Annotated in this window: 113 protein-coding genes (2 of these 113 only partly in view); 63 read left to right on the top strand and 50 right to left on the bottom strand. The window is 68.3% G+C overall.

Annotation, left to right across the window (positions count from 1 at the left end):
* On the top strand, positions 1-977 hold the 3' portion of the coding sequence (locus tag ASF63_RS06120) for an AarF/UbiB family protein (protein ID WP_056510839.1). The gene continues 712 nt to the left of window position 1, outside the view; only the last 977 of its 1,689 coding nucleotides appear in the window; the start codon falls outside the window, past its left edge; it ends in the stop codon at positions 975-977.
* Between the two features lie 171 nt (positions 978-1,148).
* Positions 1,149-3,125, top strand: a complete 1,977-nt coding sequence (locus ASF63_RS06115; RefSeq protein ID WP_056510836.1) for a BCCT family transporter — start codon at positions 1,149-1,151, stop codon at positions 3,123-3,125.
* A 176-nt stretch (positions 3,126-3,301) separates the two neighbouring features.
* On the opposite strand, the gene ASF63_RS06110 is transcribed toward ASF63_RS06115, so the two are convergent.
* On the bottom strand, positions 3,302-4,918 hold the full coding sequence (locus ASF63_RS06110; RefSeq protein WP_056510833.1) for an SDR family oxidoreductase: 1,617 nt from the start codon (positions 4,916-4,918) through the stop codon (positions 3,302-3,304).
* Between the two features lie 93 nt (positions 4,919-5,011).
* On the opposite strand from ASF63_RS06110, the gene ASF63_RS06105 reads away from it, so the two are divergent.
* The 3 genes from ASF63_RS06105 to ASF63_RS06100 all read left to right on the top strand — a co-directional run bounded on the left by ASF63_RS06105 (position 5,012) and on the right by ASF63_RS06100 (position 7,232).
* The gene (locus tag ASF63_RS06105) at positions 5,012-5,296 is read left to right on the top strand and encodes a hypothetical protein (RefSeq protein WP_056510830.1); all 285 of its coding nucleotides are present in this window, start codon (positions 5,012-5,014) and stop codon (positions 5,294-5,296) included.
* 60 nt (positions 5,297-5,356) lie between these two features.
* On the top strand, positions 5,357-5,530 hold the full coding sequence (locus ASF63_RS18765; protein WP_082477872.1) for a CsbD family protein: 174 nt from the start codon (positions 5,357-5,359) through the stop codon (positions 5,528-5,530).
* Between the two features lie 133 nt (positions 5,531-5,663).
* The gene (locus ASF63_RS06100; protein ID WP_056512761.1) at positions 5,664-7,232 is read left to right on the top strand and encodes an MFS transporter; all 1,569 of its coding nucleotides are present in this window, start codon (positions 5,664-5,666) and stop codon (positions 7,230-7,232) included.
* A 45-nt stretch (positions 7,233-7,277) separates the two neighbouring features.
* On the opposite strand, the gene ASF63_RS06095 is transcribed toward ASF63_RS06100, so the two are convergent.
* Both ASF63_RS06095 and ASF63_RS06090 read right to left on the bottom strand, forming a co-directional pair.
* Positions 7,278-7,835 carry a MarR family winged helix-turn-helix transcriptional regulator gene (locus ASF63_RS06095; RefSeq protein WP_056510827.1) on the bottom strand — a complete coding sequence of 186 codons (558 nt, stop codon included), beginning with the start codon at positions 7,833-7,835 and terminating at the stop codon, positions 7,278-7,280.
* The gene (locus ASF63_RS06090) at positions 7,835-8,092 is read right to left on the bottom strand and encodes a hypothetical protein (RefSeq protein ID WP_056510824.1); all 258 of its coding nucleotides are present in this window, start codon (positions 8,090-8,092) and stop codon (positions 7,835-7,837) included. The genes ASF63_RS06095 and ASF63_RS06090 overlap by 1 nt, the downstream gene beginning before the upstream one ends.
* A gap of 121 nt (positions 8,093-8,213) precedes the next feature.
* Between ASF63_RS06090 and ASF63_RS06085 the strand changes: the two genes are divergently transcribed.
* From ASF63_RS06085 to ASF63_RS06040, 10 genes are all read left to right on the top strand, one after another.
* Positions 8,214-8,663 (top strand): MarR family winged helix-turn-helix transcriptional regulator, encoded by a 450-nt coding sequence (locus tag ASF63_RS06085; protein WP_056510814.1) that lies wholly within the window; start codon positions 8,214-8,216, stop codon positions 8,661-8,663.
* Between the two features lie 71 nt (positions 8,664-8,734).
* On the top strand, positions 8,735-9,064 hold the full coding sequence (locus ASF63_RS06080; protein WP_056510811.1) for a hypothetical protein: 330 nt from the start codon (positions 8,735-8,737) through the stop codon (positions 9,062-9,064).
* Positions 9,065-9,067: 3 nt separating this feature from the next.
* Positions 9,068-9,358, top strand: coding sequence for a hypothetical protein (locus ASF63_RS06075; protein ID WP_157534249.1), 291 nt, complete (start codon positions 9,068-9,070; stop codon positions 9,356-9,358).
* A gap of 91 nt (positions 9,359-9,449) precedes the next feature.
* Entirely contained in the window at positions 9,450-10,673 is a 1,224-nt protein-coding gene (locus tag ASF63_RS06070; protein WP_056510804.1) for an MFS transporter, read from the top strand.
* A gap of 221 nt (positions 10,674-10,894) precedes the next feature.
* Complete coding sequence (locus tag ASF63_RS06065) at positions 10,895-11,374, top strand: SRPBCC domain-containing protein (RefSeq protein WP_056510801.1); 480 nt, start codon at positions 10,895-10,897, stop codon at positions 11,372-11,374.
* Positions 11,371-11,688 (top strand): ArsR/SmtB family transcription factor, encoded by a 318-nt coding sequence (locus ASF63_RS06060; protein WP_235560711.1) that lies wholly within the window; start codon positions 11,371-11,373, stop codon positions 11,686-11,688. The genes ASF63_RS06065 and ASF63_RS06060 overlap by 4 nt, the downstream gene beginning before the upstream one ends.
* 123 nt (positions 11,689-11,811) lie before the next feature.
* Positions 11,812-13,119 (top strand): ABC transporter substrate-binding protein, encoded by a 1,308-nt coding sequence (locus tag ASF63_RS06055; RefSeq protein WP_056510799.1) that lies wholly within the window; start codon positions 11,812-11,814, stop codon positions 13,117-13,119.
* 72 nt (positions 13,120-13,191) lie between these two features.
* Positions 13,192-14,064, top strand: a complete 873-nt coding sequence (locus ASF63_RS06050; RefSeq protein WP_056510796.1) for a carbohydrate ABC transporter permease — start codon at positions 13,192-13,194, stop codon at positions 14,062-14,064.
* A complete protein-coding gene (locus ASF63_RS06045) occupies positions 14,061-14,954 on the top strand; it encodes a carbohydrate ABC transporter permease (protein ID WP_056510793.1) in 894 nt (297 codons plus the stop codon). Before ASF63_RS06050 ends, ASF63_RS06045 begins: the two co-directional genes overlap by 4 nt.
* A 1-nt stretch (position 14,955) precedes the next feature.
* Entirely contained in the window at positions 14,956-15,684 is a 729-nt protein-coding gene (locus tag ASF63_RS06040) for an alpha/beta fold hydrolase (protein WP_056510790.1), read from the top strand.
* A gap of 172 nt (positions 15,685-15,856) precedes the next feature.
* On the opposite strand, the gene ASF63_RS06035 is transcribed toward ASF63_RS06040, so the two are convergent.
* The 3 genes from ASF63_RS06035 to hisD (ASF63_RS06025) are packed head-to-tail and all read right to left on the bottom strand — an operon-like array spanning position 15,857 to position 18,683.
* On the bottom strand, positions 15,857-16,597 hold the full coding sequence (locus ASF63_RS06035; protein WP_056510787.1) for an HpcH/HpaI aldolase family protein: 741 nt from the start codon (positions 16,595-16,597) through the stop codon (positions 15,857-15,859).
* Complete coding sequence (locus tag ASF63_RS06030) at positions 16,597-17,355, bottom strand: SDR family NAD(P)-dependent oxidoreductase (RefSeq protein ID WP_056510783.1); 759 nt, start codon at positions 17,353-17,355, stop codon at positions 16,597-16,599. The genes ASF63_RS06035 and ASF63_RS06030 overlap by 1 nt, the downstream gene beginning before the upstream one ends.
* Positions 17,352-18,683 (bottom strand): histidinol dehydrogenase, encoded by a 1,332-nt coding sequence (hisD, locus tag ASF63_RS06025; protein WP_056510777.1) that lies wholly within the window; start codon positions 18,681-18,683, stop codon positions 17,352-17,354. The genes ASF63_RS06030 and hisD (ASF63_RS06025) overlap by 4 nt, the downstream gene beginning before the upstream one ends.
* A gap of 99 nt (positions 18,684-18,782) precedes the next feature.
* On the opposite strand from hisD (ASF63_RS06025), the gene ASF63_RS06020 reads away from it, so the two are divergent.
* From ASF63_RS06020 to ASF63_RS06005, 4 genes are all read left to right on the top strand, one after another.
* Positions 18,783-19,784 carry a LacI family DNA-binding transcriptional regulator gene (locus ASF63_RS06020; protein ID WP_056510773.1) on the top strand — a complete coding sequence of 334 codons (1,002 nt, stop codon included), beginning with the start codon at positions 18,783-18,785 and terminating at the stop codon, positions 19,782-19,784.
* A gap of 137 nt (positions 19,785-19,921) precedes the next feature.
* Positions 19,922-20,902: an ester cyclase gene (locus ASF63_RS06015; protein WP_056510771.1), complete on the top strand. Its 981-nt coding sequence runs from the start codon at positions 19,922-19,924 to the stop codon at positions 20,900-20,902.
* 30 nt (positions 20,903-20,932) lie between these two features.
* Positions 20,933-22,102, top strand: a complete 1,170-nt coding sequence (locus ASF63_RS06010; RefSeq protein WP_056510768.1) for a cupin domain-containing protein — start codon at positions 20,933-20,935, stop codon at positions 22,100-22,102.
* Positions 22,095-23,018: a nitrilase-related carbon-nitrogen hydrolase gene (locus tag ASF63_RS06005; protein WP_082477868.1), complete on the top strand. Its 924-nt coding sequence runs from the start codon at positions 22,095-22,097 to the stop codon at positions 23,016-23,018. Before ASF63_RS06010 ends, ASF63_RS06005 begins: the two co-directional genes overlap by 8 nt.
* Positions 23,019-23,349: 331 nt before the next feature.
* Here the strand turns inward: ASF63_RS06005 and ASF63_RS06000 are convergent, their stop codons facing one another.
* Positions 23,350-24,276, bottom strand: a complete 927-nt coding sequence (locus tag ASF63_RS06000) for a LysR family transcriptional regulator (RefSeq protein ID WP_056510765.1) — start codon at positions 24,274-24,276, stop codon at positions 23,350-23,352.
* A 76-nt stretch (positions 24,277-24,352) separates the two neighbouring features.
* Between ASF63_RS06000 and hisD (ASF63_RS05995) the strand changes: the two genes are divergently transcribed.
* A complete protein-coding gene (gene hisD, locus ASF63_RS05995) occupies positions 24,353-25,669 on the top strand; it encodes a histidinol dehydrogenase (protein ID WP_056510762.1) in 1,317 nt (438 codons plus the stop codon).
* Between the two features lie 261 nt (positions 25,670-25,930).
* Here hisD (ASF63_RS05995) and ASF63_RS05990 read toward each other — a convergent pair whose 3' ends face one another.
* Both ASF63_RS05990 and ASF63_RS05985 read right to left on the bottom strand, forming a co-directional pair.
* Positions 25,931-26,683: an SDR family NAD(P)-dependent oxidoreductase gene (locus ASF63_RS05990; RefSeq protein WP_056510759.1), complete on the bottom strand. Its 753-nt coding sequence runs from the start codon at positions 26,681-26,683 to the stop codon at positions 25,931-25,933.
* 116 nt (positions 26,684-26,799) lie between these two features.
* Positions 26,800-27,825 (bottom strand): LacI family DNA-binding transcriptional regulator, encoded by a 1,026-nt coding sequence (locus ASF63_RS05985; RefSeq protein WP_056510757.1) that lies wholly within the window; start codon positions 27,823-27,825, stop codon positions 26,800-26,802.
* Positions 27,826-28,020: 195 nt separating this feature from the next.
* Here ASF63_RS05985 and ASF63_RS05980 point away from each other — a divergent pair, with 195 nt between their 5' ends.
* The 6 genes from ASF63_RS05980 to ASF63_RS05955 all read left to right on the top strand — a co-directional run bounded on the left by ASF63_RS05980 (position 28,021) and on the right by ASF63_RS05955 (position 35,377).
* Positions 28,021-29,403: an ABC transporter substrate-binding protein gene (locus tag ASF63_RS05980; protein ID WP_056510754.1), complete on the top strand. Its 1,383-nt coding sequence runs from the start codon at positions 28,021-28,023 to the stop codon at positions 29,401-29,403.
* The gene (locus ASF63_RS05975; RefSeq protein WP_200933976.1) at positions 29,400-30,341 is read left to right on the top strand and encodes a carbohydrate ABC transporter permease; all 942 of its coding nucleotides are present in this window, start codon (positions 29,400-29,402) and stop codon (positions 30,339-30,341) included. Before ASF63_RS05980 ends, ASF63_RS05975 begins: the two co-directional genes overlap by 4 nt.
* 7 nt (positions 30,342-30,348) lie before the next feature.
* Positions 30,349-31,182: a carbohydrate ABC transporter permease gene (locus tag ASF63_RS05970; protein ID WP_056510752.1), complete on the top strand. Its 834-nt coding sequence runs from the start codon at positions 30,349-30,351 to the stop codon at positions 31,180-31,182.
* 36 nt (positions 31,183-31,218) lie between these two features.
* Positions 31,219-32,730: a glycoside hydrolase family 32 protein gene (locus ASF63_RS05965; protein WP_235560710.1), complete on the top strand. Its 1,512-nt coding sequence runs from the start codon at positions 31,219-31,221 to the stop codon at positions 32,728-32,730.
* Complete coding sequence (locus ASF63_RS05960) at positions 32,724-33,719, top strand: PfkB family carbohydrate kinase (protein WP_056510747.1); 996 nt, start codon at positions 32,724-32,726, stop codon at positions 33,717-33,719. Before ASF63_RS05965 ends, ASF63_RS05960 begins: the two co-directional genes overlap by 7 nt.
* 173 nt (positions 33,720-33,892) lie before the next feature.
* A complete protein-coding gene (locus tag ASF63_RS05955) occupies positions 33,893-35,377 on the top strand; it encodes a hypothetical protein (RefSeq protein ID WP_200933975.1) in 1,485 nt (494 codons plus the stop codon).
* Between the two features lie 16 nt (positions 35,378-35,393).
* On the opposite strand, the gene ASF63_RS05950 is transcribed toward ASF63_RS05955, so the two are convergent.
* The 4 genes from ASF63_RS05950 to ASF63_RS05935 are packed head-to-tail and all read right to left on the bottom strand — an operon-like array spanning position 35,394 to position 39,451.
* Positions 35,394-36,440, bottom strand: a complete 1,047-nt coding sequence (locus ASF63_RS05950; protein WP_056510744.1) for an ABC transporter ATP-binding protein — start codon at positions 36,438-36,440, stop codon at positions 35,394-35,396.
* Positions 36,437-37,333 carry an ABC transporter permease gene (locus ASF63_RS05945; RefSeq protein ID WP_082477866.1) on the bottom strand — a complete coding sequence of 299 codons (897 nt, stop codon included), beginning with the start codon at positions 37,331-37,333 and terminating at the stop codon, positions 36,437-36,439. Before ASF63_RS05945 ends, ASF63_RS05950 begins: the two co-directional genes overlap by 4 nt.
* A 4-nt stretch (positions 37,334-37,337) precedes the next feature.
* On the bottom strand, positions 37,338-38,213 hold the full coding sequence (locus ASF63_RS05940; RefSeq protein WP_056510741.1) for an ABC transporter permease: 876 nt from the start codon (positions 38,211-38,213) through the stop codon (positions 37,338-37,340).
* Complete coding sequence (locus ASF63_RS05935; protein ID WP_056510740.1) at positions 38,210-39,451, bottom strand: ABC transporter substrate-binding protein; 1,242 nt, start codon at positions 39,449-39,451, stop codon at positions 38,210-38,212. The genes ASF63_RS05940 and ASF63_RS05935 overlap by 4 nt, the downstream gene beginning before the upstream one ends.
* Positions 39,452-39,525: 74 nt before the next feature.
* Here ASF63_RS05935 and ASF63_RS05930 point away from each other — a divergent pair, with 74 nt between their 5' ends.
* Entirely contained in the window at positions 39,526-40,245 is a 720-nt protein-coding gene (locus ASF63_RS05930; protein ID WP_056510734.1) for a TVP38/TMEM64 family protein, read from the top strand.
* On the top strand, positions 40,238-40,879 hold the full coding sequence (locus tag ASF63_RS05925) for a CDP-alcohol phosphatidyltransferase family protein (protein WP_056512751.1): 642 nt from the start codon (positions 40,238-40,240) through the stop codon (positions 40,877-40,879). Before ASF63_RS05930 ends, ASF63_RS05925 begins: the two co-directional genes overlap by 8 nt.
* 22 nt (positions 40,880-40,901) lie before the next feature.
* Here ASF63_RS05925 and ASF63_RS05920 read toward each other — a convergent pair whose 3' ends face one another.
* Positions 40,902-42,392, bottom strand: a complete 1,491-nt coding sequence (locus ASF63_RS05920; protein ID WP_082477862.1) for a dihydrolipoyl dehydrogenase family protein — start codon at positions 42,390-42,392, stop codon at positions 40,902-40,904.
* A 38-nt stretch (positions 42,393-42,430) separates the two neighbouring features.
* Here ASF63_RS05920 and ASF63_RS05915 point away from each other — a divergent pair, with 38 nt between their 5' ends.
* Both ASF63_RS05915 and ASF63_RS05910 read left to right on the top strand, forming a co-directional pair.
* A complete protein-coding gene (locus tag ASF63_RS05915; protein WP_056510730.1) occupies positions 42,431-43,105 on the top strand; it encodes a class I SAM-dependent methyltransferase in 675 nt (224 codons plus the stop codon).
* Positions 43,106-43,176: 71 nt separating this feature from the next.
* Positions 43,177-43,407, top strand: a complete 231-nt coding sequence (locus ASF63_RS05910; RefSeq protein WP_056512743.1) for a hypothetical protein — start codon at positions 43,177-43,179, stop codon at positions 43,405-43,407.
* Between the two features lie 323 nt (positions 43,408-43,730).
* On the opposite strand, the gene ASF63_RS05900 is transcribed toward ASF63_RS05910, so the two are convergent.
* Positions 43,731-44,309, bottom strand: a complete 579-nt coding sequence (locus ASF63_RS05900; RefSeq protein WP_056510725.1) for a hypothetical protein — start codon at positions 44,307-44,309, stop codon at positions 43,731-43,733.
* Positions 44,310-44,432: 123 nt separating this feature from the next.
* Here ASF63_RS05900 and ASF63_RS05895 point away from each other — a divergent pair, with 123 nt between their 5' ends.
* Both ASF63_RS05895 and ASF63_RS05890 read left to right on the top strand, forming a co-directional pair.
* Entirely contained in the window at positions 44,433-44,843 is a 411-nt protein-coding gene (locus tag ASF63_RS05895; RefSeq protein WP_056510721.1) for an ArsR/SmtB family transcription factor, read from the top strand.
* 1 nt (position 44,844) lies between these two features.
* On the top strand, positions 44,845-45,822 hold the full coding sequence (locus ASF63_RS05890; RefSeq protein WP_056510719.1) for an SRPBCC family protein: 978 nt from the start codon (positions 44,845-44,847) through the stop codon (positions 45,820-45,822).
* A 99-nt stretch (positions 45,823-45,921) separates the two neighbouring features.
* On the opposite strand, the gene ASF63_RS05885 is transcribed toward ASF63_RS05890, so the two are convergent.
* The 7 genes from ASF63_RS05885 to ASF63_RS05855 all read right to left on the bottom strand — a co-directional run bounded on the left by ASF63_RS05885 (position 45,922) and on the right by ASF63_RS05855 (position 49,885).
* On the bottom strand, positions 45,922-46,341 hold the full coding sequence (locus ASF63_RS05885) for a DoxX family membrane protein (protein ID WP_056510715.1): 420 nt from the start codon (positions 46,339-46,341) through the stop codon (positions 45,922-45,924).
* A 38-nt stretch (positions 46,342-46,379) separates the two neighbouring features.
* Positions 46,380-47,117 carry a ribonuclease H family protein gene (locus ASF63_RS05880; protein ID WP_056510712.1) on the bottom strand — a complete coding sequence of 246 codons (738 nt, stop codon included), beginning with the start codon at positions 47,115-47,117 and terminating at the stop codon, positions 46,380-46,382.
* 43 nt (positions 47,118-47,160) lie between these two features.
* On the bottom strand, positions 47,161-47,841 hold the full coding sequence (locus ASF63_RS05875; RefSeq protein WP_056510707.1) for a hypothetical protein: 681 nt from the start codon (positions 47,839-47,841) through the stop codon (positions 47,161-47,163).
* Positions 47,825-48,061: a hypothetical protein gene (locus ASF63_RS05870; RefSeq protein WP_056510705.1), complete on the bottom strand. Its 237-nt coding sequence runs from the start codon at positions 48,059-48,061 to the stop codon at positions 47,825-47,827. The genes ASF63_RS05875 and ASF63_RS05870 overlap by 17 nt, the downstream gene beginning before the upstream one ends.
* Positions 48,062-48,121: 60 nt before the next feature.
* Positions 48,122-48,460, bottom strand: coding sequence for a hypothetical protein (locus ASF63_RS05865; protein WP_056510703.1), 339 nt, complete (start codon positions 48,458-48,460; stop codon positions 48,122-48,124).
* A gap of 80 nt (positions 48,461-48,540) precedes the next feature.
* The gene (locus ASF63_RS05860) at positions 48,541-48,846 is read right to left on the bottom strand and encodes a protealysin inhibitor emfourin (RefSeq protein ID WP_056512739.1); all 306 of its coding nucleotides are present in this window, start codon (positions 48,844-48,846) and stop codon (positions 48,541-48,543) included.
* A complete protein-coding gene (locus ASF63_RS05855) occupies positions 48,821-49,885 on the bottom strand; it encodes a M4 family metallopeptidase (RefSeq protein WP_056510700.1) in 1,065 nt (354 codons plus the stop codon). The genes ASF63_RS05860 and ASF63_RS05855 overlap by 26 nt, the downstream gene beginning before the upstream one ends.
* Positions 49,886-50,176: 291 nt before the next feature.
* Here ASF63_RS05855 and ASF63_RS05850 point away from each other — a divergent pair, with 291 nt between their 5' ends.
* Entirely contained in the window at positions 50,177-51,694 is a 1,518-nt protein-coding gene (locus ASF63_RS05850; protein ID WP_056510697.1) for an SDR family NAD(P)-dependent oxidoreductase, read from the top strand.
* A 29-nt stretch (positions 51,695-51,723) separates the two neighbouring features.
* On the opposite strand, the gene ASF63_RS05845 is transcribed toward ASF63_RS05850, so the two are convergent.
* Together ASF63_RS05845 and ASF63_RS05840 are read right to left on the bottom strand one after the other, a co-directional pair.
* Positions 51,724-52,221, bottom strand: a complete 498-nt coding sequence (locus tag ASF63_RS05845) for a hypothetical protein (protein ID WP_056510694.1) — start codon at positions 52,219-52,221, stop codon at positions 51,724-51,726.
* Positions 52,218-52,556 (bottom strand): winged helix-turn-helix transcriptional regulator, encoded by a 339-nt coding sequence (locus ASF63_RS05840; RefSeq protein WP_056310357.1) that lies wholly within the window; start codon positions 52,554-52,556, stop codon positions 52,218-52,220. The genes ASF63_RS05845 and ASF63_RS05840 overlap by 4 nt, the downstream gene beginning before the upstream one ends.
* A 78-nt stretch (positions 52,557-52,634) precedes the next feature.
* Between ASF63_RS05840 and ASF63_RS05835 the strand changes: the two genes are divergently transcribed.
* Entirely contained in the window at positions 52,635-53,291 is a 657-nt protein-coding gene (locus ASF63_RS05835) for an FMN-dependent NADH-azoreductase (protein WP_056510691.1), read from the top strand.
* Between the two features lie 385 nt (positions 53,292-53,676).
* On the opposite strand, the gene ASF63_RS05830 is transcribed toward ASF63_RS05835, so the two are convergent.
* Together ASF63_RS05830 and ASF63_RS05825 are read right to left on the bottom strand one after the other, a co-directional pair.
* Entirely contained in the window at positions 53,677-54,753 is a 1,077-nt protein-coding gene (locus ASF63_RS05830; RefSeq protein ID WP_056510688.1) for a sensor histidine kinase, read from the bottom strand.
* A gap of 28 nt (positions 54,754-54,781) precedes the next feature.
* Positions 54,782-55,453 carry a response regulator transcription factor gene (locus ASF63_RS05825; protein ID WP_056510685.1) on the bottom strand — a complete coding sequence of 224 codons (672 nt, stop codon included), beginning with the start codon at positions 55,451-55,453 and terminating at the stop codon, positions 54,782-54,784.
* A gap of 102 nt (positions 55,454-55,555) precedes the next feature.
* Between ASF63_RS05825 and ASF63_RS05820 the strand changes: the two genes are divergently transcribed.
* The 4 genes from ASF63_RS05820 to ASF63_RS05805 are packed head-to-tail and all read left to right on the top strand — an operon-like array spanning position 55,556 to position 59,266.
* On the top strand, positions 55,556-56,164 hold the full coding sequence (locus tag ASF63_RS05820; protein ID WP_056510682.1) for a M15 family metallopeptidase: 609 nt from the start codon (positions 55,556-55,558) through the stop codon (positions 56,162-56,164).
* Complete coding sequence (gene alr, locus ASF63_RS05815) at positions 56,161-57,297, top strand: alanine racemase (protein ID WP_082477860.1); 1,137 nt, start codon at positions 56,161-56,163, stop codon at positions 57,295-57,297. Before ASF63_RS05820 ends, alr begins: the two co-directional genes overlap by 4 nt.
* The gene (locus tag ASF63_RS05810; protein WP_056510678.1) at positions 57,294-58,250 is read left to right on the top strand and encodes a D-alanine--D-alanine ligase; all 957 of its coding nucleotides are present in this window, start codon (positions 57,294-57,296) and stop codon (positions 58,248-58,250) included. Before alr ends, ASF63_RS05810 begins: the two co-directional genes overlap by 4 nt.
* Entirely contained in the window at positions 58,247-59,266 is a 1,020-nt protein-coding gene (locus tag ASF63_RS05805; protein ID WP_056510674.1) for an acyltransferase family protein, read from the top strand. The genes ASF63_RS05810 and ASF63_RS05805 overlap by 4 nt, the downstream gene beginning before the upstream one ends.
* 43 nt (positions 59,267-59,309) lie before the next feature.
* Here the strand turns inward: ASF63_RS05805 and ASF63_RS05800 are convergent, their stop codons facing one another.
* The 4 genes from ASF63_RS05800 to ASF63_RS05785 form a co-directional block, all read right to left on the bottom strand.
* Positions 59,310-61,859, bottom strand: a complete 2,550-nt coding sequence (locus ASF63_RS05800) for a DEAD/DEAH box helicase (RefSeq protein ID WP_056510670.1) — start codon at positions 61,857-61,859, stop codon at positions 59,310-59,312.
* 127 nt (positions 61,860-61,986) lie between these two features.
* Entirely contained in the window at positions 61,987-62,700 is a 714-nt protein-coding gene (gene deoD / locus ASF63_RS05795; protein WP_056510668.1) for a purine-nucleoside phosphorylase, read from the bottom strand.
* Positions 62,701-62,746: 46 nt separating this feature from the next.
* The gene (locus tag ASF63_RS05790; RefSeq protein ID WP_056512733.1) at positions 62,747-63,415 is read right to left on the bottom strand and encodes a DNA alkylation repair protein; all 669 of its coding nucleotides are present in this window, start codon (positions 63,413-63,415) and stop codon (positions 62,747-62,749) included.
* A gap of 89 nt (positions 63,416-63,504) precedes the next feature.
* Positions 63,505-64,539 carry an FUSC family protein gene (locus tag ASF63_RS05785; RefSeq protein WP_056510665.1) on the bottom strand — a complete coding sequence of 345 codons (1,035 nt, stop codon included), beginning with the start codon at positions 64,537-64,539 and terminating at the stop codon, positions 63,505-63,507.
* A gap of 117 nt (positions 64,540-64,656) precedes the next feature.
* On the opposite strand from ASF63_RS05785, the gene ASF63_RS05780 reads away from it, so the two are divergent.
* From ASF63_RS05780 to ASF63_RS05765, 4 genes are all read left to right on the top strand, one after another.
* Positions 64,657-65,112, top strand: a complete 456-nt coding sequence (locus ASF63_RS05780; protein WP_056510662.1) for an SRPBCC family protein — start codon at positions 64,657-64,659, stop codon at positions 65,110-65,112.
* Between the two features lie 159 nt (positions 65,113-65,271).
* Positions 65,272-65,523 (top strand): hypothetical protein, encoded by a 252-nt coding sequence (locus ASF63_RS05775; protein ID WP_056510656.1) that lies wholly within the window; start codon positions 65,272-65,274, stop codon positions 65,521-65,523.
* Between the two features lie 68 nt (positions 65,524-65,591).
* On the top strand, positions 65,592-68,477 hold the full coding sequence (locus ASF63_RS05770; protein ID WP_082477856.1) for a helix-turn-helix transcriptional regulator: 2,886 nt from the start codon (positions 65,592-65,594) through the stop codon (positions 68,475-68,477).
* A 77-nt stretch (positions 68,478-68,554) separates the two neighbouring features.
* Positions 68,555-68,758, top strand: a complete 204-nt coding sequence (locus ASF63_RS05765) for a cold-shock protein (RefSeq protein WP_056310329.1) — start codon at positions 68,555-68,557, stop codon at positions 68,756-68,758.
* A gap of 243 nt (positions 68,759-69,001) precedes the next feature.
* Here the strand turns inward: ASF63_RS05765 and ASF63_RS05760 are convergent, their stop codons facing one another.
* The 5 genes from ASF63_RS05760 to ASF63_RS05740 are packed head-to-tail and all read right to left on the bottom strand — an operon-like array spanning position 69,002 to position 72,307.
* Entirely contained in the window at positions 69,002-69,778 is a 777-nt protein-coding gene (locus tag ASF63_RS05760) for a hypothetical protein (protein ID WP_157534247.1), read from the bottom strand.
* A 7-nt stretch (positions 69,779-69,785) separates the two neighbouring features.
* Positions 69,786-70,556, bottom strand: coding sequence for a hypothetical protein (locus ASF63_RS05755; protein ID WP_056510647.1), 771 nt, complete (start codon positions 70,554-70,556; stop codon positions 69,786-69,788).
* Positions 70,549-71,730 carry a hypothetical protein gene (locus ASF63_RS05750; protein ID WP_056510644.1) on the bottom strand — a complete coding sequence of 394 codons (1,182 nt, stop codon included), beginning with the start codon at positions 71,728-71,730 and terminating at the stop codon, positions 70,549-70,551. The genes ASF63_RS05755 and ASF63_RS05750 overlap by 8 nt, the downstream gene beginning before the upstream one ends.
* A complete protein-coding gene (locus tag ASF63_RS05745; RefSeq protein WP_056510639.1) occupies positions 71,727-72,023 on the bottom strand; it encodes a hypothetical protein in 297 nt (98 codons plus the stop codon). The genes ASF63_RS05750 and ASF63_RS05745 overlap by 4 nt, the downstream gene beginning before the upstream one ends.
* Entirely contained in the window at positions 72,020-72,307 is a 288-nt protein-coding gene (locus ASF63_RS05740) for an SAV_915 family protein (RefSeq protein WP_157534246.1), read from the bottom strand. Before ASF63_RS05740 ends, ASF63_RS05745 begins: the two co-directional genes overlap by 4 nt.
* A 190-nt stretch (positions 72,308-72,497) precedes the next feature.
* Between ASF63_RS05740 and ASF63_RS05735 the strand changes: the two genes are divergently transcribed.
* From ASF63_RS05735 to ASF63_RS05715, 5 genes are read left to right on the top strand one after another with little or no spacing between them, the layout of a single operon-like run.
* Positions 72,498-73,532 (top strand): iron-siderophore ABC transporter substrate-binding protein, encoded by a 1,035-nt coding sequence (locus ASF63_RS05735; protein ID WP_056512732.1) that lies wholly within the window; start codon positions 72,498-72,500, stop codon positions 73,530-73,532.
* A gap of 53 nt (positions 73,533-73,585) precedes the next feature.
* Positions 73,586-74,608: a FecCD family ABC transporter permease gene (locus ASF63_RS05730; RefSeq protein WP_056512729.1), complete on the top strand. Its 1,023-nt coding sequence runs from the start codon at positions 73,586-73,588 to the stop codon at positions 74,606-74,608.
* Positions 74,605-75,687 carry an iron ABC transporter permease gene (locus ASF63_RS05725; protein ID WP_082477854.1) on the top strand — a complete coding sequence of 361 codons (1,083 nt, stop codon included), beginning with the start codon at positions 74,605-74,607 and terminating at the stop codon, positions 75,685-75,687. Before ASF63_RS05730 ends, ASF63_RS05725 begins: the two co-directional genes overlap by 4 nt.
* A complete protein-coding gene (locus ASF63_RS05720) occupies positions 75,684-76,484 on the top strand; it encodes an ABC transporter ATP-binding protein (protein ID WP_056510633.1) in 801 nt (266 codons plus the stop codon). Before ASF63_RS05725 ends, ASF63_RS05720 begins: the two co-directional genes overlap by 4 nt.
* Complete coding sequence (locus tag ASF63_RS05715; RefSeq protein WP_056510630.1) at positions 76,474-77,430, top strand: siderophore-interacting protein; 957 nt, start codon at positions 76,474-76,476, stop codon at positions 77,428-77,430. The genes ASF63_RS05720 and ASF63_RS05715 overlap by 11 nt, the downstream gene beginning before the upstream one ends.
* 16 nt (positions 77,431-77,446) lie before the next feature.
* On the opposite strand, the gene ASF63_RS05710 is transcribed toward ASF63_RS05715, so the two are convergent.
* The 3 genes from ASF63_RS05710 to ASF63_RS05700 all read right to left on the bottom strand — a co-directional run bounded on the left by ASF63_RS05710 (position 77,447) and on the right by ASF63_RS05700 (position 78,794).
* Positions 77,447-77,974 (bottom strand): hypothetical protein, encoded by a 528-nt coding sequence (locus ASF63_RS05710; protein ID WP_082477852.1) that lies wholly within the window; start codon positions 77,972-77,974, stop codon positions 77,447-77,449.
* A gap of 2 nt (positions 77,975-77,976) precedes the next feature.
* The gene (locus ASF63_RS05705) at positions 77,977-78,318 is read right to left on the bottom strand and encodes a PadR family transcriptional regulator (protein ID WP_056310317.1); all 342 of its coding nucleotides are present in this window, start codon (positions 78,316-78,318) and stop codon (positions 77,977-77,979) included.
* 74 nt (positions 78,319-78,392) lie between these two features.
* Positions 78,393-78,794: a hypothetical protein gene (locus tag ASF63_RS05700; RefSeq protein ID WP_157534245.1), complete on the bottom strand. Its 402-nt coding sequence runs from the start codon at positions 78,792-78,794 to the stop codon at positions 78,393-78,395.
* Between the two features lie 277 nt (positions 78,795-79,071).
* Here ASF63_RS05700 and ASF63_RS05695 point away from each other — a divergent pair, with 277 nt between their 5' ends.
* Positions 79,072-80,514, top strand: coding sequence for a leucine-rich repeat domain-containing protein (locus ASF63_RS05695; RefSeq protein ID WP_157534244.1), 1,443 nt, complete (start codon positions 79,072-79,074; stop codon positions 80,512-80,514).
* A gap of 223 nt (positions 80,515-80,737) precedes the next feature.
* Entirely contained in the window at positions 80,738-81,385 is a 648-nt protein-coding gene (locus ASF63_RS05690) for a GntR family transcriptional regulator (RefSeq protein WP_056510618.1), read from the top strand.
* Positions 81,386-81,754: 369 nt separating this feature from the next.
* On the opposite strand, the gene ASF63_RS05685 is transcribed toward ASF63_RS05690, so the two are convergent.
* Entirely contained in the window at positions 81,755-82,762 is a 1,008-nt protein-coding gene (locus tag ASF63_RS05685) for a LacI family DNA-binding transcriptional regulator (RefSeq protein WP_056510616.1), read from the bottom strand.
* Positions 82,763-82,977: 215 nt separating this feature from the next.
* On the opposite strand from ASF63_RS05685, the gene ASF63_RS05680 reads away from it, so the two are divergent.
* From ASF63_RS05680 to ASF63_RS05660, 5 genes are all read left to right on the top strand, one after another.
* Complete coding sequence (locus ASF63_RS05680) at positions 82,978-84,984, top strand: beta-galactosidase (protein ID WP_056510613.1); 2,007 nt, start codon at positions 82,978-82,980, stop codon at positions 84,982-84,984.
* Positions 84,985-85,088: 104 nt separating this feature from the next.
* Complete coding sequence (locus ASF63_RS05675) at positions 85,089-86,315, top strand: extracellular solute-binding protein (protein WP_056510610.1); 1,227 nt, start codon at positions 85,089-85,091, stop codon at positions 86,313-86,315.
* Between the two features lie 113 nt (positions 86,316-86,428).
* Positions 86,429-88,051 carry an ABC transporter permease subunit gene (locus ASF63_RS05670; RefSeq protein WP_056510608.1) on the top strand — a complete coding sequence of 541 codons (1,623 nt, stop codon included), beginning with the start codon at positions 86,429-86,431 and terminating at the stop codon, positions 88,049-88,051.
* Positions 88,051-88,962: a sugar ABC transporter permease gene (locus ASF63_RS05665; protein ID WP_056510605.1), complete on the top strand. Its 912-nt coding sequence runs from the start codon at positions 88,051-88,053 to the stop codon at positions 88,960-88,962. Before ASF63_RS05670 ends, ASF63_RS05665 begins: the two co-directional genes overlap by 1 nt.
* 31 nt (positions 88,963-88,993) lie before the next feature.
* The gene (locus tag ASF63_RS05660; RefSeq protein ID WP_082477851.1) at positions 88,994-91,762 is read left to right on the top strand and encodes a glycosyl hydrolase 53 family protein; all 2,769 of its coding nucleotides are present in this window, start codon (positions 88,994-88,996) and stop codon (positions 91,760-91,762) included.
* Positions 91,763-91,974: 212 nt separating this feature from the next.
* Here ASF63_RS05660 and ASF63_RS05655 read toward each other — a convergent pair whose 3' ends face one another.
* The gene (locus ASF63_RS05655) at positions 91,975-92,817 is read right to left on the bottom strand and encodes an alpha/beta fold hydrolase (protein ID WP_056510603.1); all 843 of its coding nucleotides are present in this window, start codon (positions 92,815-92,817) and stop codon (positions 91,975-91,977) included.
* 95 nt (positions 92,818-92,912) lie between these two features.
* Between ASF63_RS05655 and ASF63_RS05650 the strand changes: the two genes are divergently transcribed.
* The 3 genes from ASF63_RS05650 to ASF63_RS05640 all read left to right on the top strand — a co-directional run bounded on the left by ASF63_RS05650 (position 92,913) and on the right by ASF63_RS05640 (position 95,065).
* Positions 92,913-93,476, top strand: a complete 564-nt coding sequence (locus ASF63_RS05650; protein WP_056510599.1) for a TetR/AcrR family transcriptional regulator — start codon at positions 92,913-92,915, stop codon at positions 93,474-93,476.
* 100 nt (positions 93,477-93,576) lie between these two features.
* On the top strand, positions 93,577-94,371 hold the full coding sequence (locus ASF63_RS05645) for a TspO/MBR family protein (protein WP_056510596.1): 795 nt from the start codon (positions 93,577-93,579) through the stop codon (positions 94,369-94,371).
* A 208-nt stretch (positions 94,372-94,579) separates the two neighbouring features.
* Positions 94,580-95,065 carry a hypothetical protein gene (locus ASF63_RS05640; RefSeq protein ID WP_056510592.1) on the top strand — a complete coding sequence of 162 codons (486 nt, stop codon included), beginning with the start codon at positions 94,580-94,582 and terminating at the stop codon, positions 95,063-95,065.
* 150 nt (positions 95,066-95,215) lie between these two features.
* On the opposite strand, the gene ASF63_RS05635 is transcribed toward ASF63_RS05640, so the two are convergent.
* From ASF63_RS05635 to ASF63_RS18990, 6 genes are read right to left on the bottom strand one after another with little or no spacing between them, the layout of a single operon-like run.
* Entirely contained in the window at positions 95,216-95,887 is a 672-nt protein-coding gene (locus ASF63_RS05635; protein WP_056510589.1) for a response regulator, read from the bottom strand.
* On the bottom strand, positions 95,884-98,418 hold the full coding sequence (locus ASF63_RS05630; protein WP_235560708.1) for an ATP-binding protein: 2,535 nt from the start codon (positions 98,416-98,418) through the stop codon (positions 95,884-95,886). The genes ASF63_RS05635 and ASF63_RS05630 overlap by 4 nt, the downstream gene beginning before the upstream one ends.
* The gene (gene kdpC / locus ASF63_RS05625; RefSeq protein WP_056510586.1) at positions 98,418-99,017 is read right to left on the bottom strand and encodes a potassium-transporting ATPase subunit KdpC; all 600 of its coding nucleotides are present in this window, start codon (positions 99,015-99,017) and stop codon (positions 98,418-98,420) included. The genes ASF63_RS05630 and kdpC overlap by 1 nt, the downstream gene beginning before the upstream one ends.
* Positions 99,018-99,070: 53 nt before the next feature.
* Positions 99,071-101,263 carry a potassium-transporting ATPase subunit KdpB gene (kdpB, locus tag ASF63_RS05620; protein WP_414843719.1) on the bottom strand — a complete coding sequence of 731 codons (2,193 nt, stop codon included), beginning with the start codon at positions 101,261-101,263 and terminating at the stop codon, positions 99,071-99,073.
* Between the two features lies 1 nt (position 101,264).
* A complete protein-coding gene (kdpA, locus tag ASF63_RS05615; RefSeq protein ID WP_056510581.1) occupies positions 101,265-102,962 on the bottom strand; it encodes a potassium-transporting ATPase subunit KdpA in 1,698 nt (565 codons plus the stop codon).
* Positions 102,962-103,051: a potassium-transporting ATPase subunit F gene (locus ASF63_RS18990; RefSeq protein ID WP_056510578.1), complete on the bottom strand. Its 90-nt coding sequence runs from the start codon at positions 103,049-103,051 to the stop codon at positions 102,962-102,964. Before ASF63_RS18990 ends, kdpA begins: the two co-directional genes overlap by 1 nt.
* 306 nt (positions 103,052-103,357) lie before the next feature.
* Between ASF63_RS18990 and ASF63_RS05605 the strand changes: the two genes are divergently transcribed.
* From ASF63_RS05605 to ASF63_RS05585, 5 genes are all read left to right on the top strand, one after another.
* Positions 103,358-103,528, top strand: a complete 171-nt coding sequence (locus tag ASF63_RS05605; protein ID WP_235560707.1) for a hypothetical protein — start codon at positions 103,358-103,360, stop codon at positions 103,526-103,528.
* Between the two features lie 95 nt (positions 103,529-103,623).
* Complete coding sequence (locus ASF63_RS05600) at positions 103,624-104,898, top strand: RNA polymerase sigma factor (protein ID WP_056512715.1); 1,275 nt, start codon at positions 103,624-103,626, stop codon at positions 104,896-104,898.
* Positions 104,895-105,251: a YciI family protein gene (locus tag ASF63_RS05595; RefSeq protein ID WP_056510575.1), complete on the top strand. Its 357-nt coding sequence runs from the start codon at positions 104,895-104,897 to the stop codon at positions 105,249-105,251. Before ASF63_RS05600 ends, ASF63_RS05595 begins: the two co-directional genes overlap by 4 nt.
* 33 nt (positions 105,252-105,284) lie before the next feature.
* Positions 105,285-106,463 carry an SLC13 family permease gene (locus ASF63_RS05590; RefSeq protein WP_235560706.1) on the top strand — a complete coding sequence of 393 codons (1,179 nt, stop codon included), beginning with the start codon at positions 105,285-105,287 and terminating at the stop codon, positions 106,461-106,463.
* Positions 106,464-106,543: 80 nt separating this feature from the next.
* The gene (locus ASF63_RS05585) at positions 106,544-106,855 is read left to right on the top strand and encodes an AbrB/MazE/SpoVT family DNA-binding domain-containing protein (RefSeq protein ID WP_056310275.1); all 312 of its coding nucleotides are present in this window, start codon (positions 106,544-106,546) and stop codon (positions 106,853-106,855) included.
* Positions 106,856-107,149: 294 nt separating this feature from the next.
* Here ASF63_RS05585 and ASF63_RS05575 read toward each other — a convergent pair whose 3' ends face one another.
* From ASF63_RS05575 to ASF63_RS05565, 3 genes are all read right to left on the bottom strand, one after another.
* On the bottom strand, positions 107,150-107,743 hold the full coding sequence (locus tag ASF63_RS05575; RefSeq protein ID WP_056510572.1) for a GNAT family N-acetyltransferase: 594 nt from the start codon (positions 107,741-107,743) through the stop codon (positions 107,150-107,152).
* Positions 107,744-107,863: 120 nt separating this feature from the next.
* Entirely contained in the window at positions 107,864-108,457 is a 594-nt protein-coding gene (locus ASF63_RS05570) for an FMN-binding negative transcriptional regulator (protein WP_056512708.1), read from the bottom strand.
* Complete coding sequence (locus ASF63_RS05565) at positions 108,457-109,407, bottom strand: DMT family transporter (protein WP_056510570.1); 951 nt, start codon at positions 109,405-109,407, stop codon at positions 108,457-108,459. Before ASF63_RS05565 ends, ASF63_RS05570 begins: the two co-directional genes overlap by 1 nt.
* Here ASF63_RS05565 and ASF63_RS05560 point away from each other — a divergent pair.
* Positions 109,406-110,812, top strand: coding sequence for a PLP-dependent aminotransferase family protein (locus ASF63_RS05560; protein WP_056510561.1), 1,407 nt, complete (start codon positions 109,406-109,408; stop codon positions 110,810-110,812). The two genes, ASF63_RS05565 and ASF63_RS05560, sit on opposite strands and share 2 nt — an antisense overlap.
* A gap of 5 nt (positions 110,813-110,817) precedes the next feature.
* Here ASF63_RS05560 and ASF63_RS05555 read toward each other — a convergent pair whose 3' ends face one another.
* Positions 110,818-110,909 carry the end of an APC family permease gene (locus tag ASF63_RS05555; protein ID WP_056510558.1) on the bottom strand. The gene runs 1,996 nt beyond the window's last position, so the window shows 92 of its 2,088 coding nt (coding positions 1,997-2,088); its start codon lies off the right edge, out of view; the stop codon is at positions 110,818-110,820.

Here is a 110,909-nt window from a genome sequence, read left to right as displayed (position 1 = left end):
TCGTCTGGGAGCGTTCGACCCGCCGCGTGCTCACGCTGTCGGACGTCACTGCCATCAAGATCAACGACACGGATGCTCTGCGCGCAGCGGACATCGATCCGTCGGAGGTCGCCGACGTGTTCGCCGAGGTCATGTTCGACCAGGTGTTCACGCACAGCTTCGTGCACGCCGACCCGCACCCCGGCAACATCTTCGTGACGCCGGAGCCTGCATCCACCACCGGCCGCAACTTCCGGCTCACCTTCATCGACTTCGGGATGATGGCCGAGGTCCCGGCGAGTCTTCGCGACGGGCTGCGCACGCTGCTCATCGCGGTCGCCGGCCGCGACAGCAAGGGGCTCGTGGCCGCTGCGCAGGAGATCGGCGTGCTGCTGCCGTCGGCCGACACCGCCGAGCTCGAACGCGCTCTGCGGGCGCTCTTCGCCCGCTTCGGCGGCATGGGCTTCGCCGAGCTGAGCAAGGTCGACCCGAAGGAGTTCACGGACTTCGCCGACGAGTTCGGTGACATGGTGCGCTCGCTCCCGCTGCAGCTTCCCGAGAACATGCTGCTGCTGATCCGCGCGGTCTCGCTGACCTCGGGCATGTGCTCGAGCCTCGACCCGACTTTCAACGTGTGGGATGCCGCCGAGCCCTACGCCGGGCGACTGCTGCGCGACGAGTCGGGCAACCTCATGCAGGAGATGGCCCAGCAGGCCATGGAGACCGCGGCCGTCACCTATCGCCTTCCCAAGCGGATCGACGCGATCATCACCCGGGTCGACGACGGCAACGTCTCTTTCGACACCTCGCGCCTCGAGCGTCGCCTCGACCGGCTCGAGGGCATCGCGCGCCGCATCGGATCCGGCGTGCTGTTCGCCGCGATGCTCGTCGGCGGAGCGCTGCTCGTCGCGACTCTGCCGCCGCTCGGCATCACCCTCATCTGCGTCTCGGCCCTTCCCCTGCTGCACGCGGTCTTCGGCGGGCGTCGCCTGCGCTGACGCGCGCCCGCCCGCCCCGCCGCCGCGTCCGGCCCGCGCTGACGCGCCCGGAAAACCCGGAGCGTCCGGCATCCGCGCGGCGCGTCCGACCCCGACGCGCCGCGGATCGACCGATTGATCTGGGTTTTCCCGCCCCAGCCGCAGTATGCCGGCATGGGAGAATGGGTTCCCATGGACACTCCGGACGATAAGACGCCCCCGAGGAACGACGCTCCGAAGACCAACACTGCCGCAGTCCGGCAGGCCGCGAAGGCCACCGAGGCCGCCCAGAAGATCGTGCGTGACATCGCCGCCGTGCCGCCGCGTGGCGTGCATCCGGCGCTCGTTCCCGGCGTCGCGGTCGAAGAGACCGGCCGCACCTACCGCACCGATCCGCTCGTGTTCGGCCTCGCCGTCGCGCTGACCGTCGCGTTCATCGCGTGGGGTGTGTTCGCGGGTGACAACCTCTCGGGCACGACCTCGACCGTGCTCGCCTGGGTCGTGGAGTATTTCGGCTTCTTCTTCACGACGATCGCCACCGTCATCCTCGTCTTCATGCTGTTCATCGGCTTCAGCCGCTATGGACGCATCCCCCTCGGCCGCGACGATGAAGAGCCCGAGTTCTCGATGTTCTCGTGGATCTCGATGCTGTTCGCCGCCGGCATGGGCATCGGCCTCGTCTTCTGGGGTGCCGCCGAGCCGCTCACCTTCTTCGAGAACCCGCCGCCCGGCACCGTCGAGGCGAACACTCTCGACGCGATGCACACCGCGCAGGCGCAGGTGCTCTATCACTGGGGCCCGCAGGCCTGGGCGTTCTACGCGCTCGTCGGTGGCGCGATCGCCTACGGTGCATTCCGCCGCGGCCGCACGCCGCTGATCTCGTCGATCTTCGCTCCGCTGCTCGGAGAGGGTCGCACGACCGGACCCCTCGGCCGCACGATCGACATCTTCTCGATCATCGTCACGCTGTTCGGCACCGCGGCCTCGCTCGGCCTCGGCGCCCTGCAGATCGGCCACGGCGTCGAGATCGTCAGCGGCATCGGCGAACTCGGCAACGGAGTGCTCATCGCCGCGATCGCCGTGCTCACCGCGTGCTTCATCGCATCCGCCGTTTCGGGCGTCTCGAAGGGCATCCGCGCGCTGTCGAACATCAACGCGGTCGTGGCTCTGCTGCTCGCATTCTTCGTGTTCTTCGTCGGTCCGACGCTGCTGATCCTCAACGTCATCCCCTCGGTCGCCGTGCAGTTCCTCGGCGACCTGCCCGAGATGGTCGCCCGCTCGGCCTCGCAGGGCGACGAGGCGCAGATGTTCCTGTCGAGCTGGACGATCTTCTACTGGGCATGGTGGATCTCGTGGTCGCCGTTCGTCGGCATGTTCATCGCGAAGATCTCGCGCGGCCGCACGCTTCGCCAGTTCGTGTCGGTCGTCATCGTCGTGCCCGCCGTCATCTCGCTCATCTGGTTCGCGATCTTCGGGACCACGGCCATTCAGCAGCAGATGGACGGCGCGAACCTCACGGTCGATCCGCCCGAGGAAGTGCTCTTCGGCGTGCTCGAGAACCTGCCGTTCCCGCTGATCACCAGCATCGTGCTGATCCTGCTGATCGCGATCTTCTTCATCACCGGGGCGGATTCCGCATCCCTCGTGATGGGCACGCTGTCGCAGCAGGGGCGGCCCGAGCCGTCGCGCTGGGTCGCGGTCGTCTGGGGTGTCCTGGTCGGAGTCATCGCCGCCGTGCTGCTCGTCACCGGCGAGGAGGGCAGCGGGCTGAAATCGCTGCAGAACGTCACGATCATCGCCGCCCTGCCGTTCGCGGTGATCATGGCGTTCATGATGGTCGCGTTCATGAAGGACCTCCGGCGCGATCCGCTGATCCTGCGCGACCGGTATGCCCGCATGGCCGTGCGCCACAGCGTCATGGCGGGGCTCGAGGAGTACGGCGACGACTTCGCCCTCGTACCGGTGGAGTATGACCACTCCGAAGACGACCTCGCCTGGATCGACGAAGCCGACGTCGACGACAGCCTCGCCGAGGTCTACGCGACCGCGACCGAGGCGATCGACATCATCCCGGATGCCGGGGCGATCGAGACCGGTGCGGATGCGGATGCGGATGCCGCTGCGGATCCCGGCGCCGACCCCGCAGGACTGGCCGAGCGCCCATCCTGACTTTCGATGCATAAGTGGCCCCGCACGGGTTTCGGCCCGTGCGGGGTCAGTTACGCATCCGAATCGGCTGTGTGGGGTGTGTAAGTGGCCCCGCATGGAATCGGGTGCGAAGGCGACCCCGCGCGGAATTGCGGTGTGTAAGTGGCCCCGCGCAGCGGCCGGACGGCCGGTGCGGCTCAGGCGACGGCGGCCGCCTCGGGATCAGCACCCGGAGCCCCGGGCGCGACCGTCTCGACCGGAACGGCAGCCGCGTCGGTGATCCTGGCGGCCATGCCCGCGAAGATGAACCCGTGGAACGGCAGCACGCCGAGCCAGTACAGGCGGCCGGCGAGTCCGCGGGGGAAGAACACGGCGCGCTGCTCGTAGCGCGACCCTTCGCCGTCCGGCAGCGCCCGCAGTTCGAGCCACGCCTCGCCCGGCACCTTCATCTCGGCGCGAAGGCGCAGCAGCCCGCCGCTCGCGGGGGAGGATTCGGTCGCGCGCCCCGGCTCTTCGACGGCCTCGACGCGCCAGAAGTCGATCGCGTCGCCGACCCGGGCCTCGACCTTGCTGCGACGCCCGCGGCGAAGGCCGACGCCGCCGACGAGGCGGTCCATCCACCCGCGCACCGCCCACAGGAACTTCGACGAATACCAGCCGTTGGAGCCGCCGATGCCGATGATCACGCGCCAGAGCCCGTCGACCGGCGCGGCCGTCTTCAGCTTGCGGGTGTCGGTGAAGACGGTGCGTCCGGCCCAGTCGGGGTCGCTCGGCAGCGGATCGCTCGGGGCGCCCGAGACCTCGGCATCCTGCCAGCTCGTCTCGATCGTGTCGGCGTCGACCCGGCCCAGCGCCATCGACACCGCGGTGCGGTACGGCGTCAGCCCGCCGTCGGGCTTCGGGATCAGGTCATCGATCGCATGGTCCTTCACGATGCACTCGTTCTGCAGTGAGGCGACGAGCGGCCGCGCGATCGACCGCGGAACCGGCGTCACGAGGTTCACCCAGTGCGATGCCAGGCCGGGGGTCAGCACGGGCAGAGCCGCGATCGCCCGCTGACGCAGACCCGCCTCGAGTGCGTACCCGTTCATCATCTGGCCATACCGCAGCACGTCGGGGCCGCCGATGTCGACCGCGCGGTTCACATCGGCATCCACCCGTGCAGCTCCGAGCAGGTAGTGCAGCACGTCGCGCACGGCGATCGGCTGGATGCGGTTGCGCACCCACTTCGGCGCCGGCATGTACGGCAGCACATCGGTGAGGTGGCGGATCATCTCGAACGATGCCGACCCCGAGCCGATCACGACACCGGCCTGCAGCACGAGCGACGGCACTCCGGATTCGAGGAAGATCTCGCCCACGCGCACGCGCGAGCGCAGGTGCGGCGACAGCTTCGCATCCTCGGGATGCAGGCCGCCCAGGTAGACGATGCGACGCACGCCGGCCTTCGCCGCGGCCTCCGCGACCGTGGTGGCCGCGCGCTCGTCGCTCTCCTCGAAGCCCTTGCCCGCGGTCATCGAGTGGATCAGGTAGTAGACGACATCGACGTCGTCCATGGCTTCGGCCACGGCATCCGCGTCATCCGCCGAGCCCTCGACGATCTCGCACTCCGGGCCCCAGGGGAAGGATGCCGCGCGCGCGGCGTCTCTGGCGAGCGTGCGCACCCGGTATCCGGCGTTCAGCAGGCGCGGGGTGAGGCGGCCGCCGATGTATCCGGTGGCTCCGAGGACGAGCGCGCGGGGCGCCGATCCGTCCTCGCGGGGGAGGGCGCGCAGGGCCTCTTCGTGCCCGGTGGGCTGGGTGAGCTCGGTCATGTCTTGAGCGTAAGCGGAATGCCTGAATATTTCGCTAGGGTGGCAATTCACTAGTTCACCTAGTAATCTTTGTGCGGAGGAAGGTGAGAGGCCATGACGACAGCAGCAGAAGCCCCCACGCGTCGCGATCTCCGAGCGCGCCGGATCGTGAGCCCGGAGGCTTCGTCCGTCACCCTCGCCCCGCTGTCCGCCCGCGAGGCCGTAGGAAGGCGCACCGGCATCGACCGCGTCGCCGCTTCCTCGTCGCGCGCGTCGTTCTCGCAGGCTTCCTCGTCGCGCGCTCCCCTCTGGCAGACCGCAGGCATCGTCGGGCTCATCGCCCTGATCGCCGCCGCCACGCTGCCGCTGATCGCCCAGATCCTCTCGCTCCCGCTGTAAGTGCAGAGCCGCAGTCGTAGACCAACTGAAGACCACCGCTGATGAGAGAAAGGATCCCCCATGGGACTCGATGACAAGATCAAGAACGCCGCTCAGGACCTCGCCGGCAAGGCGAAGGAGGCCGCCGGCAAGGTGACCGACAACGAGAAGCTCGAGGCAGAGGGCCGCGCCGACCAGGCGAAGGCCAACGTCAAGAAGGCCGGCGAGAACGTCAAGGACGCGTTCAACAGCTGAGAACAGCCACACAGTGCGGGGAGGCGGCGACAGCCGCCTCCCCGTCGTCTGTCCGGCCCGGCCTACGAGGCTGATCCGGCACGAGAGAGAAGATGACTGAATGTCCGATCCATTGAAGACCGAGAATCCGACCATGTGGCAGCGACTGATCCGTCGCCTGCGACCGGTCAAGCAGGACGAACTGCGGCGCCTCACCGTCGAGGACGTCACGGTGGTCGACCGCCCGATGCTCCGCCGCGCCGTCGCGGGCACCGTGGTCGGCAACCTCATGGAGTGGTACGACATCGGCGTCTACGGCTACCTCGCCGTGATCATCGGGCGCGCATTCCTGCCCGACGCGTCGGCCGGCGCGCAGTCGCTCTTCTCGCTCGGCGTCTTCGCCGTGACTTTCGTCGCGCGTCCGCTCGGCGGCATCGTGCTCGGCCAGCTCGGCGACCGCATGGGTCGCCAGCGCGTGCTCGCGTTCACGCTCATCATGATGGCTGCGGCGACCTTCCTCATCGGCGTGCTGCCCGACTTCTCGGTGATCGGCGTCTGGGCGCCCATCCTGCTGATCGTCCTCAAGCTCGCACAGGGTTTCTCGACCGGCGGCGAGTATGCCGGTGCCACGACGTTCATCACCGAATACGCGCCCGACAAGCGCCGCGGCTTCTACGCCTCGCTGCTCGACCTCGGCTCGTACATGGGCTTCGCGATCGGCGCCGCGTTCGTGTCGATCCTGCAGCTCACGCTCTCGGCCGACGTGATGCAGGGCTTCGCCTGGCGCATCCCGTTCCTCGTCGCCCTGCCGCTCGGACTGATCGCGATCTACTTCCGTCTCAAGATCGAAGACACCCCGGCCTTCCAGGAAGCGCAGGATGCCGCCCAGCGCGCGGCCGACGACGCGAAGGAAGCGGTCGATGCCCCGAAGGGCGTCATCGCGCTGATCCGCGCGTACTGGCGTGAGCTGCTCACGGCCTTCGTGCTGGTGGCCGCCGCGAACACGGTCGGCTACGCCCTCACCTCCTACATGCCGACGTATCTGACCGGAACCCTCGGCTACGACGAGGTGCACGGCACCCTGCTCACGCTTCCGGTGCTTGTTGCGATGGCCCTCTGCATCCCGCTCACCGGCAAGCTGTCCGACCGCATCGGTCGCAAGAGGGTGCTGTTCATCGGATCGATCTCGGCGATCGTGCTGGCCGTGCCGTCGTTCCTGTTCATGATGCACGGCGAGATCTGGTCGACTCTGCTCGGTCTCGTGCTGCTCGCGTTCCCGGTGACGTTCTACGTCGCGAACCTCGCGTCGTCGCTGCCTGCGCTCTTCCCGACGTCGTCGCGATACGGCGGCATGGGCATCTCGTACAACCTCGCGGTCGCGCTGTTCGCGGGTACGGCTCCGGTGGTGATGGAGGCGCTCGTGCAGATGACCGGGTCGTCGCTCGCGCCGGCGTTCTATGTGATCGGCACCTCGATCGCCGGCTTCATCGCCGTGGTCGTGCTCAAGGAGTCGGCGCGCCGGCCCCTGCCCGGCGCGATGCCGAGCGTGCAGACCCACGAAGAGGCCGTCGAGCTGGTCGAGACGCAGGAGGAGAACCCCGACCTCGATCTCGACGAGCTCTTCCCCGAGCGCCTCGAGAACCCGGAGTACGTGGCCGAGCTGGCCGCGCAGGCGGAACAGGACGCGGATGAGCAGACCGAGGATCAGGCCGAGAAGGCCTGATCGACCCGTCGGGTGGTCGGCCGATTCGCGGCCGGCCCTCGGCGGTCACTCGCCGGAAGACTCCGATTCTTCGTGCGAGCGGATGACGTCGCGCAGCTCCTGGTCGAGGTCGGATGCCTCTTCGATCGCCGACGTCATGCCCGCGAGGAAGTGCGTGACGATCCCGCGCTCCTTGTCGCTCATCTCGTCGACGAGCGACAGCATCCGTCGGTGCATCGCCCCGAGGGTCTCGCGCACCTCGTCGTCGCTGCTGACGGTCGGCACGACGACGCCCGCACGGCGGTCGGTCGGGTGCGGCTCGCGCTTCGCGTGGCCGCCCTTCTCGAGTCGATCGATCAGAGTGGTCGTCGAGGCGGTCGAGATGTCGAGCATGCGGGCGATGTCGATCGGGCGCACGATGCGTCCGGCCCGCTGCTCGCGCAGCAGGAAGCGCAGGGCCACCAGATCTGTCTCGTTCATGCCCATCGATGCGCGGGTGCGTGCGCGCATAGCGGTCTCGGCCGCGCGGTAGCGGCGCAGCATGTTCAGCACGTCGACCGTGCTGGCGGTGCTCGATTCGGGGTACCAGTAGCCGGATCGGCCGAAGTCCTCAGAGCGCTCCATCACGCCACCTCGCCGTCATCGCTCAGAGTGTCTTGCCGCTCGCGCTCGTCGGTCTCGCGCGAGAGCATCTCGATCGCGCCCGACTCGACCTCGGCGGGAACGATCTGCAGGATGCCGCCGGTGATGGCATCGTGCTCGGCAGTGACGATCTGGTCGAGTCGCCACGCGGGCACGGACGGGAAGCGTTCCCGCAGGCGATCGAGCATGTCGGAGTACATGATGTACCCCGCATCCCCGAGGGTGAATCGCTCGACCATGACTGTCCTTCCCACAGACATCCATCTTCGCATCCGAAGAGAGTCCCAGGTCGCATTGGATTTCACTAGCCAACCTGGTTACCTTTCCATCGAGTATCATGGGAGCGTCAGGGGGTGAGACATGGCAACCAGAACCGAGCTGCAGACGACTGCGACCGAACTCGTCGCGCGGGTCGATGAGCTTCGTCGCGCCGAGGCGCAGCTGGGGCGTCGATTGGCCGCCATGCGTGCGCCGAACGACACCGATCGTGAAGCCATGCGGTTCATCACGGATGCGCCCTCGGACGCACCGGCCACGCCGGGCGGCCTCGCCGCCCACCTGAACGTGAGCACGGCGGCGATCACGAGCCTCTTGCGTCGACTGCAGGAGCGCGGGCAGATCGTCATCGCCCCGCACCCGGCCGATGCCCGCTCGAAGGTTCTGCGCCCGTCGCTGCGGGATCTCCACTCTCCCGCCGATGAGCTCACGCAGCGCATCGAGTCTCTCGCGAGCGAATTCACGCCGGAGCAGACCGAGGCTGTGACGCGTTTCCTGCGCCGACTCGCCGAAGAGATCAGCGACCTGCCCTGAGTCCCGACTGGGATTTAGCTAGGTAACCTAGTAATCTATCTATCAAGCGAAGTCTGGCTTGAGGAGAGACCATGGGTTATCTGACGTACGGCAACACCGCGGCACCGATCGAGGTCGACGATGAACTGCTCACGCACCTGCGCCTCGTGATCGTCACCAAGCTCCGGCGGAACGAGGCGTTCCCGCTCACGCTCCCGCTGAGCGATGGGGTGTCCGAGACGCTCTGGCTGCACGCCTCGATCCCGCTGCGATTCGCGATCGAGGACGAGGCGGCGATCGATCGGCCGCTGGTGGTCGCGATGATGAACGCCGCGAGCTCATCCGGCGGTCTCGACGTCACGCGCGAGGAGTTCGCCCGGTCGGCCGGCGGTTCTCGCAGACTGCACGCGATGAGTGCGTGACGCATGTCGACTCGGATAAGAAAAGCTGCCAAGGCTGCGACCACCGCGCGAGTGCGCTCGGCATCCCGGCCCCGAGGCCTCTGGGTCGAGGTCGACCCCGGCTTCCACGTGGGCAATGATCGACGCCAGTTCCTCGGCTCGATCACGGGAACACCCCGCGAGGGATTCCGCGCCTTCGGCCCGCAATCGGACTTCCTCGGACGGTTCGACGACCTCGACGAGGCGAAGGCGGCCGTGGCCGCGGCTGCATCGAGCGCGGTGGCCGCTCCCGAGGTCGAGCCCCAGCTGAGCTGAGCCCATCGGGTGAGTCTCGGCGGCTGAGTCCCATCGGCTGAGGCTCGTCGCGATTGTCCGAAGCCCCCGATCGGCGTGTACGGTCGTTGCTATGACTTCGATCGAATCGATTCGACGGTCGGTGCCGGATCGGGCCTCCCGACGTGCGCGCATCGCCGTCTCAGCGCTGTTCCTGACGAACGGCGCGCTGTTCGCCAACATCCTTCCGCGCTACCCCGAGATCAAAGCCGCCCTCGATCTCGACAACGTCGGATACGGTCTCGCGATCGCGGCCTACCCTGCCGGAGCGATCGCCGCCGGGCTGCTCGCCGCAGTGCTGATCCGTCGGTTCGGATCCGCACGCATCGCGGTGATCGGCACGATCGCCACCGGACTCGGTCTGCTCGCCGCCGCGCTCGCACCCTCCGGCATCCTGTTCGCCGTCGCCCTGCTGCTCGGCGGTGCCGCCGATGCCATCACCGACGTGGCGCAGAACGCGCACGGTCTACGCGTGCAGCGCCGCTATGGCCGCTCGATCATCAACTCCTTCCACGCGATCTGGTCGATCGGCGCGGTGCTCGGCGGCGGAATGGCCGCCGCCGCGATCGCGCTGCAGCTGCCTCTCGGCGTGCACCTCGGGATCTCGACCACGGTGTTCGCGGCCGTGGCATTCACCGCACTCTGGTTCTGCCTGCCCGGACGCGACGAAGAGGCGGATGCCGAGGCCACCGCCGAACCCGTCGAGCTGCAGACCGCCGTGCGCCGGGGTGTGAGCCCGCGCACCGTGATGGTGGTCATCGCCCTCACGCTCATCGCCATGGCGGGCGCGGTCGCCGAGGATGCCGGCAACTCGTGGGCCACGCTGTACCTGAGCGAGTCGCTCGGCGCCGCGGCCGCGATCGCCCCTCTCGGATTCATCGCCCTGGTCGGCGCGCAGTTCATCGGGAGGATGCTCGGCGACGGCATGACCGACCGGTTCGGCCAGCGTGCGGTGGCGAGGGTCGGAGGCCTGATCGCCGCGGGCGGCATGACCCTCGCTCTCATCTTCCCCAGCGTCCCCGGAACGATCGCGGGCTTCGCGGCCGTCGGCTTCGGCATCGCGACGCTCATCCCCGCAGCCATGCACGCCGCCGATGAGCTGCCAGGGCTGAAGCCGGGCGTGGGTCTCACGATCGTGTCGTGGCTGCTGCGTCTCGGTTTCCTGCTCTCGCCGCCCTTCGTCGGATTCATCGCCGACAACGAGAGCCTGCGGGCCGGGTTGATCGTGGCGCCGGCCTCGGCGCTCGTCGCGGTGCTGCTCGCCGGGGTGCTCGAGAAGCGCAAGGTCCGGGAGTAACGGTGCGGGTCGGCGCCCGTCCTGTCTCTTCCCGCGTCCGAATGCAGGACGGACGCACGGACGCAGGAGCATCCGGGCCATATCGTCCTGCATCCGTGCTGTCGTCCTGCATTCGGACAACGAGGCGACACGTATGCAACTCGGGGGTTGCATCACGATGGTTTAAGTGCAACCCTGTAGTTGCATCAATCCGCACGCGCACACGAGACGAAGGAGTCATCATGAACGGCAGGACAGAAGAAGGATCCGTCATCGACGCGGCGGGTTTCACCGTCCGACGCTCGATCCGCATCTCCGCCCCGCTCGAGAAGGTCTGGCGCGCTGTCGCCGAGCCGGAGCACGTGTCTCGGTGGTTCGGGCGCACCGAACTCGACGGCGCGGGGGTGGGAGCGACGGGCACGATGACCTTCGGCCCGGACGACGTCATTCCGCTGCGCATCGAGCAGATCGACGAGCCGCGGCTGATCTCCTACCGCTGGAGCAACGACGACGCCCTCGGTCATCGTCCGGCCGAGCTCGACGAAGAGACTTCCACGGTGTTCACCTTCACGCTCGAGCCTCTCGACGGGGGCACGCTGCTGACCGTCGTCGAGACCGGGTTCGACCGCACGTCGGATGCCGCGGTGAACATGGAGGAGCACCGCACCGGCTGGGACCTCGAGCTCGACAAGCTCGTGGCGCTGGTCGAGGCCGAAGCGTGACCGCCGCGTCGCTGCTGCCGATGTTCGCGGCGCTCGCCGACGAGACGCGGTGGAGCATCCTGACTGCGCTCGGCGAGGAGGATGCTTCGGCATCCGCCCTCGCCGGGCGCCTGCCTGTCACGCGTCAGGCGATCGCCAAGCATCTCGCAGTGCTGCAGGAGGTGGGACTCGTCGAACCCGTGCGGGTCGGGCGCGAAGTGCGCTTCCGCGCGATCGGCGCCGAACTCGAGGCGACGGCGAAGAAGCTCGATGCGATCGGTCGCGGATGGGACCGCCGTCTGGCGGCGATAAAGGAGATCGCGGAAGGTCTCTAGAGTGGTCTCGACAGCGTCTCCCCGCAGCGGGCCGCGAGTTTTCGCAGTATACGTATTCAATACTGAAAGTTTCCGGGAATATAGGCTTCCCTAAGTCCGTTGCATACGTATACCATCAGCGACATGGGACACATCAAGCATCGAGCACTGCCGGTACTCGCCCTCGCAGCCGTGGGCATGATCGCCCTCTCTAGCTGCGGCGCCGGAACCCGCACCGACAATGAGAACGCGACAACGGTGTCGTGCGACTACACCGCTCCGGAGGGCAAGACCACGGTCAACGTCCTCGCCTACAACTCCTCCGCCATCGACCCCTTCACCGACACCATGGTCTCGAGCTGTTCGACCGATGACGTGACGCTGAAGCACGACCCGATCGACTTCGGCGGGCAGGTGACCAAGACCACGGCCACCCTCTCGGGCGAGACGGGCACCTACGACATCGTCGAGACCTACGGATTCGTCATCCCGAGCCTCGCGGAGGACGAGAAGCTCGTCCCCCTCAACGATCTCTTCGACAAGTACGCCGACGACTACGGTCTGGGCGAGATCAGCGAGTCGATGCGCGAGGGCATGTCGTACGACGGCGAGCTCTACGCACTGCCGATGCAGGCGCAGATGTTCGTCATGGCCTACCGCACCGACATCTTCGAAGACCTCGGGCTCGAGGTGCCGACGACCTTCGACGAGATGATCACAGCTGCGGAGGAGATCAAGGCGGCCGGGCTCATGGACTACCCGATCGCGCTGCCCTGGCTCGCCACGAGCGATGTGACCACGGGCTTCCAGGCGGCGATGAACTCGCTCGACGCCGACTTCGTCACCGCAGACGGCGACGTCACCCTCGATACCGAAGAGGCAAAGCAGGCCGTCGAGTCGATGCTCGCTCTGAAGCCCTACATGGACCCGCAGGTCACCACGTTCGACCAGCCCAAGGTGCAGCAGCAGATGTTCAACGGCACCGCCGCGATGTCCATCATGTTCTCCGGTCGCATGATCGACCTGACCCTGCCGGCGAACTCGAAGCTCTCCGACTCGTTCGGCTTCGCAGGCGCGCCGAAGGTGTCCGACGATGCCGCCTACTCGTACAACCGACTGTCGATCGACGGCTGGTCCATCCCCTTCAACACCAAGCTCGACCACGACATGCTGTTCGTGATGATGGCCTCCGCCGTCAGCGAAGACGCCTCGACGGCGTCCGTCCCCGCTGCCTACCCGGCACGCGAGGGAATGGTCACCGAGAAGAACTCTCCGTACGGCGCCGCCGCGAACGACTCGCTCGCCTCGGCCAAGCCGCCGATCGTGTCGCCCGTGATCGCCGACATCACGAACGAGATCCGGCCGATCCTGGTCGAGATCCTCAACGGCAACGTCTCCGTCGACGACGGACTGGCGCAGATGCAGGCCGCGGGCGAGAAGATCGCCGGCTGACCAACGACCATCGGTCGATGACTGTGGCCTGAACGTGAGGTTCGGGCCACAGTCCGTCCAGGAGGGACGAACATGAAGGCACGCGAATTCTGGTTGCTCTTCGCCCCGAGTCTGGTGGTGATGTGCGCGCTGCTGGTACTGCCACTGATTCGCACGGTGCAGTGGAGCTTCGAGCAGGTCCGTTACGGTACGCCGGGAACGTTCGTGGGGTTGCAGAACTTCACGGATGCGCTCACCGACCCGCGGTTCCACAAGGCGGTTCTCTTCACGGTGACGGTGACGGTGATCACCACGGTGATCCTGTTGGTCGCCGGATACATCATCGCCACAGGCATCAACCGCATCACCACTTCTCGACCGCTCGTGCTCGGCATCATGCTGGTGTCGTACGTGCTGCCGAACCTCGTCGGAGCCGTCGCCTTCTCGTGGCTCTTCGACGACAACTTCGGCGGGGTCGTGAACCGGCTGATCGGCTTCTTCGGCGGCTCGCAGGTGCTCTGGTTCACCGATCAGGTGCCCAACGGCATCCTGGTGATCGCGAACACTGTGTGGCACATGCTGCCGTTCGCGATGCTCATCATCCTGGCGGGTCTGCAGGGGGTGCCGGCCGAGCTCAAGGAAGCCGCCAAGATCGACGGTGCGAACGGGTTCCAGACGCACCTGAACGTGATCATCCCGACGATCAAGGGTGTGCTCGGGTTCGTGACGCTGATCACGATCATGGACGTCCTGAGGATGTTCGACAACCTGATCCCGCTCTCACCGCAGGCGCAGTCGATCGGCAACGAGTCGATCATGCTCTACGTCTATTCGGTCGCATTCGCCGACGGGGCGGAGAAGCTCGGACTCGGCAGTGCGATCAACGTGCTGACGATCCTGCTGATCCTCGTCATGCTGATCCCCTTCATCCGGGACATCTTCAAGGAAGCGAAGGCAGAACGATGAGTCTCACCACTTCCGAGCTCTCCACGAGGGCCATCATCACGAGCGGCGCATCGAAGCGCCGCCGTCGCGGCCCGAGTCGTCCGCCCTGGATCACGGGACTGCTTCTCGCGGTGCTCTGCATCGTGATGCTCAGCCCGTTCATCTGGATGATGCTGTCGGTCACCAAGCCGACCGACGTCGCCTTCTCCAACCCTCCCGTGCTCTGGGACTACCAGCCGACGCTGCAGGCGTTCGTCGATCTGTGGGAGACCACCTACTTCGCGGACTACCTCATCAACACGCTCGTCGTGGCGGTGGTGTCGACGGTGATCGCCCTGGTGATCGGCATCCCGGCGGCGTATGCGCTCTCGCGCTTTCCGAGCTACGTCTCGGCGCTGCTGCTCGTCGTCGCCCTGATCTTCCGTGCGCTGCCCCGCTTCGCGGTGGTGCTGCCGATGTATGACATCAGCCGAGCGCTCGGGATCTACGACACGACGTTCGCACTCGCGATCGCCCTGGTCGCGATCAACCAGCCGTTCACGATCTGGCTGCTGCGCAACTTCTTCGCCGAGATCCCCAAGGAGCTCGACGAGGCGGCGATGATCGACGGCTGCACCAGGATCGGGATGCTGCGCAGAGTCATGATCCCGCTGATGGGGCCGGGCATCCTCACGGCCGGCATCTTCGTCTTCCTGTTCGCGTTCCAGGAGTACCTCACGGCGCTCGTGCTCACCGACACCTCGTCGAAGACCGTGCCGGTCTTCATCGCCACCCAGCTCGGGCAGACCCTGCCGATGCTGCAACAGGCGGGAGCCGCATCCATGCTGCTCACGATCCCGGTGTTCGTGATCGCGTTCATCGCGCAGAAGTATCTCGTCGCGGGGCTCAGCGACGGTGCCGTGAAGGGCTGACGTGTCTGTCGCAGTGCCGCCGATCGTGCTGCTCGCGGGGATGAACTGCACGAGCGACCTGTGGGCGGACGCGGGGCTCGTCACAGTGGGGGCGGGAGGGGCGATTCAGCCGGTGCTGGATCGCCCCTCCATCGTCGGGCAGGTCGAGTCGCTGCTCGAGGGGCTGCCGGAGAGCTTCGTGCTGGTCGGTCACTCGCTGGGCGGCATCGTCGGCATGGCGCTCGCGCTCGCGGCGCCTCAGCGTGTCGCGGGCCTCTGCCTGGTCTCGACGAACGCCAAAGCCCCCACCGATGCGCAGCGCGCAGGATGGGGCGACTGGCTGGCGCAGCTCGACGAGGGCGGCGAACCGAGGGGACTGCAGCAGAGCATCCTCTCTCCTCTTCTCGGGGAGGCGCTCGTGCGCGACCGACCCGATCTGGTGCAGCGGACGCTGAGGATGGGGGAGGACACCGGCGTGGAGCGGCTGAGGGCGCAGTTGCGGATGCAGCTCACGCGCACCGATCTGCTCGCCCGCCTGCCCGAGCTGCCGATGCCGACGCTCGTCGTGTCAGGGCTCGACGACGTCATCTGCCCGCCGCACTTCCACACCGAGATCGTCTCGGCGATGCCCGACGCACGGCTCGTGACTCTGGATGCCGGCCACCTGCTGCCACTCGAGCGGCCGCGTGAGTTCGGGCGTCTCGTGCGGTCGTGGATGTCGCAGCAGCGCCTGGCCGGCGCCGTCGCCTGAGGGGGCCCGACGGCGGGCGCCTGACGGCGGGGCCTGAGGCCGTCGCCTGATGACGGGCGCGCGTAACGACGGAGATCTCGCTCTGCGAAGGATCGGATGCGGTGAAGCATCCTTCATTGCGTGAGATCTCCTTCGCAGCGCGAGCCTCTCGCGAGGAAGGATGCCGTGCGAGTCAGCGCTCGGGCGTCGCCAGGCCGCGCAGATGCGCCATGAGCGATGACGCGAGGTTGTAGACGACGAGGTCGGCGCCGTCGGTGAAGGCCGCGCTCGCCGCATCCCGCGTGCCGACTATGTCCATGCGCAGCGAACCGGCCCGTGCGAGAGCGGAATGCACCGCGGCGATCGCCTCAGGCACCGGCTGGTCGTCGGGGCCGGAGCTGGCAGCGAGGTCGGCGGGCCCCACCATGATGCCGTCGAGTCGCGGCACAGCGACGATGTCGTCGACGCTCGCGACTCCGCCCGGTGACTCGACCATGCCGAGCACGAGCGTGTTCTCGAGCCACCAGTCCCGGTGATCGGCGGGTGCGACGAGCCCGAACCGCCCCGCTCGACTGTATGTCGCGAAACCGCGCGACCCGACGGGTGGGTACATCGCCGCGTCGACGAGCGCCCCAGCATCCGCCACCGTGTCGAGATGAGGCGCGAGGATTCCTTGGGCCCCCTGATCGAGCACGCGCAGGATCTGGCCCCGATCGCCCTCGCCCACGCGCACGATCACCGGCACGCCGTGCACCTGGGCCAGCGCGATGTGCTGGCGCAGTGCGACGAGATCGGCCGGCCCGTGCTCGCAGTCGATCAGGACGAAGTCGAACTCGGCGATCGCGAGCATCTCGACGAGCTCTTCCGACGGCATGCGCAGCAGCGCGCCGATCAGCTTCTCGCCGGCGAGCGCGCGGGCACGCAGTGACGACATCACGCCACCATTCCGGCCGACAGGTCGACGTCAGCGCCGCACATGCCGGGCATCCCGAGCATCGCGATGACCGCCGCACCGACCTCCTGCTCCGTGACCATGCGACCGAGCGCCGCGCGAGAGACGAACGCCTGCTCGGCGTCGTCGATGCTCGTGCCCGATCTCTCGGCCTCGAGGCGGAAGTTGCGCTCCATGCGCGGCCCCTGCACCGGCCCCGGTGACAGTGAGTTCACGCGCACTCCGGCGGGACCGACCTCGAACGCGAGCGTCGAGGTGAGTCCGATCACGGCCATCTTCGACGCGCAGTAAGGGGTGCGGTGCGCGAGCGGTCGCTTGCCCGAGACGGATGCGACGTTGATCACGTCGCCGTCGCCGCGCTCGACCATGCCGGGCAGCAGCGCCTTGCAGAGCAGGAATGTTCCCCGCACGTTCACGGCGAACACCTCGTCCCACTCCGCGGCATCGATGTCGGTGAGAGCCGCGACAGGGCCGGGGATCCCGGCGTTGTTCACCAGGATCGACACCTCGGTGCCGGCGAGCTGCTCGCACAGCGCATCGACGGATGCCGCGTCGGCCACGTCGCAGGTGATTCCGCGTGCCCGTGAACCCAGCTCGGCGACGACGCGGTCGAGCTTTTCGGCATCCCTCCCGACGACGACCACCTGCGCACCGGCGGCGTGCAGCGCCCGGGCGATGGCCGCCCCGAGTCCGCTGCCGCCGCCGGTGACCACCGCGGTGCGACCGGCGAGGTCGGTCATCGCGCCTCCGCGCCGACCGCCGCGTGGCTCTCGTCGATCCACGCGAACTCGGTGCCGGCATGCCGCCAGGCGCGTGCATCCCCCGAACGGGCGTGGCCCTCGAACAGTTCGACGCGGGCGGCGCGACCGCACACGGCGCCGAGCTCGGCAGACGACTCGGTGTTCTGCACCTCCTGGTACGTCACGGTGCGCAGGTACTTGCCCACCCAGAGTCCGCCCGTGTAGCGGGCGGCGCCGAGCGTCGGCAGCACGTGGTTGGTGCCGATCACCTTGTCGCCGTAAGAGACGCAGGTGTTCTCGCCGAGGAAGAGCGCACCGTAGTCGTGCATGCGCGTCAGGGCCTCGCGCGGATTCTGCGTGAAGATCTGCACATGCTCGAAGGCGAAGTCATCGGCGATCCGGTACGCCTCGTCGAGGTCGTCGGCGACGATCACCTGACCCCAGTCGCGCCAGGCGGGGCCGGCGTAGTCGCGCGTGGGCATGCCGGGCAGGATCTTCTCGATCCAGTCCATGACCTCCTCGGCGAGCGACTGCGAGGTCGTGACGAGAACGGCGGGGGAGTCCGGACCGTGCTCGGCCTGCGACAGCAGGTCGACCGCGGTGAAGAACGGATCGGCGTGCTCGTCGGCGACGATGAGGATCTCGGTGGGGCCGGCGAACAGGTCGATGCCGACCTCGCCGAACAGCTGGCGCTTGGCCTCGGCGACATAGGCGTTGCCGGGTCCGGCGATCATGTTGACGGGCTCGATCGAGTCGGTGCCCACAGCCATCGCGGCCACGGCCTGCACTCCGCCGAGGATGTAGATCTCGTCGGCGCCGGCCATCTTCATCGCGGCCACGGTCGCCGCGGGGATCTCACCCCGGATGGGCGGGGTGCACGCGACGACCCGAGGCACGCCCGCGACCTTCGCGGTGATGATCGTCATGTGGGCCGAGGCCGTGAGCGGATACTTGCCACCGGGGATGTAGGCGCCGGCGGCCTGCACCGGCACGTGCTTCTGCCCGAGGAAGACGCCCGGCAGCGTCTCGACCTCGATGTCGACGAGCGAATCCCGCTGGGCCTGAGCGAAGCGGCGCACCTGGCTCTGCACGAACTCGATGTCGGTGATCACCTGCGGGTCGAGCGTCGCGATGATCTCCGTGACCTCGTCGTCCGACAGTCGGTACGAGTCGCGACTCCAGTTGTCGAACTGCTCGGCGTATCGGCGAACGGCGGCGTCGCCGTTCTCCCGGATGTCGCCGATGATTCCTCTCACCCGCTCGGCGACGTCCTGCTGAGCGGTGTCCGCGAACGTCTTCGTCGGCGCGGTCTTGAGATGCAGGGGCATGGCCCTTCCTTCCGTTGCATACGTATGTGCTGATTATGACCGCGTATGCATTCCGGCGTCAAGGGCAGTAGAATCCTGGAATCGAGGGGGAGGCGTCACATGGTCGTCACGAGTCGTGATGTGGCCCGGTTGGCAGGGGTGTCGCAGCCGACCGTCTCTCGTGCACTGCGCGACGATGCGCGAGTGTCCGAGGCGACGAAGCTTCGGGTGCGCGAGGCCGCGCAGCTGCTGGGCTATGTGCCGAGCGAAGCCGGTCGAGCGCTGTCGTCCGGCCGCACCCGACGCATAGGGCTGCTGCTCACCGACCTCGACAACCAGTTCTATTCGCACATCATCGCCCCGGTGCACCGCGAGCTCGAGGCGCTCGGGTACCAGCTGATGCTGCATACCGAATCCGCCGACAACGACACGATCGTCGAGCGCCTGCTCGCGAACGGACTCGACGGTGTGATCCTGGCGACGACGACGGTCGACTCCGTCGCCCCGCTGAGGCTGAAGGACCGCGGGTTGCCGTTCGTCTACTTCAACCGCACCGGCTCGTTCGTCGAGGCGGATGCCACGGTGGTCGATCCGGCTCCCGGCTATCGCGAGGCCGTGCGGCGAGCGGTCGAGCTGGGCCACACGAGGGTCGGCGCCGTGCTCGGCCCGAGCAACACGAGCACAGCGCAGAGCCGCGAGACGGCACTGCGCGAGGCGCTCGCTGTCGCAGGCGTGGCGCTCGACGAGGCGGATGTCCGACGCGTTCCCTACGGGGCCGCCGAGGGTGAGGCCGCCGCGACCGAGATCCTCGCGGCGCCCGGCCACCCGACTCTGCTCTTCTGCGGCAACGACGTGGTGGCCTACGGGGCCCTGAACGCCGCGCACCGCGCCGGCCTCCGAGTGCCAGACGACCTCTCGATCGTGGGCTTCGACGACCTTCCCGAGGCCGCCTGGCCGATCATCGACCTCGCCACGATCGGCTATGACATCGCCGGCATGGCGCGCACCGCCGCAGACCTGATCGTGCGCCGCATCGAGGACCCCGCAGCGGAGCTCGAGAATGCGCGATTCGAGTCCGCATTCGTGCCCCGCCGCACTCTCGCGGCCGCACGCGCCTCCTGACCTCGCTCCGGCGGGCAATGATCACCGTGTGCGCTGGATCGTCCCTTGCGCTGGTTTGTGCATACGCATACACTGACGAAGACGGAGCCAGCGATCACCGATGAACCGCAGCTTCGCATCCTGAAGGAGTGAAAAGCGTGTCTCTCGACCCGGTTGCTTACCTGCCGTACCAAGACCCCGACGACTTCATCCGTGAGGTCACCGATCTGATCTGGGTCGATCGGTCGATCAGCTTCATCCGCGAAAACTACGAACCAGACTCGATCGTGCACGGCGCCTACGGCACCTCGACCACGCGGCAGGAGGTCATCGAGGGGACGCTCATGCGCATCTCGGCGACCCCCGACCGCACCGGCCAGGCGGAGGACGTGATCTGGGAGGCGCGCGGCGACGACGCGTTCCTCAGCTCGCACCTCGTGCTCTCGGGGCATCTGCAGACGTCCTCCCACAGCCGCACCATCGCCAACTGCCTCTACCGCAAGGGCCGCATGGTCGAGGAGTGGGTGGTGCGCGACTCGCTCGCCGGCGCTCTCGAGCGCGGCGACGACCTCGATGAGCTGGCCCGTGCGCAGGCCTTCCGTGGCTACTCGGGCTCGTGGCTCGAGTCGGCACCCGCCGATCCGATCGCGAAGGGCGACTCGGGCGTGCGGCCCGATGACTACCGCTCCGAGGTCGAGACCGTGATCGACATGATCCAGACGGTGTGGAACGAGCGCGACCTGCAGAAGGTCGAGAAGTTCTTCCACCGCGACCTCGTGCTGCTGACGGTGGGCAACCGCGTCGTCATCCGCCCCGAGGGCTACCGCCGAGCGCTGCTGCGATTCCTCGAGTCGTTCCCTGCGGGGCAGTTCGAGATCCGTGACATCCAGACCAACTACGACGTGCGGTATGCGGGCCTGCGGGTCGCTGTCACGTGGAAGTTCGTCGGTGACTACAACGGGGTCCCCAACTACGGCAGCCTCACCGGCAAGCCGATCGACCTGATCGGCATCTCGCAGTTCACGTTCCACCAGGGAGCCCTCGTCAAAGAGGTGCGCCTCTGGGACGACATCGCGCTGCGCGCTCAGATCGCCGGCGCTCGCGGCGACGAGCCCGCCGCCTTCAGCAACATCTACTGATCAGCGACTGATCGACAGGGAGAAGAAGAAATGAGCAACGCCATCGTCGACCAGATCGACGTCATCGTCCCCGCGGACGAGATCGAACGCCGCACCATCCGTCGCACCGACTGGGTGCCGTGCAACTCGGCCTTCATCGACTGCCGGACCCCGGGGTCGGATCGCAAGGAGAACTACTCCTTCATCGGTGCCGGCGTCTCGCAGAACGCGAGCCAGTACGTGAACCTCGAGGTGAACCACGGCTTCAACACCGGAGCCGCCGGCATGCCGAACGGCATCTCGAACAACCTGCACCTGCACTTCACGGCAGAGGTCTTCATCAACCTCGGCGGAGAGTTCCGACTCCGTTGGGGCGTCGACGGCAAGCAGGGCGAGTACATAAGCCACGACGGCGACATCGTCACGATCCCCACCTGGATCTTCCGCGGGTTCACGAACGAGGGGCCGGATGACGGCATCCTCTACACGGTGCTCGGCCGCGACGACAACGGCGGCATCATCTGGGGCCCGTCGGTGCTGCGCGAGGCCGAGTCGTACGGGCTGCACCTCACGGCCGACAACAAGCTCATCGACACGGTCGCGGGCGATGTGCTGCCCGACGACGTGCCGCTGATCGCGCCGATGAAGCAGCACTACATCGACGAGCTCACGACCTACACGGTCGAGGACATGCGCTCGCGTGTGATCCAGCCGGGTGACCGGAAGTACTCGTCGGCCGCGCTGCTGTGCGCGGCGGTCGACGGCGGTCGGGCCGAGCTCGCCACTGCCATCGGCTACGGCATGAGCGAGAACCGCCGTCAGGTACCGAACGTGACCGAGCCCCACTCGTTCAACCTCGCGTGGGTTCGTGCCGAGGCAGGGCAGGGCGTTCTGCGCCACCGCCACGACAAGACGCAGGCGCTGCTGTTCAAGACCGGACGCTGGGAGGTCACGCTCAACGGCGATCCGTCGACCGCGGTCACGCTCGGCGCCGGTGACACGTTCTCGGTGCCCGAGGGCAGCTGGCGCTCCTATGTCTGCGTCGAGGGCGATGAGACCGGCACCGGAACCGTGCTCGTGATCAACGGCGGCGACGACCGCGTCTACCTCGAGTGGGCTCCCGAGGTCGTCGAGGCCGCAGCTGCCGCCGACTGGACCATCGACCCCAACGGCTACCTGGCCCCGCTCGGAGTGATGGTCACCGCCACCGAAGATGACTGAGAATGCAGGAGCGCGAGGGGCTTCCGGCTCCTCGCGCCCCGGCGTCTCCGCTTCGGGCGTCGCTGCGGCGGGCGTCTCCGCTTCGGGCCTTGCTGTAGTGGATGCCGGAGCAGTGGATGCCGGAGCGCTGCGCGTCGCCGCGATCTCACCCGAGATCGTGATCGGCGACCTGGAGGGCAACCTCGACCGCATCCGCTCGGCGATCGCGGCGGCCGCCCGGCGGGAGGCGCAGCTGATCGTGTTGCCCGAGCTCGCCACCAGTGGGTATGTGTTCACGGATCAGGACGAAGCGCGGGGTGCGGCGCTGGCCGCCGACGACCCTCGATGGACATCGCTGCAGCAGGTGATTCCCGAAGATGCTGTCGTCGTGGTGGGATACGCCGAGAGCGACGGTGACCGGCTGTTCAACACCGCCGCAGTGCTCACCCGCAACGGGCGCCTGGCGGACTACCGCAAGTCGCACCTGTGGGGCGCTGAGAAGCTGATCTTCGACAGCGGCGCGGAAGCCGGGGTCGTGGTCGATGCGCCGTTCGGGCGTCTGGGTGTGGCGCTCTGCTACGACAACGAGTTCCCCGAAGTGCCTCGCCGCCTCGCGCTCGCCGGAGCCGACGTGCTCGCACTTCCGGTCAACTGGCCGCTCGTGCCTCGCCCCGAGGGCGAGCACGCCCCCGAGCTGATCCAGGCGATGGCATCGGCCCGGTCGTCGAGACTGCCGGTCGTGATCGCCGACCGGTGGGGATCCGAGCGCGGGGTCGACTGGACCGACGGCACGGCGATCATCGACGAGCAAGGCTGGATCGTCGCCTTCCGCGCCGTGATGGTGGCGACCGCCGTGCTGTCGCTCGACGCCGTCCGCAGCAAGGCGCTGCCGCCGCACAACGACCTGTTCGCCGACCGCCGGGCCGACCTGTACTGAGTGGGTATGTGAAGTCCGGCCCCGTGCCGGGTGCCGGACCTGACCCCGCGCCGGTCGTGTCCTGACCCGTGCCGGATGCAGGACCTGGCCCCGTGCTGGTCGTGTCCCGATCCGTGCCGGATGCAGGACCTGGCCCCGTGCCGGATGCAGGACCTGGCCCCGTGCTGGTCGTGTCCCGACCCGTGCCGGATGCAGGACCTGAGCACGGATGCAGGGCGGGATCGCCGATCTGGTCCTGCATCCGTGCTCTCGTCCTGCAAACGGCGCGCGGTGGGCAAACGGCGCGCGGTGGGCTGGGGAGAGGGCGCCGACCGCCCACCCGGAGTCGGCCTCAGCTCAGGGCTGTGCGCCCCTCGTGCTCGGGCAGGCGTTCGCGCAGCATCCGCTCTGCCAACTCGGCGAGCTTCTGCGTCGCGGGTGACAGCAGCACGCCCTCGCGCTGCACGAGTGCGATGGTGTCGTGCATCGGCTCGGCGAACGGGAAGGTGCGGATGCCCGAGGGGAAGGCCTCGGATTCGGCGATCGAGCGCGACACGATCGTGTCGGCGGTGCCCGCCGCGACCAGACTGAGCGCCGTCTCGACATGCTCGACCTCGACCGCCGGTTCGATCGTCAGACCCCGGAGTCTCGCGCGTTCGAGGAGCTGGCGTCTGGTCGGGTCATCCCACCCGGCGAACGCGTCGTAGAGCACGAGCTTGGCGTCGGCGAACTCCTCTGTCGTGACGGGGCCCGCCTCGGGCGACCGCGTGGCTGAGGCATAGAGCACCTCGTCGCGGAACAGCGGACGCACCTCGAGGCCGTATTCATCGACCGGCAGCACGAGCAGGCCGGCCTCGAGTTCACCGGCGGCGATCGAACGAGCCACATGTGCGGAGTTGATGCCGACCAGCCGCAGGCGCACGTTCGGATGCCGGTGGTGGAAGGTCTCGGCGAGATCCGCGAGCGCGTAGTACGCCGCATTGCGCAGCACGCCGAAGGTGCAGGTGCCGCGATCGAGTGAGGCCAGGGCCTGGATCGTGTCGATGCCGTTCTGCACCGCGCTCACCGCCTGCGCAGCGTGCGGTCGCAGTTCGAGCGCTGCGGACGTCGGCACGAGACGTCTGCTCCCGCGGGCGAACAGTGCGACGCCGAGTTCGCGCTCGAGCCGGGCGACCAGCTCGGAGACGGATGCCTGCGTCATGCCGAGGGTCTTCGCGGCCGCCGTGAAAGAGCCGTCGTCGAGAGCGGCGAGAAAGGCCGTGAGCTGGGTGATGGTCACACCCAATGGTAAACCCGATGGCTAGCGCAGGATCATCAGGGTTGTCTCGTGGATCAGTCGGATCTAGCCTTCCTGCATGCGTTACTCCACAGCAGTGCTCGCCCGCTTCGACGGCGACTTCCACCACCTCAAGACCCCGCTCATCGATGCGCCCGCCGCGCAGCGGGATCCGGCCGTCATCGAGACCGTGACGAACATGCTCGCCGACATCCGCGAGCGGGGCCTCGATGCTGTGCTCGACTATGCGCGAAAGCTCGACAACTACCAGGGCACCGACATCGAGCTCACCGCCGAGCAGATCGCGACCAGTGGTGATCGCCTCGACCCCGACCTGCGCGCCGCGATCGAGCTGGGTGCCGAGCGCACGCAGGCGTTCGCCCGCGCCTCGCGCGAGCACCTGACGGACTTCGAGACCGAGTTCGTGCCCGGGATCGTGACCGGAGCGAAGTACATCCCCGTCTCGCGCGTCGGTGCCTACCTGCCCGCCGGCCGGTTCCCGCTCACGGCCAGCGCGTTCATGACTGTCGGCGTGGCGAAGGCCGCCGGAGTGCCGACCGTGATCGCCTGCACGCCTCCGCAGCCCGACGGTGGAGCGAACGACGCCGTCGTCTATGCGGCGCACCTGTCGGGTGTCGACCGCGTGTTCGTGATCGGTGGAGTGCAGGCGCTCGCCGCCATGGCCTACGGGCTGCTCGGCGACCTGCCCGTCGACATGCTCGTGGGCGCGGGCAACGCGTTCGTGGCCGAGGCCAAGCGTCAGCTGTTCGGCACGGTCGCAATCGACCTGCTCGCCGGTCCTAGCGAAGTGGCCGTCATCTCGGACGAGACGGCCGACCCCGTGCTCGTCGCCGCCGATCTGCTGGGGCAGGCGGAGCACGGGCCGAACTCCCCTGCGGCGCTCATCACGACATCCGAAGAGCACGGCCACGCCGTGATCGCCGAGATCGAACGGCAGCTCGAGACGCTGGCGACCGTCGATATCGCGGGTGCCGCGTGGCGCGACTACGGCGTGGTGACGGTCGCGAAGGACCGCGAGACCGCTGCGGCGCTCATGGACGACCTCGCCCCCGAGCACCTCGAACTGCTCACGGCCGACGACGACTGGTACCACGAGAATCTGCGCAACTACGGCTCGATATTCCTCGGGCCGTGGAGCACCGTCGCCTACTCCGACAAGGGCTTGGCGGGCACCAATCACGTGCTGCCGACGGCCGGCGGCGCCAAGCACAGTGCCGGGCTCTCGGTGTCGCGCTTCCTCAAGCCGCTCACCTACCAGCGCATCAGCCGTGAGGCCACGCCCGAGCTCGCGAACGCGGTGCAGGTGATCTCCGACTCCGAGGGGATGGCGGCGCACAGCGCGACCGCCACGCTGCGGATGGACCGCCTCGCCTGACGGGCGTGGCCACGGGGCCTGTTCCGGTGCCGACGGGTAGGTCGGTGCCGGATGCAGGACCGAAGCACGGTGCCGACGGTTAGGTCGGTGCCGGATGCAGGAGTGAAAGCCGGTGCCGACGGGTAGGTCGGTGCCGTATGCAGGACCGAAGCACGGATGCAGGACGAGATCGTCGGTCTCGCCCTGCATCCGTGCTTTCGTCCTTCGGATGTGCTGCCAGCTGACAGCGCTGCGCGGTCGGCCGTGCGCAGCGACCGGACCTCAGAGGGCGGTGTAGCCGCCGTCGACGAGGTGGTAGCTGCCGGTGATGAAGCTCGCGGCGTCGCTGGCGAGGAAGGCGATGAGGTTCGCGACCTCGTCGGCCTGGCCGAGGCGTCCGATCGGGTGCTTGCTGATCAGGAAGTCCTTGGCCTCGTCACCCATGGTGGCCAGCAGCGGGGTGTCGATGAATCCGGGGCCGACCGAGTTCACGCGCACGCCCTGAGCGGAGTACTCGAGGGCGGCCGACTTGGTCATGCCGACGACCGCATGCTTGGCGGCGACGTAGGCGGGGGAGCCGGCGAAGCCGACGCTGCCGAGGATCGACGCGATGTTGACGACCGAGCCGCCGCCGTTCGCGAGGATCGAGGGGATCTGCGCCTTCATGTTGCGGAACACGGCGTTGAGGTTGATCGAGATGACCTTGTCCCAGGCCTCGTCGTCGTACTCGGCGGTGGGGGCGGATGCTCCGCCGATGCCGGCGTTGTTGACGCCGATGCGCAGCGGGGCGAGCGTGTTCGCGAGCTCGACCGAGCTGGCGATCCAGTCGGTGTCGGTCGCATCTCCGACGGATGCCTCGGCGGTGCCGCCGGCGGCGCGGATCTCCTCGACGACCGCGTTCGCGTGCTCCGCGTTCAGGTCATTGACGACCACGGATGCGCCGTTCTGGGCGAGCAGCAGCGCGGTCGAGCGTCCGATTCCGCTGCCTGCTCCCGTCACGATCGCCGAGCGGTTCGAGACGTCGTACTGAGCCACGAGTGACTCCTCTTCCGGACGATCGCGGTGCCGGGAGATCTTCTCGGACGGTCCGTCCCTCTCTCCAGCCTACGCCTGTCGGAGGGGGATGGATGCACGTGAATGGAATTTCTCTGTCAGCCCACAGAGCGGATCGAGGCCCGCTCGATGACCGGCATCGGGATCAGCACCGCGCCGAGCGGGCGCTCGCCGAGCAGCATCTCGACGGCCGTGCGACCCATGACGTCGTAGGGGAGCCGTGCAGTCGTCAGGCCCGGTCGCTGGAAGCTCGCCAGCTCCTCATCGTCGAACGATGCGACCGAGATATCGTCGGGAACCCGCAGCCCGCGCTCCGCGATCGCCTGGTACGTGCCGAATGCCACGCCGTCGTTGCCGGCCAGGATCGCTGTGAGGTCGGGGTGCGCGTCGAGCATCTGCAGCGTCCGTGTGTATCCGATGTCGGGGTTCCACTCGGGGACGTCGATGATGAGCGGATCGACCCCCGCCTCGGCGAACGCGGCGCGGATGCCGTCGAATCGCGAGCCGATGGTCACCGAGTACACGGGAGACGAGACCGCACGGGGGTTGTTGCCGATCACTCCGATGTGGCGATGGCCGGCCTCGGTGAGCAGACGTGCCATCGCATGGCCAGCGGTGCGTTCGTCGGGGAGCACCGAGGGGTGCCCCGTCGTCGACGTGCCGTTGACGATCACGACGGGAACGTCGGCGGGTGTCTCAGGTACCTCGATCATGCGGGCGCCGAGGAGTCCGATCAGGATGCCGTCGACCCGGCGGTCGATCATCGCCTGGATCTCGTCCGAGATGGTCGCGTCGTCACCCTCCGTCTCGGCGATGAGGACGGTGTGGCCGTGCTCCTTCGCCGCGGAGAGAAGGCCGCGGATCATCTCGGATGCGTAGCGGGTCACCGTGATCTGGTCGGAGATGAACCCGAGGGTCTTCGTCTTGCCGAGCCGCAGGCTCTGTGCAGCGGGGTTCGGGCGGTAGCCGAGCTCCTCGGCGGCGGCGCGGACCCGGCGTGCGGCATCGGCCGAGAGACGTGAACCAGGCCGGTCGTTCAGGATCATGCTGACAGCGGTCTTCGACATCCCCGAGAGCGCGGCGACATCGGCGAGCGTCGGCCTGCGATCGACGTTCTTCGGCACCGGCTTCCTCCTGTCGTGACATCTCCAGCTTAGGCAGTGCATGAGATGCCCCGAAACCACCTGTGTTGAATTGATTTAGCAGAATGCTTGCACCCCTCGATCCGCGATGCTAATCTCGGCGTGCTGAATCAATTCAGCACCTCCGTGCGGATACTGCTTCCCGCCTGCGGAGTCACTCACTCAGGAGAGAACATCGTGGTTGATCTCACTCGCAGGGCTCTGTTCGGCGCGATCGGACTGGGCATCGTCGGCACCGTCGTCTCGTGGCCGAGGCTGACCGGATCCGACATCCCGGGACGCGGCAAGGACACTCTGACGGTCGCCCTCTTCGGCACCGCGCAGGATGCGGTGGCGCGCCAGGCGCTGGTCGACGGATTCCAGCGTCAGCACCCCGGCATCGAGGTGCGCATCGTCGCCATCCAGGGTCAGGACTGGAGCGAGTACTTCGCGAAGATCCTCACGATGATCGCGGCAGGTACGCCGCCGGATGTCGTCACGGTCGCGACCGAGGGCTCGCAGCTGTTCGCCTCGCGCCTCGCGCACCCGCTCGACGATTTCGTGCGCAGAGACGCGGCGGAGATGCAGGAGTACTTCGACGACGTGAATCCGACGCTCATCGAGGCGTTCATGTACCAGGGCAGCCTCTTCCAGATGCCCGACAACTTCAACGCGGCCAACGTCTTCTACAGCACCCAGGCGATGGAGCGCGCAGGGCTCGAACGCCCCGCCGACAACTGGACTCTGGAGGAGTTCCTCGACACGGCCCGCTCGATGAAGAAGAGCGCCCCCGAGCAGTTCCTCCCCTACTTCTGGAACAACCGGCTCTGGGGTGGTGTCGTGCCGTGGCTCTACGTCAACAACACGAGCTTCCTGCGCGAAGAGAAGGCAGGCGGAGGGGACTGGTTCTGGGATCGCTTCTATCCCGACCAGCCTGCCCGCAGCGGAGGATACGTATGGAAGCAGGCTGATGCGCTGAACGAGCACGCCGTCGAGAGCTTCTCGGTGCTCGAGCGCATGGTCTCGGAGGGTCTTGCGGCGAACCCTGCACAGGGAGGCGGGAACGAGCTGGTCTCGCTGTTCTCCACCGGCGCGGTCGGGATGACTCCCGCGGGCGGATTCTGGGTTCGCGGTCTGGAAGAGGCCGGCGTCGCCGATGACGCCTATGACGTCACCTACTTTCCACGGATGGCGGGGCAGCGGCATCAGTTCGGCGCGGGCGGGTACGCGATCATGGAGACCTCTCCGCGCAAGGACGAGGCCTGGGAATGGCTCAAGTACTGCGTCTCTGTCGAGGGCATGAAGATCGCCCATCCGCGACCCGACTCGTCGCTTCCTCGTCGCTCGCTCAACGCCGAGCTGTACGGAGCCGGGGTGGGTCCCGCCCACTGGGAGGTCTTCTACGACACCCTCGACAAGTTCCCGGACACCGGCCCGATGCCGGCGCCTCCGCAGCAGGCCGCCGTCGAGTCGGCGCTGCTCAAGAATGTGGTGTCGACCATCACGAACGGTCCGTCCGGCGTCCGCCGGGGCCTGGAGACGATGCAGCGAGATCTCGAGATCGCGCTGGGAGGACGATGATGTCTGAGAGCAGCACTCGAACCCTGACCGTCCCGCCGGGAGCGCGCGGCCAGACCGCCACCCCTGCCCGCTCGGGCCGTTCCCTCATCTGGGTGTTCCTGGCACCCACCGTGATCGGCCTCGGGCTGTTCAACCTCGTGCCGATCGTCGGGTCATTCGTCCTGGCCTTCTTCCGCTGGGACATCATCTCCGATCCGGTGTTCGTCGGAGTCGACAACTTCGTCGACCTCGCGATGAACCCGACGGTGCGCGTGTCGTTCCTGAACACCATCGGCTTCGTGATCGTGGCGGTCATCCTGCAACTCACGGTCGCGCTGCTGCTCGCGATCCTCGTCCAATCGAAGATGCCGACGTGGCTGCGCACCTTCTTCCGGTCGTCGCTGTTCTTCCCGCTGATCCTGTCGGCAGCATCCGTCTCCCTGATCATGGCGTATCTGTTCAACCAAGAATTCGGGCTCGTGAACCAGACGCTCAACCTGATCGGCATCGCCGATGTCGGGTGGCTGACGACCGGGTTCGGCGCGAAGGTCGTGGTGCTGCTCGTCTACCTGTGGCAGAACTTCGGCTTCACGTTCCTGCTCTTCATCGGCGGGCTCGCGGCGATCCCGAGCGAGGTCTATGAGGCATCCTCGCTCGACGGCGCGGCGGGGTGGACGCAGTTCCGCATGATCACCCTGCCCCTCGTGAGCCCGACCCTGCTGGTCGCATCGGTCATGGCCATCATCAACGCATTGCAGATCTTCGATCAGCCGTGGGTGCTCACCCGCGGCGGACCCGGCGATGAGACCCGAACCGCCGTGATGGTGATCTACGAGTCCGCCTTCCGGGAGCTCGACTTCGGTGGCGCCTCCGCCATCGGAATCGTGCTGACGCTTCTCATCATGCTCGTCACGGCCATCCAGTTCCGGCTGAGCCGCCGATTCGTCTTCTACGGGTGAGGCCATCATGACTACGACAATCATCACGAAGCGCTCGTGGGCCCACAGCCTCGGCACAACCGGCAAATTCGTCATCCTCGGGCTGGCCGCCTTCCTCACTCTCGGGCCGGTCGTCTGGACGCTCGTCACGGCACTCTCGCCCACCGACAGCGTCACCCAAGAGGTCACCGTCGGCTTCGGAGCGTTCGCCGATGTCTTCATCAAGATCCCGCTCTGGCTCTATGCCTGGAACAGCGCGCTCGTGGTGGTGCTCGTCGCCGCGGGGCAGATGCTCTCGGCGGCGATGGCAGGTTACGTCTTCGCCAAGTTCGAGTTCCGCAGCAAGAAGATCCTGTTCGCTCTGATCCTCGCGACCATGATGGTGCCGCTGCAGGTCACGATCGTGCCCGTGTTCATGCTCGTGAGGGGCATGGGGCTCGCCGACACCCTCCTGGCGCTCATCGTGCCCGCCCTGCCGACCGCCTTCGGCACGTTCCTGATGCGGCAGTACTTCATGGGGATCCCGACGGAACTGGGCGAAGCGGCGCAGCTCGACGGCGCAGGGCCCTGGCGCACGTTCTTCGGCGTGTACCTGCCGCTGGCGACGCCGGCGCTCGCGATCGTCGGCATCCTCGCCTTCAACTACCACTGGAACGAGTTCTTCCGACCGCTCATCATGACCATCAGCGATCAGAACTTCACCCTGCCATTGGGACTCGTGACGCTGCAGGGCAACCTCGGCACCGGCAGCATCTCGACGGTGCTCGCCGGCGTGATCCTCTCGATGATCCCCGCGCTCCTGGTCTTCTTCTTCGGGCAGAAGCCCCTGCGCGAAGGACTCACAGCGGGCGTCGGCAAGTGACGCACGCCCCCATCAAGTAGAAAGACGACTGCCCCGGTGACCCCCACTGACCTTCCCCCGGTCCGCACCACGAGCCCGCGCATGCACTTCGCTCCGCGCAACAACTGGATGAACGATCCGAACGGTCTCGTCTTCCACGACGGTCTGTACCACCTGTACTTCCAGTACAACCCGGAGGGCGTCGAGCACGCCAACCTCAGCTGGGGGCATGCGACGAGCACCGATCTGCTGCGATGGACCGAGCATGCCCCGGCGATCCTCTGGGATGACGATGCGCAGATCTATTCGGGTTCTGTCGTCGTCGACCACGGCAACACCTCGGGATTCGGCGTCGACGAGCATCCGGCGCTCGTCGCGCTCTATACCGCCGCGGCGCCGGGCCATCAGGCGCAGGCTCTCGCGTACAGCACCGACGGCGGGTACGTCTGGACGAAGTACGACGGCAATCCCGTGCTCGACCGCGGCACGAGCGACTTCCGTGACCCGAAGGTGTTCCGGTACGACGACGGAGGAGACGGGTATTGGGTGATGGTCGCGGTCGAGGCAGAGGACCGCCAGGTGCTGTTCCACCGATCCGACGACCTCAAGACCTGGACCTACCTGTCGTCCTACGGCCCGGCAGGCCCGGTCGGCGGCGTCTGGGAGTGCCCCGACATGTTCCCGCTCGCGGTCGATGGCGATGACGACGACGTGCGCTGGGTGCTGTTGATCAGCCTCAACCCCGGAGGCATCGCGGGTGGTTCAGGGACGCACTACGTCGTGGGTGACTTCGACGGCACGACATTCCGCGCCTCCGTTCCCCACCCCACTCCGACGCGTGCACTGCTGAGAGACGGGAGTCAGTCGCGCGACGAGTTGGAACGCTACGGCTGGATCGACTTCGGACCCGACTGCTATGCCGGGGTCACGTTCGACGGCCTTTCGCGCAACGAGCGGACACTCATCGCCTGGATGGACAATTGGAAGTATGCCGGTCGCATCCCGGGCGAGGACTCCGACGAACACCGCAGCGCGATGACTCTCCCTCGCCGGCTCTCGCTCGTTCGCGATGCGGAGGGGGTCGAGCGACTGCGGCAGCAGCCGGCGGTCGGACTCGAGCTCGGTGAGAGCATCGACCTCGGCAGTGTGACCGGTGGCGTCGCGCTCGCCGAAGGAGTCGCCGGTGCCGCGCGTCTCGGCTTCACGGCGACGTTCGGCGATGCCCAGAGCGTCGAACTCCACATCGACTCGGCATCGGATGACGGCGGGGTCGTGATCCGTCAGGACCGTGCGAGCGGACGCATCGAGCTCGAGCGTCCCGGCGTGGGAATGCCGTCAGGTTTTCATGGGTCGCCCTCGATGAGTCTCGACCGGCCGGGCGAGATCGGATGGGACCTCTGGATCGACGATCTGAATGAGCGGGTGTCTTCGGTCGAGCTGTTCGCACAGAACGGCGAGAGGGTGCTCACGGCGTTGATCCCCGTCGCCTCGCCGCGCACCTACAGCGTGGCAGCCGTCGGAGGATCTCTGCAGGGGGCGCGAGCGGATGTCGCGGAGAGGGGATGCTGAATCCCCGCTGCCTCGTCGTCGGTGAGGCCCTCGTCGATGTCGTCGACGGCGTGCCGCATCCGGGCGGCTCGCCCATGAACATCGCGGTCGGGCTCGCCAGGCTCGGGCTCTCGACGAGACTGCTCACCCGGATCGGGGACGACGAGTTCGGCCGCCTGCTCGACGAGCACCTCGTTCGTGAGGGCGTCGCTGTGACCGCGGCGAGCCTCAGGGTCGGCGAACGCACCTCTCGGGCCACCGCCGTGGTCGGCGCCGACGGCGCGGCCGTCTACGACTTCGACATCGAATGGACCCTCTCCGAGTCGGCCGCGATCGCCGAGGCAGCGGAGGCAGACCTCATCCACGTCGGCTCGATCGGTGCGTCGCTCGAACCCGGGGCGACCGCTGTCCACGCGATGCTCCGCACGGTCTCGAGCCGCGCTCTGCGCACGTACGACCCGAACATCCGGCCGGCGCTTCTCGGACCGCGAGCTGCAGCTGTGGCGCGCGTCGAGGCGATCATGGCCGCATCCCACGTCGTGAAGCTCAGTGATGAGGATGCCGACTGGCTCTACCCAGGTCGCACCGTCGGTGATGTGCTCGCGCACGTGCTCGACCTGGGAGCCAGGATGGCAGTCGTCACGAGGGGCGGCGAGGGCTGTGTCGCCGCGATCGCCGGTGCGGGAGAGACGGTGACGAGGCGGGCGATGCCCGTGAGAGTCGCCGACACGATCGGTGCCGGTGACGCGTTCATGTCCGGTCTCATCTATGGGATCGTCTCCGCGGGGTTGATCCCCGAGCTGACCGCCGACGTCGTGCGTCTCGATCCGGATGACCTGAGGCTGCTGCACCAGGCGACCGGGACTGCTCTCGCCAGCGCGGCGATCGCGGTGTCTCGGGCGGGGGCGGCGCCTCCTCGCGCACAGGAACTGGCGCGATGGTCGGAGCATGAGGGAGACGCATCCGTCCGTCGGACTGCGCTCGCATCGACGCACGCTGGCGTCAGCTGATCACGACCGGAAGGGCGCGCCCGTCGACCCGGTGCGAGCTCGGCGAAGTCCCTGGTGCCGTGGCGGCAGAGGGGTGCGACAATCGGAGCAATCCGGGATGCGGTCGGCGTCGAACAACTCTCGGACATCGAGCCCGTCGACGGTGCGGACGCTCGCCGAGTCGAGAGGAAGCCATGGGACTCGCACAGACGATCAAGCGGATCGAGCTCGAGACGCGACCGATTCATCCGGAGACACGTCAGGCGCTCGCCATCCGCTGGTCGGAGCTGCCCGAGCATGCGAAGACGCCGAACCAGCTGCTCGGGCGCTGCGCGGTCGGGTGCGAGGGAACGCATGGCGTCTTCCCGAAGTGCAACCTCACGTGTTCGCCCTGCTACCACTCGGCGGATGCCAACAAGGTGCGCATCGACGGCGACCACACGATCGACAACGTCGAGCGTCAGATGTCGTACCTGCGTCAGATTCGGGGGCCGCGAGCGCACGCGCAGTTGATCGGCGGTGAGGTGAGCCTGCTCTCGGCCGAAGATCACGCACAGGCGCTTCTCGCCATGCGCGCCGTCGGGCGCGAGCCGATGTCGATGACCCACGGCGACTTCGAATACGACTACCTGCTCGACGTGGTGCTCGACGAGGATCGCAAGCCGAGGTTCGACAAGGTGTCGTTCGCCGCCCACTTCGACTCGCTCATGCGCGGTCGCAAGGGCGCGGTGCGTCCGCACAGCGAAGCCGAGCTGAACCCGTTCCGCGAGAAGTTCGCGCAGATGTTCATCGACCTCAAGCGCGATCACGGTGTCGACAGCTACCTCGCGCACAACATGACCGTGACGCCGTCGAATGTCGACGAGGTCGAGCAGGTCACCCGAGACGTGCTCGAGATGCCCTTCGACATGATGTCCTTCCAGCCCGCCGCGTTCATCGGCGACGACCGACGCTGGCGCGAGGACTTCGGCGAGGTCACGATCGACGCCGTGTGGGAGCGGATCGAGGCGGGCGCCGGCCACAAGCTGCCCTGGCAGGCCACTCAGTTCGGCGACCCTCGGTGCAACCGCTCGACGGTCGGCGTGCGTGTCGGCAGCGGGTTCGCCGCGCTGCTCGATCCCGACGACCCCAAGGACATCGCGGCGCGCGACCGATTCCTCGACCACTTCGGCGGCATGATCTTCGGCGGCATCCCGAAGCCGGTGCTCGTGGTGAAGGTCGTCCGCGCGATCGCCGGTCACCCGGGCGACATCCCTCCGCTCATCGGTCTCGCCCGACGAGTGCTCCGCCGAGCCGGCGGACTGCGCCGGGTGCTGCGCGAGGCACGTCGCGGCAAGGTCTCGTTCAAGACCTTCGTGGTGCACAACTTCATGGACGCCGAGCAGGTCGATCCGGCCTGGAAACTCATGGAACAGGGCATCGTCGCCGACGACCCACTGCTCAAGGAGACCCAGGAGCGCCTCGGCTCGTGCATGTACGCGATGGCGCATCCGGAAGACGGACGCCTGGTTCCGGCCTGCGTGCAGCACTCCGTGCTCGACCCGATCGAGAACATCGAGCTGCGGCGACTGCTGCCGATCCCCTCCGTCCGCGACGGCGTCGAACCGCAGGTCGTCTCCCGGCCGTCGGGTCTCACGGGCGTCAGGGAGACGGGCGCGGCCCGCTCCGCCACGCACTGATCACCTCGGTCGCGGATCAGTCTGCGACGACGTGCACGGCGGCGGCCGGCAGCACGAGCCGGATCCGGTCGCCGATCCGGCACCGCTGGGTCGGCGGTGCCTCTGCGTGCAGCAGGGCGTCGCCGCATCGGACGGTGATGTCGGAGCGCGCGCCGGTCACCCGGACCGACTCCACGACACCCGAGATCGCGCCAGACGGCGCCGCTCGATCGTCGTCGAGCACGGCCACGTCCTCCTGCCGGATCACGAGTGTTCCGGAACCCGTCGGCGTCTCAGCCGGAACCGGCACCGCGCCGAGCGCGCTGTGGTGGCTGCCGTCGCGCACCTCGCCGGCGACCTCGTTGCGACCTCCCATGAGCTGTGCCGCTCGCAGATTCTGCGGGCGGCGGTACGCCTCGAGCACGGTGCCCTCGTGCAGCAGCACGCCGTGTTCGAGCAGAGCGATACGGTCCGACGCCCGTGCCGCCTCGTCACGATCATGAGTGACCAACACGATGGTGGGTGAGACCGCGTCGCGCACGGCCTCGAGCAGGTCGTGCATGTCGCTGCGGAGTGCGGGATCGAGGGCGCTGAACGGCTCGTCGAGCAGCAGCACCGCCGGTTCCGCGGCGAGAGCCCGCGCGATCGCCACCCGCTGCTCCTGACCGCCCGACAGCTCGCCGACCCGGCGGTCGCCGAACCCGTGCAGCTGCACCATCTCGAGGTACTCCGCGGCACGGGATCGGGCAGCCCTGCGGCTCATGCCCGTCACGCGGTCGGAGAACGCTACGTTGTCGAGGATCGTGAGATGCGGGAACAGCAGCGAGCGCTGGAAGACCATCCCTACGCCGCGGTGCTCGGCGGCGACGCCGGCGACATCCGTCCCGCCGATGCGCACCGTTCCGGCATCCGGGTCTTCCAGTCCGGCGATGACCCGCAGCAGGGTGCTCTTGCCCGACCCGCTGGGGCCGAGCACGGCCGTGCAGGTGCCGGCGGCCACCGTGAGCGAGAACGCCTGCAGCGCCGGCGTCGGCGAGCCGGGGAATCTCTTGTCGAGTCCGTCGAGGACGAGGTCGGCGCTCACGCGGATGCTCCTGAGGTCGTGGGGCGGGAAGAGGAGGCGGCTGAAGCGGGACTCGGGGGAGCGGGCGACCTGCGGTGCCTTCCGCGAGCGGCTCGGCCGGATCCGCGCAGCGTCAGCACGGCGACGAGGAGGAGCACCGGGGGGATGACCGCTCCGAGCGACATGACGGCGGCGGCGGCGTCGTTGCCGAGTCCGGCGGCAGCTCCTGCCACGATCAGCGGAAGGGTGACGAGTTCGCCTCCGCCGACGATGACGGTCACGATGTAGTCGCTCCATGCGACGAGGAATGCCAGGAACGCGGCCCGTGCGAGGGCCGGCGCGATCATCGGCAGGTGCACGCGGCGCAGCACCTGAGAGGGGGCGGCGCCGAGCAGCCGAGCCTCCTCTTCGTACGACAGGTCGTAGGCGCCGTATGCGGTGCGCATCACGAACGTCGTGTATGGCAGCGCCAAGACCACGAGCACCAGGACCACTCCGATGACGGGAGGGATGTAGGCCCGCAACAGCAGGACGTTGACTCCGAGGACAGCGGCGAACGGCGGCAGGGCGATGGGGGCCAGCAGCAGTGCTGAGATCGTGCGGGGGAAGGGGACGGTGCCGAAGGTCAGCGCCCGCGCGGCCAGGGCTCCGAGCGGTGTGGCGATCGCGGCGACGACCAGCCCGAGCAGCACGGACCGGGCGAATCCCGGAAGCAGGCCGAAGCCCAGCGCAGCCTGGATGCCCTGGACTCCCCAGGCTGTGGGCAGGGGCGACGGGAACGACCAGCCGTCGGCGAACGCCCACAGCACCAGGGGAAGGAACGGCAGGGCGAACCAGACCAGCAGCAGAGCGGTGACAGCGAGTCGGATGACACGTCCGGGGCCGCGTGGCGTCGTGAGGGTGCTCGAGGTCATGGGATCACCGCCAGACCGCGGTGCGCCGCAGCGCGACGAAGGTGCCGGCCACGGCGACGAGTGCGATCGCGCAGGTGACGAGGGCGACCGCGGCGGCCTCCGGACGCGAGGAGAGAGAGACGCCCTGGAACAGTCGCACGGCCAACACGGGCAGCGGCTCGGGGTAGGTGCGGCCGAGCAGCCAGGAGACCTCGTACGACCCGAGTGCGTAGACGAAGCTGATCGCCGCGCAGATGACGATGGTCGGGGTGGTCAGCGGAAGCAGGACGTGACGGAAGCGGCGCCACCGACCCGCGCCGAGCAGCGCGGCGGTCTCGTCGTAGGTCGCGATGCGGGTGGCGAGAGTGCCGGTCACCACGAGCGCGACGAACGCCGACTCCTTCCACGCGAACTCCGCGATCGCCGCAGCCCACAGCGGTCCGCCGACCCAGGGGGCCCACGACTCGGGCGGGATGCCGAGCAGCCGCGGCAGCACTCCGGCGTCGGAGAGAAGGAGCCCGATCGTCGCAGCGCCGACGAGGTGCGGCACGGTCACGGCGGTCGCGCCGAGGGCGGCCAACAGGCGACTTCCCACCCGCCCGGAAGCGATGACGACCGCGGCGGCGGTGCCGACGACGACCGCGATGATCGTCGACACCGCCGCGACGGCGATCGACACCCCGGTCGCGGCCGCGAGATCGTCCGGATGCGCGAGGAACGCCTCGATCCCCGGCGTCACCGGACCCGCGATGGGCATGAGGCCGAGAGCCTGGAGCAGCGTGGCGCCGATGCCTCCGCCGACGACGAGCAGAGTCACGAGGGCAGCGGGAAGCACCAGCATCGCGCCGCGGAGGAGCTGACCGGCGCTCCCCCGACGGCGCGCCACCGGCGCGAAGCTCATCGGTCGAGCACGCCCGTGCGCCAGCCCTCGTCGAGGGCGGGGACCCATTCCGCGGCGAGCTCGCCATGAGCGTTCTCGGACAGCACCTCGTAGCCGGGAACGACGGGCGACTCGGGGAGGGTGTCGAACAGCTCCCGGTCGGCGTCCGAGAGGCTCTCGATGTCGAGGACCGTGAACTGACCCCAGACGTCGGGCTGCGCCTTCGCGACCTGCTGCTCGACCGAGAGGGCGACGTTCGCGACGACCATGGCACCCGCCACCGAGTCGGAGTTCGCCGGCAGGCCGAGGAAGCTCGCGTTGCCCACCGTGCCGTCTTCGAGGGGCAGCACGGTCGTCTCGGGCGGGTACGTGCCGTCGGCGACGAGATCCGTGAGGGTCGCCGGGCCGTAGGTCATCGTGATGTCGATCTGGCGGTCGGCGAAGAGCTGGCCCAGCTCGGCCTCGTTCGCAGGATACGTGTCGCCCCCGCGCCACAGGCTCGGGGCGAGTTCGCTCAGCCGATCGTAGAGAGCAGGGCTCAGCTCGTCGAACGCCTCGTCGGAATACGCGGCAGGCACCTCATCGGCGCCGCCCGAGACGCTCGCCAGCACCTCGCGCACGAACACCGAACCGGTGAAGTCCGGCGGGGCCGGGTAGGTGAAGCGTCCGGGGTTGGCCTCGGCCCAGTCGAGCACTCCCGCGAGGGTGGTGGGCGGATTCGGGATCGCCTCGGCGTTGTAGGCGAGTGTGAACTGCGCCTTGTGCCACGGAGCCTCGCAGCCGTCGACGGGAGTGCCGAAGTCGGACTGCAGCAGCGGGTCGTCGGGGTCGGTGGCCGCCATCGACGGCAGCAGATCGGTCCAGCCGCACAGCCAGGCATCGGCCTCTTTGCCGGTGCGGAAGTTGTCGCCGTTGACCCAGATGAGGTCGACCGTGCCGTCATCGCGGCCGGCCTGGATCTCGGTGAACACGCGGTTCAGCGCATCCGCCGTATCGGTGACGGGTACACGCTCCAGCGTCACTCCGTATTCCGCCACGGCCGGGGCGAGGATGTCGTCGACGTAGGCGTTGCCCTGATCGTCGCCGCCGTACATCCACAGCTGCACGGTCTGCCCCTCGGCATCCTCGAGCACCGCGTCCCAGTCCTCGTAGGCCGTCGATGCACTGCTCTCGGGGGCCGCGCAGGCGGTGAGGGCGATCAGCGGCACCGCGAGGGCGAGAGCCGCACTCCTCCGATACCGTCGTGGGGTGCTGCTCATCGGGGTTCCTCGCTTCGGAATCGGTGTGCCGGCATATCGCGCCGGGCTAGGGTATAGGAGTCGGGGAGGATGCTGTGGACGCTGGTGATTCGCGTGTCAGAGACGCCCCCTCGAAGCGGTCGGCGATCGTCCGCTTGCTGCTTCTCCTCCTGTTCGTCGCCGTCGTCGGAACGGTTGGGTATTTCCTCGCTCCGAGCGACATCGACGTGGTCAGAGAGTGGGCGGCAGGTCTCGGGCCGGGTGGCGCGCTGCTCTTCGTGGCGGGGTACGCCGCGCTCACGCTGACACCGGTGCCCAAGAATCTGCTCACCATCGCGGCGGGCCTCGTGTGGGGTTTCTGGCTCGCGCTCGTGCTCGTCTACGTCGGAGCCCTTCTGGGCGCCGCCGCCTCGTTCGTGATCGGTCGAGCGCTCGGCAGAGAGGCCGTCGAGCGGCTGACCGGAGCCCGGGTCGCGCGCCTCGACGCCGCCCTGGCGCATCGCGGATTCCTCGCGGTGCTCGGAGCGCGGCTGGTGCCGATCATCCCGTTCACGCTCATCAACTACGGCGCCGGCCTGACGGCGGTGCGACGCCGCGACTACGCACTGGGAACGGCCATCGGCATCCTGCCCGGGTCTGCCGCCTACGTGGCGCTGGGCGCGTTCGGGCTCGAGCTCGGGCCGCCCTTCTGGGTGGCGGTGGCCGTGCTGGGTGTGCTCATCCTCGGCGGCGTCTTGGCAGCGGCGATCCTGCGCCGCCGGAACGGCGACCGCTCGTCGTCGGCGCGGAAGACCGAAGGTGGTCACGATGCTTGACCGTTCTCTGCGGGCCGTGCTCGCACGACCGCTCGAGGCGACAGCGGCTGCCCTGGACCGACCGGGGATCACTCCCGATCGCCTGACGGTGCTCGGGCTCGTGCTCGGCGTCGCCTCCGCCGTCACGGCCGGATTCCAGCTGTGGTGGGTCGCCCTCGTGCTGTGGCTCGTCTCGCGCATCGCCGACGGGCTCGACGGGACCCTCGCCCGACGCCGCCGACGGCTGGCTGAGTCGCCGGGGCGGGAGTCCGCGCCCTCCCACGCGGGCGGATTCCTCGACATCACCGCCGACTTCGTCGTCTACGGCGCGACGGTCGTCGGAGTCGCCTTCGGTGCCACGTCGCAGTTCGGGGCTCCGTGGTGGCCGTTCCTCGTCGTGCTCCTCGTCTACTACGTGAACGGCACGGCCTTCCTCGCCTTCTCCTCGATCGCCGAGCGCACAGGGCGCACGATCGACGACGGGCGATCGCTCTCCTTCCTCGGGCGGATCGCCGAGGGCACCGAGACCATCGCCGTGCACGCGCTGTGGCTCATCCTGCCGTTCTGGGCATGGCAGATCGCGCTCGTCTGGTCGCTCTTCGTCGCGGTGAGCGCTGTGCAGCGCATCGTCGTCGGCTACCGCAGCCTGCGCTGAGCAACATGGCGAGCGGTCGGGCTCAGCGCCTGCGGCGATGGAATCGGGCCAGGAGTCCGATCGCGAACCCGACTGCCCCGCCCCGGAGGCCACGCTGCGCCTCCTTCACGACCGCGTTCCATCCGGCATCCGAGTAGCTCGGGTACGCATGCATCGTCGTCGCGAGCGTGCGCACGCTCATCTGGGCCTTGACCGCGGTGGTGTACTCGGCGAGCGACTCTCCGGCCCGCGGCCCGACGATGACGGCGCCGGTGACCCGCCCCCGCCGATCGACCACGATGCTCGTGAAGCCGTCGGTGTGGCCGTCGGCGATCGCCCGATCGAGGTGGGAGTGATGCTGCACGACCGCGCGCATCCCGCGTGCCGACGCAGCGGCGGGTGAGACGCCGACGGCTGCGACCTCGGGGGAGGTGAAGGTGATGCGGGGCACGACGTCGGCGTCGATCCTGCGAGAGAGCCCGAGCACGGCGTTCGTCGCGGCGACGCTGCCGTACATGCCGGCCGTGTGCGTGAAGCGCGGCAGCGGGGTGACGTCGCCGGCGGCACGGATGCGCGGGTTCGACGTGCGCAGCGAGGCGTCGACGTCGACCGCTCCTCGCTGATCGAGGGTCACACCGGCCGCCGACAGTCCGAGGTCGGAGACCTCGACCCGACGTCCCAGTGCCGCGAGGGCGCGATCGAACACGACCTGCGTGCCGTCGCTCAGCTGGGCGGTGCCCGATGGTGACGGAGCGTCGTCAGACCGGAAGGAGTCGAAAGAGCGCACGGTCGTGCCGAGGCGCACGTCGACGCCGTCTGCACGGAGAGCTGCGAGGACGACGGCGCTCGCCGCGGGATCCTCCTTCGGCAGCACCCGATCGCCTCGGTGGATCAGCGTGACCTGACTGCCCAGTCGCACCATCGCCTGTGCGATCTCGCAGCCGATCGCGCCACCGCCCTGCACGAGCAGGCGTGCCGGCAGTGCATCCAGATCCCAGAAGGTCTCGTTCGTGAGGACGTCGATCGATGCCTCGCCCTCGACCGACGGGCGCACCGGCGAACTTCCCGCGGCGATGAGCGCGTCACGGAACGCGATGCGCTCGCCGTCGACCACGACGGAGCGGGGACCGTCGAACCGCGCGCGACCGGTGAGCGTGTGGATGCCGTCTCGGTTGAGAGTCTCAGGGGAGTCGACCGGCTCGATGTCATGGATCGCGGCGTGCACGTGCTGCATCACGGCGGGGAAGTCGACGTGCACCTCGCTCGCTGTCACACCCAGCCCCGCACTGCTGCGCGCAGCGTGCGCGGCGGCGGCCGACGCGATGAGAGCCTTCGACGGCACGCAACCGGTGTGCAGGCATTCGCCTCCGAACCGGTGCGCCTCGATCAGCAGCACGTGCGCGCCGAGCGTGACAGCCGTGCGTGCCCCGACGAGTCCGGCGCTGCCGGCCCCGATCACGACCAGGTCCCACGTGCGTCCGCCTGCTTCGCGTGCGGTCAGTGCGCGCGCCGATCTGCGAGAAGGAGTGCTCATTCCTGAAGCCTAGAGTGGACCCGGAAGCGGGAGGGCGGATGGCGGCACTGATGCGGCGATACGGCGTGGGCGCGCGCTGGTACGACGTGCTCTCGGGCGAGCGCCTGGTCTATCGGGCCGGTCGGCAGGCGGGGATCGCGCTGCTCGACTCGGGACCCGGCGATGTCGTCATCGATCTCGGATGCGGGACCGGGCTGAACTTCGCGCTGCTGCTCGCGGCGACGGCGCCGTCAGGGATCGTGATCGGCATCGATCGCAGCCCCGAGATGCTGGCCGTCGCACAGCGACGGATCGATCACCAGGGCTGGGGTGACAGGGTCCGTCTTATCCGGGCGGATGCCGCCGAGCTGCGGTCGGACGAGGTGGCCCGGGCCGTGACCGACCTGCGTGGTGGCGGCGACGGCCGAGCCGACGCTCTGCTCGCGACCTACTCGCTCAGCGTGATCACCGAGCGCGAGGAGGCGTGGCAGCGAGCGCGAGCGTGCCTGCGCCCCGACGCGAGGGCGTGCATCGCCGACATGCAGCCGCCGCACGGCTTCTGGCGTGTGCTCTCACCGCTCGCCCGCCTCGCCTGCGCGACGGGCGGAGCCGACATCGCGGCGCGACCCTGGCGCATGCTCGAGCGCGATTCCGTCGACCCCTCGTCGGTGCGCCGGGTCGAGCGCAAGGGCGGGCACATCGTGGCAGTGGCTGCGACGACGCGGAGTCTCTGAGCCGACAGTGCGGCACCCCACCATTCACGTCGGCTAGCGCCGGACCACCGGCCAGGAGGATGATCGCGGGTATGAGCATCGAAGAGATCTGGCCGACGCTGGCACCGGAGACGCGTGAGTGGCTCATCGCCCACAATGGCGAGCCCATCCCCACTGACGTGGCTTCCGCGATCAACGGTGCCGACGTGTCGGTGGACCCCACCGCCGGGAGGCGGGGTGCCACGCCCGGAATTGCATTGTCAGATGAGGACGTCGACTGGATCGAAGCCGTCGCCAACGACGAGGACCCTGCCCGGGGCTGATTTCCCCGTGCGGCGCGGGGTGACGACGACGGACGCATTCGAGCGCACGTGGGTCTCGGTCTACCGGGATGCGCTCCTTGCAGACGTGGCGATCGAACGGGCGGGGGTTCGTCTTGCGCGAATGGCCTTCGCCGTTCACTTCATGCATCTGCCGTGCCACTGGTCGTCTTCCGAGTCCTCCGCACGATCGTTCGATCGGGTCTGGCTCGCTGCGCTGGCCCCGCTGTCGTCACGAGCGAGGAGGTCGCCAGGTGCCGAAAGGCGGCGGTCGATGGGCCTGTGTCGCAGCAGGATCGATGTCGACACGATGCTGTGCATCACGCTCACGAGATGTCCGTGCGTGAGGTGGCCAGTGCAGGGGACACTCTGGGCTCGCCGCCTGCGACGGCCGGGCGGGGCCGCACATCGTGCAGTGTCATCGCGCCCGCGCAAGGGACGGCGAGCAAATCGCCCTCTCTCAGGTCGCTCGGCAGAAGCGTGACCGGGTGGGGCCACGAGGCTCCGCCGACGTCGCCGGGGATGAGCTCGATGCGCGCGTTCCTGCTGGTCGAGGTGCGTCCGATGAGACGACACTCACTCCACTGCGCTGAGACGCCGTCGAAAGCGCAGTCGGTCAGAGCGATGCGCTTGTCCTCCTGCGTGTCGACGCGGAGCGTGACCCGAAAGACCAGGACGGTGACGTCGGTTCCCCCACCGAAAGCCCTCTCGCGGGGCATGCCCGGACGCGGCAGGTCTCCGGTGAGCAGCGCCGGCGTGCCGTTGAGCTCGACGAGCCTGGTCAGGGAGATTCCACCGACGACGACGTCGGAGAAGATCGGATGTGTGTGCATCGGCCAGAGGTTGATGGCGAGGGGGTCGGGAATGCTCAGGCGCAGGGTGGGAAGGATCTCCGTAAGGGTCATGCCTCAGTCCTACGGTCCATCCCGCCCGCGTGGAACACGCCCGTACGGAACTCATGCGCCTTCTTCCGATTCGCTCACGAGACCTCTTGACATCAGCTCGACTCGGGCATAACGTACAACCAAATGGTTGCACAAAGAGAACTGAGCGAAGCGGAGGTCGACCGTGTGTTCCACGCATTGGCGACGTCGACCCGGCGCGACATCCTGCGCCGGACGATCGAGCGGGAGCAGTCCGTCTCGACCCTCGCCTCCGAATACGAGATGTCGTTCGCCGCGGTGCAGAAGCACGTGGCCGTGCTCGAAGCGGCGGATCTCATCGTCAAGCGCGCCGAGGGACGCGAGCGGCTCGTCCGCGCGAACCCCGAGATGATCGCCCGCGCCAGGGCGCTCCTCGCCCGATACGAAGAGCTGTGGCGGTCGCGCATCGCCCGGCTCGACGAGCTGCTGGCCGAGACGCCGGCTCCTCGTGCAGACACGACAGACACGACCAGCACCGACACCACCGATGATTCACGAACCGAAGAAGGAGACTGACATGCCCGTCACGGATGTCACCACCGATGCCGACAACCTCACCATGACCGTCGTCGCCGATTTCGCGGCGCCGATCGAGCGGGTCTGGGACGCCTACAGCGACCCGCGCCAGCTCGAGCGCTTCTGGGGCCCTCCCGGATGGCCGGCCACCTTCACCGCCTGGGACCACACCGTCGGCGGCAAGGCCAACTACACGATGAACGGCCCTCGCGGCGAGAAGGCGTCGGGCACATGGGAGTTCCTGCGCATCGAGGCCCCGCACGGCTTCGAGGTGCTCGATGCGTTCGCCGACGAAGAGGGCACGCCCGACCCCGACCTGCCCTCGATGCGCATGGTCTTCTCGTTCGAGCCGACCGCCGAGGGCGCGCGCATGGTCACCACGAGCTACTTCGCGTCTGCCGACGCGCTCGAGCAGGTCGTATCGATGGGGATGATCGAGGGCACGAAGCTCGCGATGAGCCAGCTCGACGCCGTCCTGCAGGATCTCCGCGACTACGCGCAGGGCAAGGGCACGCAGGTCGAGCTGCTCGATGACACCCACGTGCGCATCACCCGCCTCGTCGAGGGACCGCGCGAGTTGGTCTGGCGTGCCCACAACGAGCCCGAGCTCATGAAGCAGTGGCTGCTCGGACCCGACGGGTGGGAGATGACCGAATGCGTCGTCGCGACCGAGGTGGGCCAGACGTACCGCAACTCGTGGGCGCCGGTCGGCGACACCGAGGGGCAGCCGTTCGGCTTCGAGGGTGAGGCGCTGCTGATCGACGCGCCTCGGCGTTCGGTGCAGACCGAGCGGATGGTCGGGATGCCGGTCGAGACGCTGAACGACCTGAACCTCTACGAAGAGGACGGCGCGACGCTGATCACCCTCTACATCGAGTACCCCGACAAGGAGACGCGCGACATGATCCTCGCCACCGGCATGGCCGACGGCATGGAGACCTCGTACGCACGTCTCGAGCGGGAGCTGCTCGCGGTCTGACGTTCACGATTCAGCAAGAGGAGGCGGTTCTCGCGAGAACCGCCTCCTCTTCTGCTGTCCTGCCCGCGTTCATGCTGAATCGTGAACGAGGATCCGTTGCTACGAGTCGGACGAGCCCGCGGATGTGCGACGCGGAGCGCGCGTCGACCAGAGCGCCAGAGCGATGAGCACCGGCTGGAAGAACAGTCGTACGAAGCGCTTCGTGTCGGTGTCGAGCCCGAAGGCGTCGCGGTGCTCCAGCCACTGCGCGATGTTGCCGGGGAAGACGGCGACGAAGAACAGCGCTGCGAGCACACCGACCAGTCCCCGGCGCTTGCGTGCGACGAGGAGTGCTGCGCCGAGACCGACCTCGACGACGCCGGAAGCGAGCACGGTCACGTCAGGATCCAGCGGCACCCAGTCGGGCACCTGAGCCTGGAACTCCTCGCGCGCGAACGTCAGATGCGAGACGCCCGCGAAGACGAGGAAGGAACCGAGGAAGATCCGACCGACGGTGCGTGCGACATTCTTCTTCGACATGGTGCGAGTGTACGCGGGCGCGCTGTGGTCGAGGCGCGTCAGATCAGGCGGCGGAGCGCCTCTTCGAGCGTGACGCCCTGGGCCTCGGCGCGGTCGCGCAGTCGGGCGTGCTCGTCGCTCGAGAGTGCCAGCCGCACCTCGATCGGGTCGTCGACCGGGGCATAGAGGCTGTCGAGCAGATCGGACGGCTCGGCCCACAGCGGCTCGGCGATCGCCGTCGCGACGGTCGGCGACGAATCAGGAGCATTCTCCGCGCGCGTGGCAGCGGCGGCGATCGGGGCGGATGCTGCCGCGGCTGCGCCGGCATCCGTCGCCAGCGTGAATCCCGGCCCTCGGCGCGGCTCCTGCTTCGCCTGGTACGCCTTGGCCGCGGCGTTCGCGCGCTCATCTGCCGCCTCGTTCAGGGGGTGGCCGGCGTGGCCCTTGACCCACGAGAACTCGACGTCGCGCCCGCGGATCGCCTCGTCGATGCCTTCGAGCAGGTCGCGGTTCAGCACCGGCCCGCCGTCGGACTTGCGCCAGCCCTTGCGCTTCCACCCCGGCATCCACTTGGTCACCGAATCGATCACGTAGCGACTGTCGCACTCGATCATGAGCTTCTCCGAGATGCCCGCCGTCGCGAGCAGCAGCTCGAGCACGGCCCGCAGCTCACCCTGGTTGTTGGTGCCGTGCGGGGATCCGCCCGCGGCCCAGTTGTCGTCGTCGATGTACCAGGCCCAGCCGTTGGGGCCGGGATTGCCCAGGGCGGAGCCGTCTGCGGCGGCGGTGATCGTCATCCCTCAACCGTAGCCGCGACGGGCGACACCACTCGCGCCGCGGTCACTCGGCCCGGCGCGCATCCGCGTCTGCGAGTCCCCGACGCATCTCCTCGCGCGACTCCTCCGGCCATGGCCCGGAGTATGCGAGCGGGATCTCGGTCATGTAGCGGCGCTGATCCATCGGGAATCGCGCCGCCATGGAATCCGGGTCGGATCCTGCTGCCGCATACAGAGCCGGCCCATCGGCGAAGTACGGATCGATCAGCACGAGAGTGCCGTCGTCGCGACTCATCACGTTCGCAGGGTTCTCGTCGAGCGGGCCGCACCAGGGGAGTTCGGCGATGGCGCGGGCGTGGATTCGGCGCACGACGTCGACGAGGTCCGACACGGCGGAATCGCCGGACTCGATCATGCGGAGGAAGCGAGACGCCGCCTGCTCATCCGCGGGATGCAGGCGCTCCATGATCATCAGGTCGCCGCCGCCTTCGAGTCGTCGATGGGCGAACAGCTCGGGCACGAGCCGGGTCTGCGCGGCCTGGCGATAGAGGGCCGCGGTGTAGGAGCCGACGGGATCGAACGGACTGATCCGCGCGACCCGGAGGCCGTCGGGCGACTGCAAGGCGATGGCCCAGTCGCCGGCGCCGCACGGCTCCCACCCCTCGTCGCAGAGCAGGCGCTCGGCGTCGTGATGCGTGGCGTCCGCGGGCAACGCCGCCAAGAGAGTGTCAGTCGTCGCTGTCATCCGGTTCGCGGTTCTCGATCGAGAACGCCTCAGGTGCGGGCGGTGCCACGGGGAAGGCGACCGAGCTCACGGAGGCACCCACGCCCAGGCCCAGACCGATCGACAGCGGGTCTACAGAGGGAGCCTCGTCGAGCACCTCGGACTCCGAGCGTTCGAGGGGCTCCGAGGGCAGAGTCCACTGGTTCTCTTCGTCGTCGGAGCGTTGCTGGAAAAGTCCCATGGGTCCCATTCTGATCCCGCCTGACGGCGGGATCGCCGGATTCACACCGGATTGCTCGGTTCAGGCCGACGGGGTGATGCGACGGAAAGTGAAGTACCCCGCGACGTGGCCGTGGTTGACGACGCCGGTTCCGCTGCTCAGCATGCGCGCCGAGGTCGTCGCACCGGACTCGACGAAGGTGTAGCCGGTCTGCTCGAGGCGCCAGCCGATGCGCTCGACCTCGCTCAGGAAGTACCCGACGTGGTCATCGCTCACGAAGTCGTTCTCTGACGAGCCCCATGACGATGGCTGCCCGGTGAGGCGACTGACCTCGGCCTGCAGGTGCAGCACCGAATCGCCTCGGTCGTATGCATCACGTGACAACTGCAGCAGGCGCGTGGCCTCTTCGCTCGTCGGCATGGTGTTCTCCCTCGTGTCGTCGTCCCATCATCCGCGATGGCGGCCGTTCGTCGTGGGCGCCTCGCCTGCGTCGTGCGCTCTCAGTCGGACGCCGCACGCACGGCGTCGACGAGCTGCCGCCACGGACCGTCGAGCGCTGAGTCCGGTAGCTCCCGTTCGCGCTTCTCCGAGGGGGTGCGCACCCGGATCAGCCACACGAACCGATCGGCTCCCGTGGTGTCGTCCGCGTCGGCATCCCACGGGCAGCTCTCGATCATGGCGATCCAGTCGGAGGACTCGGCCGGATCCGGTTCGACGCGCCATTGACGACGGATGCCGGCGATGCCGCCCGTGCGCACCACCGCGATGACGACCTGTGCGTCAGTCGGTGGAGGGGACTCGCTCATCTCCATAGACTCCCACGGTCGTCCACGCACGTCGAGCGGCTGCGCCTGTGGCATCGTCGATCGCGTATGCCGCGGCGACCGTCGCGTCGGCGAACTCGGTGAAGTTCGCGGTGCTCGAGAGCCCGCCGGTGAGCGCGCGGTACCAGACCGTGCCCGCGGCCTCCCAGGCGTTGCCGCCCAGGTCGATCGCGAACAGAGCGAACGCGCGATTCGGGATGCCGGAGTTGATGTGCACCCCGCCGTTGTCTTCGGTCGTGCGCACGAAGCCGCTCATGTGGGCCGGCTGCGGATCTTTGCCGAGCTCGTCGTCGTCATAGGCGGTGCCCGGCTCGATCATCGATCGCAGCGCCTGGCCCTGCACCGCATCCGTGAAGATCTCGGCACCGATGAGCCACGTCGCATCGGCCGCGCTCTGGCCGAGGAGGTACTGCTCGGTGAGCGCGCCGAAGACGTCGGCGATCGATTCGTTCAGCGCGCCGGGCTGGCCCTGGTACTCGAGGTTCGCGGTGTACTGCACGACGCCGTGCGCGAGCTCGTGTCCGATGACCGTGGTCGATGAGGTGAAGCCCACGAACACCTCGCCGTCTCCGTCGCCGAAGACCATGCGCTCGCCGTCCCAGAAGGCGTTGTCGTAGTCGACGCCGTAATGCACCGTGGCGTCGAGCGGAGCCCCGGCGTCGTTCAGGGAGTTGCGGCCGAAGGCCGAGAGCAGCATCTCGAACGTGGCCCCGAGTCCGTCGAACGCCTCGTTGACGGAGACATCGGCGACGGGCTCATCGTCTTCGCTGCGGACGATCGCACCGGGGAGGGTCTGCGTGTTGCCCGCGTCGCTGATCGTGCGGTTGGGGGCGTCGGAGAGCTCGGCCACCAGGTCGCCGTTCTCGTCGATCGACAGGTCGATGCGCGCACGGAACGGCGGTCTGCCCGCCGTCAGCGTCTGCCTCGCGGCGGCGGCGGCGCGGGGGTAGCGGCCCGACTCGGCCAGGCGCGCGAGCAGGTAGGACGGGACGACTCCAGGGGTTTCGGTGTGGCTGCTCATGTTCAGACCCTACGCCGGGGGTCTGACGTTCCGGCAAGGCGCGGCGCGGATCGGAGGCGTCGGAGCATGTACGTCACAGAAGGCGAAATGCGCCACAGAAGTCCGAACCCCCGGCATCCGGACTGCGCACGCGCAATCGGACTTCGCAAGTGCACGGACTGCGCTCGGGAGGCCGGATTCGCGGCATCCGGACCTCGGAAGCGCACGATGACCCGGCAGAGGCCCGGGGCCTCGCCACCCGGCCCAGGGCTCCCAGGAAAAGACCCCGGGATCTCGCGTAAAATCGGCACAATGACCGACGCACCCGACGCCACCTCCGACCTGGGTGCCGGCATCGACCCCGAAGACCTGGCCACCACGCTGCGGGTTCTGTCGGAGCTGCATCAGATCGACAACGAGCACCCCGACTTCGTCGCCGTTCGTCACGCGACCGCCGCGATGTTCAAGGCCGTCAAGCGCGTGCGCCGCAAGGAGATCCGCGATGCGATCGCCGAGGCCGACAAAGCCGTCGTCGCCCGCACCGCCACCGGCGCCCCCGACCGCATCGATGACGAGACCCGTGGCCACGATCTGGCCACCAGCGTCGTCGACGCCCCGATCGCGGGTGAGCTGCTCAAGCCCCGCAACTGCTACATCTGCAAGCAGCCGTACACGGTGGTCGACGCGTTCTATCACCAGCTCTGCCCCGACTGCGCGCGCTTCAGCCACGGCAAGCGCAACGCCCGCACCGACCTCACCGGCAAGCGCGCGCTGCTCACCGGCGGTCGCGCGAAGATCGGCATGCACATCGCCCTGCGGCTGCTGCGCGACGGCGCCCACACGACGATCACCACCCGCTTCCCCCGCGACGCCGTGCGTCGGTTCTCGGCATTGCCCGACTCGGGGGACTGGCTTCACCGCCTGCGCGTGGTCGGCATCGACCTGCGCGACCCCGCTCAGGTGATCGGCCTCGCCGACTCGGTCGCAGCGCAGGGCCCGCTCGACATCCTGATCAACAATGCTGCGCAGACCGTGCGCCGCTCGCCCGGTTCGTATTCGCTGCTGGCGGATGCCGAGCTGCAGCCGCTTCCCGACGGACCGCTGCCCGAGATGGAGACGTTCGGGCATACCGCCGATCCTCATCCGCAGGCGCTGCAGGCCTCCGTCGATGCGCACCCGCTGCTGTCGGTCGCCGCCCTCGGAGGCACCGTCGCCGAGCAGGGCGGCCAGGCGCTGACCGCCGAAGACCTCGCCCGTCTCGCGATGGCCCCTGGGTCGTCGTCGCTCGAGAAGCACGCCGACGGCACCGCGATCGACGCCGGCGGGCTCGTGCCCGACGTCAACCGCACGAACAGCTGGGTGCAGTCGATCGATCAGGTCGATCCGCTCGAGATGCTCGAGGTGCAGCTCGCGAACACGACCGCGCCGTTCCTGCTCATCAGTCGCCTGCGTGCGTCGATGGCCGCGTCGTCATCGCATCGCAAGTACGTGGTGAACGTCTCGGCCATGGAGGGGCAGTTCTCCCGCCGTTACAAAGGCCCTGGTCACCCGCACACCAATATGGCGAAGGCCGCGCTCAACATGCTCACGCGCACGAGCGCCGGCGAGATGCTCGAGACCGACGGCATCCTGATGACCGCCGTCGACACCGGATGGATCACCGACGAGCGTCCGCACTACACGAAGGTACGTCTGGCCGAAGAGGGCTTCCACGCCCCTCTCGACCTCGTCGACGGCGCGGCCCGCGTGTACGACCCGATCGTGCGCGGCGAGGCGGGCGACGACATCCACGGCGTCTTCCTGAAGGACTACGAGCCCAGCCCCTGGTGAGTCCGGGAGCGTGAGTTCGGCGTTCTGACCTACGGTCGCCGTGCCTGCACGGCTCCGACGACGGCTCCGGCGATCACCAGAAGGAGGCCGGGGATGGCGAGGAGCACGGCGCCGACGACCGTGAAGAACGTCATCACCGGTCCGACCGTGAACCGGCCGTCGGCGACCGGGCCGTCGCAGGTGATCGTCCCGGGGGACGCGACGCCCAGGTCGAAGCTGCCCTGCGCGTCCCATCGTTCGGGGAGCAGGATCGCCTGCTGGAGCATGTCGGGCCTCAGCCGCAGCACACCGCCGCCGGGGAACGTGCCGGTGCACTCGATCTCGCTCCAGTGGTCCGACGGGGTCACATAGATCGCATGATCGCCTTCGGCGAGGTCGACCGTGAGTTCCTCGCCGAAGGCGACGGGCGGTGCGAGACGGAAACCGGGGCTGAACGCGAGTGCGGCAGCGCCGACCAGCACGAGTGCGCCGAGCAGCAGCAGGATCCACCAGGCGCGGCGGGGTCGTCGTGCCTGGGGCGTCGTCATCGGGCGCGGATCTCGAGGTTCTCGGATGCCCAGGTGCCGAGCTGGTCGAGGATCGGCAGCAGCCCGCGGCCGCTGTCGGTCAGGGCGTAGGAGACCGCGACGGGAGGCCCGGGGTCGACGGCGCGGGAGACGAGGCCGGCGTCGGCGAGTTCGGCGAGGCGGTCGGAGAGCACGGTGTCGCTGATGCCGGCGACCGCACGGCGCAGTGACACGAACGTCGAGGGTCCGCCGCCGAGGGAAGACACGATCATGCCGTTCCAGCGCTTGCCGAGCACGCTGAAGGCCAGTGTGACGGCGGCGTCGCACACGTGACGCTCTTCGTCGATCTCGGCCATGCGCCCATCATACCTGTGCTACGTTAACGCGAGTCGCTAAGAAAAACAGAGCGACTACGCAAAAGAAAGGCACACTTCATGTCCCTGTTCCGCCTGGATGCCAGCATCCTTCCCGCGTCGTCCGCCAGCCGTTCGCTCGCCGACCTCGTCGAAGCCGAGTGGACCGCATCGCACCCGGACTCCGCGGTCACACGTCGCGATCTCGCAGCCGACCCCGTGCCGGCGACGGCCTGGGCGGATGCCGTGACAGGCGGCTTCGTCGATGAGGCGCAGCGCACCGACGCCCAGCGCGCGGCCCGCGCCCTCGGCACCACCTTCGCCGACGAGCTGATCGGCGCCGATGCGCTGCTGTTCGCCGTGCCGCTCTACAACTACGGGGTCTCGCAGCACTTCAAAACCTGGTTCGATCTGGCCTACACCGACCCGCGCATCGACCCGCAGGGCACGGCTCTCCGCGGCAAGCCGGCGACCCTCGTCACAGTGCTCGGCGGCAACTATGCCCCCGGCACCCCCAAGGAGGGCTGGGACCACTCCACCGCATGGCTGCGCCGCGTGCTCGAAGACGTCTGGGGCCTCGACCTGCGCATCGTCGAGCGTCCGTTCACCCTCGTGGGAGTGAACCCGGCACTGGATGCCTTCGCCGACACCGCCCGCGAGCTCAAGGAGAACGCCGAGCAGTCTGCCCGCACCTACGGTCGCGAGCTCGCCGCACTCCGGGGAGACCAGGTCGCCTGACCCGCCGCGGGGCCTGAAACACAGATGCAGGCCGAGACCACGGATGCATGCCGAGACGGGGGATATCGGCATGCATCCGTCATCTGAGCATGCAGGTGTGCGTCAGCTGTGCGGACCGGTTCACGCGCGCCGTACCGTTCGCAGTACCCGGGCACGGATGCGGGGACGAAACACGGTTTCTGGTCCTGCATCCGTGCTTCGGTCCTGCATCCGGCGCGGGACTCAACCCGGCCGCCCTCTCGACCGGCCGCGCCGACCCTGAAACACAGATGCAGGCCGAGATCACGGATGCATGCCGAGACTGGGGATAGCGGCATGCATCCGTCATTTGAGCATGCAGGTGTGCGGGCCTACTCGGCACGGGATGCGGCTCAGGGAACCGGCCTCAGGCGAGGGGGCGGGGGAACGGATGCGGCAGCCACACCGTCACGTTCAACCCGCCGCCTCTGCGGGCCGTGAGCACGAGCGATCCGTCGTGCGTCTGGGCGATGCGCTGCACGATGGCGAGCCCGAGCCCCACGCCCGCGTGATCATCGTCTCGCGTGCGGTCGGCGCCTCTCTGGAACGGTTCGGCCAGGGTCGCGACCCGATCCGCGGGCAGCGCCGCACCGGTGTTCTCGACCACGAGCGCGACCGCCTCGGGGAGCACATGCGTGCGGACGGTCACGGTGCCGTCGGCGGGCAGATTGTGCACGATCGCGTTGTGCACGAGGTTCGTGATCAGCTGCTGCAGCAGCGCCGGCGATCCGAGGACGTTCGCCGTGTCGCCGCCCACATCGAGGGTCACGCCGCGGCGCTCGGCGAGGGGGAGCAGCGTCTCGGCGGATTCCTCGGCCAGCAGCGAGAGGTCGATCGGCTCGCGGGTGAAGGTGCGCCGCTCGGCGCGGCTGAGCATCAGCAGCGCCTCGGTCAGCTCGATTGCCCGTGCATTGACCTCGTGCAGTCGGGCGATGAGGGCGTCGACGTCGCGGTCGGGGTCGTTGCGGGCCACCTCGAGCATGGTCTGCGAGATCGCGAGCGGGGTGCGCAGCTCGTGCGAGGCGTTGGCCGCGAACCGCTGCTGCTCGGAGATGTGCGCCTCGAGCTGCTCCAGCATCGAGTCGAACACGTCGGCCAGGTCGCGGAACTCGTCGCGAGGTCCTTCGAGAGCGACACGGTGCGACAGCGACCCTTGGGCTGCGAGCTGGGCCGCGCGCCCGATGCGGTCGAGGGGCGCCAGCATGCGCCCTGCGATGAGCCATCCGCCGCCCAGCCCCAGAGCGAGCAGCACCAGCATCATCACGATCGCGACCGGGACGAATGCGCGGATGAGGTCGGAGCGGTTCGGCACGAAGAAGTCGCTGATGATGTTCACGTCGGGCACATACCGCAGCAGGTAGAAGGCGACTGCGGCGAGCAGCCCGATTCCCGACACGACGACGACGCCCGCATAGCTCAGAGTGAGCTTCCAGCGGGCGCTCATGCCTCGGCGCCTGGTCGGGCGGATCCGGTCAGTCATCGGCATCCGTTCCGATGCGATAGCCGACGCCCGGCACGGTGAGGATCAGCCAGGGCTCCCCGAGTCGCTTGCGCAGCGACGAGACGGTGATGCGCACGGCGTTCGTGAACGGGTCGGCGTTCTCATCCCACGCGCGCTCGAGCAGCTGCTCGGCGCTCACCACACCGCCTCCCGCATCGATCAGGACTTCGAGCACCGCGAACTGCTTGCGGGTGAGGGCGACGTACCTGCCGTCACGGTAGACCTCGCGGCGGAACGGATCGAGCCGCAGCCCGTCGATCTCGAGCACGGGCGGACGCACGCGCTGACGGCGGCGGTCGAGGGCGCGCAGGCGCAGCACGAGCTCTCGCAGCTCGAAGGGCTTCGTCAGGTAGTCGTCGGCCCCGATCTCGAAGCCCGTCTCCTTGTCGTCGAGCCGGTCGGCCGCGGTGAGCATGAGGATCGGGATGCCGCTGCCCGACGCCACGATCGAGCGGGCGACGTCGTCACCGGAGGGGCCGGGGATGTCGCGGTCGAGGACGGCCAGATCGTAGGAGTTGACGCTCAGGAGTTCGAGCGCCGTGTCGCCGTCTCCCGCGATGTCGGCGGCGATCGCCTCGAGGCGCAATCCGTCGCGCACGGCCTCGGCGAGGTACGGCTCGTCCTCGACGATCAGCACACGCACGGCACAGCTCTCATGTGCTCAGAGCTTACGCACCCGGGCATATCGGGAGCGTATGCAAAAGCGCATACGCCGTGGCAACACGCGCCTGAATTGACTGAGGGCATGAACACACGCACTGCCCCCAGTCGGCGACGCCTCACCGCGATCATCGGTGTCGCGCTGCTCGCCGCCGCCATCACCGGATCGGCCGTGATGATCGGCCAGCAGTCGCTGGCGTCGGCATCCGTCGCTCCCCAGCTGTCGGCCGCCTCCCTCACCGAGTCCGACGGCGTCATCCGCGACGAGGGCGCGGTGTCGGTGTTCGACGAGGTGCCGGCTGTGACGAACCTCGACGCCGACCTGCTCGCGGCGGTGCGCTCGGCGGCCACCGCGGCCGAGCTCGACGGGGTGCGGGTGCACGTGAACAGCGGCTGGCGGTCGGCTGCGTATCAGCAGGTGCTGCGGCAGGATGCCGTGATCGAATACGGCTCCGCAGAGGAGGCGGCCCGCTGGGTCGCGACCCCGGAGAACTCCGAGCACGTGTCCGGAGACGCGGTCGACCTCGGACCGGTCGCCGCGCAGGACTGGCTCTCGCGCAACGGCGCCGAGTTCGGACTCTGCCAGATCTACGCGAACGAGCGCTGGCACTTCGAGCTGCGCCCGGCTGCGGTCGCCAACGGCTGCCCCCTCATGTACGACGACCCGACCGCCGAGCCGAGGACCCAGCGATGAGCACGACACTGACGACCCCGCCCCTCACCCTCTCGCGCATGCACGCGCCCACTCTGCACACGATCCCCTCGGCCGTCGCGGCGAACGTCGAGCGGATGCGGTCTGCCACCGACGCGCGCATCATGGCGGTCGTGAAAGCCGACGGGTACGGCCTCGGAGCCGTCACGGTCGCCCGCGCGGCGATCGACGCGGGCGCCGAGTGGCTGGGCGTGACGGATGCGGAGGATGCGGCCGAGCTGCGCAGTGCAGGCATCGAGGTGCCGATCCTCGCGTGGCTGAATCCCTCGGGCGTCGATGCCGCACGGGCGATCGCCGATCGCGTCGACATCGCTGTCGGATCGGTCGAGGAGCTGCGGCAGCTCATCGCAGACGCCGCACCGCTCGCTGCGGGCCGCGTGCGCGTGCACCTGCATATGGACACCGGGATGTCGCGGGGCGGAGTGCCCCTGGCGGACTGGGTGGAACTGCTTCGACTGGCGCGCTCGGGCCTGGGGCGCATCGAGGTCGTCGGGGTCATGGGGCACCTGCCGTGCGCCGACGCCGCCGACCCCGCTCTCAACGCCCCCGCGGTGCTGCGGATGCGCCAGGCTCGGGATGCCGTGCTGCGCGCCGGGTTCGGTCCGCTGCTCGTGCACCTCGCCGCGACGTCCGGCACACTGACCGACCCCGCGACGCACTTCGACCTCGTGCGGGTCGGCGCCGGTCTCGTGGGCATCGACCCGTCCGAGACCGTGCCGTTGCGCGGGGCGGCGCGATTGACGGCATCCGTCGTACACAGCAGCGTCGTGGCCGCGGGCACTGCGGTGGGCTACGGCGGCGCGTTCGTGACAGAGCGCGCCACTCGTCTGAGCGTGGTCGGGGTCGGGTATGCCGACGGCATCCCTCGCGAGCTTCTGGCGGGGGCGAGCGTGGCGATCGACGGCGTCCGCTGCCCGATCGTCGGACGAGTGTCGATGGACCAGATCGTCGTCGATACGGGGGGACTGAGCGTGCCGCGGGGCGCGACCGCCGTCGTGTTCGGGCCGGAGGGCGGGGCGGTGCCGAGCGTGCACGAGTGGGCGCGGTGGGCGGGGAGCATCCCCCACACGATCCTCACGGGTGTCGGCTCTCGGGTCGAGAGGGCGATCGCGTGAGGGTGCTGGTCATCGGAGGAGGGCAGAACGCCGAGCACGACGTCTCGCTCGCCTCTGCTGCGGCGGTCGCTGCGGCACTGGGGGTCGGGGGATACGAGGTCAGCACGGTGACGATCTCGCGCACGGGGATCTGGGAGGTGGCTGGCATCTCGGAGGGTGCCACAGCCGCCGAGTCCCTCGCTCTCGCGATGCGGCTGATCGCGGAGGTCGACGTCGTATTCCCCGCAGTGCATGGAGCGCTCGGGGAAGACGGCGTGCTCGCGGCGCTCTGCGCGCTGGCGGGTGTTCGAGTGGTTGGAACGGGGCCTCGGGCCGGAGCCATCGGCATGGACAAGTGGGCGACGAAGCTCGTCGCCGAGGCTGCGGGACTGCGCACGGCCCGCGGGCGCCTGATCGATGCGGCGGACTGCGGGGATGCCGAGTTCGACGGCCCCGTCGTCGTCAAGCCTGTGTCGGCGGGCTCGAGCTATGGCGTCTCGCTGGTGCGCGACGAGGGTGAGCTCGGAGCTGCGCTGCAGGAGGCGGCGCGGTTCGACCGCCGCATCCTCGTCGAGGAGGTCGTGCAGGGACGCGAGATCGACGTCGCGGTGATCCGGGAGGCCGGCGGGGTGCGGTGGGCGGCTCCGGCGCTGGAGATCCACGCGTCAGGTCTCTTCGACACCGCCATGAAGTACGACGGCAGCGCACGGTTCACGGTGCCGGCCCAGCTCTCGGATGCCGACGCGACCGCGCTCAGCCGGGCCGCGCTGACGATGTTCGATGCGCTCGGCTGCGCCGGCGTCGCCCGAATGGACTTCTTCCTCACGGTGGAGGGGCCGGTGCTGAACGAGGTCAACACGATGCCGGGGTTGACCGCGGCATCTCAGGTGCCGCGGATGTTCGCGGCGGCCGACGTGTCGTACGTCGACCTGGTGTCTCGCCTCGTGCGCGCCGCCGAGGTACCGGGGCGGTGACCGCGCGCGTCGGCTGGCCCGATGTCGCGAAGGGCGTCTGCATCATCCTGGTGGTGCTGTGGCATGTGGTCACCAAACACGCGATCCAAGTCGAGGGAGCGGGGCCGATCACCGACGCCTGGGCGACGCTCAACGCGCAGCTGCTGCCGCTGCGGATGCCGCTGTTCTTCCTGATCTCAGGGATGTTCTCCGGAAGCGCCGTGAACGCGCCGACCGGAGCGTCGTGGCGTCGCCGCGCAGGGCGACTGGCCGGCGTCTACGTCATCTGGGTCGTGATCCAGACTTTCGTGCTCGCGTGGACGCCCGACTTCGACACGGCCAGGGCGGAGAACGGATGGCAGCTGCTCGCGCAGCTCACGATCAGCCCGACGAACCTCTGGTATCTGTTGGCGCTCGCGGTATATTCGCTGATCGCGCGCGCGGTTCGTCACGTGCCGACCGCCGTGGTGCTGCCCGTCGCCTTCGTGATCGCGGCGATCGCCGCCGCGGGACTCATCCCGGATCTGGGCAACCTGTGGCAGCTCGTGCAGAACCTTCTCTTCTTCCTCGCGGGCCTTCGACTGAGGTCGATCATCGAGCGCTTCGCCGCGGCATCCGGGCCCCTCCGCGCTCTCATGCTCGGCGGGGCATATGTCGCGGCTGTCGGCGCGGTCGGGGTGCTGGGCATGCGGCAGTGGCCGGGCGTCTGGCCGCTGCTGTCGATCGTCGCGGTCGCGTTCGGCGTCGCGGCGTGCGCTCTGCTCGACCGTCATGCGGGGGTGATCGCCCGCCCGCTGCGCTGGATCGGCCAGCGGACGCTGCCGATCTACGTGATCCATATGATCCCGCTGGCACTGATCGACGGTGCCCTCCGAGGCCCGGGCTGGGTCGCGACCCCGGCGGTCGAGGTCGTCTGGCCGATCGTGGTCACGGCCGTCGTGATCGCGATCTGCCTCGCGGTGCACGCAGGGCTCGTGCGTGTGGGGCTCGGGGTGCTGTTCGATCCGACCGTGCGGCCGCTCGTGCGCAGGAGGTGACCCGCTTCGTCTCGCTTCGCTCGCTCGACGACCGACGGTCGCCTCAGAGTCGATCGACGCCCGTCACCGTGACGACAGCGGCGCCCTCCTCATCGGACGCGGCGAGGTCGACCGTGGCCGAGATGCCCCAGTCGTGGTCGCCCGCCGGGTCGTCGAGGATCTGACGAACGGTCCATTCGGTGGCGCCCTCGGTGAGCAGCAGCAGCTGCGAGCTGCGGGCGTTCGCGCCGGTGAGGATCTCGTCGTGATCGGCGAAGTATCCGTCGAGCGCGTCAGACCACGCATCCGCGCCGAACGACGGATCGAGCTCGGCGAGGGCCGTGACGTCCTCGCGAGCCGCGAGCTGCACCCGGCGGAACAGCTCGTTGCGCACGAGGGTGCGGAACGCCCGCACGTTCGAGGTGAGGCGCTTGGGGGCCGGCGGGACGATCGGCTCCTCGTCGGGATCCTGCAGCACCCCGTTCACGAGCTCTTCCCACTCGTCGAGCAGGCTCGAGTCGACCTGGCGCACGAGTTCGCCGAGCCATTCGATGAGGTCGCGCAGATCCTCGTCCTTCGCCTCTTCGGGAATCGTCTGCGAGGCCGCCCGATACGCGTCCGAGAGGTAGCGCAGCACCACACCCTCGGAGCGCGCGATCTTGTAGAACGCGACATATTCTCCGAACGACATGGCCCGCTCGTACATGTCGCGGACGACGGACTTCGGATGCAGTTCGAAGTCGCGGATCCACGGCTGGGCCGCACTGAACGTCTCGAACGCGGCGCTCAGCAGCTCGTCGAGCGGCTTCGGATAGGTGATCTCCTCGAGCAGCTCCATGCGCTCGTCGTACTCGATGCCCTCGCGCTTCATGACGGCGACGGCTTCGCCGCGCGCCTGGAACTCCTGCTGGCCGAGGATGGCGCGGGGGTCGTCGAGCGTCGATTCGACGATCGAGATCATGTCGAGGGCGTACGAACCGGTGCCCGTGCCGGCCGAAGGATCGCGGTCGAGCAGGTCGAACGCCGCGAGGGCGAACGGCGACAGCGGCTGGTTCAGGGCGAAGTTCGGCTGCAGATCGACCGTGAGACGGATCTCCTGGCGTGTCGTCTCGGTCGCTCCGCTTCCTCGCTCCACGACCGGGACCTGCTCGACGACGCCCGACTCGAGCAGCGTCCGGTAGATGCCGATGGCGCGCAGCGCGAGCTCGCGCTGCCTCTTGCGGGGCTCGTGGTTGTCGTAGACGAGCGCGCGCATGTTGCCGAAGACGTCGCCGCCGCGACCGATCACGTTGAGCATCATGGCGCTCGTGATCTGCATGTGCGAGGTCAGCGTCTCGGGTTCGGCATCGATCAGCTTGCGGAACGACGGCTCGCCCCATGACACGAAGCCGTCGGGCGCTTTCTTGCGGACGATCTTGCGCTTCTTCTTCGGATCGTCGCCGGCCTTCTTGATCGCGGCGACGTTCTCGCTCTCGTGCTCCGGCGCCTGCGCGACGACCGTGCCCGCAGTGTCGAACCCTGCGCGTCCTGCGCGTCCTGCGATCTGATGGAACTCACGGGCGCTGAGCTGTCGCATCCGGGTGCCGTCGAACTTCGTCAGGGCCGTCAGCAGCACCGTGCGGATGGGCACGTTGATGCCGACGCCGAGAGTGTCGGTGCCGCAGATCACGCGCAGCAGGCCGCGCTGGGCAAGCTGTTCGACGAGGCGCCGGTACTTCGGCAGCATCCCGGCATGGTGAACGCCGATGCCGGCCCGCAGGAACCTCGAGAGGGTCTTGCCGAACGCGGTCGTGAACCGGAATCCGCCGATCAGCGCCGCGATCTCGTCGCGCTGCTCGCGCGTGGCGACCTTGGTGCTCGACAGTGCCTGCGCCCGTTCCATCGCCGCCGCCTGCGAGAAGTGCACGACGTAGATCGGCGACTGGCCGGTGCCGAGCAGATCGTCGATCGTCTCGTGGATCGGCGTCGTCTCATAGAAGTAGTGCAGGGGAACCGGGCGTTCGACGCCGGTGACGGATGCCGTGTCGCGGCCGGTTCTGCGGGTCAGGTCGCTCGACAGCTGCGACACATCGCCGAGCGTCGCCGACATCAGGATGAACTGCGCCTGCGGAAGCTCGAGCAGCGGAACCTGCCACGCCCACCCGCGGTCGGGGTCGGCGTAGAAGTGGAACTCGTCCATCACGACCTGGTGCACCGCGGCATCCGTGCCCTGGCGAAGCGCGAGGTTCGCGAGGATCTCGGCCGTGCAGCAGATGATCGGCGCATCGGGGTTGACCGACGAGTCACCCGTGATCATGCCGACGTTCGAGGCGCCGAAGACGTCGACGAGCGCGAAGAACTTCTCGCTCACCAGGGCCTTGATCGGAGCCGTGTAGAACGAGCGGCGACCCTCGACGAGCGCGGCGAAGTGCGCGCCGACCGCGACGAGCGACTTGCCGGTGCCGGTGGGGGTCGAGAGGATCAGGTTGTTGCCCGAGACGATCTCGATGACCGCCTCGTCCTGCGCGGGATAGAGGCTGATGCCGGTCGACTCCGCCCATTCGACGAACGCCGTGTAGACGGCATCCGCATCGGATCCGTCGGTCAGTGTGGTCGGGTCGAGGATCGCAGGCATGGTCTGTCGATCATCCCACCTTCGGCCCGAGCTATCCGCGCTCCGTATTCAGCATGGAACCGCCGGATGCGGTCGAGAACGGATGATTCGAGCGATCAGCGCGATCTCATGCTGAATACTGAACGACTCAGACCGAGGTCGCGGCGCGCAGGGCGATGCGGATCATGTCGCCGAAGGTCTGCTCGCGCTCCTGGGCGGTGGTCTGCTCGCCCGTGACGATGTGGTCGGACACGGTGCAGATGGCGAGGGCCCGACGGCCGTAGTACGCGGCGAGCGTGTAGAGGCCTGCCGCCTCCATCTCGACGCCGAGGGCGCCGTGCTGCACGAACGGCTCGGTCAGCTCGGGGCGGGTGCTGTAGAACTGGTCGCTCGAGAAGAGCAGACCCACGTGCACGGCCGAGTCCAGGGGCTCGGCCTCGCTCGCCTCGACGGCGGCACGCAGCAGGCCGAAGTCCGCGACGGGAGCGTAGTCGAGACCGTGGAAACGCACGCGGTTGATCCCCGAATCGGTGCAGGCGCCGTTGGCGATGATGATGTCGCGCACCTTCAGCTTCTCGGTCAGAGCGCCGCACGAGCCGACGCGCACGATGGTCTGCACGTCGTACTCCTCGAACAGCTCGTTCGCGTAGATCGCCATCGACGGCTGGCCCATGCCCGAACCCTGAACGGACACGCGGTGGCCCTCCCAGGTGCCGGTGTAGCCCAGCATCCCGCGGGTCTCGGAGTAGAGCTCGGCATCGTCGAGGAAGGTCTCGGCGATCCACTTCGCCCGCAGCGGGTCGCCCGGGAACAGGACGACGGGGGCGATCTGACCGGGCTGTGCGGCGATGTGCGTGCTCATGGATTCAGCGTACTGACGCCACTGATGAGGCAACCGGTGAGGATGCTCAGCCCTCGCGCCGCCGCACGATCTCGCCGATCCAGATCGGGGCGAACGGAGAGGTGCAGCCCGGCGCGGTCGGGTAGTCGGCGAGCACCTGCAGGCGGTCGCCGATCTCCAGCGCCCTCGCGCGCAGCTCGGGGTGGAAGATGCCGATGTTCGCGAGCGTCTCGTTCATCGACCACTGCAGGCGCTTCGGAGCATCCTGCAGGTCGCGCTCGATCAGGTCGAGCAGGTGATCGAGGTCGAGGCCGTCGGCGTCCTTCGCGACGCGCACGGTCGTGAGCGACCACGCCGCGGCGGCGACCGTCGGGTCGGAATCGTCGAACCAGCGCAGACGCAGCTCTTCGGCGAGCGGCGTCTTCTTGGCGACGTAGTTGACGAACCAATCGTTGACCTTGGGCGCGTGCGTCTGTCGCAGCATCGCGTCGAGCTCGTCGGCGGTGAACTCGCGGGGCTTGCAGACGAGCAGGGCGAGCAGACGAGCACCGGTGTCGCCCGTCGCCCACAGCTCCTTCGCGAGGGGCTGATCGGTCTTGACGCGCTTGGCCACGCCGCGCAGCCGGCTGAGGTTCATGCCGTGGTCGTCGCCGCGCTTCTCGTTCGCGGCGCGCATCTTCGGATCCTCGATCGCGGCCAGCTCGGCCAGTGCTTCGGCGACGGTCATGTCAGACATGCCTCCAGGGTAGGCCTCGACCCCGCCTCCGACGACGAGGGCGACGTGCTCGCCGACGACCCCGACGAGGACTGACACCGGAGCCGCGCTCACTCCTCTTCGACGAGCTCCCCGCGGATGCGCCGCAGGTCTTCCATCAGCGATCCGATCAAGATCCAGTGCGTCGACGACGGAGGCCGGATCACGAGAGGTGCTGTGAGCGCCGGGATGGCCGAGGTCAGCGTGTCGGGCTCGGGCGAGACGTCGGCGATCTGCACCGCGAGGCGCACGTCATGGCCGGCGCGTCGCAGCTGCTCGGCGATCGCGGTGACCGCCGGCTCCTGACCGATCGAGTCGTCGTAGTGGTCGAAATACGCGCGGGTCATGCCGATGGTCTGCGTCACGATGGGTGAGAGGCGCTCGAGCAGAGCGCGCATCTCGACGAGCTCCTCACGATGTGTCGAGCGGCGCGGGTTGAGGGTGAGCGACTCCTCACCGGCTTCGATCGACGCCTCTGCGGCATCCTTCATCGGGCGTAGCAGCCGCGCCTCGAGCATGATCTCCTGCAGCTTCGCCGGCGTCTGCGGCTCGGGCAGGGCGTCGGCGAGACGGTCGAGGCTCGCGGCGAGCTCTGCGCCGAGCAGACCGAGGTCGCGCCGGGCGGGCGCGACGAGCACGGGCGGCACGATCAGGGCGTTGACGACGATGCCGATCGCGACGCCGATCAGGGTCTCGACGATGCGGGCCAGGGCATAGTCGGGTGTCGAACCGAGGGCGAGCACGAGCATCGCCGAGATCGCGACCTGGTTGCCGGTGCCCGGGGTGGCACGGAACGCCCATGCGACGAGCATGGCCACGACGATGGCGAGCAGCACGATCCAGCTGGGCGAACCGAGCAGCAGGCCGAGTGCGACGGCGATCACGACCCCGACGATCACGCCGATGCTGCGCTCCAGCGCCTTCGACAGCGACTGGTTGACGCTGGGCTGCACGACCAGCAGCGCGGCGATCGCGGCGAACACGGGCAGCTGCCCCGGAACGACCCAGCCCGCGAGCAGCCACGCGGCGATCGTCGCCGCGGCGGACTTCACCACCTGCAGCAGGGGCGAGCGCTTCGAGGCGCGGATCGCGGCATGGATGCGCATGCGCACAACGCTACTCGGGAAGCTCCCCTGCTCATCGCCGATGTCAACCCCGTCGCCAACACTCGGGGACCCGCGCTGAATGGGATGGATCACAAGACGAGCAGTGAGGAGCATCACATGGTGCAGATCATCGAGACCATCGACGTCCACGTTCCGATCGACGTCGCCTACAACCAGTGGACCCAGTTCGAGAGCTTCCCCGAGTTCCTCGACGAGGTCGAGTCCATCGTCCAGATCGACGACACCCACAACCGCTGGACCGTGAAGGTGGGCGGCGCGACACGTGAGTTCGACGCCGAGATCACCGAGCAGCATCCTGATGAGCGGGTGGCGTGGAAGAGCGTCGGCGGCGACACGGAGCATGCCGGTGTCGTGACGTTCCACAAGATCGAGGACCTCACGACCCGCGTGACCGTGCAGATCGACTGGGAGCCCGAAGGCTTCCTCGAGAAGGTCGGCTCCCTCGTGGGCGCAGGCTCGCACGCGGTGAAGAAGGACCTGAAGAACTTCAAGGAGTTCATGGAGAAGCGCGGCGCCGAGACCGGTGCGTGGCGCGGTGACGTAGACGCCTGACGCACCCAGGTGAGAGGCCCGAACGGTGGTAGTCCCCGCTGTCGTTCGGGCCTCGTGCTGTGCGCCGGGGCGGTCGGGGGCGCAAAGATAGGGCATCCTCCCGATGCCGGAGGGGCACCTCAGAGCGGAGTGTAGGGACATCCCAAACGAGGAGATGTCATGTACGAGCACCCCTATCTCGCCTACACGGTGACCGAGTACGAGCAGGAGCGGATCCAGCAGGCGGCCGAGCGCCGTCGCTTCATCGCCGAGCACGCCGACCAGATCGTCCCCCGCGCCGCCGGCCCGGTCCGACGAGCAGGACAGCGGATGCTGCGCGCCATCACCGGTGCACGCGCCGCCACGACGGATGCCTCCGCACTCGCCGACCGCCGGGCCGCCGCAGGGTGCGAACCGGCCGCAGCCCGGTGAGCTCTGCTCTGCCGACAGCAGACGCGTGGAGCGCCCTGAATGTCGGACGGGGGTGGGACGATGAATCCATGCCCCCGTCCGCTCCCAGCGCCACGATGGTCGGCCGTGAAGCCGAGCTCGCGATCGTGCGCGGGTTCTTCGACCAGGTGGTCGAGGGAATCCCCGTCGCCGTTCTGGTCGAGGGCGAGGCGGGCATCGGCAAGTCGCGCCTGCTGCGCGAGTTCGGGGCCGAGGTGGCGAACCGCGCCGACGTCCATGTCGGCTGGTGCCTCGACCTCGGGGCATCACGCACTCCGTTCGGACCGCTGACCGGCATCCTCCGCTCGATCGTCGCGCTCATGGGCGCCGATCGCGTGCGCGACCAGCTCGGTGTCGGCGTCGAGGCGCTGGGCATGCTGCTGCCCGAGCTCAATCCGACCGACCGGTCGCAGACCAGCCCCGATCGCCTGCGCGACGCGATCGCGTCGCTCATCGAGGCCGCCGCAGAGCTCGCCCCGCAGGTGCTGGTCGTCGAAGACCTGCACTGGGCCGACGAGTCGACCCTCGCGCTCCTCTCCTTCCTGCTGCGCACGCTGGCACGGGGCCGCATCCTGCTCGTCCTCACCTGCCGCACCGACGACGTGCGCCGGGGCGATGCCGTGAGCCGGTTCATCGGCGAGTCCACTCGTGCGCGCCTTCTCGAGCGGGTCACGGTCGAGAGGCTCGACACGGCATCCGTGCGACAGCTCGCCGAGTCGATCACCGGAGAGCCGCTCAGCGACACCGCTCTCGAGCGCATCCAGGAGCGGGCAGAGGGCGTGCCGTTCTTCGTCGAGGAGATCGCCGGCTGCTCGACAGGTCCCCTCCCCGGCAGTCTGCGAGACCTCCTGCTCGCCCGATTCGACCGGCTCGGCGACGATGCGAGGCGCGTCGTGCACGTCGTGTCGGGCGCCGAGCGTCCGCTCACGCATCCGCTCGTCACTCGGCTCGCGGGCCTTCCGGAGGCGCGACTCGACGAGGGCATCCGCGAGGCGACGCTCAGCGGCATCCTCGTCGTGGTCGACGACGACTACCGATTCCGGCATGCGCTGCTGCGCGAAGCCGTGCACGACGACCTGCTCCCCGGTGAGCGCGCGCGCCTGCACAGGGCGTACGCCGAGACGCTCGAAGAGAACTGCACCGGCACCGACAGCGGAGATCCCGCCGCGCTCGCCTACCACTGGCAGCTCGCGCAAGACGACCGTCGTGCGCTCGCCGCGGCCGTCACCGCCATGCTCGACGCCAAGTCGCGATTCGCCTTCGCGAGCGCCGCCCGATTCGGCGAGCTCGCGCTCGATCTGTGGATCCAGGTGCCCGACGCCGAGAGCGTCGTCGACATCGAGCGCTTCGAGCTGCTGCGCACCCTCGGCTCGGTGCTGCGCAACGCCGGAGACGGTGAGAGGGCGCTGGCCGTGGTCAACGTCGCCCTCGACGAGGTCGATCCCGCGACGGTCGATCCGCGCACGCATGCGAGGCTGCTGCGCGACAAGGCCTACTACGTGATGAATCTCGGGCGCGAAGGCTCGATCGCGCTGCTTCATGAGTCGCTCGAGGTGCTCGACGGCAGGGTCGACGACGATCGGCTCCGCGCATCGATCCTCAATCAGCTGGCGAGCAGATACATGATCGCCGGGCATCTCGATCAGGCGATCACGCTGGCGATCGAGGCGGGAGAGCGTGCGGTTCGAGCGGGGGCCGATGATGAAGCATCGATCGCCGCGAACGTCCGGGGCGGCGCCCGCGCGCACCTCGGCGATCTCGAGGCCGGGCATCGGGAGTACGCACTCGCCCTGCGGCTGGCGAAGGGCACGAACGCCGAGATGCGGTATCGGGTGAACTACTCCGATCTGCTGGGGCTTCTCGGGCGCTACCGCGACGCGGTGCAGGTCGCTGAAGACGGCCTCGCCCCGGCGCGGGCGTTCGGTGTCGAGCGCACGACCGGTGCGCTGATGACGCAGAACATGGCGGTGCCCCTTCTCGAGATGGGCGAGATCGACCGCGTCGAGGGGATGCTGGCGCGCGAGCTCTCGCAGCGGACGCTGCGCATCTCGCACATGTACTCCACGATGACGCGCGTGCGCGTGCTGTCGTGGCGAGGTCGGCACGAGCAGGCGGCCGAGATACTGCGCGAATGGCATCCGTCGTTCGAAGAGACCGGACGCGTCGAACGACAGATCTGGTACGACGAGGTCATGATGCGCGTCGCCGTCGCCGAAGGGCGGGGCGATCACGCGCGAGCGCTCGCCGAAGTGAGAGCGATGCTGGCGGACGCCGGCCCCGTGTTCCTCCACCAGCGCCGTCTTCTGCTCGAGGCCGGACGCATGATCGCCGAGCTCCGGGCATCGGGCGTCGACGTCGCAGAGGCCATCGGCGATGTGCGGGAAGCGTGGCACGCGCAGCCCGCCCCGCTGCAGGGCGACCGGTGGGGGATGATCCTCGAAGCGCTGCTCTCGCCGTCGATCCCTGCGATGCGCGCTGCTGTCGACCTCGCGGACGACGACGACGTGCCCGTGACGTTCCGGGTGACGACACGGCTCGAGCTCGCTCGCCTGCTCGTCGACGCGGGCGAGCGAGCCGAGGCCGCCGCCGTGCTCGCCCACGCGCTCGGTGAGGCCGAACGGCTCGGGCATGTTCCGCTCACACAGGCCGTCGGGGCGTTCGCCTCCGCGTCTGGCCTCGCTGCAGCATCCGATTCATCCCGTGCCGTCGCGGAATCCGATCCGCTTACCGCGCGGGAGAGGCAGGTTCTCGAACTGATCGTCGAGGGTCTCAGCAACCGACAGATCGGTGAGCGGCTCTTCATCAGCGCGAAGACGGTGAGCGTCCACGTATCGGCCGTACTGCGAAAGCTCGGTGTCAGCACGCGCACAGAAGCGGCCGTCCTGCAGCAGAAGTCGGAGTTCGGAGCCAGCGGTCAGCCTGCCGTGGTACGTTGAGGACGCGCGTATGTCGGACGTTCCGTCACGGCGCGGGCCGCGCAAGCGGCCGTTTGAAAACAGAAAGTAGAAAACACATGGCCACTGGCACTGTGAAATGGTTCAACGCGGAAAAGGGCTTCGGCTTCATCGCTCCCGATGACGGCACGGACGACCTTTTCGCCCACTACTCGGCAATCGCCGGCTCCGGTTTCAAGGAGCTCCGCGAGAACCAGAAGGTCGAATTCGACGCTGAGCGTGGCCCCAAGGGCATGCAGGCTGCGAACATCCGCGCTCTCTGAGCGCGCGCTGACTTCCTGAAGCCGGCCGGATCCTCACGGATCCGGCCGGCTTTCTGCATGCCCCGGGGTCTTCGCGCGGATGCCTGTTCGAGGGCCGGTGCGGGGTCAGTTCCGCATCCGATTCGCCCGTCCGCGATGCGCAACTGGCCCCGCTCAACCGCGCGATGCGCTTGACCCCGCTCGACCGCGCGATGCGCAATTGGCCCCGCACGCCCGTCCATGTCCGGAGGCGGCGGCGAGGGCTCACCGCTCAGCGGGCGCGGTTCCGCTCGGTCCAACGGGCTCCGTGCCGTCGGGCGCCGCATCGAGCAGCAGATCGCCGAGGATCACATCGCCGATCCGCTCGCGGGCGACGGGATGCTGTGCGCACCGGTCGATCAGCTCGACGAGAACGGTGTGATCCGTGCGCTGGAGCCGGGTGTCGAGTACGAGCACCTCCCCGGATGAGAGCGTGAGGGAGAGGTGCTTGCGATCGCCGACCGCATGGTCGATCGCGTCCCAGTCCAGGGTGCGGCTGCGGAAGAGCGGTGCCGTGGCGGTCAGCCCGCGAGCATCGAACAGCAAGTCGATCGAGCGCAGTGCAACGATCAGGCGCCAGATCGCGTATCCGACGCCGACGAGCGCGAGCGCAGCGCCAAGGTTGTAGGAGAGGCGTCGACTGAGTCCCTCTGTGGCCGCGACCCACGCGTACAGCGCAAGAAGGACGGCGCTGACAGCCAGAAGCGCGGCGGCATAGATACCGGCGGTCCTTTTCGACCGTGCCGAGATCGCTCCAGGCGACGTGCGCACTTCGACCCCGCCGGGAATCGACGGTTCGTTGACCGCCTGTGCCCACAGCAGAGCCATGATCACGAAGCACCCTCCGAGCAGGGCCCTGATGAGACCCACGTTCTCGAAGCTGACGGCGAGGAGGGCGACGGCGCCGAAACCGTAGAGCGGAAACCGGAAAGCCCTCGTCGAGGCGAAAGGAGGGAGGGGATAGGCCAGTCGCCGAATCGTGGTCTGGCGAAGGATGCTCATGGTCATCTCACTTTCGAGCCGTCGGTGGTCCGCTGGGGAGCGAGCCGTCAGGTGCCGCATCGACGAGGAGATCGCCGAGGATCGCGTCGCCGATGCGCTCGCGCGCCGCCGGAAAAGCGCTGCACCGATCGATCAGCGCGCGCAGCACTTGAGGATCTGTGGTCTGGTGCCTGAAGGGGAACGACGGCTCGGTGCCGTCGGAGAGCACCAGTACGAGGTGTGATTCGGTGCCGGTCGTCAGCATGATGTCGTCCCACTCGACCAGACGCGCCCTGCGCACCGGCGAGGAGATGTGGATGCCCTCGGCATCGAGTCGGAGGTCGGTCGAGGTCACGGCGCCGATCAGACGCCATGCGGCGTAGACGAAGCAGCCGGTGGCGATGAGGAGGAATCCGGCGGATCGATTGCCCGGAAGCCCTCCCGGGAAGTCGAGGGCGAGAAAGTAGGCGGTGCCGGTCGCCGCGGTGACGAGCAGAAGGGCGAGGCACCAGGTTATGACGCGTCGCCGGGAGCGAGCGATGATCGTGCCGGTCGATGTGAGCACATCCACCCCGCCGGGGCCGTGCGAAGGACGCGCGATGACGAGGACCAGCGCCGCGGTCGCGGTCAACCCGATCATGAGCGGTGCACCGAACGGGTTGTCACCGGTCGCGACGATCAGGCCGGCCACGGCCAAGACGAGCACCAGGATCGACAGCTTCACCACGTCTGTCGCCCGGCGGCGGCCGACGCTCGCGTACTGCCCCAGCGTGGTCCGACGCCGTCGCCGGTCAGCCACTGTGGCTCAGGGTCTCGGAGACGTCGTAGAACCAGTCGCCCACGGATTCACCCATGTCTCCTGCCACGATGAACCCGTCGGCGACGAACTCGTAGATGCCCTCCTTCCACGAAGGCGCGACGGTTCCCCAGACCTCCGAGGCGACCCATCCCCCGAGGGCCGCGCCGCCGACACCGAGTCCGACAGAGGCGACGGCGGGGAAGGCGAGCATTGCGGCGACCTCGCCTCCCACCGCGCCTCCGAGCGCGCCTCCCGCCCATTCGACCGCGACATCGAGTGGGGCCTCTCCTTCGGCGATGTCCCAGACGCCGAAGGCGACGTCACCGGCGGGTCCGGCGACCTCCAGGACTCTGCGTCCACTGGTGAGGAAATCCGAGAAGCTGTCGAAGTCGGAGGCCTTGGCATCGAACGTGTCGGGGAGTCCTGCAGCGAGCTTCTCCTGGAGCAGGGCTTTCAGAGCAGGATCGCCGGTGACTCCTGACTTGCGGACCATCTCCGAAGCCAGATCCCGATACGTCCTCGCGTCGATGTTGAGCCTGTCGACCCTGCTCGTCCAGTCGATGCCGAGGTACGTGGCACCCCCGTCGAGAAGCGTGTGGGCGCCCTCGCGCAGCCTCGCGTGGATCTCCTCCGCGCTGACCGCGTCGGACGGACCGGAGGCGAGAGAGATGAGGTTCTCGGAGATCCAGATCTCGAGGTCGGCGTGCCAGTCGACCACGTCGCGTTGCATGCGCCCATAGTCACGCTCGAGCCGCTGGTGCTCGCGCCAGTCCTCCCACGAAGGATCCTCGGTCGACTGCGGAACCGGCCCCACCCAGACGGAGCGGAACACCTCTTCGCCCACCACTCGAAGACCGATGTCCTGCGCGTGCTGCAGGTAGCCGTCGAAATGCTCTCGCATCCGTTCGATCTTGCCGGCGAACATATGCACCGCCTCGGCGAAGGGGCCCGCGATCTCGGTGATCTCCCTGGCGGCCTTCACCAGGTCGAAGGAGATGTCCGTGAACGCCGCCGCCGACTCGCCCTGCCAGTAGGTCGAGGCGTTGATCGCGTCATCACCGCTGGCGAGGTCTCCCTCGGACGCCGCCTTCTCGGCGGAATGCCGCATCCACTCCGCGGCATCACGGATCGCGGCGGGGTCGCCGCCGACGCGGATCACGAAGCTGGCGGTCATACCGGCCCCACCGCGTCCGCGATCTTCTGCAGTTCCGCTGCGGTGGTCTCCTCGTTGGTGATCGTCTCCGCAGCGACGTCTCGAAGGATCCGGGCGATCATCATGTAGCTCGAGCCGAAGGGCTCGAGCATCGACGCGACACGGCTCATGACGTCGGCGATAGGCTCCGAGCCCTCGCCGCCGTCGATGGAATCCGGCAACGTGCTGAGGGCGGTTCTCGTGAGTTCCACGACCTCTTCGAGTTGCGCGGCGTTGTCGTCGAGGCGCTCGGGGTCGACATCGATCCGGCTCATGCTGTGCCGCCCGAGGTGGCCGATCGGGAGAGTCTCGGATCGAGCAGAACTCTCGAGACGTCTCGGTTCGCCGCTTGGCGTTCGAGGTCGGCGATGCGCACGAGCAGCCACGGTTGGGCGGAGCCGAGCTCGCTCTGGAGTCGATCGAGCGCGGAGAACGCGGTGATCGCCAGCTGCCCGGTCTGAAGCCGCCTCAGTTCGATCTGTGCTCGACCTTCGGACTCCTCGCCACTGATCGGCACGTAGACCACCGGTGGTATCTCTCGCGAGGCCACGTATTCCATGAGTTCCCCCTCAGGCTCAGATCGAGGGTAGCGCCATGCTCGTCGGCGTCGCGACCTCGGGGCGATATGCCGCCCGCAGGGGCTCCTCGAGATGAGGCTTGCCTAACTTTCTGTTAGATTAGGCCAGGCTTACCAAAGCCTGGCGCCCCTCTGCGCCGCACCCCCTCATCCCAACCCGAAGGGAATGCCTGTGCGCACCTCTCGTCTCATCGCCGCCGGTGTCGCCGCGGCCCTCGCCGTCGGCCTCACCGCCTGCGCGACTCCGTCGACCGGCTCCGATTCCGACTCCGCCGGCGGCAACCCCGCCGATGACAGCGCCTTCCCCGTCACGATCGAGCACGCGTACGGCGAGACGACCATCGAGACCAAGCCCGAGCGCGTCGCCACGATCGCCTGGGCGAACCACGAGGTTCCCCTCGCTCTCGGCATCGTTCCGGTCGGCATGAGCAAGGCCACGTGGGGCGACGACGACGACAACGGCATCCTGCCCTGGGTCGAGGAGAAGCTCGACGAGCTCGGCGGCGAAGAGCCCGTGCTGTTCGACGAGTCCGACGGCATCGACTACGAGGCCGTCGCCGACACCGAGCCCGACGTGATCCTCGCGTCCTACTCGGGTCTCACCCAGGAGGAGTATGACACCCTCTCGAAGATCGCCCCGGTGGTCGCGTACCCCGAGGTCGCCTGGGGCACCCCGGTCGACGAGATGATCGAACTCAACTCGAAGGCCCTCGGTCTCGAAGAAGAGGGCGACGCCCTCATCGAGGAGCTGCACGCCGACGCCGAGGCCGCGCTCGAGGAGAACAGCGCGCTCAAGGACAAGAAGGTCCTCTTCGCCTACATCGACCCGAGCGACCTGAGCCAGGTCGGCTACTACACCGCGATCGACACGCGCCCCGGATACCTGCACGACGACCTGGGCCTTCCGCTCCCGTCGGTCGTCGAGGAGAACGCCGACAGCAAGGAGTTCTACCTCTCGGTGAGCTCGGAGCAGGCTGACGCGTTCGACGACGTCGACGTCTTCGTGACGTACGGCGACGACTCGCTGATCGCCACCATGCAGGCCGACCCGCTGCTGTCGAAGATCCCCGCGATCGCCGAGGGCAACATCGTGATCCTGCCCGACTCCACCCCGATCGCGGCCTCGGCGAACCCGTCGCCGCTGTCGATCCAGTGGGGCCTGTCCGACTACCTCGGCCTGCTGGCAGCACCGCTCGCCGCGAAGTGACCTTCGGCGTCACCTTCGTGCACTGAGTTCCCGTGACCGCTGTCACCCTTCCCATGCCGGGCACCGCAGATCTGCGGCGCCCGGCATGGGCGCGCACGCTCTGGCTGCTGGTCGGTCTCGGAGTGCTGCTCGTGCTCTGCATCCTGTCGATCTGCTTCGGCGTGCGCTCCGTGAGCATCGACGACATCTTCGCCGCCCTCGCGGGGCAGGATGACACGCTCGCGCAGGCCGCGATCATCAAGCGCTTCCCGCGCACGGTGCTCGCGATCCTCGTCGGCGCGGCCCTCGCGCTCTCGGGCGCGACGATGCAGGCGGTCACCCGCAACCCGATCGCCGACCCCGGCATCCTCGGCGTCTCGAACGGCGCATCGCTCGCCGTCGTCTTCGGCCTCGCCTTCCTCGGCCTCACCGATGCGTACAGCCAGATGGCCCTCGCGATCATCGGAGCAGCCCTCGCCGCGGCGTTCGTCTACACCGTCGGCTCGCTCGGACGCGGTGGCGCGACACCCCTCAAGCTCGCTCTCGCGGGAGCCGCCACGTCGGCGGCCTTCGCCTCGCTGATCAGCGCCGTCATGCTGCCGCGCGTCGATCTGCTGCAGGCGTTCCAGTCCTGGCAGATCGGCGGGGTCGGCGGCGCCGAGTGGCCGCGCATCGCGATCACCGCTCCCGTGCTCGCCCTCGGCGCGCTGATCTGCTTCGCGAGCGCCCGCGGCATGAACTCCCTCGCGCTCGGCGACGACATGGCCAAGGGTCTCGGTGAGCACGTCTTCCGCACACGTCTCATGTCGGCGCTCGGCGCTGTGATCCTCGCCGGCGCGGCCACCGCGATAGCCGGCCCCATCGGCTTCGTCGGTCTCGTCATTCCGCACGTCTGCCGGATGCTGGTCGGCACCGACCACCGCTGGCTGCTGCCGTTCTCGGCCACGGCCGGTGCCGCACTGCTGCTCGCGAGCGACATCGTCGGCCGCGTGATCGCTCCCTCGTCGGAGGAGATCCAGGTCGGCATCATCACCGCGATCATCGGAGCCCCGTTCTTCATCTGGATCGTCCGTCGACAGAAGGTGCGTGAACTGTGAGCACCATCGACCGGGCTGCTGCCCAGACTCCTGCGGCATCCGAGCGCACTCACGACGCCGTCGCCGCGATCATCGCGGGGCGTCGTTCGCGCCACCGTCGCCATGCCGTCGCCACGATCGTGCTCGGCGTGGTGCTCGTGGTGCTGTTCGCCGTCGCCCTGATGATCGGCAACACGTTCTATCCGCTCGACGAGGTGATCCGCGTCATGCTCGGCCAGACCGTGCCGGGCGCATCGTTCACGGTGGGCGAGCTGCGGCTTCCTCGGGCGGTACTCGCGATCCTCGCCGGCTTCGCGTTCGGCATCGCCGGCGTCTCGTTCCAGACCCTGCTGCGCAACCCGCTCGCGTCGCCCGACATCATCGGCATCTCGAACGGCGCGGGTGCGGCGGCGGTCTTCGGCATCATCGTGCTCTCGGTCAACGGCCCGGTCGTCTCACTGCTCGCACTGGGCGGTGCGATCCTCACGGCCGGGGTCATCTACCTGCTGTCGATCAAGAACGGCTTCGCGGGCACTCGCCTGATCCTGATCGGCATCGGCGTCGCGGCGATGCTGCAGAGCATCATCTCGTACATGCTGTCGCGCGCCGCCAACTGGGACATCCAGACCGCGATGCAGTGGCTCACTGGCAGTCTCAACAACGCCTCGTGGGAGCGCGTCATGCCGCTCGCGATCGCCGCGGCCGTGCTCCTGCCGCTGTTGCTCTCGCAGGGTCGGGCGCTCGGGGCGATGCAGCTCGGCGACGACTCGGCATCGGGTCTCGGAGTGCGCGTCAACACCACTCGCCTGCTGTTCATCCTCGGCGCTGTCGCGCTGCTCGCCTTCGCGACGGCCGCCTGCGGCCCCATCGCCTTCGTCGCGTTCATGGCCGGTCCGATCGCCGCCCGCATCACCGGCCCCGGCGCGAACCTGCTGCTTCCGAGCGCGTTCGTGGGAGCCGTGCTCGTGCTCGGCGGCGACCTCATCGGGCAGTTCGCGTTCGGCGAGCGCTACCCGGTCGGCGTCATCACCGGCGTGCTCGGTGCTCCGTATCTCATCTTCCTGCTCATCCGCACGAACCGCTCGGGAGGTTCCCTGTGACCGAGGCGCATACTCTGGCGGCCGAGTCCGTCACGCTCGCCTACGGCGACCGCACGATCATCGACGGCCTCGACCTCCAGATCGCGCCCGGCAAGATCACCACGATCGTCGGTGCGAACGGATGCGGCAAGTCGACGCTGCTGCGCTCGCTCGCCCGTCTGCTGTCGCCCACTGCCGGTGAGATCGTGCTCGACGGCAAATCGGTGCACTCGCGCCCGACCAAGGAGGTCGCGCGCATCCTGGGCCTCCTGCCGCAGTCGCCGGTCGCGCCCGAGGGCATCGCCGTCGCCGACCTGGTCGGTCGCGGTCGGCATCCGCATCAGAAGATGCTGGCCCGCTGGAGCACGCACGACTACGAGGTCGTGGCGGATGCTCTGGCCGCGACCGGCACCACCGATCTCGCCGACCGCAGCGTCGACGAGCTGTCGGGCGGCCAGCGCCAGCGCGTGTGGATCGCCATGGCGCTCGCGCAGGAGACCGACATCCTGCTGCTCGACGAGCCGACCACGTTCCTCGACGTCGCGCACCAGGTCGAGGTGCTCGACCTGCTCACCGACCTGAGCGTCTCACGCGGCACCACGATCGTCATGGTGCTGCATGATCTCAACCTCGCCGCGCGGTATTCCGACGAGCTCGTCGCGATGAAGGAGGGCAGGGTGCACGCCACCGGCGCTCCGCAGGATGTCGTGACGGCCCAGCTCGTCGAAGAGGTCTTCGACCTCGCGAACCAGATCACCATCGACCCGGTATCGGGAAAGCCGATGGTCACCCCGATCGGAAGGCATCATGTCCGCTGAGACGACGACCGAACGCCCCACCTACGTGCTCGCCCTCGCTGAGGTGCGCGCGGTCGAACGGGTTTCGCCGAACTTCGTGCGCGTCACGTTCGGCGGTGACGACCTCTTCGAGTTCGGCACGCCAGGTGACGTCTTCGACTCTCGGATCAAGATCGTGTTCCCGCCGGCATCCGGCATCCTTCCCGCTCTCGATCGCGAGACCGGCGACTGGTGGGGATCGTTCCTCGCCGTTCCCGAGGAGGAGCGCGGATCCATGCGCACCTACTCGGTGCGCGACCTGCGCGTGACCGATGCGGGCACCGAGCTCGACGTCGACTTCGTGCTGCATCTCGCGCCGGGACTCACCGGACCCGCGTCGCTGTGGGCCAGCGCGGCCGAGGTCGGTCAGGAGCTGTTCATCGTCGGACCGCGTCGCGGGGTCGCCGCAGCGGCTCACGGCGGTGCCGAGTACGAACCCGGCACCGCGACGTCGGTCGTTCTCGCCGGTGACGAGACGGCGGCTCCGGCCATCGCCCGCATCCTCGAGGACGCCCCGAGCGACCTCCGGGGCTGTGCGTTCATCGAGGTGCCGTCGCCGGCCGACATCCTGCGCATCGATGCGCCTGCCGGCGTCGAGGTGCATTGGCTGCCCCGCGATGTCGGTGAGCCCCACGGCGTGCGGCTCATTCCCGCCGTACTCGGCTACCTGGGCGATGCGGATGCCGGCGACCAGATCGATGTGAAGGACATCGAGTCCGAGGACCTGCTCTGGGAGACGCCCGACTACTCGGGCCTCGGCGAGGAGATCGCGGCGGCGGATGCTCCCGCCGAGCGCTACTTCTGGATCGCCGGCGAGAGCGGCGTCGTCACCACACTGCGCCGCCACCTGGTCAAGGATCTCGGGATCGACCGCTCGCAGGTCGCCTTCATGGGCTACTGGCGTCGCGGCGTCGCCATGCGCGGCTGAGTCGGCGCGGTCGTCATCACGACTTCGGATCCGAGTCGCGGTGGAACAGCCGCCATGTCCGTGCGCCGACGACCAGCGCGACAGCGACGATCACGAGCGGCACGATGAGCCATTCCCAGCCGCCCGTCCACCCGACGCCGATGCCCTGATCGTCCGAGAATGCCATCACGGGCACGAAGAGGAAGGTGGCGTCCGCGCTCATGGGCGCGGCGCTGTCGACCGCCGCGAGCATCCCGCCGGTGAAGACGCCGAACAGGACCCAGTACGCCATCAACGCTGTCGCGGCAGTGAGGATGCCGATCTGCCAAAGCGGTCGAGGTCTCTCACCCTCGCCGTAACGCAGCGCCAGCGTGCGCGGTGAGCCGAGATCCGTGAGCACGACTTTCACGGGACGAAGGTCAGTGCTGATCTGTTCACGCAGCGACCGAAGAATGTGCTTACGCTCGGATGCTCGGACGACCCCTTCGAGGTGCCACTCCAGCCGTGACAGATACATCGATTCACGCATCCCGAGCGGACGCTTCGTGACAGTTGAGCGGGGCATGGTCAGTCCTTTGCGGGATCGAGTGCTTGGGAAACAACGTCAGCCGTCTGCTGCCACTGAGATGTTGCGACTTCCAACGCAGCGACACCCGCATTCGTCAGCGAGAAGTACTTCCGCGGAGGGCCGCTCGGCGAGGGCTTGGAGGTGGTCACGACGAGTGCGTCTCGTTCCAGGCGGTTCAGTACCGGATAGACCAGCCCTGTGCTCGTTTCAAGGCCGAGCGCGCTCAGGCGTTCGACCAGCTCGTAGCCATACGACTCGTGGCGCTGGATGAGGTGTAGCACGAGCAGCGGGAGTGCAGCACGAGTGAGCTGCGCGTCCTGGCGGGCTTGTATTCGAGACACAGTAGTAGTGAAACACAACTACCGACATCGCACCAGGGGCTGCAGCCCTCGCCGCGCGCGGCTGAGTCGGCGCGCTACTCGGCGTAGACGTTGTCAGAGACGCGCGTCATCCCCTCGGGGGCGGGCCAATCGTCTGCGCGGACCTCGAACGTATGGCCGGAGCCGCTGATCCTCGTCGGCAGGCCGCCGCATCCGATTCCCCAGTCGTCTTCCGGGTCGGTTATCGCCACGAGGCACGTCGATGAATCCGTACCTTTCGCGATCCAGAGCGACACGCCCTCGTACTCTCCGACGTAGCGGCTCGATTCGACATCGACCGGCGAATAGGAGTCTTCCTCGAGGGGAGGCAGCTCGTCCTCCGCCACCCGATCGGTCTCGAACACGGCGAGGGTCGTGGACGCGAAGCTGCACCCGGTCAGCGCCGTGAGGCTGATCAGTGCGATCGCGCAGGCAGCAGTCGAGGAACGGTGGCGCATCGCACCATACTGTCGCATCGCGCCCGTTCGAGTGCGCGCTATCTCACCGCCTCGGGCCCGAACGTCCCATTGGGATGATCGTGGACTTGCACAAATATATTAATATAGATGTATACTAAACAGGATCGCTGCTGAGTCGTACTCACTGCTGATCAAGGCCCTGGGGGGCCGCGGTTCTGGGACCGCTTCGCATCGATGTCATCTCGCCACTCTGGCGAGAGCTCATCGAGGAGCGTTCGCCGCGCACAAGACAATCCATCGACATTGGGGGATCCACATGTTTACGTTTCAGAAGTTGAGTGCTGCCGCCGTGGCGGGAGGGCTTGCAGTCGTACTCCTCGCACCGTCGCCGGCGAACGCTGCGGATGTCGTCATTCCTGACGATGCGCTCGCCGCATGCATCACCGAGACCCTCAGCCTCGTGCCAGGGAGCCCTCTTCCGGAAGACCGCGTCGCCGCGATCGAATACCTGCACTGCGGCGACCGCGGCATCCAGAGCCTCGAGGGGATCGAGATGCTGAGCTCGCTCGTGTATGCCGATCTCCATCTGAACGACATCGCGGATCTCGCACCGTTGTCGGGCCTGACGGCACTCAGTGATGTCGATCTCGGCGACAACGACATTGCTGATCTCTCACCGCTGAGCAGCATTCCCAGCCTTCGGCGACTGCTTCTGAATGGGAACCAGATCTCTGATCTTTCGCCGCTGAGCGGTCTGGCAGGGCTGGTCGAGCTCGAGCTGAACCACAATGAGATCTCATCCCTCGATCCGCTCGAGGGTCTCCGTGATCTCGAGTCCCTGATCATCCACTACAACCGGATCGAAGATGTCTCACCCCTTGCCGGGCTGACCGGGCTGACCTATCTGGTCCTCGATGCGAACCACATCGCGGACATCTCCCCCGTCGCGGCGATCGCGGGCTCGATCGCCGGCAGCGGACGCTACTTCAGCGCCCGGTTCCAAACCCTCACTCTGCCGCAGATCGAGGTCGATGCAACGCAGGCGACCCCCGTCACCGGGTTTGACGGTGAGGATGTGGGAGTCGCGGCGGTTTCGGGATCCGCGATCGTCTCGCCCGATGGCCTCTCATGGGCATACGCCGCGACAGGGAGCAACGTCGTCTCGTGGCAGACAGCCGTTCCGGGCACGACCACGAATGCGTTCACCGGGTCCATCGCTCAGGACTCGGTCGGGGCGCACGTGGCTGTGCCGACCACACTGGTCGATGACGTCGCTCAGGTCGTGTCGGGCGCGAGTGTGTCCATCGACGTGCTCGCCAATGACGGCCTCCCCGGCGAGCCCGCTGTGGACCCCGTCACGTTGATGCTGCTCGACTCCGCGGGCACGCCGACCACGTCGCTCATCGTCGACCATGGGATGTTCCGCGTCGTCGACGGTCGCATCGAGTTCACTGCGGACCCAGGCTTCGTCGGGACGACCTCGCTCGAGGCCGTCCGATACGCCGTCGTCAACGCCGATGGTCAGGGCGGATCCGCAAGCATCGTCGTGACGCTGACGGGCGAGGCCACCACCGTCGTCGACCCCATCGTCGGGTCGGGTGCTGAGACCCCTGCTGATGGTGTCGGCGCCGCGAAGCCTGCGGGCTCACTCGCGCAGACGGGCGCTGAGTTCGCGTGGGGGACTGCTCTCGCCGGAGCGGGGCTTGCAGCCTTGGGTGCTCTGACACTCCTGCTGCGCAGGCGGAACCGCAAGGTCTGATCCTGTGTGCGTCCGGGTGCTGTGAGGTCCCGGACGCGGACGGACTCGCACCCTTCCCCAGGGGTGCGTTCGAGGACGCGAAGCTGCCCCAACAGCGGCGTCCAGACGATCGGGTGGGCTGCCGGAGCCGCCCATCCGATCATCGTCTCGGAGCGGTCGAGATCATCGGAACTCGACACGCTTCGAACGCTTGCGCGAGCAGAATGCCAGTTCAGGAGCCATCATGCCAATACCCTTCGTGCCGGTTGCGGCTCTGCGGATGAGTCTGCGCGAGAGGGTCGAAGAACAGATCAGTGACGCGATCCTCGACGGAACGCTGGAGCCGGGCGAGGTGCTCCACGACGCGGAGCTTCAGACCTGGTTGGGCGTGTCGAAGCAGCCGATCCGTGAAGCGCTGAGCAACCTCTCAAGGATGGGGCTGGTGGAGACGGCGCCGCAGAGCTACACCCGAGTCGCTGCGCCGGATCCGAAGGATCGGACCGCTGTGCTGCAGACGCTCGGTGCACTGATGGGCGGGGTCGTTCGGGTGACGGTCCCCGTGTTGTCGACGCGGCAGCGGGGCACTCTTCTCGGGCTCCTCGACCGGGTTGAGCCATTGGTGGAGTCGCATGACCTCCGGCGCCTCGTCGCGCTCGGCTGGCAGCTCATCGACCTCTTCATCACCCACTGTCCCAATCCCGTCCTCGTGAGCACAACTCGTGAGGTCGTCCGCGGCCTCGCCTTTCACCTGTCCGCGACTCGAGCTCAGGGGAACGCCGACTGGGCGAGTGTGGCGGCGGGCTGTCCAGTGTTACGAGACGCTCTCGTCGTAGGAGACGCCCTGGCTGCGGAACACGCGATCAAGAAGGCGTTTCGGCTGTCGGCTCCCTGAACGCAATCCGGTGACGTGGGGAGCCGACGCGAGTGAATGTGCGACCTGCACTCGTCGCGAAACGTCGTCGAATCACCTCGAGACGGTTATCCCTGGCCGACGCCGCACGCGTACTTCGGAGTATGGACTTCGGAGGCCACCCCGTCGTAGAAGGGACGTGGGTCAGCATCGGCGATGAGTCTCCGTTGCGTGACCGGCATTGGTTCCCTCTGGTGAGCACGCTCCAGTAGCTCGAAGCCGTCTCGCGCAACGAAGGAGATCTCGCGCAACGAAGGAGTGCATCCGGCATCCGGTCCTTCGCTGAGTGAGATCTCCTTCGGAGCGGCAGCGGCAGCGGCAGCGGCAGCGGGAGCGGGAGCGGGAGGCTCGCTACGCGCTGGCGCGCACCACCAGCTCGGTGTCGAGGATGACGGAGCGAGGGGATGCTCCCGCGATGACCTCGAGCAGCACGGCGACCATCTGCGCGCTGATCTGATCCCACGGCTGACGCATGGTCGTGATCGGCGGTTCGTGGGTGGCGGCGAGGCCCGAGTCGTCGAAGCCGGCGATCGCGATGTCCTCGGGCACGCGACGTCCGGCGCGGCGGGCGGCGGCGATGGCTCCGGCGGCCATCCGGTCGGAGGCCGCGAACACAGCGTCGACGTCGTGCTCGAGCATCCGGGTCATCGCGGCGACACCCGATTCGTACGAGTAGTCGCCCTGTTCGACCAGCGACTCGTCGTACAGCTCGCCGAGCTCTTCGCGGAATCCGACCAGGCGGTAGCGCCCGCCGGGGGTGTCGTCGGGGCCGGTGATCATGCCGATGCGGCGGTGTCCCTGTGCCACGAGGTGCGCGGCCATCGTGCGGGCCGAGGCGACCTCGTCGACGGAGATCGTCGAGAGCTCGCGTTCGTGCCCGAGCGGCAGGCCGCAGCAGACGGTGGGGATGCCGACCTCGATCAGCTGGTCGAGCAGAGGGTCGGATTCGTGCGACGAGATGAGCATGACTCCGTCGACGTGTCCGGCGCTGAGGAACTGGGCGACGCTCTCGCGTTCGGCGGGGGTTCCGGCCACCAGCAGCACCAGGGTCATCGCGCGCTGGGCGAGTGCTTCAGCGGCGCCACGCAGCAGCAGTGCGAACGTCGGATCGTCGAACAGCAGCTGCTGCGGCTCGGTGAGGAGGAAGGCGAGAGACCCGGCGCGGCCGGTGGCGAGGCTGCGGGCATGGTGGTTGGCGGTGTAGCCGGTGGCGAGGATCGCCTCTTCGACGGCCTGCCTGGCGTCGGGGGACACCCAGTGCCCGCCGTTGATCACGCGCGAGACCGTGCTGCGGGACACCCCCGCCTGCGCCGCGATCTGGCGGATCGTCGGCTTGCGCTTCGCGCTGACATCACTCATCGCTGTGACTCTACCCACAGCATCCCGTCCAGCGGTAGTCGAAGCTGGGACCGGTCTCAGTTCGGTAACGGCGGTTGTGATCCCGAACGGATCTGAGGTAGAACTGAGACCGGTCCCAGTCACGTTCTCCGGAATAACCTGAGACCGGTCCCAGTCGAATGAGCGACAGCAGCACGGGACACGCACCACGACCGCACCGACCCGATGGAGTGCCGATGACCTCCCCCCACGCCTGGCCCGACCTGCGCGGAATCGCCTATGGCGGCGACTACAACCCCGAGCAGTGGTCTCGTGAGACCTGGCGCGAGGATGTCGTGCTGATGCGCGAGGCCGGCGTGAACCTGGTCAGCGTCGGGATCTTCTCGTGGGCGCTCATCGAGGTCGCCGAGGGCGAGTTCGACTTCAGCTGGCTCGACGACCTGCTCGACCTGCTGCACGCGAACGACATCAAGGTCGACCTCGGCACCCCCACGGCATCGCCGCCCGCCTGGTTCTTCGCGAAGAACCCCGACGCTCACGTGATCGACCGCGAGGGCCGCACCATGGGCTTCGGCTCACGCGGCATGGCCTCGCACTCGTCGCCCGCCTACCGCGAGGCGATCGTGCGGATCGCGGATGCTCTCGCGGCGCGCTATGCGCAGCATCCGGCCGTCGTGCTGTGGCACGTGCACAACGAGTACGGCGTTCCCGTCGGCGAGGACTACTCGCCGAACGCGGTCGCCGCCTTCAGGCTCTGGCTCCAGGAGAAGTACGGCTCGCTCGACGCGTTGAACGGCGCGTGGGGCACCGCCTTCTGGGGTCAGCACTACTCGGCGTGGGAGCACGTCGGTGCCCCGGCCATCGCCCCGAGCGTCGTGAACCCCGCTCAGCGCCTGGACTTCGCACGCTTCACGGATCACCAGCTGCGTGCGTGCTTCATCGCCGAGCGCGACGCGATCCGCGCACACGCCGACCAGCCCGTCACCACCAACTTCATGGCGAACCAGAGCTGGACCACCGACCTGTGGGCCTGGGGCCGCGAGGTCGACATCGTCTCTGACGACCACTACCTGTGGGCCGCCGACGAGGACGCGCACATCGGGCTCGCGATCGCCGCAGACCTCAGCCGCTCGGTCGGCGGGGGCAAGCCGTGGATCCTCATGGAGCACTCGACCTCGGCCGTCAACTGGCAGCCTCGCAACATCGCCAAGCGTCGCGGCGAGATGAAGCGCAACTCCTTCACTCACCTCGGCCGCGGGGCCGACGGCATCCTGTTCTTCCAGTGGCGCGCGGGCCGCTCGGGTGCCGAGAAGTTCCACTCCGCGATGCTGCCTCACGCCGGCACCGAGTCGCGTGTGTTCCGTGAGGTCGTCGACCTCGGCGCAGCACTCGGCCGCCTCGACGAAGTGCAGGGCTCCACGGTCAAGGCCGACGTCGCGATCCTCTGGGACTTCGAGTCGTTCTGGGCGCAGGATCTCGAATGGCGTCCGTCCGAAGACGTCACGCACGCAGCGCAAGTGCGCCGCTTCTACGAGCAGCTCTGGCGCGACGGCATCACGGTCGACTTCGCCTTGCCCGGTCAGGACCTCTCGGGCTACCGCCTCGTGGTCGCTCCTGCGCAGTACCTGCTCAGCACTGCGGATGCCGCGAATCTCACCTCCTACGTAGGCGGCGGCGGCACGCTGCTGGTGTCGTTCTTCTCGGCCATCGTCGACGAGAACGACGCCGTGCACGCCGGAGGTTTCGTCGCCCCGCTGCGCGACGCGCTCGGTCTCACGGTCGAGGAGTTCCTGCCGCTGCGCGAGGGTGAGAGCCACGGACTCGACTGGGTCGATCATGAGGGAATCGTCGCCGACGTGTGGCAGGAGGACATCGCGCTCGAAGGAGCCGAGGTCGTCGCGAACTTCTCAGGCGGCCCCGGCGAGGGCGAGCCGGCCATCACGCGTCACCGACACGGCGCGGGCACCGGCTGGTACGTCGGAACCCGGCTGGACGCGGCGGGAATGCGCGCACTCCTGCACGAGGTCTACGCGGATGCCGACGTCACCCAGTCGGGTGTCGCGGAAGGCCTCGAGGTCATCACCCGTCACAGCGCCGACGCGGTCTACCGCATCGCGGTGAACCACCGTGACGACGACGTCGAGCTCGAGGCCACAGGCGTCGAGCTCCTCAGCGGTGCCGAGATCTCGGGCGCCCTGACGATCGCGGCGGGCGGCGTCGCCGTCATCCGCACCTCCCACTGACAGCACCACCGCACCACTCAGCACCACCCGAACACCAGCACCACCCACTCACCCGGTCGCGATGACGCGCAGCGCATCGTCGGCCACGACAGATAGGAAAACGCATGCGCAAGCACATCGGAGTCGGCGCACTCGCTCTGGCCGCGGCCGTGGTCCTCGCGGGCTGCTCCGCCGGCGCACCCGAAGGCGGCGACGACGCCGCATCCGGCGACGGCGCTGAACTCGTCATCTGGACGGATGCCGAGCGCGAAGCCGCGATCACCGCAGCCGCCGAGGCGTTCGAGGAGGAGACCGGAGCCAAGGTCACCCTCGTGCAGAAGAACTTCGAAGACCTCCGCAACGACTTCATCGCGCAGGTCCCGACCGGTGAGGGTCCCGACATCACGGTCGGTGCTCACGACTGGCTGGGCGCGCTGGTCGCGGCCGGTGTCGTCGACACGATCGACCTCGGCGACAAGGCGTCGGAGTTCGAGCAGGTCGCCCTCGACGCCATGACCTACGACGGCCAGCTGTACGCGATGCCGTATTCGCTCGAGACCATCGCCCTCGTGCAGAACGTCGACCTCGTCGGCGCCGAGGCCCCGGCCACCTGGGACGACATGATCGCGAAGGGTGTCTCGGCAGGCACCGAGCGTCCGTTCGTCATCAACACCGGCGGCGAGACCGGCGACGGCTACACGATGTACGGCCTGCAGACGTCGTTCGGCGCACCCGTCTTCGTGCAGGATGACACCGGCTCGTACACGAGCGAGGTCGGCATGGGCGGAGCGCCCGGCGAGGCGTTCGCCAGCTGGCTCGGCGCCAACGGCTCGAGCGGCACGGGCTACATCTCGACCACCGTCGACTACGACATCAACAACGAGCTGTTCGCATCGGGCAAGGCCCCGTACACGATCCAGGGCCCGTGGGCGATCAGTGCGTTCGAGGGAGTCAACGTCGCCGTCAACCCGATCCCGTCTGCGGGTGGCGAGCCCGCCGCGCCGTTCGTCGGCGTGCAGGGCTTCTACCTCTCGAGCAAGAGCAAGAACGCTCTTCTCGCCCAGGAGTTCCTCGTGAACTACCTCGGCACCGAAGACGCGCAGCGCGCGCTCTACGAGGCAGACCCGCGCATCCCCGCGTGGTCGACTCTCGCAGAGGAGGTCTCGTCCGACCCGATCACCGCCGGCTTCGTGGCATCCGCTCAGTCTGGCGTTCCGATGCCGTCGATTCCCGAGATGGGATCTGTCTGGGACCTCTGGAACGCCGCGCAGGCGCAGATCATCAACGGCGCCGACCCCGTGTCGACGTGGAACACCATGGTCGCCGACCTCGAGACGACTCTCGCCGGTTGACCCGACTCGTGGGGCGTTTCGTCTCGGTCGCTTCGCGTCCTCGCTCAACGACCACATCCGGTCGTTGAGCGAGCGGAGCGAGACGAAACGCCCCACCGGACAGGACTGATGACATGACGATCCAGGCACCGCCCACCCAGGCGCCCACTCCCGTGGTGAAACCCTCACGCGAATCCCACGCCCGCCGTTTCCGCGGACTCGGCTGGGGGTTCCTCATCAAGCTCGCGCTCATGGCGCTGGTCAACGCCTTCGGCATCATGACCGCGATCTCGGCGTGGAGCGCCGAGTCGTGGATCGTCCTCGGCGTGGTCGTGCTGCTGGTGATCATCGCCGACTGGGTGTATTTCACCCGCAAGGCGCTGCCGCTGAAGTACCTGCTGCCCGGGCTGATCTTCCTGCTCGTCTTCCAGGTCTTCATCTTCGGCTACACGGCCTACATCGCCTTCACGAACTACGGCACCGGCCACGTCGGCACGCAGGAGCAGGCTGTCGAGGCCGCACTGATCCAGGGCGAGCGTCGCATCGAGGGCTCCTCTGACTATCCGCTCTCGATCGTGCAGCGCGGCGACGAGCTCGGCTTCGCGATCGTCGACGACGACGGTGACGTGCAGGTCGGATCCGCGACCGAGCCGCTGACCACCGCGTCCGATGCCGAGATCGGCACCACCGGCGCTCCCAGCGAGGTGCCCGGATGGACCGTCGTGCCGCGGGCGACCGTGCTGACCGATCCGACACTCGGAGCGACGATCAAGGACCTCAGGGTTCCGGTGTCGGACGACCCGAACGACGGATCGATCCGCACCCGCGAGGGATCCACCGGCTCGGTCTACGAGCCGACGCTGGTGTGGGATGCCGAAGCGCAGACCATCACCGACACGCAGTCGGGCACGGTCTACACCGCCACGGATCTCGGTGCGTTCGTGGCTGAAGACGGCACGGCGCTGCCGACGGGCTGGTCGGTGAACGTCGGGTTCGCCAACTTCCTCAAACTCTTCACCGACGCGAACCTCGCCGGCACCCTGTTGAGCGTCACTGTCTGGACCTTCGCGTTCGCGATCCTGTCGGTCGTGCTGAGCTTCGCCGTCGGACTCGGCCTCGCGATCGTCTACAACGACCCGCGCGTCAAGGGCCGCCGGTTCCTGCGGGCGCTGTTCATCCTGCCCTACGCGTTCCCCGCGTTCATGGCCGCGCTGCTGTTCCGTGGCATGTTCAACGCCGAGTTCGGCGTGATCAACGACCTGTTCTTCTTCGGCTCGCAGATCAACTGGCTCGGCGACCCGTGGCTGACCCGGGCCGCGGTGATCTTCGTGAACGTCTGGCTGAGCTACCCCTACTGGTTCCTCGTGTGCACGGGCGCGCTGCAGTCGCTCCCCGGCGAGACGCTGGAGGCCGCCGAGATCGACGGGGCGAACAAGCTGCAGCGCTTCCGCGCGATCGTGCTGCCGCTGCTGCTCGTGTCGACCGCCCCTCTGCTGATCGCCTCGTTCGCCGTCGCGTTCAACAACTTCACCGTGATCTACACCTTCAACAACGGCGGGCCGGCCATCGCCGGAGCCCCGTATGCACTCGGCTCGACCGACATCCTCGTCTCGGCCATCTACGACGTCTCGGGCGTCTCGGGTGGTGCGGCCGACTACGGCCTCGCGAGTGCGCTGTCGATCATCGCCTTCATCGTGGTCGGTCTCATCTCAGCGCTGAGCTTCCGACAGACCCGCAAGCTCGAGGAGTACCAGTGATGAGTGAGACCAGAGTCATCGTGACCGGTTCATCGAAAGAAGCGGATGCCGCCCGCGCAGGCGCCCGCCGGCGTCGCTGGTGGGGCGAGGTCGGATGGAAGTACATCCTGGCCGCCGGCGTGCTGTTCTTCGCCGCGTTCCCGCTCGTCTACGTGCTGTCGGCGTCGCTCAACCCGAACGGCAGTCTCGCGGCATCCAGCGCCCTGTTCAGTGCGTTCGACCCGGCGAACTACATCGCCCTCGGCGAATCGCGCTACTGGGTCTGGTTCGGCAACACCCTGCTGATCGGCGGCGTGACCGCGGTCGGCTCGGTTCTCATGGGGGCCTGCGGTGCATACGCGTTCTCGCGCTTCCGGTTCAGCGGGCGACGTGCGAGCCTCACCACGCTGCTCGTGCTGCAGATGTTCCCGCAGGCGCTCGCGTTCATCGCCATCTTCCTGATGCTGCAGACCCTCGGCGACGTGGTTCCGGCACTCGGCATCAACTCCAAGATCGCCCTGATCTGCGTCTACCTCGGCGGCGCGCTCGGCGCGAACACGTTCCTCATGTACGGCTTCTTCAACACGATCCCCGTCGAGATCGACGAGTCGGCCAAGATCGACGGCGCCAGCCATGCGCAGATCTTCTGGCGGCTCATCATGCCGCTGGTGGTGCCGATCCTCGCGGTCGTCGCACTGCTCGCGTTCCTCGCGGCCTTCGGCGATTTCATCCTGTCGAAGATCATCCTCACGTCTGAGGACAACTGGACCCTCGCCGTCGGCATGTACCAGTGGGTCTCGAACCAGCTGACCTCGCGCTGGGGCCTGTTCGCCGCCGGTGTCGTGGTCGCCGCCGTGCCCGTGCTCGCGCTGTTCTTCTCGCTGCAGAAGTACATCGTCGGCGGGCTCACCCAAGGATCCGTCAAGGGCTGATCCCCTCTTCCGCACTGCTCGAAAGGCCGTCATGCACCGTCGCACGCGTTCCCTTCTCTCCACCGCCCTGGCAACGGTCACCGCCGTCGCCCTGATCGGCGTCGCCCTGCCGGCGTCGGCCGCGTCGCCCCCGCCTCTCGTGCCTACGGCCGTCGTCGTAGCCGAGCCTGTGGATGCCACCATCACCGTCCCCCGGGTCGAGAACCTGCCCGACGGCTTCATCGGCGGCGTCGACGTGTCGTCGGTGCTGTCGCTCGAGGAGTCGGGCGTCGTGTTCCGCGACTCTGACGGCACACCGGGCGATCTGTTCGAGATCCTCGCCGACGCCGGTGTCACCGACGTGCGGGTGCGCGTGTGGAACGACCCGTTCGACGCGAACGGCAACGGCTACGGCGGTGGTGATGTCGACGTCGAGCGGGCGATCGAGATCTCGCAGCGTGCGACGGATGCCGGACTCGGCGTGCTCGTCGACTTCCACTACTCGGACTTCTGGGCAGACCCCGCCAAGCAGCAGGTGCCCAAGGCGTGGGAGGGGATGACGGCCGATCAGGTCGCCGCCGAGGTCGGCGTCTTCACCCGCGACGCCGTGCGACGCCTGGTGGATGCGGGTGTCGACCTGCGCATGGTGCAGGTCGGCAACGAGACCAACGGGGGAGTCGCCGGGGTGCGCGGCTGGGATGATATGGCCAAGGTGTTCTCCGCAGGCTCAGCCGCGGTGCGTGCCGAGGCGCCCGACACGCTCGTCGCCCTGCACTTCACCAACCCCGAGCGGGCCGGCTTCTACGCCGACGTCGCTGCACAGCTCGACCGCCGCGACGTCGACTACGACGTGTTCGCGTCGTCGTACTACCCGTTCTGGCATGGCACCCCGGCGAACCTCACGGCCGTGCTGTCGCACGTCGCCGACACGTACGGCAAGAAGGTCATGGTCGCCGAGACCTCGTGGGCGTTCACGCTCGACGACGGAGACGGGCACGGCAACGTGATCGACCTGCCGTCCGAGGCGACGCAGTATCCGGTGAGCGTGCAGGGTCAGGCAGACGCCGTGCGTGCGGTCGTGCAGGCCGTCGCCGATGTGGGCGAGGCGGGGATCGGCGTCTACTACTGGGAGCCCGCGTGGTTGCCGGTCGGCCCCCCGGCGCAGCTCGATGCGAACAAGGTGCTGTGGGAGCGCGACGGGTCGGGGTGGGCGTCGAGCTTCGCCGGCGAGTACGAACCCCATGACGCGGGCCAGTGGTTCGGCGGATCCGCGTGGGACAACCAGGCGCTGTTCGGGTTCGACGGCACGGCATCCGACGCGCTGAACATCTTCTCCTATGTGCGCACCGGGGCTCAGGCCCCTCGCGCCGTCGAGTCGGTGCAGCCGGTCGTGCTCGCGGTGACCGAGGGTGATGCGGTCGACCTGCCCGCCGACGTCACCGTGCTCTACAACGACGGGTCGTCGGAGCAGCAGCCGGTCACGTGGTCTTCGGCGGCGGGATTCATCGAAGGCGTGGGGGAGTACGCGATCACGGGAGTGACGGATGCGGGCCTCGCGGCCACCGCGACCGTGACCGTCTCGGCCCGGAACTTCTTGCGGAACCCCGGGTTCGAGGATGCGGACACGAGCATGTGGAGTGCGACCGGATCCGGACTCGCACTGCGCGCCTGGGATGACCCGCGGAGCGGCACGCACTCGGCGCACTTCTATGCGGCATCCGCGTACTCGTTCGAGCTGTCGCAGACCGTGACCGGGCTGCCCGCCGGGTCGTATGTCGCGCGGGCGTCGCTGCAAGGTGACGGCGAGGGGGCCGAGGGGCGGGTCGCGCTGTCGCTGTCGTCCCCGTCGACCGCTGGCGCCGCCGCGGCCTTCGGGCTCGACGGCTGGCGGGTGTGGTCGACGCCGACGACCGAGGCGCTGCAGGTCGGTGCTGAGGGAACGGCTGTCGTGCGAATCTCCGCGGCGCTGCCGGCAGGGGCGTGGGGCACGATCGACGATCTCGAGCTCGTGCGCGAACCGGTGCCCGGAGCCGACACCTCGCGGCTGCGGGAGCGGCGGGATGCGGCTGCAGCTCTCGACCTGGCCACCTATGTCGAGTCGTCGACGACCGCCCTGGCGGGTGCGATCGCCCGGGCCGACATCGTGTTGGCTGCGGCGAGCCCGAGTGCTTCTGCTGTCGAGGGTGCGCTGGACGCACTGGATGACGCGGTCGATGCGCTCGTGCTTCAGGATGCGGCGACGGCTGCGCCTGCGCGTGGCGTGCTCTCACACGACAACGGCCACGACACGGGTCTGCTCGACGGCGACTTCACGGTCACCATGAACCTGTGGTGGGGGCAGAACGCGACGAAGCTGCGGGTGTTCGAGAACGGTGTGCTGATCACGACCGTGCCGCTGAACTTCGGAGGCACCGCCGCACAGACGGCGCAGATCGCCGTGACCGGCAAGGCGAACGGCAGCTACGTCTACACCGGCGAGCTCGTGAACTCACGCGGCGTGACCGCGGTGCAGCCCGTGACGGTGAAGGTGAAGGATGCGGCCCCCGGCACACCCGTGCTGTCGGCGGACAACTGGGATGGCGACGGCTCGTACACGCTCACCGCTGACATGTGGTGGGGCACCAACGCGACGTCGTACCGCCTGTACGAAGACGGCGTTCTGCTGAAGGAGGGCGAGCTCGCGGCGAGCAGCCCTGCCGCACAGCGGGTGTCGGTGCCGGTCACAGGCCGTGCGGTGGGGAAGCACACCTACCGCGTCGAGTTCGTGAACGCCGCCGGGACTTCCGAGAGCAAGGCGCTGGCTGTGACCGTCAAGCGCTGACGGCATCGATCGCGGAGGGAAAACGCAGAGCATCCGGTCGGCGGGCGGCGTGTTCGGGTGCGACACGCCGCCCGAGCTCACGCCCGTCTGGGTTATCCCTCTGGGTTATCCCTCGGCGTCATCCGTCTCGGCTGGCCGGCGCGAACTGTGACGGGAGCAGGCACAGCGAGAGCCCGACATCCTGAGGTGGATGCCGGGCTCTCCGTCTCGGACTACTTGCTGAGGAAGTCCTTCAGTGCGGCGTTGACCTCGTCGGCGTGGGTCCAGAGCAGACCGTGGGGCGCTCCCTCGACCTCGACGTAGGTCGCGGCGGGCACGGCCTGGTGGAAGCGGCGGGCGGTCGCATCGATCGGCAGGATGTTGTCCTTGGTGCCGTGCAGGATCAGGGTCGGCTTCGCGGCGTCGCGCACGGCGTCGACGTCTCCGCGGAAGTCCTCGATCCACGACGAGACCACGGCGTAGGCGGCGACGGGTGCGCTGCCGATCGCGACGTTCCAGCTGCCGGTGACGGCCTGCTCGCTGATGCGAGAGCCGAGGTTCTCGTCGAGGTTGTAGAAGTTCTTGTAGAAGTCGGTGAACCAGGCGAAGCGGTCGCCCTTGGCTGCGGCCTCGATGCCGTCGAAGACATCCTGCGGCACGCCCTCGGGGTTGTCGTCGCGCTGCACGAGGAAGGGCTCGAGAGAGGCGAGGAAGGCGAGCTTCGCGACGCGCTCGTGGCCGTAGGTGCCGACGTAGCGGGCGAGCTCACCGGTGCCCATCGAGAATCCGACGAGCACGACGTCGCGCAGGTCGAGGGTTTCGAGCACGGTGTTCAGGTCGGCGGCGAACGTGTCATAGTCGTAGCCGGTGCCGACCTTCGACGACTGGCCGAAGCCGCGGCGGTCGTACGTGATGACGCGGTAGCCCTGGGCGAGCAGCTCGCGGGTCTGGCGCTCCCAGCTGTGACCGTCGAGCGGGTAGCCGTGGATCAGGACGACGGGCTGACCCGATCCCTGGTCTTCGTAGTAGAGCTCGATCGGGGCGCTGTTCTCGTTTCCGACGGTGATGTAACCCATGATCCTGATCCTTTTCAGTCCGGTGAGAACGGTCGTTCTCGCTGATGCTCTCCACTGTAGAGAACGCTCGTTCTCATGTCAAGTACACTGGGAGCATGACCGAGGAAACAGTGCGGGAACAGATCCTTGCGGCGGCGGACGAGCTCTACTACCGCAAGGGATACGCGGCTGTCGGCATGGACGAGCTCCGGGCGGCGGCCGGCGTGTCGCTGCGCCGGCTCTACGCGCTCTTCCCTTCGAAGACCGACATCGTCACGGCCGTGCTCGCGCGCAAGCATGCGGAGTGGGAATCGGGGCTGACCGGGGCGGTGGCTAATGCCGGCGCCGACCCTCGCGACCGGCTGCTCGCCGTGTACGGGTACCTCGAGGACTGGTTCTGCACCGACGACTTCCGTGGCTGCGCCTTCATCAACGCGTTCGGAGAGCTCGGCGGCACGAACCCCGAGGTCGCGCAGATCGTGCGTGATCACAAGGCGTCGTTCCAGGCCTACATGTCGGATCTCGTGGTGGATGCGGGGGCGCCGGCGTCTCTCGCCGCTCAGCTCTCGATCCTCGCCGAGGGCGCGCAGAGCACCGCGGCCATCGCCGCGGATCCGCAGGTCGCCGTGCAGGCGCGCAATGCGGCCGAGGTGCTGATCGACGCGGCGGTCGCAGCCTGAGAGACGATCTTCTCCCGAGATTTAGCTAGCCTGGCTAGCGTTTTCGGGTGCCGGTGTCAAGGCTGGTGCGTTCCCGCGGTCGCGCGCGTATGGTGCGAGCATGGAATCCCGGATGCAGGACATCGGTCGCCAGACGATCATCATCGCTTCGGCGACCTTCATGCTGATAGCCGCGGCCGTCGGATCCGGCGCGTTCGGCGGCACCTCGGTGAGCGAGCTGCAGGATGGCGCGCTGTCGGCCCAGGGGTCGTATCTCGCCCCGGCCGGCCCGGCCTTCTCGATCTGGTCGCTCATCTACATCGGCCTGATCGCGTACACCGTGTGGCAGGCGCTGCCGGCGCAGCGGGCCGACGAACGCCAGCGCGCGGTCGGCGGATGGATCGCCGCATCCATGATCCTCAACGGGCTGTGGCTCGTGACCGCTCAGTTCCTTTCGCTGCCGCTGACGGTCATCGTCATCGCCCTGCTGCTCGCGACCCTCGCTCGTGTCATCGTGATCCTCGGCCGCAGCCGCGCCCGCACCTGGCCCGAGCGCATCGTGGTCGACGGTGCGAACGGCCTGCACTTCGGCTGGGTCACCATCGCGACGGTCGCCAACACCACGGCCTGGTTCACACAGATCGCCCCCGAGAGCTGGGCCGACCAGGCCGAGATCTGGGCGGTCGCCGTGCTCGCCGTCGTGCTCGTGATCGGCGTCGCAAGTGCTCTCGTGACCAAGCGCATCGCTCCCGCCCTGGCGACAGCGTGGGGTCTCGGCTGGCTCGCGGTCGGACGCTTCACCGGCGAGCCCGAGAGCACCGTCGTGGGCATCGCCGGGATCATCGTCGCGGTCGCCCTCGTCACGGCCGGCGCGTTCGGCGTGCTGCGGCGCTCGAGGGCAGACGTCCCGCTGTGACTCTGACACCGCCGGCGTTCACAATTCAGCAGGAACCGCGTGCACGACGCCGCGAACCCGCCGATTCCGCCGGCCGCCGAACGTTCGTGCTGAGTTGCGAACCGGGAATGACGAGAACGGCAGACCTGCCTCGGAGGACGGGCCGGTCGCCCATGCTCGACTCTGCAGGTAGGTGCGCGGGTGCTCTGCGCTGAGCCAGAATCAAGTCATGGCCGATACAACCGCGGAACTGCGCCTCGTCGAGGCCATCGCCTGGTGGCGCGCGGGTCTGGAGGACGGTCGCGCAGTGCTCACGGCTGCGGCAGTGGATGCCTTGGTGGCAGGTGGGTTGGCCGATGCTCTCGGAGAACTCGCCGCAATCTCGGCAGACGAGATTCCCTTCGTTGTCGATGACCTCATCGCACGGGCCATCGCTGACCTGCATCTCGAGCCTGCCCTCATCGGCGCGCCTGAGCCGATCGCGATCCGACGCTTGTGCCGGGCTGTGCTGATCGGCGACATGACTCCCCGACAGTTGACCGCATGGGTCCATGAGCGGTTCGGACATGCGAACCACTCACGAGATATCGAAGACCTGGCGCTGTTGGACGACGAGTATGACCTCGCCGACAACTCGCTCGCGGAGGTGGAGGATGTCGATCGTCGAGTGCGAGATGTTGCTGCTGCCGTCGCTGGTGGCCGAGGGCGTCGATGACTCGAGGATTGTGGCGGCAGCATCCACGACGGCCCTCCCTGTTCACAATTCAGCCCAAACTGGGGCCGAACGCCGCGAACCCGCCGATTCCGCCGGCCGCCGTAAACTCATGCTGAGTTGTGAACCGGAAGGACCGAACGGCAACCGAACTCAGAGGACGAGCCGGTAGCCCATCCCCGACTCGGTGAGCAGGTGCACCGGAGTGCTGGGCTCGGCCTCGAGCTTCTTGCGCAGCTGCGACATGTACAGGCGCAGGTAGCCCGAGTCGGAGACCTGCTCGCTGCCCCAGATCTCCTTCAGCAGATCCTGCCGGGTGACCAGGGCTCCCGGGTGCCGGGCGAGGTGCTCGAGCATGCGCCACTCGGTCGGGGTGAGATGCACCCGCGATCCTGCCCGGGTGACGGTCTTGGTCGCGAGGTCGACCACGACGTCGCCGAACCCGACGGTCGACTCTCCGCCCACCGGCACCGATCGACGAGACAGTGCACGGAGCCGCGCGAGCAGCTCGTCGACCTGGAACGGCTTGGTGACGAAGTCGTCGGCGCCGGCATCCAGCGCCTCGACCTTGTCGGCGGATCCGGTGCGACCCGACACGACGATGATCGGCACGTTCGTCCAGCCGCGCAGCGCCTGGATCACCTCGATGCCGTCGAGCCGCGGCATGCCGAGGTCGAGCATGATCAGGTCTGGGTGCGTCTGCGCCGCAGCGGCCACGGCGGCGGCCCCGTCGGGAGCGACGACGACCTCGTATCCGTGAGCGGAGAGCGTGATTCGCAATGCCCGCACCATCTGGGGGTCGTCGTCGGCGATGAGGAGCTTCACTCCGTCTCCTCCTGCATGAGATCGGGCTCTGCCGCCAGGGGCAGCGAGATGACCATGGTGAGTCCACCGCCGGGGGTGTCCTCGGGTGTCAGAGTACCGCTCATGCCCTCGGCGAATCCGCGCGACAGGGCGAGGCCGAGGCCGAGGCCGGTCGTGTTGTCGGTGTCGCCGAGGCGCTGGAACGGCTGGAAGATCTGATCGCGCTTCTCAGCGGGCACGCCTTTGCCGCGGTCGATGACGCGGATCTCGGCATGGTCGCCGATGGTGCTCGTCGACACGATCACACGGCTGTCGGCGGGCGAGTGACGGTGCGCGTTCGCGATGACGTTGACGAGCACCCGTTGCAGCAGCACCGGATCGGCCGAGACGGCGGGGAGCCCGGCGTCCAGCGCCAGCTCGACGTCGGAGGGGCCCAGGCCGAGCTCGTCGACGGCGGCGAGCACGGGGCCGGCGACATCGAGCCGCATGGTCGAGACCGCCAGCACTCCGGCCTGCACTCGACTGACATCGAGCAGGTCGGTGACGAGCGACGACAGGGTCGCGAGGCTCTCGTCGGCGGTGGCGAGCAGCTCTTCGCGGTCGGATGCCGACAGCGAGTGCGCCCCGCGGAGTCCGCCGATCGCGGCGACGGCCGAGGCGAGCGGGCGGCGCAGGTCGTGGCTGACGGCCGAGAGCAGGGCGCTTCGCACCTGATCGGTCTCGGACAGGGCGGCGACCTCGCGGGCGGTCGCCCGCAGGTCGGTGTGCTCGATCGCTGCGGCGAGCTGAGCGACGATCGCGTCGAGCAGGCGTCGGGCGGGGGTGTCGAGCGGTTCGCCGTGCAGTTCGAGAACGGCGGGGGCAGGGCCCGAGCCGACGGCGATCGTCGTCGACCGGCCATCGGGAACGGGTTCGCCGTCGCTCGCCAGCACCTCGCCGTCGGCGGCGAGCAGTCGCACCCCGGTGAGTCCGAACGCCTCGCGTGTGCGGCTGACCAGGGCGAGCACGGCATTGTCGCCGCGCAGAACGTTGCCGGCCACGGCCGCGAGAAGCTCGGCCTCGGCGGCTGCTCGCTGGGCGGTGCGGGCGCGCCGGGCAGCCTGGTCGACGATGATGCTCACGAGAATGGCGATCACGACATACAGCGCGAGCGCGAGCACGTGCAGCGGATGCGCGATCGTGATCGTGAAGATCGGCGAGACGAACAGGAAATCCAGCGTGATTCCCGACAGCACCGCCGCGAAGACGGCCGGTCGCAGGCCTCCCACCAGCGCGACGATCACCACGAGCAGTTGGAAGGCCAGCACCTCGACCGTGATCGACTCCGGGCTTCGGAAGGCGAACATCGCCCACGAGAGCAGTGGCCCGAAGACGAGTGCTACCGCGAACCCGAGCAACTGGCGTCGCCAGCCCAGCGCACCGCCGGTGATGCGGGGGAGTGCGACGCGTCCGCCCGCGGCTGCATGGGTGACGATGTGCACGTCGATGTCGCCGGAGCGGCGGATGACTTCGGATCCGATGCCCGGTCCGGTGAGTGCCGCTGCGAGACGACCGCGCCGGCTGACGCCGATCACCAGCTGCGTCGCGTCGGCGCCGTGCGCGAACTCGACGAGGGTCTCGGGGATATCGTCGCCGATGATCTGATGGAAGCTGCCGCCGAGAGACTCGACGAGCGAACGCTGGGCTGCCAGGGCGCCAGGCGTCTCGTCGCGGAGTCCGTCTTGCGCTGCGACATGCACCGCAAGCATCTCGCCACCCGCTGACCGGGCTGCGATCCGGGCACCGCGCCGCAGCAGCGTCTCTCCCTCGGGCCCACCGGTGAGCGCGACGACCACGCGCTCGCGCGCCTGCCACGTGCCCTCGATGCCGTGGTCGGCGCGGTAGCTGCGCAGCGCGCTGTCGACCTCGTCGGCGAGCCACAGCAGTGCGAGCTCGCGGAGCGCCGTGAGGTTGCCGAGGCGGAAGTAGTTCGACAGGGCGGCGTCGATCCGCTCGGCCGGGTACACGAGTCCGGCTGAGAGACGATCGCGCAGCGACTGCGGTGCGAGGTCGACGACCTCGATCTCGTCGGCGGCGCGCACCACGGCATCCGGGATCGTCTCCTGCTGCGCGATGCCGGTGATCTTCTCGACCACGGCGTTCAGCGATTCGATGTGCTGCACGTTGACCGTCGTGACCACGTCTATGCCCGCGTCCAGCAGAACATCGACGTCCTGCCAGCGCTTCGCGTTCTGCGAGCCGGGGGTGTTCGTGTGGGCGAGCTCGTCGACGAGGGCGATCTCGGGGCGGCGCGCGAGCACGGCATCCAGATCCATCTCGCTCAGCGGCACGCCCCGGTGCAGATCGGTGCGGCGAGGCACCTCGGGCATGCCGATGGTCTGCGCTGCCGTCGCTGCGCGCTCATGCGTCTCGACGATCGCGATCACCACGTCGCGGCCCTCGTCGAGCAGCCGGCGACCTTCGACGAGCATCTCGAAGGTCTTGCCGACCCCGGGGGCTGCGCCGAGCAGCACGCGGAGTCGGCCGCGCCGCTGCATCCGCTCTGGCGTCATCAGCCCTCCTGCTCATCGAGCGCGAGATTGAGTTCCGCGACGTTGATGCGTTCTTCGCCGAGGAATCCCAGATCCCGCCCTTGAATCCTAGACTCCACGAGGTCGCGCACCTGCTGCTCGGGCAGGCCGCGCTCGGACGCCACCCGCGGCACCTGCAGCAGGGCGTAGGCGACGCTGATGTGCGGGTCGAGGCCCGAGCCCGAAGCGGTCACAGCATCGGCAGGCACGGCCTCGAGGCTCACACCCTCGCGCTCGGCGATGGCCGCCTGGCGCTCGCCGATCGAAGCGACGAGGTCGGGGTTCTCTGGGCCGAGGTTGCTGCCGCTGGAACCCGCGCCGTCGTAGCCGTCGCCGGCCGCAGAGGGGCGCGACTGGAAGTACTCGGGAAGCGCCTCGCCGTCGGCGTCCGTGAAGGACTGGCCGATCAGCGAGCTGCCCTTGCCGTCGGCCAGCGGAGAGCCGTTCGCCTGGAACGGCAGCAGCAGCTGGCCGATGCCGGTGACGACGAGCGTGTAGCCGACGCCGAGCACGAGGGTGAGCACGAGCATCGCGCGGATCGCGACGCCGGTGGTGCGGGCCACGGTGCGGGAGGAGGACATGAGTTGCCTTTCAGAAGTCGGTCGTTGAGCGAGCGGAGCGAGACGAAACGCGTTCAGAAACCGGGAATGAGGGTGATGACGAGGTCGATCAGCTTGATGCCGATGAACGGTGCGATCACTCCGCCCAGGCCGTAGACCAGCAGGTTGCGCTGCAGGATCTGCGAGGCGCTCGCCGGCCGGTACTTCACCCCTCGGAGCGCGAGCGGGATCAGGAAGACGATCACGATCGCGTTGAAGATGATCGCGCTGGTCACCGCGGATGCCGGCGAGTGCAGCTGCATGATGTTGAGCGCAGCGAGCCCAGGGAAGACACCCATGAACATCGCCGGGATGATGGCGAAGTACTTGGCGATGTCGTTCGCGAGCGAGAACGTCGTGAGTGCTCCGCGCGTGATGAGCAGCTGCTTGCCGATGCGCACGATGTCGATGAGCTTGGTCGGATCCGAGTCGAGATCGACCATGTTGCCGGCCTCCTTCGCGGCCGACGTGCCGGTGTTCATCGCGACGCCGACATCGGCCTGGGCGAGAGCCGGGGCGTCGTTGGTGCCGTCACCGGTCATGGCGACGAGCCGGCCGCCCTCCTGCTCGCGCTTGATCAGCTCGAGCTTCTGCTCGGGGGTCGCCTCGGCGAGGAAGTCGTCGACACCGGCCTCCTTCGCGATCGCGGCGGCGGTCAGCGGGTTGTCGCCCGTGATCATGACCGTGCGGATGCCCATGCTGCGGAGCTCTTCGAACCGCTCCCGCAGGCCGTCCTTCACGATGTCCTTGAGGTGCACGACGCCGAGCACCTGGCCGGAGCCGGCCGCATGCTTCACTGCGACCACCAGTGGGGTGCCGCCGCTCGAGGCGACGCCGTCGACGAGGCCGGTGAGTTCGGCATCCGTGTCGAGCCCGAGCCAGGCGCTGATCGCCGAGCCTGCGCCCTTGCGGATCTGCGTGCCGTCGGCCAGGTCCAGGCCCGACATGCGGGTCTGGGCGGTGAACGGCACGACCACGGCGTCCGCCGGTTCGTCGACCCGGATGCCGCGGCTCAGTGCCAGCTCGACGATCGAGGCGCCCTCGGGGGTCGGGTCGGCGAGCGACGACAGGGCGGCGACGCGCAGCAGCTCGTCGGGGTCGACGCCTCCGAGTCGCAGCACCTCGTGGGCGCGGCGGTTGCCGTAGGTGATGGTGCCGGTCTTGTCGAGCAGCAGGGTCGTGACGTCGCCCGCGGCCTCGACCGCGCGGCCCGACATGGCGAGCACGTTGCGCTGCACGAGGCGGTCCATGCCGGCGATGCCGATGGCCGAGAGCAGGGCGCCGATCGTGGTGGGGATCAGGCACACGAGCAGGGCGATCAGCACCGGGATGCTGACGGGCGACGCCGCATACGAGGCGATCGGGTTGAGCGCGAGCACCACGACGACGAACACGATCGACAGGCTCGCGAGCAGGATGTTCAGCGCGATCTCGTTGGGCGTGCGCTGACGGCTGGCGCCCTCGACGAGCGCGATCATGCGGTCGACGAACGTCTCGCCGGGCTTCGAGGTGATGCGCACGACGATGCGGTCCGACAGCACTCGCGTGCCTCCGGTGACGGCACTGCGGTCACCACCGGATTCGCGGATGACCGGGGCGCTCTCGCCCGTGATCGCCGACTCGTCGACGGTCGCGATGCCGGCGACGATGTCGCCGTCTCCGGGGATCAGCTCGCCGGCCGTGACGATCACGATGTCGTCGCGCTGCAGCTCTGCCGACGAGACGTCGACCGTCTCGGTGCGCTCTGCCGTGGCATCCGCGCCTGCGTCGTAGCGGACGACCTTGCGCGCCATGGTGCTGGTGCGGGTCTTGCGCAGGCTCGCGGCCTGCGCCTTGCCGCGGCCTTCGGCCACCGACTCTGCGACGTTGGCGAACAGCACGGTGAGCCACAGCCAGATCGCGATGCCCCAGGTGAACGGTGCGGGCACCGGCGTTCCACCCGAGTCGGCGGGACCGCCGAGGAAGGGCTCGGCGATCGCGAGCACGGTGGTGAACGCGGCGCCGACCCAGACGAGCAGCATCACGGGGTTGCGCACCAGAGATGCCGGGTTGAGCTTGCGCAGCGCCCCGGGAAGGGCCTGGGTCAGCTGCGCCCAGCCGAACGCGCGCGCGGGGGCCGCGGGGGCGGATGCCGCAGCATCCTGCTGTTCTGGGTCCACGCTCGTTGAGCGAGCGGAGCCTTCCCCGGTCGTTGAGCGAGCGGAGCGAGACGAAACGTGAGATGCCATGTCAGACGAGTCCTTCAGCGAGGGGTCCCAGTGCGAGCACGGGGAAGTAGGTGAGTGCCGTGATGATGACCGTGACGGCGGCCAGGAGGCCGACGAACTGCGGTCGGTGCGTGGGCAGTGTTCCGGTGTTCTCCGGCACACGCTGCTGTGCGGCGAAGGACCCTGCCAGCGCCAGCACGAGCACGATCGGCAGGAACCGGCCGAGCAGCATCGCGATGCCCAGCGCGGTGTTGAACCACGGGGTGTTCGCCGTGAGGCCGGCGAAGGCCGAGCCGTTGTTGTTCGACGCCGAGGTGAAGGCGTAGAGCACCTCGCTCATGCCGTGCACACCGGGGTTCAGGATGCTGGTCGCCTCGACGTCCGCGCGGATGCCGGGGATCGCGAAGCTCAGGGCAGTGCCGATCAGCACGAGGGTGGGCGTCACGAGGATGTAGAGGCTCGCGAGCTTGATCTCCTTCGGGCCGATGCGCTTGCCGAGGTACTCGGGGGTGCGGCCGACGAGCAGTCCTCCCACGAACACCGCGATGATCGCGAGCACGAGCATGCCGTAGAGACCCGAGCCGACGCCGCCGGGGGCGACTTCGCCGAGCATCATGTTGAGCATCGGCATCATGCCGCCGAGCGCCGTGTACGAGTCGTGCATCGAGTTGACCGCGCCGGTCGACGTCAGAGTGCTGGCGCTGCCGAACAGCGTGGATCCGAGGATGCCGAAGCGCACCTCCTTGCCCTCCATGGCGGCACCCGCGAGTTCGGGGGCCGAGCCACGGCCGGCGAGTTCGAGGGCCGAGAGCGCAAACGTCGAGACCAGGAAGATCGTGCCCATCACTGCCGCGATCGCGTAGCCCTGGCGGTTGTCGCCGATCATGCGCCCGAACGTGCGGGGGAGTGCGAACGGGATCACGAGGATCAGCAGGATCTGCAGCAGGTTGGTCCATCCGGTCGGGTTCTCGAACGGATGCGCGGAGTTGGCGTTGAAGAATCCGCCGCCGTTCGTGCCGAGCAGCTTGATGGCCTCCTGCGAGGCGACGGGTCCGCCGGGGATCGTCTGCGTGCCGCCCGAGACGGTGGTCACATCGGTGAAGCCGGCGAAGTTCTGCACCACGCCGCCCGCGATCAGAGCGATGGCGCCGACCAGTGCGATCGGCAGCAGGATGCGTCCGAGCCCGCGGATCAGGTCAACCCAGAAGTTGCCGATCGTGGTCGATCCGCGGCGGGAGAGGCCGCGGATCAGCGCGACCGCGACGGCCAGCCCGACGGCTGCCGAGACGAAGTTCTGCACAGTGAGGCCGGCGAGCTGCACGGTGTAACCCATGGTCTGCTCGGGCGAGTACGACTGCCAGTTCGTGTTCGCGACGAACGACGCGGCGGTGTTGAACGCGAGACCTTCGGGCACCGCGGGGAGTCCGAGCGACTCGGGCAGGAAGCCCTGCAGCCGCTGCAGGCCGTACACCAGCAGCAGGCCGACGACCGAGAACACGAGCACGCTGCGGGCGTACGCACGCCAGGTCTGCTCGGATGCCGGGTCTACGCCGATCAGGCGGTAGATGCCCCTCTCGGCCTTCAGATCACGCGGGGTGCTGAAGACGTGAGCCAGGTAGTCGCCGACGGGGCGGTAGAGCAGCACGAGGGCGACGATGAGGACGGCAGCCTGGAGGATGCCGAACCAGAGGTCGGCGCCCACCGACGAACCGGCGCCCATCAGAACTTCTCCGGGGCGACGAGAGCCACCACGAGGTAGACGACGGCGGCCACGGCGAGGGCGGTGGCGATGATCTCGAAGACGATCACAGTCGCTCCACCCCCTTCGCGACCAGGGAGACGAGGGCGAACAGCGCGAGAGTCAGCGCGATGTAGATGATGTCGAGCACGAGACTCGATACAACTCCCGTGCAGACCGGAATATGACGATCCTCACGCTTTGCCTACGGGGGTGTGCGCGATGCATGCGGGATGCTCACATCTCGGACTCGTGCGAACTTTCTCGCGCCTCGTTGTCGCATCCGGGTCTCGGCGTTCGTGGTGAAGGTGGAGGCGACCGATACGCGGTCTCCCCACGACACGAGAGACGCGGTGGCGGCTGTGTACAACGACCCGATGGTGGCGAACCTGGTCTACCGGCTCGAGGCGGAGGAAGCCGAGGAGCAGATCATGCGACGTCGGGCGGCGCTCGAGCATCCGAGCCTGATCCGGCGTCCTTCCCTCCGTGAGCGCGCTCGCCGCCTCTGGGCACGTATCTCTTCCGGCGGAAGCGGGGAACCGGGATGATCGTCGGGAGGGCAGGCTCGACGCAGAGCCTGCTCGATCGTGCGGACGGAGAGAGTCTGAGTGATGCAGCGCCGGAATCGAATCGAGGAGCCTCGGTGAACGCCGACGTCGCGTCGCGCGTCACGCAGGTGTACCGAGACGAGTGGGCGCGAATCGTCGGCGGTCTCACCCGGAGATGCGGGGATCTCGACCTCGCCGAGGAGATGGCGGCTGAGGCCTTCGCCTCAGCGTCTGAGCTCTGGCCGGGAGAGGGTGTGCCACCCAACCCCGCCGGCTGGATCACCACCACGGCCTATCGCAAGGCCATCGATCGGCTCCGCCGGGAGTCGTTCCGTGACGCCAAGCAGCGGGAGGCTCTGATGCTGCAGGATCCCGAACCACCGGAGCCCACAGGAGTCATCGACGACGATCGCCTGCGCCTTCTCTTCACCTGCTGCCACCCGGCGCTCTCGCTCGAGGCGCGTGTCGCCCTGACTCTGCGAATCGTCGGTGGTCTCACGGTCGAAGAGATCGCGCGGGCGTTCCTCATCCCGGAGTCCACGGTGCGGCAGCGCATCACCCGGGCCAAGGCGAAGATCAAGACCGAACGGATCCCGTATCGGATGCCCGCGCCCGACGATCTTCCGGTCCGGATCGACGGGGTGCTCGCGGTGCTCTACCTGATCTTCAACGAGGGGTATCTCGCGTCCGGGGCCGGTGTGCCCGCGCTGCGTCGGGAGCTGACCGGCGAGGCCATCAGGCTCACCGGCCTCCTCCGCGAGCTGCTGCCCGACGACGCGGAGGTCGAGGGTCTGCTGGCACTGATGCTGCTCAGCGAGGCGCGTGCCGCAGCGAGAGTCACCGCCGAGGGCGAGCTGGTGCGGCTGGACGCGCAGGACCGCGCGACCTGGAACCCCGAGCTCATCGAGGACGGGCTCGCGCTTCTCGCCGGGCCGTTCCCTGCAGCGTGCGGTCGACATCGGCTGCTGGCCGACATCAACGCTGTGCACGTGCGAGCGAACGATGCCGCCGACACCGATTGGGCGCGCATCGTCGAACTCTACGAGCAGCTCGAGCGGATCGACCCCAGCCCGGTCGTCGTCCTCAGCAAGGCGGTCGCGCTCGCAGAGCGGGACTCGCCCGAGGAGGCGCTGCCGCTCGTCGAGCAGCTGGACGACGCGCTCGACCACTTCCACGGGTTCCACGTGACGCGCGCTGAACTGCTGCGAGCCGCGGGCCGCGAGGCAGAGGCACGCGACGCGTATGCGCGCGCGATCGCGCTGGCCGACAACACTGCCGAGATCATCCACCTGACCCGGCGCCGCGACGAGCTCGCGACGCCTCCCGCACCCGGAACGCCCGGGACCGCATCGAACGGAGAGAGCAGATGAGCAACAAGTACCTCGTGATCCACATGACCGATCCGACCGGCGGCACGATGCCGCAGGGAGAGGATCAGCGCCTGCTCGAAGACTGGGCCGAAGAGGGCAGGGCTGACGGCAGCCTGGGCGAGGGCGCACCCGTCGCCGGGCCCGAGGAGGCGAAGTCGGTCGCCGTGCGAGACGGCAAGGTGCTCGTCACCGACGGCCCGTTCCCCGAGTTCAAGGAGTGGTTCGCGGGCTACGACCTCCTCACCGCAGAGTCGATAGAAGAAGCAGCGACGTTCATGGCGAAGCATCCGACCGCCGTCATGGGCCGGGTCTACATCCTGCCCGTGGTGAAGCTCCCCTGGGATGAGGACTGAACGTCACACACCGACCGGATCTACACTCAGCGAGTGAGTGCGACGCGACGGCGGCTGAGTGCAGGGACGATCATCGTCCTGGTGCTCATCGCCGTCGCCGTCGTCTGCATCGTCTCCGGCATCCTTCCGCGTGCGGATGCCGGGGCGCTCGGCGCCCGCATCGCGCCGGTACTCGGGTTCGTCGTGGCGATCACGATCGTCGCCGAACTGGCGCGCGACGCGGCCGTGTTCGACGTGGTCGCCCAGCGCCTCGCGCGCTGGGGGCATGGTCGCGTCATCCTGCTGTGGGTGTCGGTGGTGGTGCTCGCGGTGATCAGCACCGTGTTCCTCTCGCTCGACACCACGGCGGTGATCGTCACGCCGGTCGTCGTCGTGCTCGCGCAGAGCGTCGGCATCCCACCCCTGCCCTTCGCGCTGGTGACCGTGTGGCTCGCGAACACGGCGTCCCTCGCCCTCCCGGTCTCGAATCTCACGAACCTGCTGGCCGCGCGCGCGATCGGCGACGACCCGCTCTCGTTCCTGGCGCTCAGCTGGGCGCCGACGCTCGTCGGCGTCCTGATCCCCGTACTGATCCTCACCCTGCGCCATCGGCGCACGCTCTTCGGTGGATACCGGGTGCCGTCAGGCGGACAGCCGTCTGATCCGCTGCTGTTCTGGGGAGCCGCGGCGACACTCGTGCTGCTGATGCCGCTGCTCGCACTGACCCATGACGTCTGGATCCCCGCGACCGTCGCCGCGGTGATCCTCATCGTTCTCTTCGGCATCCGGCGTCGACACGTACTGCGACTGTCGCTCGTGCCGTGGCAGGCGATCGGCCTCGCGGCGGCACTGTTCGTCGTGGTCGAGACGGCGCATGCGAACGGCATCCTCGACTTCCTGTCGGTCCTCGCGACCAGCGGACACGCACCCGCCGAGCTGCTGCGTCTCTCGGCCGCGGGCGCGCTCGCCGCGAACGGCGTGAACAACCTGCCGGCCTACCTGATCCTCGAACCCGCCGCCGGTGACCCGGTCGCGCTCATGGCACTGCTGATCGGCGTGAACCTCGGCCCGCTCATCACGCCCTGGGCATCTCTCGCGACCCTGCTCTGGCATCACCGGGTGGTGTCGCTCGGCGTCGAGATCCGCTGGGGAAGCCTCATGCTCTGGGGTGCGATCGTGGCCGTGCCGACCGTGCTCGTCGCGACGCTCGTCCTCGCGCTCGTCTCGGGCTGAGAAGTCGCCTCCGAGAAACGGCATGCTGTAATGCTGTAAAACAGCTTCCCTGTGTCTCTGCATCGCAGTACACTCGACACATGTCCACCGCAGAGTTCCATGGATACGTCGGAGTGCAGAGCCGCGGCCTCATCGCCCTCCCTGCGAGCGTGCGTGAACGCCTACGTCTGAACGAGCCCGGAACTCAGCTCGAAGTGACCGAGCGCGCTGATGGGGTCGTGGAGCTGCGGGCCGCTGTGCCCGTGCCCGCAGAGCAAGCGTGGTTCTGGACCGAGAGATGGCAGCAGCGAGAGCGCGAGGTCGATGCGCACGTGGCGGCCGGGCGCGTGTCGACGTTCGACAGCGGAGAGGCCTTCCTCGAGAGCCTCGAAGCCCTCGAGTCCGAGCAGTGAAGTTCGAGACGACCCCGAGCTTCGACACCGATGTCCGCAGACTGAAGTCTTCTCATCTCGCTGAGTTCCGGAAGATCCTGCGCGAGAAGTTCATCCCGGCCTGCGATGCCTTTGCGAAAGATCCGTCCACGCCCTGGCCTGCGTCACTCAGGATCAAGTCCATGCGCGCTGCGCCAGGCATCTTCGAGATGACCTGGTCGTTCTCCTCGCCCGACGGTCGAGCCACGTTCGAGATCGTGACTGTCGACGATGAACCCCGGATCCGGTGGCGTCGCGTCGGAGACCACGACGTGTTCAGGAGTCCGTGACCGCCCACTCCTCCGCGAGGATGCCGTAGTTCATGCCGTCGAGCCACTCGCCCGAGCGGTGCAGCGCGGTCTTGCGGCTGAACTCCTCGCGGCGCATCCCGAGGCGTTCCATCAGGCGCCACGACGGCTCGTTGTCGGCGAAGCATCCGGCGTGCACCCGGCGCAGCCCCAGCGGGCCGAAGCAGACGCCGATCACCGCGCGGATCGCCTCGGTCGCATAGCCGCGTCCGGTGTACCCGGGATCGAGCACCCAGCCGAGCTCCGCCTCGACGCCCTTCGCCTGATCGGCGACCTCGAGCTGACCCCACCCGTCGCCGATTCTGATCATGATGTCGCCGATCGGGGTCGCCTCACCGTTCTCCGAGACCAGCTCGACGATGTACATCGAGGCGAGCCGCTCGGGGTCGAGGTACCGCTCGCGGAACGCCTCGATCGTGTCGGGCGCGAGCCCCAGCCAGCGGTTCACATCGGGCAGCTGCCGCCACGCCCACATCGCATCGATGTCGGGTGCGGTCATCGGCCGGATCTGCAGGCGCTCGGTGCGGACGGGCCAGACATCGGCGTGCGGCGTAGCGGTCATCGCCCCAGCCTATTGAGGCGGCTGCGCGGCCAGCATCCGCCTCCTGCCCGCTCCGGTCACACTTTGTGCCGCCGAGATCGCTCGCGGGCGGCACGAACTGCGACCGGAGGGTGCAAGGAATCACACGCGCCGCATCTCGGCCGCCAGTGCGGCATTCGTCTCGTCGAATCGTCCGGTGATTTTCTCACGCACCTCAGGGGACTTGTTCTGGCTGAGCTTGGCGCGTGCATCGAAGCGTTCGACGCGCATCCTGAGGCCGACGGTGCCTTTCGCTGCGCGACGCGTGCCGGCCTCATCCTCCGACAGGCTGCGCCCGTGCGGGGTTCCGCTCTCGAAGTGGTCGGTCAATTGCGAGAGCATGGCGTAGTTCTCCTCCTCGCTGAGGAGTTCGGGTGTGCCGTAGAGGTGGGCGGTGATGTGATTCCACGTCGGCACGAGGTCGCCTGGGGCATAGAGACTCGGCGACACGTAGTCGTGCGGCCCCTGGATGATCACGAGCACTTCGTGGTCGCCCAGCTCGTGCAGCCGCTCGTCGGGGCGGCCGAAGTGACTGGCGATCACGATCTCCGCGCCATCCTCGATCAGCAGGACGGGGTAGTGCGAGGCGACCAGTCCCGTGCTCGCAGGTGACACGAAGGTGGCCCAGGGGTTTCCGCGGATGAGGCGCTTCACCTCGAGCGGGTCGGTCATCAGGTAACGGGGTGTGTGGCGCATCATGGCTCCTCGTGTCGCGGGTGGGTGGTGGGTCGGGAATGACTCAGACGGGTGCGCACCGCGAGCGCGGCGCACAGGATGACGGCTATACCACCCAGTGCGGTGGGCCATCCGATCTGCTCGTGAAGAAGCAGCGCAGCCCAGGCGATGCCCATCACGGGTTGAACCAGCTGGATCTGGCTGACGTGGGCCATGGGCCCGATCGCGAGCCCGCGATACCAGGCGAAGAATCCGAGGAACATGCTGACCACGGCGAGGTAGGCGAAGGCGAGCCACTGCACCGGCGAGGCGGTCGGCGGGTCGGCGACCGCCGAGGCCAGAGTCAGCACGAGCATCAGCGGCGCCGCGAGCACGAGCGCCCACGACACGGTCTGCCATGAGCCGATCTCCCGCGCGAGCAGCCCGCCCTCGGCGTAGCCGATGGCTGCCGCGAACACTGCCCCGAACAGCAGCAGATCGGCCCGGTGGAGTTCGCCGAGACCGCCGTTCTGCATCGACGCGAAGACGACAGCCGCAGCGGCACCCAGGGCGGCGAACCACCAGAACGCCCGTCCGGGGCGCTCGCGAGTGCGCAGCACCACCATCACGGCGGTCGCTGCCGGCAGCAGGCCGATCACCACGGCGCCGTGGCTCGCGGGCGCAGCGGTCATGGCGAAAGACGTCAGCAGGGGGAATCCCGCGACCACGCCGCCGGCGACGATCGCGAGCCGCCACCACTGCGCCCTGGTGGGCGGATGCTGACGCGTCGCCGCCAACGCCAGGGCGGCGAGTGCGGCGGCGACGACCGCGCGGCCGGACCCGATGAAAAGCGGTGAGAGGCCGCCGACAGCGATGCGGGTGAACGGGAGCGTGAAGGAGAAGGCTGCGACGCCGAGGAGACCCCACCAGAGTCCGGCGCGTGAAGATAGCGGTGCCGGAACGTGGGCGATAACGCTACTCTGTTCTTTCATGAGTCAGGATAGCAGTGACCGGATCGTGGCCGGTCTCCGTCGGTGGATCGCTTCGGCCCCGCCAGGCGCTCGCGTGCCGTCGAATCGAGCCCTCGTCGCCGAGTACGGTGCGAGCCCGGTCACGGTCCAGAAGGCCATGGCGCGCCTGGCGCGACTGGGGCTGGTCGAATCGAGACCGGGGGCGGGCACGTTCGTGCGGGCGCAGCGCCCGCCCCGTGCCGCGGACTACGGCTGGCAGACTTCCGCGCTCGGCGCTCCGCCCGTCCGACTCGCCGGCCTCACCTCGACGCAGCGCACCGTCGCCCCCGATGCGATCGGCATGCACTCGGGGTACCCCGCCGTCGATCTGCTTCCCGAACGGCTCGTTCGCCAGGCGATCACGCGCGCGGCGCGCACCTCCTCGGCGCTCACCCGCTCCCCGGCCGCCGGGCTGCCGGAACTCCAGGCATGGTTCGCCGCCGAGCTCGCAGCATCCGCACCGGCTGACGTCACGCCGGCATCCGCCAGAGACGCTCTCGTGATCGCGGGCAGCCAGAGCGGGCTGAGCTCGATCTTCCGCGCCGCCGTCGGGGCAGGCCAGCCGCTGCTGATCGAGTCGCCCACCTACTGGGGTGCGCTGCTCGCCGCTGAGCAGGCAGGGGTCGTCCTGGTGCCTATCCCTTCGGGCCCGCACGGCCCCGACCCGGATGCCGTCGATCGAGCGTTCGTCGAGACCGGAGCTCGCGCGTTCTATGCACAGCCCACGTTCGCGAACCCGTCCGGTGCCAGGTGGCCCGCGTCGACGGGCCTCGCCGTTCTCGAGAGCGTGCGGCGACACGGTGCCTTCCTCATCGAAGACGACTGGGCGCACGACCTGGCGATCGACGGCGATCCCTCGCCGATCGCCGCGCTCGATGACGACGGCCATGTCATCTATCTCCGCTCGCTGACCAAGAGCGTGTCACCGGCGCTGCGAATCGCAGCAGTGATCGCCCGCGGCCCGGCGCGCGAACGCATCCTCGCCGACCGCGCCGCCGAGTCGATGTACGTGAGCGGGGTGCTGCAGGCCGCAGCGCTCGACGTCGTGACTCAGCCCGCATGGAGAAGTCACCTCCGCGGCTTCCGGGAACAGCTGAGAGCGCGACGGGATCTGCTGCTCTCGAGCCTCGCCGAGCGTGCTCCGGCCGCGACTGTCGAGACCGTTCCCGCCGGTGGCCTCAACCTGTGGGCACGGCTTCCGGAGGGCACTGACGTCGTGTCCGTCGTCGGCGGCTGCGAGGCCCGCGGCCTCATCATCTCTCCCGGATCCGAGTGGTTCCCCGCCGAGCCCTCAGGCGCCTATGTGCGCCTCAACTATGCCCACGCCGACCCGTCGCGATTCACCGAGGCGGCCGAGATCCTCGGGGATGTTCTCGCCGCATCCTGATCGGCTCAGCTCTCGGGCGGTCCCTCTGGTCGGTGTGCACGTCGACCGTTCACCACGACCGGGCGGCCAGCGCGCTCCTGGCCGGGCAGGGGCCGCG

The organism is Microbacterium sp. Leaf320, assembly GCF_001423485.1.
In the GTDB taxonomy this organism is placed as follows: domain Bacteria; phylum Actinomycetota; class Actinomycetes; order Actinomycetales; family Microbacteriaceae; genus Microbacterium.
Note: the sequence above shows the minus strand (reverse complement) of the source record. Positions and strands in the feature narration are given on the sequence as shown.

What these genes read in the sequence shown, in the direction of transcription:
- ASF63_RS06115 (WP_056510836.1), top strand. Translation starts at nt 1,149, where the DNA reads ATGGACACTCCGGACGATAAGACGCCCCCGAGGAACGACGCTCCGAAG.
- ASF63_RS06110 (WP_056510833.1), bottom strand. Translation starts at nt 4,918, where the DNA reads ATGACCGAGCTCACCCAGCCCACCGGGCACGAAGAGGCCCTGCGCGCC.
- ASF63_RS06105 (WP_056510830.1), top strand. Translation starts at nt 5,012, where the DNA reads ATGACGACAGCAGCAGAAGCCCCCACGCGTCGCGATCTCCGAGCGCGC.
- ASF63_RS18765 (WP_082477872.1), top strand. Translation starts at nt 5,357, where the DNA reads ATGGGACTCGATGACAAGATCAAGAACGCCGCTCAGGACCTCGCCGGC.
- ASF63_RS06100 (WP_056512761.1), top strand. Translation starts at nt 5,664, where the DNA reads ATGTGGCAGCGACTGATCCGTCGCCTGCGACCGGTCAAGCAGGACGAA.
- ASF63_RS06095 (WP_056510827.1), bottom strand. Translation starts at nt 7,835, where the DNA reads ATGGAGCGCTCTGAGGACTTCGGCCGATCCGGCTACTGGTACCCCGAA.
- ASF63_RS06090 (WP_056510824.1), bottom strand. Translation starts at nt 8,092, where the DNA reads ATGGTCGAGCGATTCACCCTCGGGGATGCGGGGTACATCATGTACTCC.
- ASF63_RS06085 (WP_056510814.1), top strand. Translation starts at nt 8,214, where the DNA reads ATGGCAACCAGAACCGAGCTGCAGACGACTGCGACCGAACTCGTCGCG.
- ASF63_RS06080 (WP_056510811.1), top strand. Translation starts at nt 8,735, where the DNA reads ATGGGTTATCTGACGTACGGCAACACCGCGGCACCGATCGAGGTCGAC.
- ASF63_RS06075 (WP_157534249.1), top strand. Translation starts at nt 9,068, where the DNA reads ATGTCGACTCGGATAAGAAAAGCTGCCAAGGCTGCGACCACCGCGCGA.
- ASF63_RS06070 (WP_056510804.1), top strand. Translation starts at nt 9,450, where the DNA reads ATGACTTCGATCGAATCGATTCGACGGTCGGTGCCGGATCGGGCCTCC.
- ASF63_RS06065 (WP_056510801.1), top strand. Translation starts at nt 10,895, where the DNA reads ATGAACGGCAGGACAGAAGAAGGATCCGTCATCGACGCGGCGGGTTTC.
- ASF63_RS06055 (WP_056510799.1), top strand. Translation starts at nt 11,812, where the DNA reads ATGGGACACATCAAGCATCGAGCACTGCCGGTACTCGCCCTCGCAGCC.
- ASF63_RS06050 (WP_056510796.1), top strand. Translation starts at nt 13,192, where the DNA reads ATGAAGGCACGCGAATTCTGGTTGCTCTTCGCCCCGAGTCTGGTGGTG.
- ASF63_RS06045 (WP_056510793.1), top strand. Translation starts at nt 14,061, where the DNA reads ATGAGTCTCACCACTTCCGAGCTCTCCACGAGGGCCATCATCACGAGC.
- ASF63_RS06035 (WP_056510787.1), bottom strand. Translation starts at nt 16,597, where the DNA reads ATGTCGTCACTGCGTGCCCGCGCGCTCGCCGGCGAGAAGCTGATCGGC.
- ASF63_RS06030 (WP_056510783.1), bottom strand. Translation starts at nt 17,355, where the DNA reads ATGACCGACCTCGCCGGTCGCACCGCGGTGGTCACCGGCGGCGGCAGC.
- hisD (WP_056510777.1), bottom strand. Translation starts at nt 18,683, where the DNA reads ATGCCCCTGCATCTCAAGACCGCGCCGACGAAGACGTTCGCGGACACC.
- ASF63_RS06020 (WP_056510773.1), top strand. Translation starts at nt 18,783, where the DNA reads ATGGTCGTCACGAGTCGTGATGTGGCCCGGTTGGCAGGGGTGTCGCAG.
- ASF63_RS06010 (WP_056510768.1), top strand. Translation starts at nt 20,933, where the DNA reads ATGAGCAACGCCATCGTCGACCAGATCGACGTCATCGTCCCCGCGGAC.
- ASF63_RS06005 (WP_082477868.1), top strand. Translation starts at nt 22,095, where the DNA reads ATGACTGAGAATGCAGGAGCGCGAGGGGCTTCCGGCTCCTCGCGCCCC.
- hisD (WP_056510762.1), top strand. Translation starts at nt 24,353, where the DNA reads ATGCGTTACTCCACAGCAGTGCTCGCCCGCTTCGACGGCGACTTCCAC.
- ASF63_RS05975 (WP_200933976.1), top strand. Translation starts at nt 29,400, where the DNA reads ATGATGTCTGAGAGCAGCACTCGAACCCTGACCGTCCCGCCGGGAGCG.
- ASF63_RS05970 (WP_056510752.1), top strand. Translation starts at nt 30,349, where the DNA reads ATGACTACGACAATCATCACGAAGCGCTCGTGGGCCCACAGCCTCGGC.
- ASF63_RS05960 (WP_056510747.1), top strand. Translation starts at nt 32,724, where the DNA reads ATGCTGAATCCCCGCTGCCTCGTCGTCGGTGAGGCCCTCGTCGATGTC.
- ASF63_RS05955 (WP_200933975.1), top strand. Translation starts at nt 33,893, where the DNA reads ATGGGACTCGCACAGACGATCAAGCGGATCGAGCTCGAGACGCGACCG.
- ASF63_RS05945 (WP_082477866.1), bottom strand. Translation starts at nt 37,333, where the DNA reads ATGACCTCGAGCACCCTCACGACGCCACGCGGCCCCGGACGTGTCATC.
- ASF63_RS05940 (WP_056510741.1), bottom strand. Translation starts at nt 38,213, where the DNA reads ATGAGCTTCGCGCCGGTGGCGCGCCGTCGGGGGAGCGCCGGTCAGCTC.
- ASF63_RS05935 (WP_056510740.1), bottom strand. Translation starts at nt 39,451, where the DNA reads ATGAGCAGCACCCCACGACGGTATCGGAGGAGTGCGGCTCTCGCCCTC.
- ASF63_RS05925 (WP_056512751.1), top strand. Translation starts at nt 40,238, where the DNA reads ATGCTTGACCGTTCTCTGCGGGCCGTGCTCGCACGACCGCTCGAGGCG.
- ASF63_RS05920 (WP_082477862.1), bottom strand. Translation starts at nt 42,392, where the DNA reads ATGAGCACTCCTTCTCGCAGATCGGCGCGCGCACTGACCGCACGCGAA.
- ASF63_RS05915 (WP_056510730.1), top strand. Translation starts at nt 42,431, where the DNA reads ATGGCGGCACTGATGCGGCGATACGGCGTGGGCGCGCGCTGGTACGAC.
- ASF63_RS05910 (WP_056512743.1), top strand. Translation starts at nt 43,177, where the DNA reads ATGAGCATCGAAGAGATCTGGCCGACGCTGGCACCGGAGACGCGTGAG.
- ASF63_RS05900 (WP_056510725.1), bottom strand. Translation starts at nt 44,309, where the DNA reads ATGACCCTTACGGAGATCCTTCCCACCCTGCGCCTGAGCATTCCCGAC.
- ASF63_RS05895 (WP_056510721.1), top strand. Translation starts at nt 44,433, where the DNA reads ATGGTTGCACAAAGAGAACTGAGCGAAGCGGAGGTCGACCGTGTGTTC.
- ASF63_RS05890 (WP_056510719.1), top strand. Translation starts at nt 44,845, where the DNA reads ATGCCCGTCACGGATGTCACCACCGATGCCGACAACCTCACCATGACC.
- ASF63_RS05885 (WP_056510715.1), bottom strand. Translation starts at nt 46,341, where the DNA reads ATGTCGAAGAAGAATGTCGCACGCACCGTCGGTCGGATCTTCCTCGGT.
- ASF63_RS05880 (WP_056510712.1), bottom strand. Translation starts at nt 47,117, where the DNA reads ATGACGATCACCGCCGCCGCAGACGGCTCCGCCCTGGGCAATCCCGGC.
- ASF63_RS05875 (WP_056510707.1), bottom strand. Translation starts at nt 47,841, where the DNA reads ATGACAGCGACGACTGACACTCTCTTGGCGGCGTTGCCCGCGGACGCC.
- ASF63_RS05870 (WP_056510705.1), bottom strand. Translation starts at nt 48,061, where the DNA reads ATGGGACTTTTCCAGCAACGCTCCGACGACGAAGAGAACCAGTGGACT.
- ASF63_RS05865 (WP_056510703.1), bottom strand. Translation starts at nt 48,460, where the DNA reads ATGCCGACGAGCGAAGAGGCCACGCGCCTGCTGCAGTTGTCACGTGAT.
- ASF63_RS05860 (WP_056512739.1), bottom strand. Translation starts at nt 48,846, where the DNA reads ATGAGCGAGTCCCCTCCACCGACTGACGCACAGGTCGTCATCGCGGTG.
- ASF63_RS05855 (WP_056510700.1), bottom strand. Translation starts at nt 49,885, where the DNA reads ATGAGCAGCCACACCGAAACCCCTGGAGTCGTCCCGTCCTACCTGCTC.
- ASF63_RS05850 (WP_056510697.1), top strand. Translation starts at nt 50,177, where the DNA reads ATGACCGACGCACCCGACGCCACCTCCGACCTGGGTGCCGGCATCGAC.
- ASF63_RS05845 (WP_056510694.1), bottom strand. Translation starts at nt 52,221, where the DNA reads ATGACGACGCCCCAGGCACGACGACCCCGCCGCGCCTGGTGGATCCTG.
- ASF63_RS05840 (WP_056310357.1), bottom strand. Translation starts at nt 52,556, where the DNA reads ATGGCCGAGATCGACGAAGAGCGTCACGTGTGCGACGCCGCCGTCACA.
- ASF63_RS05835 (WP_056510691.1), top strand. Translation starts at nt 52,635, where the DNA reads ATGTCCCTGTTCCGCCTGGATGCCAGCATCCTTCCCGCGTCGTCCGCC.
- ASF63_RS05830 (WP_056510688.1), bottom strand. Translation starts at nt 54,753, where the DNA reads ATGAGCGCCCGCTGGAAGCTCACTCTGAGCTATGCGGGCGTCGTCGTC.
- ASF63_RS05820 (WP_056510682.1), top strand. Translation starts at nt 55,556, where the DNA reads ATGAACACACGCACTGCCCCCAGTCGGCGACGCCTCACCGCGATCATC.
- alr (WP_082477860.1), top strand. Translation starts at nt 56,161, where the DNA reads ATGAGCACGACACTGACGACCCCGCCCCTCACCCTCTCGCGCATGCAC.
- ASF63_RS05800 (WP_056510670.1), bottom strand. Translation starts at nt 61,859, where the DNA reads ATGCCTGCGATCCTCGACCCGACCACACTGACCGACGGATCCGATGCG.
- deoD (WP_056510668.1), bottom strand. Translation starts at nt 62,700, where the DNA reads ATGAGCACGCACATCGCCGCACAGCCCGGTCAGATCGCCCCCGTCGTC.
- ASF63_RS05790 (WP_056512733.1), bottom strand. Translation starts at nt 63,415, where the DNA reads ATGTCTGACATGACCGTCGCCGAAGCACTGGCCGAGCTGGCCGCGATC.
- ASF63_RS05785 (WP_056510665.1), bottom strand. Translation starts at nt 64,539, where the DNA reads ATGCGCATCCATGCCGCGATCCGCGCCTCGAAGCGCTCGCCCCTGCTG.
- ASF63_RS05780 (WP_056510662.1), top strand. Translation starts at nt 64,657, where the DNA reads ATGGTGCAGATCATCGAGACCATCGACGTCCACGTTCCGATCGACGTC.
- ASF63_RS05775 (WP_056510656.1), top strand. Translation starts at nt 65,272, where the DNA reads ATGTACGAGCACCCCTATCTCGCCTACACGGTGACCGAGTACGAGCAG.
- ASF63_RS05770 (WP_082477856.1), top strand. Translation starts at nt 65,592, where the DNA reads ATGCCCCCGTCCGCTCCCAGCGCCACGATGGTCGGCCGTGAAGCCGAG.
- ASF63_RS05765 (WP_056310329.1), top strand. Translation starts at nt 68,555, where the DNA reads ATGGCCACTGGCACTGTGAAATGGTTCAACGCGGAAAAGGGCTTCGGC.
- ASF63_RS05760 (WP_157534247.1), bottom strand. Translation starts at nt 69,778, where the DNA reads ATGAGCATCCTTCGCCAGACCACGATTCGGCGACTGGCCTATCCCCTC.
- ASF63_RS05750 (WP_056510644.1), bottom strand. Translation starts at nt 71,730, where the DNA reads ATGACCGCCAGCTTCGTGATCCGCGTCGGCGGCGACCCCGCCGCGATC.
- ASF63_RS05745 (WP_056510639.1), bottom strand. Translation starts at nt 72,023, where the DNA reads ATGAGCCGGATCGATGTCGACCCCGAGCGCCTCGACGACAACGCCGCG.
- ASF63_RS05740 (WP_157534246.1), bottom strand. Translation starts at nt 72,307, where the DNA reads ATGGAATACGTGGCCTCGCGAGAGATACCACCGGTGGTCTACGTGCCG.
- ASF63_RS05730 (WP_056512729.1), top strand. Translation starts at nt 73,586, where the DNA reads ATGCCGGGCACCGCAGATCTGCGGCGCCCGGCATGGGCGCGCACGCTC.
- ASF63_RS05715 (WP_056510630.1), top strand. Translation starts at nt 76,474, where the DNA reads ATGTCCGCTGAGACGACGACCGAACGCCCCACCTACGTGCTCGCCCTC.
- ASF63_RS05710 (WP_082477852.1), bottom strand. Translation starts at nt 77,974, where the DNA reads ATGCCCCGCTCAACTGTCACGAAGCGTCCGCTCGGGATGCGTGAATCG.
- ASF63_RS05700 (WP_157534245.1), bottom strand. Translation starts at nt 78,794, where the DNA reads ATGCGCCACCGTTCCTCGACTGCTGCCTGCGCGATCGCACTGATCAGC.
- ASF63_RS05695 (WP_157534244.1), top strand. Translation starts at nt 79,072, where the DNA reads ATGTTTACGTTTCAGAAGTTGAGTGCTGCCGCCGTGGCGGGAGGGCTT.
- ASF63_RS05690 (WP_056510618.1), top strand. Translation starts at nt 80,738, where the DNA reads ATGCCAATACCCTTCGTGCCGGTTGCGGCTCTGCGGATGAGTCTGCGC.
- ASF63_RS05685 (WP_056510616.1), bottom strand. Translation starts at nt 82,762, where the DNA reads ATGAGTGATGTCAGCGCGAAGCGCAAGCCGACGATCCGCCAGATCGCG.
- ASF63_RS05680 (WP_056510613.1), top strand. Translation starts at nt 82,978, where the DNA reads ATGACCTCCCCCCACGCCTGGCCCGACCTGCGCGGAATCGCCTATGGC.
- ASF63_RS05675 (WP_056510610.1), top strand. Translation starts at nt 85,089, where the DNA reads ATGCGCAAGCACATCGGAGTCGGCGCACTCGCTCTGGCCGCGGCCGTG.
- ASF63_RS05670 (WP_056510608.1), top strand. Translation starts at nt 86,429, where the DNA reads ATGACGATCCAGGCACCGCCCACCCAGGCGCCCACTCCCGTGGTGAAA.
- ASF63_RS05665 (WP_056510605.1), top strand. Translation starts at nt 88,051, where the DNA reads ATGAGTGAGACCAGAGTCATCGTGACCGGTTCATCGAAAGAAGCGGAT.
- ASF63_RS05660 (WP_082477851.1), top strand. Translation starts at nt 88,994, where the DNA reads ATGCACCGTCGCACGCGTTCCCTTCTCTCCACCGCCCTGGCAACGGTC.
- ASF63_RS05655 (WP_056510603.1), bottom strand. Translation starts at nt 92,817, where the DNA reads ATGGGTTACATCACCGTCGGAAACGAGAACAGCGCCCCGATCGAGCTC.
- ASF63_RS05650 (WP_056510599.1), top strand. Translation starts at nt 92,913, where the DNA reads ATGACCGAGGAAACAGTGCGGGAACAGATCCTTGCGGCGGCGGACGAG.
- ASF63_RS05645 (WP_056510596.1), top strand. Translation starts at nt 93,577, where the DNA reads ATGGAATCCCGGATGCAGGACATCGGTCGCCAGACGATCATCATCGCT.
- ASF63_RS05640 (WP_056510592.1), top strand. Translation starts at nt 94,580, where the DNA reads ATGGCCGATACAACCGCGGAACTGCGCCTCGTCGAGGCCATCGCCTGG.
- ASF63_RS05630 (WP_235560708.1), bottom strand. Translation starts at nt 98,418, where the DNA reads ATGACGCCAGAGCGGATGCAGCGGCGCGGCCGACTCCGCGTGCTGCTC.
- kdpC (WP_056510586.1), bottom strand. Translation starts at nt 99,017, where the DNA reads ATGTCCTCCTCCCGCACCGTGGCCCGCACCACCGGCGTCGCGATCCGC.
- kdpB (WP_414843719.1), bottom strand. Translation starts at nt 101,263, where the DNA reads ATGGCATCTCACGTTTCGTCTCGCTCCGCTCGCTCAACGACCGGGGAA.
- kdpA (WP_056510581.1), bottom strand. Translation starts at nt 102,962, where the DNA reads ATGGGCGCCGGTTCGTCGGTGGGCGCCGACCTCTGGTTCGGCATCCTC.
- ASF63_RS05605 (WP_235560707.1), top strand. Translation starts at nt 103,358, where the DNA reads ATGGTGGCGAACCTGGTCTACCGGCTCGAGGCGGAGGAAGCCGAGGAG.
- ASF63_RS05595 (WP_056510575.1), top strand. Translation starts at nt 104,895, where the DNA reads ATGAGCAACAAGTACCTCGTGATCCACATGACCGATCCGACCGGCGGC.
- ASF63_RS05585 (WP_056310275.1), top strand. Translation starts at nt 106,544, where the DNA reads ATGTCCACCGCAGAGTTCCATGGATACGTCGGAGTGCAGAGCCGCGGC.
- ASF63_RS05575 (WP_056510572.1), bottom strand. Translation starts at nt 107,743, where the DNA reads ATGACCGCTACGCCGCACGCCGATGTCTGGCCCGTCCGCACCGAGCGC.
- ASF63_RS05570 (WP_056512708.1), bottom strand. Translation starts at nt 108,457, where the DNA reads ATGCGCCACACACCCCGTTACCTGATGACCGACCCGCTCGAGGTGAAG.
- ASF63_RS05560 (WP_056510561.1), top strand. Translation starts at nt 109,406, where the DNA reads ATGAGTCAGGATAGCAGTGACCGGATCGTGGCCGGTCTCCGTCGGTGG.
- ASF63_RS05565 (WP_056510570.1), bottom strand. Translation starts at nt 109,407, where the DNA reads ATGAAAGAACAGAGTAGCGTTATCGCCCACGTTCCGGCACCGCTATCT.